98 protein-coding genes and 2 pseudogenes (1 of these 100 running past the window's edge) are annotated in these 115,343 nt (G+C 66.6%); 49 read left to right on the forward strand and 51 right to left on the reverse strand.

Annotation, left to right across the window (positions count from 1 at the left end):
* Positions 1-579: 579 nt before the first annotated feature.
* The gene (locus tag ACIBHX_RS45450; protein WP_397074357.1) at positions 580-2,241 is read left to right on the forward strand and encodes a DUF262 domain-containing protein; all 1,662 of its coding nucleotides are present in this window, start codon (positions 580-582) and stop codon (positions 2,239-2,241) included.
* A gap of 351 nt (positions 2,242-2,592) precedes the next feature.
* Here the strand turns inward: ACIBHX_RS45450 and ACIBHX_RS45455 are convergent, their stop codons facing one another.
* Together ACIBHX_RS45455 and ACIBHX_RS45460 are read right to left on the reverse strand one after the other, a co-directional pair.
* The gene (locus ACIBHX_RS45455; RefSeq protein WP_397074359.1) at positions 2,593-3,078 is read right to left on the reverse strand and encodes a hypothetical protein; all 486 of its coding nucleotides are present in this window, start codon (positions 3,076-3,078) and stop codon (positions 2,593-2,595) included.
* 82 nt (positions 3,079-3,160) lie between these two features.
* On the reverse strand, positions 3,161-3,631 hold the full coding sequence (locus ACIBHX_RS45460) for a hypothetical protein (RefSeq protein WP_397074361.1): 471 nt from the start codon (positions 3,629-3,631) through the stop codon (positions 3,161-3,163).
* 262 nt (positions 3,632-3,893) lie between these two features.
* On the opposite strand from ACIBHX_RS45460, the gene ACIBHX_RS45465 reads away from it, so the two are divergent.
* A complete protein-coding gene (locus tag ACIBHX_RS45465; RefSeq protein ID WP_397074363.1) occupies positions 3,894-5,012 on the forward strand; it encodes a DUF4238 domain-containing protein in 1,119 nt (372 codons plus the stop codon).
* Positions 5,013-5,534: 522 nt separating this feature from the next.
* On the opposite strand, the pseudogene ACIBHX_RS45470 reads toward ACIBHX_RS45465, so the two are convergent.
* Positions 5,535-6,353: pseudogene (locus ACIBHX_RS45470) on the reverse strand (ADP-ribosylglycohydrolase family protein); the annotation flags it as partial.
* Between the two features lie 197 nt (positions 6,354-6,550).
* Between ACIBHX_RS45470 and ACIBHX_RS45475 the strand changes: the two are divergent.
* Positions 6,551-6,871, forward strand: a complete 321-nt coding sequence (locus ACIBHX_RS45475) for a hypothetical protein (protein WP_397074525.1) — start codon at positions 6,551-6,553, stop codon at positions 6,869-6,871.
* Here the strand turns inward: ACIBHX_RS45475 and ACIBHX_RS45480 are convergent.
* The gene (locus ACIBHX_RS45480) at positions 6,768-7,241 is read right to left on the reverse strand and encodes a GIY-YIG nuclease family protein (RefSeq protein ID WP_397074365.1); all 474 of its coding nucleotides are present in this window, start codon (positions 7,239-7,241) and stop codon (positions 6,768-6,770) included. The genes ACIBHX_RS45475 and ACIBHX_RS45480 overlap by 104 nt on opposite strands.
* A 27-nt stretch (positions 7,242-7,268) precedes the next feature.
* On the opposite strand from ACIBHX_RS45480, the pseudogene ACIBHX_RS45485 reads away from it, so the two are divergent.
* The 11 genes and pseudogenes from ACIBHX_RS45485 to dpdD all read left to right on the forward strand — a co-directional run.
* A pseudogene (locus ACIBHX_RS45485) lies at positions 7,269-7,435 on the forward strand (NUDIX domain-containing protein); the annotation flags it as partial.
* A gap of 231 nt (positions 7,436-7,666) precedes the next feature.
* A complete protein-coding gene (locus tag ACIBHX_RS45490; protein ID WP_397074367.1) occupies positions 7,667-8,863 on the forward strand; it encodes an IS701 family transposase in 1,197 nt (398 codons plus the stop codon).
* Between the two features lie 182 nt (positions 8,864-9,045).
* Positions 9,046-10,263, forward strand: a complete 1,218-nt coding sequence (locus tag ACIBHX_RS45495; RefSeq protein WP_397074521.1) for an IS701 family transposase — start codon at positions 9,046-9,048, stop codon at positions 10,261-10,263.
* A 379-nt stretch (positions 10,264-10,642) separates the two neighbouring features.
* The gene (dpdE, locus tag ACIBHX_RS45500) at positions 10,643-13,780 is read left to right on the forward strand and encodes a protein DpdE (RefSeq protein WP_397074368.1); all 3,138 of its coding nucleotides are present in this window, start codon (positions 10,643-10,645) and stop codon (positions 13,778-13,780) included.
* A complete protein-coding gene (dpdF, locus tag ACIBHX_RS45505) occupies positions 13,777-16,218 on the forward strand; it encodes a protein DpdF (protein WP_397074370.1) in 2,442 nt (813 codons plus the stop codon). Before dpdE ends, dpdF begins: the two co-directional genes overlap by 4 nt.
* Entirely contained in the window at positions 16,219-17,196 is a 978-nt protein-coding gene (locus ACIBHX_RS45510; protein ID WP_397074372.1) for a hypothetical protein, read from the forward strand.
* Positions 17,197-17,261: 65 nt separating this feature from the next.
* A complete protein-coding gene (locus ACIBHX_RS45515) occupies positions 17,262-20,132 on the forward strand; it encodes a hypothetical protein (RefSeq protein ID WP_397074374.1) in 2,871 nt (956 codons plus the stop codon).
* Positions 20,132-20,887 carry a hypothetical protein gene (locus ACIBHX_RS45520; RefSeq protein WP_397074375.1) on the forward strand — a complete coding sequence of 252 codons (756 nt, stop codon included), beginning with the start codon at positions 20,132-20,134 and terminating at the stop codon, positions 20,885-20,887. Before ACIBHX_RS45515 ends, ACIBHX_RS45520 begins: the two co-directional genes overlap by 1 nt.
* Positions 20,884-25,293, forward strand: a complete 4,410-nt coding sequence (gene dpdJ / locus ACIBHX_RS45525; protein ID WP_397074377.1) for a protein DpdJ — start codon at positions 20,884-20,886, stop codon at positions 25,291-25,293. Before ACIBHX_RS45520 ends, dpdJ begins: the two co-directional genes overlap by 4 nt.
* The gene (gene dpdK / locus ACIBHX_RS45530) at positions 25,290-25,826 is read left to right on the forward strand and encodes a phospholipase D-like domain-containing protein DpdK (RefSeq protein WP_397074379.1); all 537 of its coding nucleotides are present in this window, start codon (positions 25,290-25,292) and stop codon (positions 25,824-25,826) included. Before dpdJ ends, dpdK begins: the two co-directional genes overlap by 4 nt.
* Positions 25,823-28,054: a protein DpdD gene (gene dpdD, locus ACIBHX_RS45535; protein WP_397074381.1), complete on the forward strand. Its 2,232-nt coding sequence runs from the start codon at positions 25,823-25,825 to the stop codon at positions 28,052-28,054. The genes dpdK and dpdD overlap by 4 nt, the downstream gene beginning before the upstream one ends.
* A 620-nt stretch (positions 28,055-28,674) precedes the next feature.
* Here dpdD and dbpB (ACIBHX_RS45540) read toward each other — a convergent pair.
* The 7 genes from dbpB (ACIBHX_RS45540) to queC all read right to left on the reverse strand — a co-directional run bounded on the left by dbpB (ACIBHX_RS45540) (position 28,675) and on the right by queC (position 35,616).
* On the reverse strand, positions 28,675-29,784 hold the full coding sequence (gene dbpB, locus ACIBHX_RS45540; protein ID WP_397074382.1) for a DGQHR domain-containing protein DpdB: 1,110 nt from the start codon (positions 29,782-29,784) through the stop codon (positions 28,675-28,677).
* Positions 29,784-31,019, reverse strand: coding sequence for a tRNA-guanine transglycosylase DpdA (gene dpdA, locus ACIBHX_RS45545; protein ID WP_397074384.1), 1,236 nt, complete (start codon positions 31,017-31,019; stop codon positions 29,784-29,786). The genes dbpB (ACIBHX_RS45540) and dpdA overlap by 1 nt, the downstream gene beginning before the upstream one ends.
* Positions 31,016-32,164: a DGQHR domain-containing protein DpdB gene (dbpB, locus tag ACIBHX_RS45550; protein ID WP_397074385.1), complete on the reverse strand. Its 1,149-nt coding sequence runs from the start codon at positions 32,162-32,164 to the stop codon at positions 31,016-31,018. The genes dpdA and dbpB (ACIBHX_RS45550) overlap by 4 nt, the downstream gene beginning before the upstream one ends.
* Before the next feature lie 966 nt (positions 32,165-33,130).
* Entirely contained in the window at positions 33,131-33,925 is a 795-nt protein-coding gene (folE2, locus tag ACIBHX_RS45555; protein WP_397074387.1) for a GTP cyclohydrolase FolE2, read from the reverse strand.
* Positions 33,925-34,281 carry a 6-carboxytetrahydropterin synthase QueD gene (queD, locus tag ACIBHX_RS45560; RefSeq protein WP_397074523.1) on the reverse strand — a complete coding sequence of 119 codons (357 nt, stop codon included), beginning with the start codon at positions 34,279-34,281 and terminating at the stop codon, positions 33,925-33,927. Before queD ends, folE2 begins: the two co-directional genes overlap by 1 nt.
* Positions 34,281-34,919 (reverse strand): 7-carboxy-7-deazaguanine synthase, encoded by a 639-nt coding sequence (gene queE, locus ACIBHX_RS45565; RefSeq protein ID WP_397074388.1) that lies wholly within the window; start codon positions 34,917-34,919, stop codon positions 34,281-34,283. Before queE ends, queD begins: the two co-directional genes overlap by 1 nt.
* A gap of 7 nt (positions 34,920-34,926) precedes the next feature.
* Entirely contained in the window at positions 34,927-35,616 is a 690-nt protein-coding gene (queC, locus tag ACIBHX_RS45570) for a 7-cyano-7-deazaguanine synthase QueC (protein WP_397074389.1), read from the reverse strand.
* 516 nt (positions 35,617-36,132) lie between these two features.
* On the opposite strand from queC, the gene ACIBHX_RS45575 reads away from it, so the two are divergent.
* Complete coding sequence (locus ACIBHX_RS45575; RefSeq protein WP_397074391.1) at positions 36,133-36,648, forward strand: VUT family protein; 516 nt, start codon at positions 36,133-36,135, stop codon at positions 36,646-36,648.
* A 502-nt stretch (positions 36,649-37,150) separates the two neighbouring features.
* On the opposite strand, the gene ACIBHX_RS45580 is transcribed toward ACIBHX_RS45575, so the two are convergent.
* On the reverse strand, positions 37,151-38,098 hold the full coding sequence (locus ACIBHX_RS45580; protein ID WP_397074392.1) for a hypothetical protein: 948 nt from the start codon (positions 38,096-38,098) through the stop codon (positions 37,151-37,153).
* A gap of 116 nt (positions 38,099-38,214) precedes the next feature.
* Between ACIBHX_RS45580 and ACIBHX_RS45585 the strand changes: the two genes are divergently transcribed.
* A complete protein-coding gene (locus tag ACIBHX_RS45585; protein WP_397074393.1) occupies positions 38,215-38,916 on the forward strand; it encodes a hemerythrin domain-containing protein in 702 nt (233 codons plus the stop codon).
* Here ACIBHX_RS45585 and ACIBHX_RS45590 read toward each other — a convergent pair.
* From ACIBHX_RS45590 to ACIBHX_RS45600, 3 genes are all read right to left on the reverse strand, one after another.
* Positions 38,901-42,146: a BTAD domain-containing putative transcriptional regulator gene (locus ACIBHX_RS45590; protein ID WP_397074395.1), complete on the reverse strand. Its 3,246-nt coding sequence runs from the start codon at positions 42,144-42,146 to the stop codon at positions 38,901-38,903. The two genes, ACIBHX_RS45585 and ACIBHX_RS45590, sit on opposite strands and share 16 nt — an antisense overlap.
* Positions 42,147-42,632: 486 nt before the next feature.
* Complete coding sequence (locus tag ACIBHX_RS45595; RefSeq protein ID WP_397074397.1) at positions 42,633-42,776, reverse strand: hypothetical protein; 144 nt, start codon at positions 42,774-42,776, stop codon at positions 42,633-42,635.
* 27 nt (positions 42,777-42,803) lie between these two features.
* The gene (locus ACIBHX_RS45600) at positions 42,804-43,703 is read right to left on the reverse strand and encodes a LysR substrate-binding domain-containing protein (RefSeq protein ID WP_397074398.1); all 900 of its coding nucleotides are present in this window, start codon (positions 43,701-43,703) and stop codon (positions 42,804-42,806) included.
* Positions 43,704-43,789: 86 nt separating this feature from the next.
* On the opposite strand from ACIBHX_RS45600, the gene ACIBHX_RS45605 reads away from it, so the two are divergent.
* Both ACIBHX_RS45605 and ACIBHX_RS45610 read left to right on the forward strand, forming a co-directional pair.
* Positions 43,790-44,941, forward strand: a complete 1,152-nt coding sequence (locus tag ACIBHX_RS45605) for a serine hydrolase domain-containing protein (protein WP_397074400.1) — start codon at positions 43,790-43,792, stop codon at positions 44,939-44,941.
* 2 nt (positions 44,942-44,943) lie between these two features.
* On the forward strand, positions 44,944-46,344 hold the full coding sequence (locus tag ACIBHX_RS45610; protein ID WP_397074402.1) for a purine-cytosine permease family protein: 1,401 nt from the start codon (positions 44,944-44,946) through the stop codon (positions 46,342-46,344).
* Between the two features lie 38 nt (positions 46,345-46,382).
* On the opposite strand, the gene ACIBHX_RS45615 is transcribed toward ACIBHX_RS45610, so the two are convergent.
* The 3 genes from ACIBHX_RS45615 to ACIBHX_RS45625 all read right to left on the reverse strand — a co-directional run bounded on the left by ACIBHX_RS45615 (position 46,383) and on the right by ACIBHX_RS45625 (position 49,131).
* A complete protein-coding gene (locus ACIBHX_RS45615; RefSeq protein ID WP_397074404.1) occupies positions 46,383-46,853 on the reverse strand; it encodes a hypothetical protein in 471 nt (156 codons plus the stop codon).
* Between the two features lie 154 nt (positions 46,854-47,007).
* Complete coding sequence (gene ilvA, locus ACIBHX_RS45620) at positions 47,008-48,258, reverse strand: threonine ammonia-lyase IlvA (protein ID WP_397074405.1); 1,251 nt, start codon at positions 48,256-48,258, stop codon at positions 47,008-47,010.
* A 252-nt stretch (positions 48,259-48,510) separates the two neighbouring features.
* Positions 48,511-49,131 carry a TetR/AcrR family transcriptional regulator gene (locus ACIBHX_RS45625; protein WP_397074407.1) on the reverse strand — a complete coding sequence of 207 codons (621 nt, stop codon included), beginning with the start codon at positions 49,129-49,131 and terminating at the stop codon, positions 48,511-48,513.
* A 61-nt stretch (positions 49,132-49,192) separates the two neighbouring features.
* On the opposite strand from ACIBHX_RS45625, the gene ACIBHX_RS45630 reads away from it, so the two are divergent.
* Entirely contained in the window at positions 49,193-49,852 is a 660-nt protein-coding gene (locus ACIBHX_RS45630) for an esterase/lipase family protein (RefSeq protein WP_397074408.1), read from the forward strand.
* 140 nt (positions 49,853-49,992) lie between these two features.
* Here ACIBHX_RS45630 and ACIBHX_RS45635 read toward each other — a convergent pair whose 3' ends face one another.
* From ACIBHX_RS45635 to ACIBHX_RS45650, 4 genes are read right to left on the reverse strand one after another with little or no spacing between them, the layout of a single operon-like run.
* The gene (locus tag ACIBHX_RS45635) at positions 49,993-50,370 is read right to left on the reverse strand and encodes a YrdB family protein (protein WP_397074410.1); all 378 of its coding nucleotides are present in this window, start codon (positions 50,368-50,370) and stop codon (positions 49,993-49,995) included.
* Positions 50,367-50,861 (reverse strand): SRPBCC family protein, encoded by a 495-nt coding sequence (locus ACIBHX_RS45640; RefSeq protein WP_397074411.1) that lies wholly within the window; start codon positions 50,859-50,861, stop codon positions 50,367-50,369. The genes ACIBHX_RS45635 and ACIBHX_RS45640 overlap by 4 nt, the downstream gene beginning before the upstream one ends.
* Before the next feature lie 29 nt (positions 50,862-50,890).
* Positions 50,891-52,165 carry an MFS transporter gene (locus ACIBHX_RS45645; protein ID WP_397074413.1) on the reverse strand — a complete coding sequence of 425 codons (1,275 nt, stop codon included), beginning with the start codon at positions 52,163-52,165 and terminating at the stop codon, positions 50,891-50,893.
* On the reverse strand, positions 52,165-53,391 hold the full coding sequence (locus tag ACIBHX_RS45650) for an aminotransferase class V-fold PLP-dependent enzyme (RefSeq protein WP_397074414.1): 1,227 nt from the start codon (positions 53,389-53,391) through the stop codon (positions 52,165-52,167). Before ACIBHX_RS45650 ends, ACIBHX_RS45645 begins: the two co-directional genes overlap by 1 nt.
* Here ACIBHX_RS45650 and ACIBHX_RS45655 point away from each other — a divergent pair.
* The 6 genes from ACIBHX_RS45655 (at position 53,390) to ACIBHX_RS45680 (ending at position 59,596) form a co-directional block, all read left to right on the forward strand.
* A complete protein-coding gene (locus ACIBHX_RS45655; RefSeq protein ID WP_397074415.1) occupies positions 53,390-54,808 on the forward strand; it encodes a PLP-dependent aminotransferase family protein in 1,419 nt (472 codons plus the stop codon). The genes ACIBHX_RS45650 and ACIBHX_RS45655 overlap by 2 nt on opposite strands.
* Before the next feature lie 108 nt (positions 54,809-54,916).
* Positions 54,917-56,026, forward strand: a complete 1,110-nt coding sequence (locus tag ACIBHX_RS45660) for a hypothetical protein (RefSeq protein WP_397074417.1) — start codon at positions 54,917-54,919, stop codon at positions 56,024-56,026.
* Between the two features lie 677 nt (positions 56,027-56,703).
* The gene (locus tag ACIBHX_RS45665; protein ID WP_397074419.1) at positions 56,704-57,804 is read left to right on the forward strand and encodes a serine hydrolase domain-containing protein; all 1,101 of its coding nucleotides are present in this window, start codon (positions 56,704-56,706) and stop codon (positions 57,802-57,804) included.
* A gap of 108 nt (positions 57,805-57,912) precedes the next feature.
* The gene (locus tag ACIBHX_RS45670) at positions 57,913-58,560 is read left to right on the forward strand and encodes a DUF998 domain-containing protein (protein ID WP_397074421.1); all 648 of its coding nucleotides are present in this window, start codon (positions 57,913-57,915) and stop codon (positions 58,558-58,560) included.
* Positions 58,561-58,635: 75 nt separating this feature from the next.
* Positions 58,636-58,845, forward strand: coding sequence for a hypothetical protein (locus tag ACIBHX_RS45675; protein ID WP_397074423.1), 210 nt, complete (start codon positions 58,636-58,638; stop codon positions 58,843-58,845).
* A gap of 214 nt (positions 58,846-59,059) precedes the next feature.
* A complete protein-coding gene (locus ACIBHX_RS45680; RefSeq protein WP_397074425.1) occupies positions 59,060-59,596 on the forward strand; it encodes a dihydrofolate reductase family protein in 537 nt (178 codons plus the stop codon).
* Between the two features lie 255 nt (positions 59,597-59,851).
* On the opposite strand, the gene ACIBHX_RS45685 is transcribed toward ACIBHX_RS45680, so the two are convergent.
* Together ACIBHX_RS45685 and ACIBHX_RS45690 are read right to left on the reverse strand one after the other, a co-directional pair.
* A complete protein-coding gene (locus ACIBHX_RS45685) occupies positions 59,852-60,577 on the reverse strand; it encodes an ATP-binding cassette domain-containing protein (protein ID WP_397074427.1) in 726 nt (241 codons plus the stop codon).
* A 75-nt stretch (positions 60,578-60,652) separates the two neighbouring features.
* Complete coding sequence (locus ACIBHX_RS45690; RefSeq protein WP_397074428.1) at positions 60,653-61,744, reverse strand: serine hydrolase domain-containing protein; 1,092 nt, start codon at positions 61,742-61,744, stop codon at positions 60,653-60,655.
* Between the two features lie 91 nt (positions 61,745-61,835).
* On the opposite strand from ACIBHX_RS45690, the gene ACIBHX_RS45695 reads away from it, so the two are divergent.
* Both ACIBHX_RS45695 and ACIBHX_RS45700 read left to right on the forward strand, forming a co-directional pair.
* Positions 61,836-61,982 (forward strand): hypothetical protein, encoded by a 147-nt coding sequence (locus ACIBHX_RS45695; RefSeq protein WP_397074429.1) that lies wholly within the window; start codon positions 61,836-61,838, stop codon positions 61,980-61,982.
* Between the two features lie 93 nt (positions 61,983-62,075).
* A complete protein-coding gene (locus ACIBHX_RS45700) occupies positions 62,076-62,450 on the forward strand; it encodes a nuclear transport factor 2 family protein (protein ID WP_397074430.1) in 375 nt (124 codons plus the stop codon).
* Between the two features lie 83 nt (positions 62,451-62,533).
* Here the strand turns inward: ACIBHX_RS45700 and ACIBHX_RS45705 are convergent, their stop codons facing one another.
* The 4 genes from ACIBHX_RS45705 to ACIBHX_RS45720 are packed head-to-tail and all read right to left on the reverse strand — an operon-like array spanning position 62,534 to position 66,972.
* Positions 62,534-63,082 carry a CGNR zinc finger domain-containing protein gene (locus tag ACIBHX_RS45705; RefSeq protein ID WP_397074431.1) on the reverse strand — a complete coding sequence of 183 codons (549 nt, stop codon included), beginning with the start codon at positions 63,080-63,082 and terminating at the stop codon, positions 62,534-62,536.
* Positions 63,083-63,131: 49 nt separating this feature from the next.
* A complete protein-coding gene (locus tag ACIBHX_RS45710) occupies positions 63,132-63,767 on the reverse strand; it encodes a cytochrome b/b6 domain-containing protein (protein WP_397074433.1) in 636 nt (211 codons plus the stop codon).
* A complete protein-coding gene (locus ACIBHX_RS45715) occupies positions 63,733-64,437 on the reverse strand; it encodes a molybdopterin-dependent oxidoreductase (protein WP_397074435.1) in 705 nt (234 codons plus the stop codon). The genes ACIBHX_RS45710 and ACIBHX_RS45715 overlap by 35 nt, the downstream gene beginning before the upstream one ends.
* 18 nt (positions 64,438-64,455) lie before the next feature.
* A complete protein-coding gene (locus ACIBHX_RS45720) occupies positions 64,456-66,972 on the reverse strand; it encodes a BTAD domain-containing putative transcriptional regulator (RefSeq protein WP_397074436.1) in 2,517 nt (838 codons plus the stop codon).
* A gap of 186 nt (positions 66,973-67,158) precedes the next feature.
* Here ACIBHX_RS45720 and ACIBHX_RS45725 point away from each other — a divergent pair, with 186 nt between their 5' ends.
* Positions 67,159-67,935: a BTAD domain-containing putative transcriptional regulator gene (locus ACIBHX_RS45725; RefSeq protein WP_397074438.1), complete on the forward strand. Its 777-nt coding sequence runs from the start codon at positions 67,159-67,161 to the stop codon at positions 67,933-67,935.
* A 6-nt stretch (positions 67,936-67,941) separates the two neighbouring features.
* Here ACIBHX_RS45725 and ACIBHX_RS45730 read toward each other — a convergent pair whose 3' ends face one another.
* On the reverse strand, positions 67,942-70,707 hold the full coding sequence (locus ACIBHX_RS45730) for an ATP-binding protein (RefSeq protein ID WP_397074439.1): 2,766 nt from the start codon (positions 70,705-70,707) through the stop codon (positions 67,942-67,944).
* Between the two features lie 134 nt (positions 70,708-70,841).
* Here ACIBHX_RS45730 and ACIBHX_RS45735 point away from each other — a divergent pair, with 134 nt between their 5' ends.
* Positions 70,842-71,447: a TetR/AcrR family transcriptional regulator gene (locus ACIBHX_RS45735; protein WP_397074441.1), complete on the forward strand. Its 606-nt coding sequence runs from the start codon at positions 70,842-70,844 to the stop codon at positions 71,445-71,447.
* Positions 71,448-71,784: 337 nt separating this feature from the next.
* On the opposite strand, the gene ACIBHX_RS45740 is transcribed toward ACIBHX_RS45735, so the two are convergent.
* Positions 71,785-72,213, reverse strand: a complete 429-nt coding sequence (locus ACIBHX_RS45740) for an Ohr family peroxiredoxin (RefSeq protein WP_397074443.1) — start codon at positions 72,211-72,213, stop codon at positions 71,785-71,787.
* A 188-nt stretch (positions 72,214-72,401) separates the two neighbouring features.
* Between ACIBHX_RS45740 and ACIBHX_RS45745 the strand changes: the two genes are divergently transcribed.
* Complete coding sequence (locus ACIBHX_RS45745; RefSeq protein ID WP_397074445.1) at positions 72,402-73,502, forward strand: aldo/keto reductase; 1,101 nt, start codon at positions 72,402-72,404, stop codon at positions 73,500-73,502.
* 123 nt (positions 73,503-73,625) lie between these two features.
* Here ACIBHX_RS45745 and ACIBHX_RS45750 read toward each other — a convergent pair whose 3' ends face one another.
* On the reverse strand, positions 73,626-74,174 hold the full coding sequence (locus ACIBHX_RS45750) for a TetR/AcrR family transcriptional regulator (protein ID WP_397074446.1): 549 nt from the start codon (positions 74,172-74,174) through the stop codon (positions 73,626-73,628).
* A 125-nt stretch (positions 74,175-74,299) separates the two neighbouring features.
* Here ACIBHX_RS45750 and ACIBHX_RS45755 point away from each other — a divergent pair, with 125 nt between their 5' ends.
* Positions 74,300-77,029 (forward strand): LuxR C-terminal-related transcriptional regulator, encoded by a 2,730-nt coding sequence (locus ACIBHX_RS45755; RefSeq protein WP_397074448.1) that lies wholly within the window; start codon positions 74,300-74,302, stop codon positions 77,027-77,029.
* A 7-nt stretch (positions 77,030-77,036) separates the two neighbouring features.
* Here the strand turns inward: ACIBHX_RS45755 and ACIBHX_RS45760 are convergent, their stop codons facing one another.
* Entirely contained in the window at positions 77,037-77,792 is a 756-nt protein-coding gene (locus ACIBHX_RS45760) for an alpha/beta hydrolase (RefSeq protein WP_397074449.1), read from the reverse strand.
* Between the two features lie 285 nt (positions 77,793-78,077).
* Here ACIBHX_RS45760 and ACIBHX_RS45765 point away from each other — a divergent pair, with 285 nt between their 5' ends.
* A complete protein-coding gene (locus ACIBHX_RS45765) occupies positions 78,078-79,136 on the forward strand; it encodes an alpha/beta fold hydrolase (protein WP_397074451.1) in 1,059 nt (352 codons plus the stop codon).
* Between the two features lie 74 nt (positions 79,137-79,210).
* On the opposite strand, the gene ACIBHX_RS45770 is transcribed toward ACIBHX_RS45765, so the two are convergent.
* Positions 79,211-79,759 (reverse strand): hypothetical protein, encoded by a 549-nt coding sequence (locus tag ACIBHX_RS45770; RefSeq protein WP_397074452.1) that lies wholly within the window; start codon positions 79,757-79,759, stop codon positions 79,211-79,213.
* 20 nt (positions 79,760-79,779) lie between these two features.
* Complete coding sequence (locus tag ACIBHX_RS45775) at positions 79,780-81,408, reverse strand: tannase/feruloyl esterase family alpha/beta hydrolase (RefSeq protein WP_397074454.1); 1,629 nt, start codon at positions 81,406-81,408, stop codon at positions 79,780-79,782.
* A gap of 348 nt (positions 81,409-81,756) precedes the next feature.
* Here ACIBHX_RS45775 and ACIBHX_RS45780 point away from each other — a divergent pair, with 348 nt between their 5' ends.
* The 6 genes from ACIBHX_RS45780 (at position 81,757) to ACIBHX_RS45805 (ending at position 87,227) form a co-directional block, all read left to right on the forward strand.
* A complete protein-coding gene (locus tag ACIBHX_RS45780; protein WP_397074455.1) occupies positions 81,757-82,584 on the forward strand; it encodes an alpha/beta fold hydrolase in 828 nt (275 codons plus the stop codon).
* A gap of 21 nt (positions 82,585-82,605) precedes the next feature.
* On the forward strand, positions 82,606-83,058 hold the full coding sequence (locus tag ACIBHX_RS45785; protein ID WP_397074457.1) for a VOC family protein: 453 nt from the start codon (positions 82,606-82,608) through the stop codon (positions 83,056-83,058).
* A gap of 25 nt (positions 83,059-83,083) precedes the next feature.
* Positions 83,084-84,541: a dihydrolipoyl dehydrogenase family protein gene (locus tag ACIBHX_RS45790; protein ID WP_397074459.1), complete on the forward strand. Its 1,458-nt coding sequence runs from the start codon at positions 83,084-83,086 to the stop codon at positions 84,539-84,541.
* A gap of 49 nt (positions 84,542-84,590) precedes the next feature.
* A complete protein-coding gene (locus tag ACIBHX_RS45795) occupies positions 84,591-85,433 on the forward strand; it encodes an oxidoreductase (protein WP_397074460.1) in 843 nt (280 codons plus the stop codon).
* A gap of 72 nt (positions 85,434-85,505) precedes the next feature.
* A complete protein-coding gene (locus ACIBHX_RS45800; RefSeq protein WP_397074461.1) occupies positions 85,506-86,009 on the forward strand; it encodes a hypothetical protein in 504 nt (167 codons plus the stop codon).
* 330 nt (positions 86,010-86,339) lie between these two features.
* On the forward strand, positions 86,340-87,227 hold the full coding sequence (locus tag ACIBHX_RS45805) for a M23 family metallopeptidase (RefSeq protein WP_397074463.1): 888 nt from the start codon (positions 86,340-86,342) through the stop codon (positions 87,225-87,227).
* Positions 87,228-87,344: 117 nt separating this feature from the next.
* Here ACIBHX_RS45805 and ACIBHX_RS45810 read toward each other — a convergent pair whose 3' ends face one another.
* The gene (locus ACIBHX_RS45810; RefSeq protein WP_397074464.1) at positions 87,345-88,409 is read right to left on the reverse strand and encodes a serine hydrolase domain-containing protein; all 1,065 of its coding nucleotides are present in this window, start codon (positions 88,407-88,409) and stop codon (positions 87,345-87,347) included.
* 383 nt (positions 88,410-88,792) lie between these two features.
* On the opposite strand from ACIBHX_RS45810, the gene ACIBHX_RS45815 reads away from it, so the two are divergent.
* Entirely contained in the window at positions 88,793-90,250 is a 1,458-nt protein-coding gene (locus ACIBHX_RS45815) for an MDR family MFS transporter (RefSeq protein ID WP_397074466.1), read from the forward strand.
* A 47-nt stretch (positions 90,251-90,297) separates the two neighbouring features.
* Here the strand turns inward: ACIBHX_RS45815 and speB are convergent, their stop codons facing one another.
* From speB to ACIBHX_RS45840, 5 genes are all read right to left on the reverse strand, one after another.
* A complete protein-coding gene (gene speB, locus ACIBHX_RS45820) occupies positions 90,298-91,332 on the reverse strand; it encodes an agmatinase (protein ID WP_397074468.1) in 1,035 nt (344 codons plus the stop codon).
* A 10-nt stretch (positions 91,333-91,342) separates the two neighbouring features.
* Positions 91,343-92,275: a LysR family transcriptional regulator gene (locus ACIBHX_RS45825; protein WP_397074469.1), complete on the reverse strand. Its 933-nt coding sequence runs from the start codon at positions 92,273-92,275 to the stop codon at positions 91,343-91,345.
* Between the two features lie 9 nt (positions 92,276-92,284).
* Complete coding sequence (locus ACIBHX_RS45830) at positions 92,285-93,865, reverse strand: amidohydrolase family protein (RefSeq protein ID WP_397074471.1); 1,581 nt, start codon at positions 93,863-93,865, stop codon at positions 92,285-92,287.
* Between the two features lie 109 nt (positions 93,866-93,974).
* On the reverse strand, positions 93,975-95,396 hold the full coding sequence (locus ACIBHX_RS45835; protein WP_397074473.1) for a WGR domain-containing protein: 1,422 nt from the start codon (positions 95,394-95,396) through the stop codon (positions 93,975-93,977).
* Positions 95,397-95,587: 191 nt separating this feature from the next.
* Entirely contained in the window at positions 95,588-96,214 is a 627-nt protein-coding gene (locus ACIBHX_RS45840) for a LysR substrate-binding domain-containing protein (RefSeq protein WP_397074474.1), read from the reverse strand.
* A 55-nt stretch (positions 96,215-96,269) separates the two neighbouring features.
* Here ACIBHX_RS45840 and ACIBHX_RS45845 point away from each other — a divergent pair, with 55 nt between their 5' ends.
* Entirely contained in the window at positions 96,270-96,488 is a 219-nt protein-coding gene (locus tag ACIBHX_RS45845; RefSeq protein WP_397074476.1) for a hypothetical protein, read from the forward strand.
* On the opposite strand, the gene ACIBHX_RS45850 is transcribed toward ACIBHX_RS45845, so the two are convergent.
* Genes ACIBHX_RS45850 through ACIBHX_RS45875 form a run of 6 tightly spaced genes read right to left on the reverse strand, consistent with a single transcriptional unit; the run spans position 96,474 to position 104,141 of the window.
* Positions 96,474-97,745 carry a glycoside hydrolase family 20 zincin-like fold domain-containing protein gene (locus tag ACIBHX_RS45850; RefSeq protein WP_397074478.1) on the reverse strand — a complete coding sequence of 424 codons (1,272 nt, stop codon included), beginning with the start codon at positions 97,743-97,745 and terminating at the stop codon, positions 96,474-96,476. The genes ACIBHX_RS45845 and ACIBHX_RS45850 overlap by 15 nt on opposite strands.
* Before the next feature lie 9 nt (positions 97,746-97,754).
* Positions 97,755-100,322, reverse strand: a complete 2,568-nt coding sequence (locus ACIBHX_RS45855) for a family 20 glycosylhydrolase (protein WP_397074480.1) — start codon at positions 100,320-100,322, stop codon at positions 97,755-97,757.
* Positions 100,319-101,131 carry a carbohydrate ABC transporter permease gene (locus ACIBHX_RS45860; protein WP_397074482.1) on the reverse strand — a complete coding sequence of 271 codons (813 nt, stop codon included), beginning with the start codon at positions 101,129-101,131 and terminating at the stop codon, positions 100,319-100,321. The genes ACIBHX_RS45855 and ACIBHX_RS45860 overlap by 4 nt, the downstream gene beginning before the upstream one ends.
* On the reverse strand, positions 101,128-101,964 hold the full coding sequence (locus ACIBHX_RS45865; RefSeq protein ID WP_397074483.1) for a carbohydrate ABC transporter permease: 837 nt from the start codon (positions 101,962-101,964) through the stop codon (positions 101,128-101,130). Before ACIBHX_RS45865 ends, ACIBHX_RS45860 begins: the two co-directional genes overlap by 4 nt.
* A gap of 22 nt (positions 101,965-101,986) precedes the next feature.
* On the reverse strand, positions 101,987-103,375 hold the full coding sequence (gene ngcE / locus ACIBHX_RS45870) for an N-acetylglucosamine/diacetylchitobiose ABC transporter substrate-binding protein (protein ID WP_397074485.1): 1,389 nt from the start codon (positions 103,373-103,375) through the stop codon (positions 101,987-101,989).
* Positions 103,376-103,388: 13 nt separating this feature from the next.
* A complete protein-coding gene (locus tag ACIBHX_RS45875) occupies positions 103,389-104,141 on the reverse strand; it encodes a sugar isomerase domain-containing protein (protein WP_397074487.1) in 753 nt (250 codons plus the stop codon).
* Between the two features lie 103 nt (positions 104,142-104,244).
* Here ACIBHX_RS45875 and ACIBHX_RS45880 point away from each other — a divergent pair, with 103 nt between their 5' ends.
* Positions 104,245-105,117, forward strand: a complete 873-nt coding sequence (locus ACIBHX_RS45880) for a MurR/RpiR family transcriptional regulator (RefSeq protein ID WP_397074489.1) — start codon at positions 104,245-104,247, stop codon at positions 105,115-105,117.
* 18 nt (positions 105,118-105,135) lie between these two features.
* Here the strand turns inward: ACIBHX_RS45880 and ACIBHX_RS45885 are convergent, their stop codons facing one another.
* Positions 105,136-105,825: a TetR/AcrR family transcriptional regulator gene (locus tag ACIBHX_RS45885; RefSeq protein ID WP_397074490.1), complete on the reverse strand. Its 690-nt coding sequence runs from the start codon at positions 105,823-105,825 to the stop codon at positions 105,136-105,138.
* Between the two features lie 119 nt (positions 105,826-105,944).
* Between ACIBHX_RS45885 and ACIBHX_RS45890 the strand changes: the two genes are divergently transcribed.
* Both ACIBHX_RS45890 and ACIBHX_RS45895 read left to right on the forward strand, forming a co-directional pair.
* A complete protein-coding gene (locus ACIBHX_RS45890) occupies positions 105,945-106,826 on the forward strand; it encodes an NmrA/HSCARG family protein (RefSeq protein ID WP_397074492.1) in 882 nt (293 codons plus the stop codon).
* Between the two features lie 203 nt (positions 106,827-107,029).
* Entirely contained in the window at positions 107,030-107,572 is a 543-nt protein-coding gene (locus ACIBHX_RS45895) for an RICIN domain-containing protein (RefSeq protein ID WP_397074493.1), read from the forward strand.
* Here ACIBHX_RS45895 and ACIBHX_RS45900 read toward each other — a convergent pair.
* A complete protein-coding gene (locus ACIBHX_RS45900) occupies positions 107,545-108,162 on the reverse strand; it encodes a DUF1707 domain-containing protein (RefSeq protein ID WP_397074495.1) in 618 nt (205 codons plus the stop codon). The two genes, ACIBHX_RS45895 and ACIBHX_RS45900, sit on opposite strands and share 28 nt — an antisense overlap.
* 14 nt (positions 108,163-108,176) lie before the next feature.
* Positions 108,177-109,052: an alpha/beta fold hydrolase gene (locus ACIBHX_RS45905; protein WP_397074497.1), complete on the reverse strand. Its 876-nt coding sequence runs from the start codon at positions 109,050-109,052 to the stop codon at positions 108,177-108,179.
* Between the two features lie 36 nt (positions 109,053-109,088).
* Here ACIBHX_RS45905 and ACIBHX_RS45910 point away from each other — a divergent pair, with 36 nt between their 5' ends.
* Entirely contained in the window at positions 109,089-109,658 is a 570-nt protein-coding gene (locus ACIBHX_RS45910) for a helix-turn-helix domain-containing protein (protein ID WP_397074498.1), read from the forward strand.
* On the opposite strand, the gene ACIBHX_RS45915 is transcribed toward ACIBHX_RS45910, so the two are convergent.
* Positions 109,637-110,182, reverse strand: a complete 546-nt coding sequence (locus ACIBHX_RS45915; RefSeq protein ID WP_397074499.1) for a dihydrofolate reductase family protein — start codon at positions 110,180-110,182, stop codon at positions 109,637-109,639. The two genes, ACIBHX_RS45910 and ACIBHX_RS45915, sit on opposite strands and share 22 nt — an antisense overlap.
* A 57-nt stretch (positions 110,183-110,239) precedes the next feature.
* Entirely contained in the window at positions 110,240-110,857 is a 618-nt protein-coding gene (locus tag ACIBHX_RS45920; protein WP_397074501.1) for a helix-turn-helix domain-containing protein, read from the reverse strand.
* 336 nt (positions 110,858-111,193) lie between these two features.
* Between ACIBHX_RS45920 and ACIBHX_RS45925 the strand changes: the two genes are divergently transcribed.
* The 5 genes in view from ACIBHX_RS45925 to ACIBHX_RS45945 are tightly spaced (at most 12 nt apart) and all read left to right on the forward strand, a layout consistent with a single transcriptional unit that may run on beyond the window.
* Positions 111,194-112,321 carry an aminotransferase class V-fold PLP-dependent enzyme gene (locus ACIBHX_RS45925; protein ID WP_397074503.1) on the forward strand — a complete coding sequence of 376 codons (1,128 nt, stop codon included), beginning with the start codon at positions 111,194-111,196 and terminating at the stop codon, positions 112,319-112,321.
* 12 nt (positions 112,322-112,333) lie between these two features.
* Positions 112,334-113,647, forward strand: a complete 1,314-nt coding sequence (locus tag ACIBHX_RS45930; RefSeq protein ID WP_397074505.1) for an ABC transporter substrate-binding protein — start codon at positions 112,334-112,336, stop codon at positions 113,645-113,647.
* The gene (locus ACIBHX_RS45935; RefSeq protein ID WP_397074507.1) at positions 113,644-114,501 is read left to right on the forward strand and encodes a carbohydrate ABC transporter permease; all 858 of its coding nucleotides are present in this window, start codon (positions 113,644-113,646) and stop codon (positions 114,499-114,501) included. Before ACIBHX_RS45930 ends, ACIBHX_RS45935 begins: the two co-directional genes overlap by 4 nt.
* Positions 114,498-115,319, forward strand: a complete 822-nt coding sequence (locus tag ACIBHX_RS45940) for a carbohydrate ABC transporter permease (protein ID WP_397074509.1) — start codon at positions 114,498-114,500, stop codon at positions 115,317-115,319. The genes ACIBHX_RS45935 and ACIBHX_RS45940 overlap by 4 nt, the downstream gene beginning before the upstream one ends.
* A 2-nt stretch (positions 115,320-115,321) precedes the next feature.
* A protein-coding gene (locus ACIBHX_RS45945) for a glycoside hydrolase family 36 protein (protein ID WP_397074510.1) crosses the window boundary here: on the forward strand, positions 115,322-115,343 show its 5' portion. Its footprint extends 1,679 nt past the window's final position; only the first 22 of its 1,701 coding nucleotides appear in the window; its start codon is at positions 115,322-115,324; its stop codon lies off the right edge, out of view.

Genomic DNA, 115,343 nt, shown 5'->3' on the forward strand with positions numbered 1-115,343 from the left:
GAAGCGCCGATAACGCCACGAGCAGGCACAGAAGACGATCAAGGTGTCAAGCATCAAGCGAGGCCAGAGTGTCAACCATCAAGCGAGACAGGACACCGGCCCCGACTCTGGTGAATGAGAACTTTCTCTACGTCTTCAAGCCGCCCGCCTGCGGCGGTCGGCGGCGTGTTCGGGCGCCAGCTGGCCGCGCTGCGGCTCTTCGGCCGGTCGCGGCCAGCGCGCCCACACGCCCGATCCCGCTTGGATGGGCTCTGCCAGTAGAAAGGCCACAACTGGCATCACGGGATCGAGGTGCTACTCAGAGAACCGCCGAGGCACTGGAAGCGGAGGAACAGTGACTCTCATGCGCGTGAACCAGCGGGTTGGAACGACGCCTTTCAGCTGCCGATGGGTCGGCCACGGTGTACGAGTCGAGCATCTAGTCCTCCGGGCTCCGCCAGCCGCTAGGGAATCTCTGTCGCCGACAAGCAGACCCATTTGATCAAGGATCTGTGTAACGACGGTAGATGCTCAGAGGATTAGGCTATAAGGGATCTCGATTGATGAATATCCCAGACACCGCCTACCAAAGGAGTCGAAGTGGCAGATCCGGCGCAATTCGGACATGATCGCCTTGCCCACCTGCTCTCCGACAGACTGCTTAATGTTCCAAAATTTCAGCGAGGATACGCCTGGGAGGAATCGAATATTCAAGAGTTTCTCGAAGACCTCCGTTCGGCCCGGAGCGAGTCTCAACCATATTTCATGGGAACGATTGTGCTTGCAGCCGATAACAATGATCCAGGGCGACAAATAGTAGTAGATGGACAGCAGCGACTCACAACAACCGCCATTCTCATCACTGCCATTAGGGATCTGCTGCAAGAGTTTGGGAAAGAGGATTCGGCGCGAGAGATTGACAAACTATATCTGAAAACCTTTGACCTCGAAGAGGAGGATATCGTTGTTCGACTTAAGCTCGGCCAAGACAATCTCAACACCTATGAAGAGCTTCTGCGAGGCCAGCCGGTAAGCAATCTAAAAGACCCGCTCTATGAGTGCTACCGGATTTGCATGAAATACCTAATAGAAATTGCTCCTACGACCAGAAATTATCGCGACCTAGTGTCGATAGTCACACAGCTAGAGAGGAACGTCCAGGTCCTACTAGCGGTAGCGTCGGGGCTTCCCGAGGCATATGTCATCTTCGAGACCCTCAATGACCGCGGTGCGGACCTCACCACTGCTGATCTATTGAAGAACTATCTCTTTAGCCAGTCGAAAGATTTTCATGACAATGTAATGCAGCAATGGACGCGTATCGCGGCCCCCTTTAAGGATAAGCCGGAGGATCTTGTAAAGTTTATCCGCTATGAGCACTCCTCGCGCGCCGGAAAGGTTACTACGCGCAAGCTCTATAAGGTCATTCAGGGGGATATTGGGCGCGGCCCCACTAGGGTGCGCGAGTACGTGAAGAGGCTCGAGCGCAACCTCGAATATTACTCCGCGCTCAGAGAGCCGGATAGTGAGCTCTGGGGGAGAATCAACGTGGACGTTCGAGACTCTCTTCTTGCCTTTCGTAGGTTTGGATTCGAATCCAGCACGCCGCTGCTTATCGCGGCTCTGGCAAATTGGGACCTTACAAAGGCGTCCAAGTTGATTAATCGCATAGCGGCATGGTCTGTGCGGGCTTGGTTCGCAGGGAGGCTTGGGGGAGGCACGGCAGAGGAAGTATTCTGCGAAGCTGCCAAAGGGATGAGTGAGGGCGCTGTGAATTCCCAAGCTGACGTCTTCGAGATCGTTCGCAAGATCGTTCCTGACGACAAAGAATTCAAGCGCGCGTTTATGGGATATGGGCCTATACAGCCGGGGCGCGCCAAATATCTGCTCTCACAGATCGAGCGCCAGCATGAATTGGCGCTAGGTCTGAACGCAGAAGCAGCAGTGGACTGGAGTGGAAAATCCGTCTCGGTTGAACACGTTATTGCGCAAAGCTCTGGCCGCGATCGGTTCTCTTCAGATAAGGAGTTTGAACGATTTCTTGCACAACGAGATACATTGTGCAACTATACGCTCCTGGAGCGTTCGCTAAATCGAAATCTCGGTGACGCTCCATTTGAGGAGAAGGTGACTGCGTTCAAACAGTCAAAATTCTCGATTACGCGTCATCTAGGCAGGGGCGAGACATGGGATGTCGATAGTAATGAGAAAAGAGCGAGCGAACTCGCTCAGCTTGCTATCCGTGCATGGCCTGCCTCGTGACGTAGCAGTTTGCGCATAATGCGCCCATATACATGCCTGTTCGCTGGACGCATCGCCGAGATATCACGGCGAGCCAGGCCGCTCAACCATCGATGCTCGCGGGGTTCGCACTGAAATGCTGGGTCAGCGCCGTGACGATCGCTCACTTCGCTGCCCGCCATAGGTGGTCGGGGCGATCGCCGCCAAGGTCCTCCTTCGTCGGGCCTTGCCACTGGCCACAGTGGCTGCGGTGACGGCAACGCTGACGGCAACGTCGGGCACCAAGCCCGCACGACGAGCACTCTCGACGGTGGCCCGGCACCTGGTCGATCTGACTGGGCACGATGATCGTGACTTCTGAAAAGCGGAAGGTCATGCTTTATTGGCTGGCCTCTTGGTGCAGGTCTTGCTCGCCGTGGATTCGGAACACTCCTGGCATGTCTCAGTGTCCGGCTGCGTCTGGCTCTGATCAGCCGTATCCGGTTGATCCTTCCCAATGCTTTCCCGAGGGGAAGAGCCCAGGACCTCGGCGATTCTCCGCATGGCGATCTCGTCATGACCTACGAGACAGGCCTCGTAGGTGCGATGGAGGACGGCCACGCTGTTGCCTGCCCACTCGGAGACCTGCTTGGGCGAGACGCCCGCGTTGAGCCAGGTGGAGAGGCAGGCGTGCCGCAGGTCGTACGGGCGCTTGGCCAGCGGTGAGGCGTACTCCTCCTTGGTCAGGGCCTGCTCGCGGGCCTTCCGCCAGACTCGGAGGATCGTGCTCTTGGCCAGCACAGCGCCGTGAGCGCCGTGGAACACGCGACCATCGGGGCCGGTGCCGTTCTCCTTGAGGTGCTTGCGCAGGATGGTCACCAGTTCGGGAGGGCAAGGGACGGATCGGGCTTCACCCTCGGCGCGGTGCTTGAGGCCGCGCGTGTCGCGCTGGTCGCCGGAATCAGTCCATTCCCCTGCCGACCTCAGGCGTCGCGCCGGTCAGGTAGAACTCTGCCCAAGTGCCGGCGGCATCGGGAAGCGTCAGGTCCTTCTCCCGTAGGTTGACGGCCTCTTCGGGACGCAGTCCGGTGAAGTAGAGCGTGGCGAAGAACGGCATGAGCAGGACGCCACTCGGCTTCTGCTTCTCAACCGCAGCGAGCAAAGCGCGCGCCTGCTCCGGGTTGACCACAGAGCGCCGGTCCACCTGAAAGGTCGTCTTGGTGACCTTCCACTTGAGTTCCGGGATCGGGTTCTTGTCGAGCACTTTGAGCTCCACCGCGTAGGCCAGCGCACCGGAGAGGATGACTCGATGCCGCCGGTTCGAGCTGGCGGCGACACGCTTCCCGTCCAGACGGCTGGTCGCCGCGTTGAGCATGCTGCGCGCAGTCGCAGAGGTGGCGAGGGCCGACATCCGCAGGGAGTGCCGCTCCACCCATTTCAGGATCTCCCGAGCTCTGCCAGGGCAGTTCTCGCGTGACCCCTGTCCTGAGCTGCCCCACGCCACAGACTTCCCGGCTTAAGACTCCGACGTCGGTGGAAAATCGTACCCGTTACCGTCGCTCCCTCCTGTATGACAGGCCTGATCTGCTTCCGGTGGACGGTATCCGTGACCACCGTGTTGGTGTGGCCAACCAGGCGTGAGATCTGCTCGATCGGGACGTCGTGGGCGGTGAGCAGCCAGCTATCCTTGTGTAATGGCACGGCAAGTACGAAGGCAACACGTTGTTTCAAACTTCTACCTGCGCGAGTTTGCAGATGAACGTAGCCAGGTCCGGCGCGTCGTTCTCCCCGGGGACAAGCAGCATGACGTAGGAACTCACAATGCGAGCGTTGTGAAGGATTTCTACACCATCACGCTTCCCGATGGCAGCCAGAGCGATTATTTCGAAAAGTTCTTCAGCGAAATAGAAGCTGATGCGGCCTCCGTCTTGCGGAAAATAGTCCATGAAGGGCTGTGGCCGGTTAAGGGCGACATGCGCGAAGCATTGGCCGTATGGGTCGCACTTCAGCACCTACGTAGCGAGGGTGTGCGCAATGGCCAAATGCAGATGCATGCGCAGTTCATCAAACTAGTTGTCGGAGTCTCCGGCAAGGAAGCATTGCGCGACCTCATCCAAGAGGCGGAAGGGCGCCCCGTTGGCGACTTTGAGCTCGACCAGGAGTGGGCAGACATAACCAAGCCCACTGGCCCAGACTTGATACCTGATGCCAACAATCACCTGCGTTCGCTCATGCAATTATGGGAGCCTACCGCCCGCCAGATGATTGCAAGGACGTGGACACTTTTCCGCTTCCAGCGCCGTTGTCTAATAACATCTGATCATCCTGTATCGCTGGCCGTAGGCCCCGACTATCCCGAATACATGGGCGTCGGCCTTGCTACGGCACAAGCATTCGTCGTTCCACTCAGCAGGAGAGTTGGTCTCATCATGCGTGAGATCGACCTAGACAACTCCCCCGAGTTTGCTCTTCCTGGCTTTACGAAGATGGCCAAAGCGTTCCTGCGCGAATCAATCAACAGCGCCCGTCGCTTCATCTATCACCACCCTAAAGATAACCCTCTGTCGGGACTAGCTCTTCCAGAACCACAGACTCAGGAAATTAACTCAGCAGGCGACGATTGGGTGATGGAGGATGGGCTCTTCGGTAACGCTACCGGGGACGCGGAGGGATCGGGAGGCTTGCATAGAACAAAATCTTCCAGCTCCTTTGAGTCGAACAAGGGATTCACGATCAAGGACATTGCCTGGCCAATCCCTCATCGTCGAAGCAATGTACGGCCTCATCCAGAAAACGATCAACAAGCGGGCTGACTGGCCAACTCAGGGATTACATGAGGCCCTACTCCGTGGATGAGCGCGCCCAGCAACCGCCCGACGCGCAGCCTGCCGAAGGCGGCTGCCTTGACCCTGTAGATAAGATTCTCGCCGATCTTGCGCCCTGCCTGATCTCCGCTCGGGCTAACGCAACTCAGTGACCGTGCCGCCTTGGTCCAAATCGCGCACGGGGTATTGCATTAAGACAACAACTGAGGCCAGTGGCTGCTGTGACAGCAACGCTGAGGGCAACGTCGGACACCAAGCCCACACGTGGCGCACTCTCGACGACAGCCCGGTACCTGATCGTCCTGACTGGGCGGGGTGATCGTGACTTCTGAAAAGCGGAAGGTCAGTAGCTTGCTGTGTGTTGGCCAAGCTCATACACCGCTTCGCGGACGCAACAGGGAGACGAACCGCAGGTCATGTGCTGGATCGCAACATCGGCGCAAGTCTCAGCCGCCGCTCTTCGAGGAGTGCTGGTGCAACGTGGTTGCTTAGTGACCTACCAGGGTTCTGTCATCGGGAGTCGTCGCCCAGGATGTCAACCTGTTCCACCAGGTCACGAGCGAGGTGGAGCAGGTCGGGCAAGCGCAGGGTTCGGCCACCACTTCCGGGTAGCGGGACGTGTAGAGGCTCTGTCCAGCCGGCCGGGATCGCAGCCAATCCGTAAACGGCCCCGGCCAGGCCACCGGTGACCGCGGCGACTGTGTCGGTGTCGCCGCCCAGGTCGATCGCGGCGCGGATCGCGTCCTCGTAGCTGTGGGTGGTGCGGAGGGCCCATACGGCTGAGCCAAGGCAGGGCCAGACGGCGCCGTTGGCCTCGGTGGCCTGGCCGGGATGCCAGTGGGGGTCCAGGACGGTGGCGTAGCGTTCACGGTGGTCGGGATGGACGGCGATGAGGGTCTGCGAGAGGTTGGCCAGGGGGTCGGTACCGTCCAGGGCGACGCGCACCAGGTCGTGAAAGATCGCGGTGCCTTCCCAGGCCGCAGGGTCACCGTGCGTAAGGGCGGCGATGCGGCGAGCGGCGTCCATCGTGGCCTTGCGCCCGTCGCGGGCGAAGTACACCGCCGAGCAAGTGGCCCGCATCAGTGAGCCGTTGCCGGCGGCGCGGCGGCTGCTGCGGTAGTGGGCGATGGCGGCCTGGTCCCAGGGCAGGCCGCGGGACAAGACGTCCTCGGTCTGCAGTCCGATGTCCTTCGGCTCATCGGCCGCCCACCTCTGGAAGCGAGCGAAGATATCCGGCAGGTCCAAGCCGCCGCGCTCCAGCAGCGATTCAGCCACATGAACGGCCATCTGTGTATCGTCGGTCGCCTCCCCGGCGTCCCAGCCGCTGCCCCAATCATCTCGCCACCGGCACCAGGTAACGGAAAGCGAGCGGAGAACGCGCCCGCCGGACCGAACTCGAACGGGGCACCTAGCGCGTCGCCCACCGCCGAGCCGACGACCGCGCCGACGGCACGCTCCACATGATTCACGCCGACAGGCTACTGAGCTATCTGCGGGGTGACGATGCTCGAAGAGACACTGACGGTGTGAGGTACTTCAGACGAGATTGGGACGAGGACCGAGGCGACGAGTATGCGAGTTGTGGAACGTCCACGTTCTACCTGGCGCTCGACGACGAGGGATACGCGCATGTACAGGTCGAGGTCTACGCCAACGGCGCGGTGATCGCGTACGACGTGCAAGCTCCGGAGCATGAGGATCGGTACGGTTTCCTGACCTACGCTCAGCTGGATCTCGATGAGTTCAGTCCGTACGAGATCGGCGAGCAGGAGTTCCACGAAGCGTTAAGCCATCTGCACCCGCTGAACCTACGGGCTGATCAGGCATGGCCGCCGCCTGGCCGATGAGGCGGCCTGTTCCGTCGCCGTTCCGTGAGAGCGCCAGAATCCATGAGCAGTGATATGAGACAACCCGTGTGCATAATCCCTGTTCGGCGGCATGATTGCGCTGCTCCCGCAGGTGACCGGGACCTGTGCCCGGAATCATCCAGATTTGCGAGAACGGGGAACGGCGGACGGGTCGGCCTGTCCAGCAGGCGATGGGGAGCTCACGGGCACGAACTCGCGCTGAGGCCCTGAGAGCAGAGAGGTGCTGATGGAAGGCGTGGCTTCTGTTCTGGTCCAGGTTGAGGGGGAGGTCCAGTTGGGCGATGAGTTCGGACTCGGCGGTCCAGGGTTCGGGGTCCACTTGCCAGCAGACTCGGGCGTTGTCGGCCATCCAGGCCGTGAGTGTCCTTTCGCCGGCCTGGCCGAGCCGATCGACTTCTACGACCCCCGGACGCGCCGACACCCAACAGCCTGGCGCCCTCGGTCAATGTCGTGGTCGCCAATCAAGTGGGCGACCTGCTGATGATCTGCCGCTCCGACAACGGCAACTGGGCCGTCCCCGGCGGCGCCATCGACCTGGGCGAGTTCGTGGGGCGATGAGCACCCGAACCTCGTGCGAGCTCACCCGGCGGGGCTCCACATCTTGCGACCTTCCGTAGAGGCGATGAGCCCCGGCATCAGCGCCACCACTCGGAGATCTCCCAGAGCGGGGCGGAGATCAGGACACCCCGAGGCCGTCCACCAGGAATCTTCGTGGCCATCAGCCGGGACTCAACTAGTACTACAGCCAGGGTTTGTGATCTATAGTGCGGGCGCATGCCTGATGAGTTAACGCCCGATGATCTCCAGGAGTGGGTCTCGGGGTTGGATGTGCTGTTCGAGCGGGTGGCAGGCAGGTTCAGGCGAGTGGAGCCACGCCGGCAGGCACGGGCGTACCTGCTGGGCTTGCTGGCTCCGATCGAGCGCAAGAACGGCTGGCAGTTGGCCGAGGCGGCCGGGGATGCGGCGCCGGACCGCATGCAGCGCTTGTTGAACAGCGCCCGCTGGGATCCCCGCCAGGTGCGCGCTGACCTGCGCGACTACGTGATGGACCACCTCGGCCACCGCGATGGCGTGCTGATCGTGGACGAGACCGGCTTTTTGAAGAAGGGCGACAAGTCGGCCGGGGTGCAACGCCAGTACTCCGGCACCGCGGGCCGGGTGGAGAACTGCCAGCTGGGCGTGTTCCTGGCCTACGCCTCCCCGCTGGGTCGGGCGTTGATCGACGCCGAGCTGTATCTGCCGAAGTCCTGGACCGACGATCGAGCCCGCTGTGCCCGCGCCGGCATCCCGGCCGAAGAGCCCTTTGCCACCAAGCCGGTCCTGGCACGCACGATGCTGGCCCGAGCGCTCCAGGCGGGGGTGCCGGTCTCCTGGGTGACCGCCGACGAGGCCTACGGCATGGAGCACAAGTTCCGGCGCTTCCTGGAAGAACACCATCTGAGCTATGTGGTGGCGGTGCCCAAGAACCAATGGATCGGCACGGGATGGGGCGGGCAGATCCGCGCCGACACCGCCACCGCCCAGGCCCCGGCCGAGGCATGGAAGCGCCGCTCCTGCGGCCAGGGCACCAAGGGGTCACGCCTTTACGACTGGGCCCTGGCCACGGTGCGCTTCGAGACCGAGCCCGGCTACCAGCGCTGGCTGCTGGTCCGGCGCAGCCTGGCCCCCAACGCCAAGGGCGAACTCGAACTGGCCTACTACCTGTGTCATGCCCCGGCCGGCACCACGCTGGACGACCTGGTCGCCATCGCCGGCGCCCGCTGGGCCATCGAGGAATGCTTCCAAAGCGCCAAGAACGAGACCGGCTTGGACCACTACCAGGTCCGCCGCTACGACGCCTGGCACCGCCACATCACCCTCGCGATGCTCGCCCACGCCTACCTGGCCGTCACCGCCGCGCACGCCCCAAAAGCCCAAGCGGCCTGGTCCGCCTCACGCCGGCAGAAATCCGCCGTCTCCTGGCACATCTGACCACCACGATGACCCGCCCACTCGCCTACGCGCTGGCCTGGTCCCACCACCGCCGCGTCCACCAGACTCGCGCCAGAGCAAGCCACTACTGGAGACGCTGGCTCAAACATCACAAAATCAGGCTGTAGTACTAGTACTACAGTCATGTTTTGTGATCTATAGTCGCTCGTGTGTCGAGTGTGGTGACGTCTGAGGATCTTCAGTCGTGGGCGGCTGGGTTGGATGAGCTGTTCGCGCGGGTCGCCTGCCGCTTTGGCCGGGTAGAGCCGCGTCGGCAGGCGCGGGCGTATCTGGTCGGGCTGCTGGCGCCGGTGGAGCGTAAGAACGGCTGGCAACTGGCCGAGGCCGCTGGTGACGCCCAGCCTCATCGGATGCAGCGGCTGCTGAACAACGTGCGGTGGGATCCCCGGGACGTCCGTGTTGACCTGCGTGATTACGTGGTCGAGCAGCTCGGCGATCCGGCCGGGGTACTGATCGTGGACGAGACCGGATTCGTCAAGAAGGGCACCCGGTCGGCCGGGGTGCAGCGGCAGTATTCGGGCACGGCGGGGCGTGTGGACAACTGCCAGCTCGGGGTGTTTCTCGCCTACGCGACGCCGCGCGGGCGCGCGTTGATGGATGCCGAGTTGTACCTGCCGAAGTCCTGGACCGGTGATCGGGCCAGGTGCGCTCAGGCTGGCATCCCTGACAACGTGTCGTTTGCCACCAAGCCGGCGCTGGCCACAGCGATGCTGGGCCGGGCGCTGGAAGGTGGAGTGCCGGCCTCGTGGGTGAGTGCGGACGAGGCGTACGGCCAGGATCACAAGTTCCGTGTTTACCTGGAGAAACGCAAGGTCGGGTACGTGGTCGCCGTGCCCAAGAGCCAGTCGGTCGGCACCGGCACCGGCATCGGCTACGGCAACACCGGCTCACGAGCTGACGCGGTGACCGCTGATGCGCCTGAGCAGGCGTGGAAACGGCTGTCGGCGGGTGATGGGGCCAAGGGGCCGAGGTTGTATGACTGGGCGATGGCGACCCTGCCGCCCCACGCCGAGGACCACCTTGGCGGGCCCGGCGGCTTCCAGCGGTGGCTGCTGGTCCGTCGCAGCCTCACCCCAGGCGACCAGGGCGAGCGTGAACTGGGCTTCTACCTGTGCTTCGGCCCTGCAGACACCGCACTGGATCAGCTCGTTCGCATCGCCGGCGCCCGCTGGGCCATCGAGGAATGCTTCCAGAGCGCCAAGAACGAAGTCGGCCTGGACCAGTACCAGGTCAGACGCTACGACGGCTGGCACCGGCACATCACCCTGGCCATGCTCGCTCACGCCTATCTCGCTGTCACCGCCGCTCACGCCCCAAAAGCGCGTGCGGCCTGGTCCCCCTCACCCCAGCCGAGATCCGCCGTCTCCTGGCACATCTGACCAGCGCCGTCACCCACCCCATCAGCCAGATCCTGCAACGCGCCCTGGCGTGGTCACACCACCGACGCGCCCACCAAGCCCGCGCCCGCAGCAGCCACTACTGGAAACGATGGCTACGCCACAACAAGATTCAACTGTAGATCACAAAACATGACTGTAGTACTAGTCGCCCATCAGGAGCCCGCCATGGCCGTCGGGATCCTGACTCGCCTGCGCCCCTGCCCACGCCGAGCCGCCGCGCTCGCGCAGACCATCCTGGTCCTTCAGTCCGCGGAGGATGTCCACTCATCAAGATGGGAAAAGCTCAATCCAGGTAACGTCGAAAAGTGCTACAAAGATATCTAGATGCTGCCGATGCCGACGTCGTTGGGGTTTATGGATGGGTCCATCACTTACCGGAAAGCCCCTTTCGACCGCAAATATCCGCTTTGTCAGAGATAGCGAGCTGGGCTGGGGTCGCTTTGACCTCGCCGCAGGAACGATTGCCTTCTTCGACTCGCCGATGGGATCTGAGGTGGTCCTGCCGTCGGCTGACCGAACCTACCAGGCAGTTCGGCTACCTCCGCAGCAGAGAGTGTGGTGGTTTGACGGTCAACGATGGATCGTGGGCCGGATCGACTCCCCGTCGAATGTGGAGGCCGACGCATACTTCATCCTCCTACCGAACCGTATCTCAAAGGCCGTATCCTCCGCTGAACTGCGAGTCCGCTGGTCCGTCCCGCTGGCGGACCCGCTCGGCCTGCTCAAAGCGGGCACAGTAGAGACCCGGTTCTTCCATACCCACCGGACTCGCTTTCTGCATACGGTATTGGAACAGCGCAGCGCTTCCCTCAACCTTGGCGGGATTCTCTCTTCCGCTGTCGAGATCCATGATCATCAGGTCGGTGCGGCCCGCCGGGTGCTTGCCGACCCGATACCTCGATACCTGCTGGCCGATGAGGTAGGCCTCGGCAAGACCATCGAGGCTGGCATGGTGCTCCGACAACTGCTGCTCGATACGGCTGGGACCGCGGCCATCATCGTCCCCGACCAGGTCGTTGGACAGTGGAAGCAGGAGCTCGCGACGAAGTTTCGGGTGAATTACCTTCCCGGGACAGTGGAGGTTATCGGGCACTCAGCGATCGGACGCCTCCGACCTGAGCAGCGAATGCTCACGATCGTCGATGAGGCACACCGGTTAACCGAGCGAGTAAACTATGGCGGGAATGGCGTCCGTGACCAGCAGTACGACGCGCTGCGCGCCATTGCCCACGCGTCGCAGGCACTTCTCCTACTGAGCGCAACACCAGTTCGCAGTAATGAGGATGCCTTTCTCGGGCTACTGCACCTGCTGGATCCGGTGAACTACCCGCTGACAGACCTAGCCGCATTTCGGCACCGCGTCGAAATGCGCGATGACCTTGCCCAGGCCATGTCGGCGATCAGCGCCGAGACTCCACTTCGCTATCTCGACGAGCCGCTAGCTCAAGTCGCCCAGTTACTACCGAACGACCCCGTCGCCAAGGAACTCATCTCCGATGTCCGCCGCTGCATCGCCGCCAGAGCGGAGGAGGAAGCTAGGAAGGAGATTAACAGCCTCCGAGGCTACATCTCCGAGACCTATAGGCTGCACCGACGGATGGTACGCAATCGCCGCTCCACCGCAGCCAAGAAGGGCTTTCCTACACGAGGTCGCAGGTTGGCATCCCCCTGGCTCATCCCGGATCCCGATCACCGGCGTCAGGATCTGTTCGCCGCATTTGACGACCTCCGTCTTGGTCTCGAGTTGGAGGAGCACCCCAATGCGGGATATATCCTACAAATCGTTCTAGGCCGCATCCTCGCCCCCATCGCCGCACTTGAAGATCTAGTTAGCGCGCTACAGTGTAGGCCAAATCACGATCTGTCGACCGATGAATTGGCCGCTGCTAATGACCTCGCCAAATCGGCCGCCGGTCAGGAGTTTGCCAGTGATCTCGAGCAAATCATGGCCACGCCCACTGAATCCGACCGGCTCTCCGCGACAGTCGAATGGGCCAGGCAACGGGTCGGGCGCAAGAAATGCGCCGTTGCTTGCACATTCCCGAACGCTGCCCGCCTAGTCGCTCAGTTACTGGTAGACGAGTTGGGCAACCACCGCGTCACCGCCTTGCTGGAAAGCCAGGCGGACGACCTTAGGAGTCGGCTGACGACTGAGTTTGAACGCAGCACGGAGCGAAGCATACTTGTAATCGACCGGTCGGCCGAAGAAGCGACTAATCTCCAGTTTATCGAGGAGGTGCTACACCTCAACGTGCCAACGTTTAGTACCCACCTCGAGCAGCGCCTCGGCCGCTTCGATAGATGGAGCGAACTGCAGAGCCCTGTCCGCTCCACAACCTTCCAGGAAGATTTCGCTGTCGGCCGCGACCATATTGATGCTTGGACAACGACCCTCAACAACGTATTCGGTGCTTTTACATCCTCGACATCGACCTTGCAGTACGTCTTGTCGGACCTTGAGATCGAATTCTTCCGCACCGCAGTTACCCAAACCCTCGCTGGCGCGCGAGAGATGATGATGGGACAAGCCGACGAGCTGGCGACCCAGCGGCGCCGGATATCTGGGCAAGATATCCTCGATAGCATCGAGGATCGGGCTCAGGACGAAGACCTGGCGCGACGACTCGCCGCCGTTGACGCAGGCCAACGCCGGATCGACCAGGCCGTTCACGGCTATCTCGTTGAGATGCTCCAATTCTCTGTCTTTCCCGAGGACGACCACGTGCGTTTCGGTGTTAGTAGATCGAGCCCCCCCTTGCTGACTGAGGATGCCGTGAGCGCCATTGGAACACAGGTGTTCGAGCAGAGGTACACCGCCGACCGCATCACCGCCGAAGCCGGACTAGGTTTCCTGCGCTGGGGCGAGCCATTGGTCAACGCCTTCGCCAAGGTGGCTGAAATCGATGACCGAGGGAAGGCCTTCGCGACCGAGGTCCATTGGCCTACCCCCCACCAAGATCGGGAGCCCTGGGTGGCCTTCTGCTTCGACGTCAAAATCGCGCCAGGACCGATCGACCTTTCCTGCGCCCTTGATTCCGATGGAGCGCTCCACCGCGCGGTGCAGGCACGCACTGACTTCTTCCTGCCGACCACCATGGAGCGGATCTGGTGGCTGGCGGGTCGAGGCGAATGCGAGCCTCCCCTGGTACGTGCCCTGGAGCAGGCGAAAGGAACGAACCTCGGTAGCCGTCCCGAGCGTTTTCGCGAACTAACCGCATCCTTCAATTGGCCTCGTGTTTGCGATGGTGTCTTTCACGGCGCCATGTCCGCCGTCCAAGTTCGGGACCGCGTGACCCAACGTCTCGACGAGGCGCGTCGGCGCGCTACCGCCGCACAAGAGTGGGAGAGTGTGATCTTGCAGGCTCGGTTACGCGTCGGCAGAGATTCCTCTCCCGATGAGACTGTCATGGCGGCCGTCGAGGATGCTCTAGCCCATCCCGTGTTTAGCCTCGATAGCTGCGGGGCGACCTTCATCACCTGGATGTACCGAGCATGACTATCTACACCCTGCAGGAGATAGTTGAAGCATGCCCGCGCCTGGCGCGGCGACTCAAGTCGTCCGGGAGTCCGCGACCTGCGGAGATTCTGCCGATGATCCGATCGGTACTCGTTGCCCGTGGATATCAGTCGGTTCTGGAGTCCCCAGAACTAGCCTCAATACAAGCGGTCGAATGGCGATCTCATGGTTTCGTAGGTGACAAAGGGCTGCACTGGCGGGCTCAGCCATGGCTTCCCACATGGCTTGATGACCTCGGGACTGCACCTGACGAGGAGGCCTCCCGAGTCTCCCTACGAAGACCCAACTGGCGACTGGCCGCGGACCGTTTCTACACCAACTCCACGAAACGGTCTGATTACCTGAGTCCTGGCCAAAAGGCCAGCATCCGCGCGACCAGCGCGGCCCGCGGAGGCGACGCCGTCATCTGCGTGCTTCCCACCGGGTCCGGGAAGACAGACGTCATCCTTACTCGAGCGATTAACAACCGACCTCGGCAAACATGCCTGGTTGTGCCTACCGTTGCCCTTGCGCTGGACCTTGAGCGGCGGATTCAGGAGCTTACGGGGGAACAAGTCCTCTTCGCCTATCACGGTGGTCTGACTTCGGGCGAGAAGGCGGACCTGGCGCAGCGGGTACGCGAGGGAACGCAGTGGCTGATCATCTCTTCTCCCGAAGCAGCGTGCACTGTACTCGCGCGGCCTCTTGAAGTCTCCGCACTTGAGGGCAGGCTGGACTTGCTCGCAATCGACGAGGCACACATCGTCGCAGAGTGGGGCGATGCTTTCCGACCTGCCTTCCAGACGTTCGCAGGACTGCGGCGGCGTTTGCTTGATCTCGCACCCGCCGACCGGACTCCCGTCACTGTGATGCTCACGGCAACCCTTGACGATTATGGCCTCGAGGCGCTGCGTCGACTCTTTCCTGGACAGCGCGAACTGCTCGTATCCGCGCAGGTGACCCGCCCAGAGCCGGCCTGGTGGATGAGCCACTGCGCCACAGAGGAGGAGAAGCGTGAGCGCTTCCTAGAGGCATGTCGGCACATGCCGCGACCGCTCATCGTCTACACCAGTTTGCATACCTCTGAGGCGTCCACCAATGTATCGACAGCCTTGTCCTGGCTGCGCGCTGCGGGGCTGCAGGCGATCGATGGTGTAGCCGGCACTGTATCGGCGCAGAGACGTCAAGATGCTACTCGTGGCCTGCGCCTTGATGGGGATTCCGCCGGGGACCTCGACATTATAGTGGCCACGTCGGCTTTTGGCCTTGGCATGGATGTCCCTGATGTGCGGGGCGTGATTCACCTGTGCGTACCAGAGTCAGTAGACCGCCTATACCAGGAGGTAGGTCGGAGCGGCCGGGACGGCAGAGCGTCCGTCTCAATGGTCTTGTGGACTGACTCAGACGCCAGGGTCGCACGAGAAATGGCCGAAGCCAGGCTCATCGGGGACGAGAAGGCATGGAAGCGGTGGCGGAGCATGAAGAGTCGCGCCGCCGTTGAAAGTGGCGTACTCATGGTGGATCTCACTACGCCTACCGAGGACGTGACCTATCCGTGGAGCGACGCCAATCGCTACTGGAACACGCAGACGCTCTCCGCGATGGATCGTGCCGGGATGCTCAGCGTGGAATGGCCGACTCCACCCGACGTCCCGGTTGACGCCACAGAGGAGGAATTGCAGGAGATCTTTGCGGAGCATCGGAATTCGATGTCTGTCCGCATCCGGCATGGCGACCTCGCTGACGAGGCCAGCTTCCGCCATCGCTTCCGTGATGCACAGTCACTGAGCCGCACTGCTGCTGCTGCGTCCCTGGAATCTGCAATGAAGATCCTGGATGGGCTTGACACCTGCGTCAACCGATACCTGGCCGATCACTATCGGCTGAGCGTGGAATCTGGCGTTCTCCCGACTGCACGACAGTGCGGAGGCTGTCCATACTGCCGAACGCGCCGGATTCCGCCCTCACTGCTAAGGCCTCCGCTGAAGCCATTGTTCAATGGCACTCTCACAGTCACTGCTGGGTCTAGACTGCGTCAGTTGGCGCCAGACGGACGGTTGTGCGTCTGGACCGATGGGGTTCAATTCGATGCCGAGCAAGAGCTCATCAATCGCCTCGTCAGCCACGGTGTCATAGCCCTCGTGGCCGCAGGCCCATGGTCACCGTGTCCACGCTCTGTCCGATCGATTTGGTGGGAGGAGGGGGTCACGGGTTGGCTCGCCGGTTCTAACAACCTGCTCGTTCCCACGCTTGTCCGGATCGACAAGGAGGGACCGCCGGCAAGTGAGTGGGCACTCCTGCTGGACCGACTCTCGCGGGGACCGATGACCGTTGTGCTGTGCACTCGCGACGAACCGACTCCCTTCGGCGGTCCGGCCTTCCTAAGGGAATCCTGGGGTCCCTCTTACCACATCGAGCATGTTTTGCGGAGGCTTTAGATGGCACTCCTCAACCCACCGGATGTTCTCCCTGAGGCGATGCGCTTTTTGGTGAGGACGCTGATCGCGCTCCCGAAAGCGGAGGCAGACCGAGAAGAACTTGTGAGCCTAGTGGCTCCTCGTGGCCTTAAAGAGGCCATGGACTCGATAGCCACGGGCACGGCCGATCCCTCCGAGGCTGACCTGGATGACCTACGTGCAGGTGGCTCTATCATCGCCGACGCCTCCCTCGACGCACTACGAATGCTTGGCATGGTCGAGTCGGCGGGCAACCGAATCAGGCTGGCCTCCGCGGGCGTAGAACGCTGGAAGGGCCCAGTCGACGTAACCTCGCGGAGCATATTCCAAGTCCTGCTCGACGCAGTGATCGAGATGGCTGGCTCGGATGCATCGAGCGGAGTGGGAGACTTCATTCAAGCGTTGGTTCTCCTACACGTTGCCGGAGAGCCGTTGCGTCCGTTTGACAGATTCGAGTCACCGGCAACCAAGGGCGTCGGGCGAAGCTTTGCGATCATGCAGGAGCAAGTTCTCGGCTCTGAGCGCAAAAATTGGCCGGTTCCGAACCGGGAACAGTGGTCATCCTTCCGCCGTTGGGCATCCTATTTAGGGCTCGCACGAACTACGGGCAGCAGTGGACTTATCCCGGACGCTAGTGAGGCATTGATCTACCGACTACCGACGCTCACGCCTGGCGACTACGATGTCCGTGACTTCATCGCTCGATGTGCGTCAGCAGTGCCGATCCTGGATGGCGGCGGCTTGCAATTTGGCCACGATCCGCAATACGAGGGAGACCACGCGATACTCACCGGCGGCCTAACAGTATCGCTACTCCAACTCGAGGCTGACGGCTTCTTGACGATGGAAAAGAGGAGCGACGCAGGCGGCCGCACTCTTCGACTGCAGCCCGATGGATCTGCCGATCGTATCGTCACCACGATGGTATGGGAAAGAACTCGAATTAGAGGTGACCTGTGACTGGGAATCGCGTCTGCTGGAGTCGAGCGGCGGTCGACTTCGCCACACAGGTAGATGTCGGCGGATTGGAGATCGACGACCCGCGCGCCGACGCCGTGTTTCATGCGATCCACCAACGGCTACCAGTTCGCCGGGAGCAAGGCGGCCGCTTAATCGAGGAAAGCGAGGACGATGTCCTTCGCGCCTTTACACGGCCGATCACTTCAAATGAACCGATTTTGCTCTTCATTAAGGGCGAGAAGGGCACGGGGAAAAGCCATCTCGTGAGGTGGCTCAAGACCCGTCTAGGAGCACGCCCGACGTGGCACGTCGTTTACATCGAGAAGCGCAACACTTCGCTTCAGCGAGTAACCGAAAAGATACTTGCAGGAATTGACACGCCTAAGGCGAGACAACTCCGCGAGGAACTCGCGCGGGCGTCGTCGGATATCGCGAGCGCCGAAGAAGCGGTTAGCGCCCTGTTGGCCAGGCTGGACCACCTAATTGAATTCGACCCAGCCAGTGAAGTCCGTGGCCTACCGGGCGTGTCCGCCGCCGAACTCACTGACCTACGTCGTAAGACGCATCGACTGCTTGGTGACTACACCTTTCGGAACGTCCTAAGCAGACACAACGGTCCCGTACACCGAATTGTCCGCCTTGCTCGTGGGGGGGCAAAGCCATCAGAGGATATCGATGAAGCCGACCTCCATCTGACGGAGGCCGATCTACGGGTTGACCCGTCTGTCTTCGACGACCTAGGGCCAGAGCTCCAACATCTCGTAGGCGCCCTAGTGTCGAACCAACATCTGCGCTCTGATGTTGCTGCCCTATGCGACTGGTACCTGCCACGCGCAAAGGCTGAGGTGTTCATGGGGCAAGGCACTGATTTGCTCAGCGTCTTCGAGAACGTGCGAGAGGAGATCGCTGCCCGCGGTCAGGAACTCTGCCTGCTAATCGAGGACCTAGTGCTCCTGCATGGCATCGACAAGCAACTGGCGCAGGCACTCACGATTCCTGCCTCTGCCCGGCTGTGTAAACTCCGCGCTGCAATTGCCGTGACGTCCGGGTACCTTAACTCCCTGGACACCTTCACCGACCGAGGAGTGCAGTTCACTCTCGACATCAGCCTCAAGACCATTGGCCAAACGGGCCTGCGCGACTTCGTCGGCCGCTATCTCAATGCAGGACGTATGCCCAATGCGACGCTCGGTGGAGTGGCGTTGGGCAGCCAAGACTCCGACATTGCGAACGCCTGCCTATCGTGCGAAGATCGACCCCGATGCCATGCAACCTTTGGCGCGTCAGAGGACGGCTATGGTTTCTACCCCTTCAACGGCGCTGCCGTCGACAGATTGGTCGAACTGGCCAGTCCCGGCGGTTTCCAACCCAGGGAGATCCTCCGTGAGGTCATCCGGGGCCCACTGGAGACAGCCGAAGACGAGTTGCCGTCAGGCGGACTATTCCCATCTAGCCACTTCGCTCGGTCCCTGGACGACGTGCGGCAAGCAGTTCCTCCAAGTATGCGGGCGGCTATTCGGCGGAGTAATCACGCGAGCCCTGATATCGAATTGAGCCTGCGCGCCTTCTATGCTCAGTCTCCACCAAATGTCGATCCGGCACTCGAAGCCATCGCGACATATTTCGGCTCCCAACTGAGCTCTGGAATAGCCGGCGACCAGGATGAGCCGGAGGAAGCGGGCGCTCCGCCGCGCAAACCGCAACGGCAAGCAGCAACCGAGATCGACCAGTGGGCCAACGGTGTCGGATTGCTTACTTCCCCTCTCGCAAACCGCATCCGGAGATGGATTTGCGAGGCAGTGATCACCCGTCTGCAGAACGGCCCGTACGGAGTCGTAATCACCAGGACCAAGGGCTCCAGGTCTGCATGGTTGATCGGGTCCCACACGCTGCGCTTGAGTGACGTAGATATCGAACGGGCGCAAGGCGGAGGAGCGGTTGAAAGCCCGATCCCGTTCCGGATAGACGCCAACGACGACAACGCTGTCCTCATCCAGGGAATCCTTGCGGCCGCCGATGGACACAGCCTGGATTCTGTGGACCAGGGACGGTGGTTCTTCGACCTCCAGACGAGAATCAGCGACTACGCGAGCAAACTCGCCCAACTCGCGACAACCGACGCTGCGGCCTTGCCCGCCGCCGTGCAGGCACTCGAAGTGCTGCGCTACGCGGCCACAGACCCAGGCCAGACGGTCTCCACCGCTCTGTCAGCGATGCTAATGCCGGTATCGCCGCGAGGGCAGAACCCGGCCGTAGCGAAGTTCCTTCAGGAAGTTCGGTCAGTTCGTGAGGACGCCCTCGCAATCGTCCGGGCTCACGCCACAGCAGCCAAGGGAGCTGGAAAGCCATCATTGCTCGACGTAGGCCCGGTTCTGCGGCATATCGAGTCGCACCTGAAAGCGCGGTCAGTTGAAAGCGAAACCGCCTGTGACGACGGTACTAGCCAACTGCTGAGACAACTTCAGACTCGGCAGTCACGAGCGGCAGAGCAAGTGTGGAACGACGTAGCTCGAAGCGTTCGTGACGTAGGGAGATTTCTTGACCCCACTGAGGATCTGGGTGCAACGTTCAAGGTCGTCGATCGTCTCGTCAGAGAATGCCAACCCCGGGGTCGGTTGCCGCGTGCCGACTCGCAAGAGTTGTACGAAGGGGCCCGAAACCGTGTCGGTACGGAAGCCATGGAGACTTACCGACGTCTCAGCAAGAAGATAGCTGACGGAATTGAACCCGGCGACCTCTGGGACGTCTTCGATGATCCCGTGCCACAACTGACCGCGTTGGGGCGCTTTGCGCATGTGACGAACGAACTTCTCTCGAACCTGGAGAAGAACCTGACGACCACGCGGACTACCGGGGCCGTAGACACAGACGCACTGATACGAGAACTCCGAGACCTAGCCACTCTCCTGGACCGGGCAAGTCAGGAAGTACAGTGATGCCCACACCAGAGTCTCTAGCCTCGCGGGCCGAGGGCCTACTCAACCGACTGGCACAAGTAGAAGCCCAGGAGGCTGATCAGCAGGCAAGGGTCGAGATCGAGAAAATCCAACTGCGCGCCAGCAGAGCGCGCGAGGATCTAGAAGGTGCGTTGCGTGTGATCCCAGTCCTCGCGGAGTCTGGGCTAACTCAGCCGGCAGTCCGCAAGGCGACATCAGCCGACCTTGGGAAGGCCCGGACAGCATTGCGGACGGCAGCGACCGCTATCGTTGGGGCACCTATCAACGATGTGGCCTCGCGAATTCGCTCACAGTCGGTTGGTAGCGCATTGGACACCGCTGACAAGTTCGCCCGCTTCCTCCTCGGGGACCTCAATCGATCCGTAGACATGAAGCGGTTGCAGATTCGACCGGACGGGATCGAGGATCCGATTTTCGTTTATCCTGGGGCCAGCGAGGCACTGGCAGCCAGGCTGCGATGGATCCAATCTCTATTGGGACGCAAAATCGAGAACCTCAGCCCAGACGACTTGGTACAGCGACTCCAGGACATCGTCAGCGGCGCCGCATCGTGGACGGCGGATCGACCGAAGCTGGAGCAGAGCCTAGAACGTCATCACCCGGAGGTCAGTGAGTTCCTGCGCCAGGCCGCGACCGATCAAGGCGCGCCCTGGCAACTCATCACACCTGCCGTCCGCGCTTGGTTGTCCGACCCAGAAAACACCGTAACCCTCAGGATCATGCTGCGATCATGACTACCCGTTCTGCTCTTCTTGCCGTGCTCGACGCCCTCGAGGAAGCCGACGCACGGAACATCGCCTGGGGACTCATCGACGAGTCATGGACACGAGACAGCCTCATCGAGTTCCTTCACGAACATTGCGACAGCCCTGATCCACAAGCCTGCGTCGACGAGCTACTGGCCGAGAACCTCTTGGTCCAGTTGCCTAGAGAATGGCCGGCCAGGTACCGGACTAGGATGTCCGAATCGGTGCGCCTTTTCGCCAGACTCCGTCAGTTGCTGCCTGGTAAGCCCTGGCAGTCCAGTAGCCGCCTGGTATCAGACTTCCGCTTCCTCCGCAGGCCCCGCGTCTTCCCCGAGAGAAACATTAAGCCCCCCGACGCCCTCAAGCAATTGCAGGGGCGTGAGATCCCTGTGCCCGTTCTCTCTCAAGTCGAGCGTGTCCTGGCTGGACGATCCCTATCTCGCTTCCAACTCAGCGCTACGGCTGAGATCTTCTCGGCGCTTCAGGCCAGGATAGATCGCGGGGTGGTGATCGGTGCGGGCACCGGAAGTGGCAAGACCCTTGCTTTCTACCTCCCTGCCCTGTCGCAACTGGCAGCGGATGCCACCGGCCCGCGCGTCATCGCGATCTATCCCCGGAACGAACTGCTGAAGGATCAACTGGCGACGGCGTTGCAGGAGGTACGTGCCCTCCGATCTTCTGGCAGTCGGCCCCTAACCATCGGTGCCTATTTCGGGCCCACGCCGTTCCGCAGCGACGGCGAACCAGACAGACGGGGCGGATGGCGGAAGAGAGGATCGTCTTGGATCTGCCCATTCCTGACCTGCCCAGGAACTAACGGCGACTCTAGCTGCGGCGGGGCGCTTGTTTGGGTACGCCCTTCAGGCCGCCGCACCAGTCAAGTGGACTGGGGGCATCTAGAGTGCCAGAGCTGCGGGGGACAGGTAACAGCGGACGAGTTTCGACTGACTCGCACTGCCATGCAGGACCGGGTACCCGACATCCTGTTTACGACCACAGAGATGCTGAACCAACAACTAAGCGATGGGTGGTCGAGGCATGTCTTCGGAGTAGGGCGGGGCCGTGCGCCTGATCTCGTCCTGCTCGACGAGATCCACACCTACTCGGGCACGAGCGGCGCCCAGGTTGCCTATCTGCTTCGGCGCTGGCGCAAACTGATGGGACGCCCAGTCACTTGGGTAGGCTTGAGTGCGACGCTGGCAAACGCAGCGACATTCTTCTCTGATCTGTGCGGCCTTTCACCTGAATCTGTGGCGGATATTCGTCCTGATCCAGACGACATGAAACGCAAGGGAAGCGAGTATCAACTCCTCCTCCGTGGGGATCCTGCCTCCCAAGCCGCTCTGCTCTCGACCTCCATCCAGAGCCTCATGCTGCTCCGGCGAATCCTGGACGAGAACGGAGCCGGCCCTGGCGGGACCTATGGGACGCGGGTTTTCGCATTCCTCGAGAACCTTGATCTGGTCAACCGACTTTACCGGCAGGTGCTCAGTGCGGAGGGCCGGGATCCCTTCGGGAATCCCGAGCCGGGAGGACATGTCCTCGCAGGGCTTCGCATCCCGGATGACGCTGCTCGCTACGCTGGGATCGGTGACGAGTCAGAATGGGATCGCGAAGGCCAGTACTGGTGGCTCCCAGAGAAGTTGGGCTTCGAGACGCGCTCTCTGCAAATATCCCGGACATCGTCACAGGATACTGGCGTCGACCACTCCACTGACATCGTCATTGCGACCTCATCGCTGGAAGTGGGATATGACGACCCACGAGTGGGAGCGATTCTTCAACACAAGGCACCGCGTGACATTGCACAGTTCCTGCAACGTCGCGGCCGGGCCGGAAGAGTGCAGCACCAACGTCCCTGGACCATAGTCGTGCTCTCGGACTATGGACGCGACCGACTGGCCTTTCAGTCCTATGAGACAATCATTGACCCAACGGTCCCGGCCAAGAGTCTGCCGCTGGGTAATCAATCTGTGCGCAAGATGCAAGCCGCAATGTGTCTCATTGACTGGATCGCCGTCCGACTTGGCGTTGATGGATCTCAACGCTGGTCCGTACGCAGGATCCTCTCAAGACCTAGCGAAAAATCTGTTCAGGTAGAGGCATGCCAACAACTCCTAGGCGACGTGCTCGACGGTGGCGCTGCTCAACAGGACCTGTTTGATTTCGTTCAGTCAAGCCTAGGCCTGAGCCGCGAGGAGACGCAGAGTGTCTGCTGGGAGCACCCTCGCTCGCTCATGCTCGAAGTCGTGGCAACCGCTTATCGCCGACTGCGCAGCGACTGGTCCACTGTACAATCGCGAGAGGTAGTCCCAGGCACTGACATCATCGCGCGACAGCCACTGCCAGAATTCATTCCGTCAACACTGTTCAGTGACCTCGCACTTCCGGAAGTGGAAATTTCCCCACCCGCTAATTACGACCCGGCGGCCGAAACGTCCATGCCGGCCGGAATGGCGCTCAGCGAAATCGCTCCAGGTAAGGTGACTCTTCGCTGGGCCGTACAGAAGGTACGGGGCCTGTGGATCGAGGCACCTGCATCCGGCGTACTCGATCTCGACGCCGGACTGGCTCCGGACGGCGAAGTGATCACCCACGTGCCGACGCCGGATGGCCCTGTTCCAGTCGTCCGACCCGTCACTATCCGCCCGACTGTACCGCCGCCCAATGTCCAGCCAAGCTCGAACGGTTGGCTCAGGTGGCGCTTCGCCATCGACGCGGATAATGAGGGGACTCCACTACCCCGTCCGAGAAGCGGCCCTCTCGGTCAGTTAATCCCGAAGGTCACAGCGTTCCTAAATGCTGATCGCGGTCCCCTACGGACATGGCGTTTCGCGCTGGAGAGTACGGCCGAAACCGTGATGCCGAGAACTCGGAAGCGCCAAGAGCTTACATTCACACGGCAGGGGAGCCGCGCTGCAGTCGGCTTCGGCAGCACCATCGACGCGCTCCTTGTCACCGTGGCTGTGCCGGACTCGATCGCTGCCTTTAGGCTAGAGACCGATCCCGGCAGGCTTCGCCAACTGCGAACAGACCGGTTCGCGGACCTCACCCGTCATGGTCTTGAACAAAGCGGCCTTGGGCCATTTACCGCCTCATGGGTCACAGAAGTGGTCCTATCCGTGGCGGCCGACGCCGCGCTTCGCGGAGACGGCATTGCTAGCCTGCTCGGCCTCGCACCCCAGCAGTGGCAGGCACTGGCAGGAACCGTAGTAGACGGCGTCCTTCTCGCCACGAAACATACCGAAGTCGACGAAACTCCCCTTCGGGAAACAGTTCTTGACGCGCTTCAAAACCCGGGCACAATCCAAGTTCTCGAAGAGACACTCCAGGTCCTCAGCCAGGATCCCGATCAGACATGGCTACCATGGATCCGGGCCCGGTTCATACACACCCTGGCCGCTGCCTGGCAGGCCGCAGTACAGCAAATCTGCCCGGACTTCAACGTAGACACCGATGGCTTGGTAGATGTCCTCGACGAGGGAGGGCCACACGCTCGCATCGTCATGTCTGATGCCGTTCCGGGCGGCGGTGGGCTGGTCGAGGCCCTGACTCGCCGCATAGCGGACGATCCGCGGAGGTTTGACTCCCTCGTCGCAGCAGCCGTAGAACCCTCCGACTCAGAGGAGGTTGACCCGTCATTGCGCCGAGTCCTGGAGTTGCTGTCGACCAGCGCTCGGGTCATCGACGCGGCGCAACACTTTCGGACCGGAGTAGCAGACAGGCTGGAGGCGTGGCGGACCCTCATCGCCTGCCTTACCGATGAGGGGGTCCCTCAAACGCATGCGAATCTCACCGCGCTGTCAACACGCATATTCCGGCCGGGATCAGGCGCTGAGAGCGACAATCTTCTCCGCCTGGCTCTGGACCGCTGGGACGACATCGACATGCGCGCTGGGTTCGCGATAGACCACCGCGCCATATGCGCGTTCCTCGCACAAGATGATCAGCTGCTCGATAGGCTTAGGCGCATAGCGACGCCCACAAACCAAGCAGCTCCAGAGACCAGAGCGCAGACGGTCCTCCTCAGCCTGCTATGGACGCGAGCATGTGCGCGGCGTCCAGAAACGCTGCGAGCAACCAATCGCTTCATGTCAAACCCGATCGCCACGGAAAGAACGCTGCTGAGAGATGTACTGCCCAGTCGTCCGATGGGTGTCGATATTGATGACGAAGAGTGGCGCGAAGCCTTGGCCTCCGCACTGCACGCCCACGGCGCCGCCCTACTTGTCAGCGATTCCGGAAGGACACCGGCACTAGCACGGGCGCTACGCGAACTGATGGTTGACCCGCTAGAAGTTGGCTGGCTACACGTATATCCCCAATTGGAAGGAATCCTTAGGGAAGGTGGTCGGTATGCAGTATCTGTGTCGCTTCGGGAGGCACCACAATGAGCACGCGACTCATCCACAGGTCGGCGGCCTCGCCAAGTCGAGACCTCACGGACTGCCTTGAAGGTTTGTTCCTCTCCGAGTTGCTAAACCCGGGCAAACGTCTGCTCGTCGTGTCGCCTTGGATGTCGGACTTCCCAGCGCTGAACAATCGAGGCGGCAAATTCACTTCGCTGAATGCATCCTGGACAGCAACGTTCGTGCCATTTTCCAGCATACTCAGGGCAATGCTGCAGTTCGGAACCTTCGTCCGGATCGCCTGCGGCCCCGGCGATCGTGAAACGGCACTCCTGTCACGCGTCGAACAAGCCGCATCACTAGATGGGACGACTGACCGTCTCTCGCTCACTCGACTGCCACGTGAGCATCGCGTTTTCAGTCACGAAAAAGCACTGATAGGTGATACTTGGGCAGTCTATGGATCAATGAACCTAACATACAGCGGAGTTACCATGAATGGGGAACTCATCACGGTCACGACAGATGAAGCACGAGTCGCTGCGGCCGCCACCGAGCTACTTGGCCTATTCAAGTGAACCCCGCCCTCCCCAATGCGACATGGGCCAAGTTTGTCGCAACATTCTTTTCGCCACCCAACGAAATCTCAGCCACCGGCAATGAGGCTGTCGAGAGAATCGTGGCCCAAGCTGAAGCCTCATGGCTAGCCAGTCCTGCATCTCCCATTGTTCTCCCGGTCCATGCATCCAGTTGGACATACTGGTATGTAATCTGTTCTGACCAGGATCAACGACTATGGGTCCGCGACCTGATCCAGGCTTACGTAGGATCGTGGACCGACTTTTCCGGACAGCCTGTCCCACGGGATTCCGATTTACCACTGGATCAGGCAGTCCGGACCCTGACCGGCCCGCAAGGTCTTTCATACCGCCTTCTGATTCCGAGGGATAGTAATGCAGAGGCCAGAGTCCGCCAAAGCCTAGCCCGAATGACTCGGTCACTTACCGTACGCCCCTATCGAAGGATCAGTCTGGCATTGCCACTGGGACGACTCATTGGCGACTTTTCAGACTCCTGCGCTTCGGGATCGGAAGCCAGGACTGAAGAAATTCTGAATCTCTTGGAGAAGGATCACCGGCTTTCTAGAGCAAACAAACTCTTCCTACGGCTACAGTATCTTGCGACCTTCGAGCAGTGGGATCTCCTGAAGCAGTTCGATGAGCTCCCGGACCTGATCCGGCTTGACCGGCCTATCTTGGCATCGGATGCACTGGCCCGCCTCGCTATGGCCCGCCTTCCCGATACGGCTGACATCGCAGAATTTGTGCAGGCGACGTCAGCATTCGGATGCCTGCTGGGATCGGCAACAATGATCAGGTCAGCGGCCGGGGCGCAATACTACGCGTACTGGGCGCTGTCATCCGGCGAGCCTGCAGAAGTCGTCGCAGCGCGCCTCCACGAATCGGGCTGGCTCGAGCAAGCCAACGGCAGGAGTGGCCTTGCGGCCCTACTGTCCTTGCCAGACACAGTCGACCGAGCACCCACCGGGGAACCGGACCTAGCAGAGTTGCAGTTAGCTCTCGACGGTGGGCGTCTCGACGCCGCAATCGACGTCCTTGCGCTGGTCCCGCCCTCCGCTACCTATCTTCCGGTTCTCCTCGAACTCGTTACGAAGACTCTCAGCAACCGCTCGATACAACTCCTCCAGCGCTGGCGGGAGCGACTCGGCGAGTCTGAGATCCAAGACATACTGTCCGGCCCGCTCACAACAAGCGGGCACCAAGTCGCTATCGCTGCCGAGCCGCTAGGGGTGGCGCTCAAGGCCGCGTTCGCTGACAGCATTGGCGCGGCTGAACGCGCCCGGACGACTGCGGAACTGCGAGCCCAGGCGGTCCCCCGCCTGATGCAGGCTGGAGTGCTCGGTGAAGTTGTCGATGTGGCTCGGCCGCTCAGCAGGTCAGTAGACTCTTCTCTTCTTCCAGACCTCATCGAACTGCTGCTCGACATGGAACGTGACCTCTTCTTGGCGACCAATGACGTGGTCGGAATCCAAGACCTGCGGTTGACCATTGTCGAGGCCTGGGCCTTGGGAGACGAGTCCGGCGATCGCCATCGAGCCAACCGGCTGCTCGATCTCGTCGGCCGAACTCTCACCACGGGTGTGTCCCCAGCGATCTTCGATGAACTGGTAGAGAGCCTCCGTGCCGGCTGGACACCGTTCCTGACCGACGCCAACTTGTCCCTCGGCCTCGAGGCGATCGAAATGCTTGTCGCAGCTCGGCCCGACACAGCGATGGCTCTCCAGACGTTTGCCACGCAGATTTTGAGCCGGATCGGCCCACACAACGCACGCCGGATCGACGCCATATTGCTTGAAACAGCCCGAATGCTCGCCTCAGACTTCGAGCTGGAACTGGCGATTCCGTCAAAGCCAATAGGCCAGACGCCAAATACCGCCGTTCAGGTCAGCCCACCCGACGGCAGTTTCGTGGCAATTTATTCTCTCGTGGAATCTGCCGCGAACAGGGCAGCAGCAATTGTGCGACATTGGTACCCTGACATCCACGTCGAAACCTTCGCCGATACTGTGGCAAGTGCAGCACTAAGAAACGCTGCAAAGCAAGCAGACATTTTGGTGATCGCAGATAGAGCGGCAACGCACTCCGCGACAGATGCACTCAAGAAGGCGCGCGGCCGCAAGCCAATTCATTACGCGCTCGGCAAGGGCTCGGCGTCTCTAGTAGAGGCGGTCCTCACAGGTTTCGACGCAATCTTTGGTGGAACTCCGAGCATCGAGGAGCCATAGTCAGGGCACCTAAACCATCGAACCGCTTCCCATATTCAAATCGATGCGGGCAGGATGGCTGACCCGCTCCTTGCCGGCCTGCCCGCATCGGTTGTCGACAGCCTGAGCGATTCCGGGATCTTTGTCGAAGGCCCTCTCTGTCCCAAGAAGCTCGAAGAGCGCCTCGCATGGTTGGACGCTGTGAACCGCTCCCATGCCAGTCGTGCTGGCCGTGGACACGTACAGTCCATCGGACTGCTGGACGGCCTAGGCCGCTGGCGGAAAGGCCCGGGATGGGTGCGCGTCCACAGTTCACCGGAGGGCCATGCAGGCGCTGAAGAGGGCCGACTGCATCGAAACACGCCGAACACGACGGCAGCAGGAAACTGGCCGCCCAAGGAGCCAACGCGGACGTCTTCGTTGTAGTAACGGCGTCAGCCATGCACGCAGCTACCGATTTCATCAACGACAAACGAGGTGGGCGACCGATGGTATTCGTCAATTCTCGCAGATCGTCAGCCATCTTGCGCGAACTCGCCGAAGGATAGGCAAGAAGCGCTAGTTAGGCGCTTGAGGAGCGTTGATTATCAACGCCTCCTCAAGCAGTAGCTAGATATCTTCCGGCTCAACCATCAAGCTGCTCAAAAGAGGGCTTCCTGGTTGATCAGGTACAACAAACCATCCGTGAGCAAGCGAACGTCGTTTGGTGTGTTCTGGAAACTGTTCCACTTCCGAGCCTCACCTGCACCGAACTTCCACGAACCACCCGTCCAAGCAGCGCCCGCCCCAATTCGTTTCAGCGCGTCGTTGACCGCACCAGGGATCTCCTGCGGAGGCATGTCCTCCGTTAGATGATCCATGATGAACCCCATGGCCTGAATCCCAACGCCATGGGTGAGCCGCGAGAGTCTCGGCGGTAGGGGCCACGCCTCGGGAAACGTCTCCCGCACCAAGCCCCAGTAGGTGTTGAGGTGGGCAAGCATCTGATCAACGTCGCCGGCACCGTCCCGAGGGTCACGATACTGATAGAGAGCACCCTGATACAGGCTGTGCTCAATCATTCGAAGGATACTGTTGTCCTTGATGTAGCCATCGGGGGATGTGGGCGTGGCGATTGCTCGGTAGAACGGCCCGTTGAACGTCCCATTGAGGCGCGTCATCAGAGCAGCAGGTAGCTGGCGGCGAGCGTAAGTCGGCGGAAGGTGAGTGTTCGTGTCCGGCAGGAGCTCGTGGATCAGCCCCTTGGGCAGGGGCTTGGTGTTGTTGACGAGGATGAACTGTGCTCGCTGCTCGGCATCGTTGTCTGCGATGAAGCCGACCGCTGCTACGGGAAACTCTCCGATGTCAGCATCCCGGATGGCCGCACTGCGCTGCTGACCGTCGACCACCCATGCCGGCTTCTCGTCATCGTCTAGCGTCTCGTCCAGGGGAACAACCAACTCCCCCGGCACCGAGTAGCCGACTTCGTGACGCTTAACCGCCGGTTCGAAGTGAACCCGGTTGTCGAAAGCGAGCACGACCGCGTTCGGCAGCATGGGGTTCTCGGACTCGAGATAGCGCTGGATGGCTCGGATATGGCTCGCGACCTCGGGCCGTTGGTATCCCTGGAGTTGGTCCTTCGCATCGCGACGTATGCGGGAGACGGCCGCGAACTCATGCAGCCTCTTGCCGTCGACGGCGAAGCAATATATACGGCGCGATCCCTGCCGGACCTCCAACGCGGGGAGACGAAGGATCTGGCGGTCGGCCATCAGTTCTCCTGTCCAAGGGGGTGCTTGATGTGGTGCATCTTAGTGGCGAACACCGACAAGTTATGGAACCCGCGCCTCTTGTTGCGTTCAGATCCGCGGAAGATTGCTATTTCGATACCATGCTCCGCACAGATTGTGCATTTGCACGACTTCCAAGCCTGATCTTCGAGCGTTACCCGATAAGCGGGAACCTTACTCTTCTTCGTTTCTGGCTCAACCACTTGCTCGTACTCTCCGAGGATCTCGATTACTCTGTCCACGGTTTCGGAGCCTTGATCGTACGCACGCAGACGCTTCATGCATTCCCGCTCGGCCGACTTGGCCTTCGCTTGCGATACCTCGCCTGCTAGCACCCGACGTTTGAGAGCAGGGTTACCATCGACCTGCGGAACACGAATAGCGATATATGCCGCGGCCTGCGTGTGGTAGTTATTGCGATCGTCCATGAACGCCTGCCGGAACGGCGAGGTACTGTCGAAACTGGTGACGCCGTGGAGTGCAAACTCTTCCATCGATGCCACCCGGGTGATCCCCAGGAGGTGCAACTCTGTGACGGCCAGACGCAGTTGATCGATTTCTTTCAGGCAAGCAAGAATGTCTGCCGTCTTCAGAGGAACCATGCCTCCGAGGGCGATACGCTTATAGCCCATGTCTTGAAGACGTCGAACGCTGTCGGCATAGCTTGCCGGACTCCATCCCTGAGCAGCACCGACGGGCTCGATCTTATTTCCCCTGCGTTCAACGGCCTCGTAGAAGTCGGCAGCATACTGGAGCGAGATCTCGCGACGTTTCTTCCACGCCGGATTCGCTTCATCTTCGGAGACTTTCGAGTCATATCCGAAGATCACATGGTCGACGCTGATCCCGGCGTTAAATCCGCAGCGTTCATAGAAGTCGAGGACCTCGTCGATGGTGTACGGAGGGATCTCCTCGTCGACATAGTTGAAGGCGCCACAGTCCCCCAGCGTCACGATGTTCGCAGGAAGTCTGAAATATCGTGAAACACCGAGCCGATAAAGCCGCTCTCGCTGCGGCATCGAGTATTTCCCCGCTCCTTTTACAGAGCCGTCTACAATTGCCTTGCTGACAAGAAGGCCATCGTAAGGCAAGGGTTGGAGGATCTCGTGCGCATACTTGTCATCGCGCTGCCGAACGCGATACGGCGAGTGCTCTTCGGTGACGAAGTTGAATGTCGGACTAACCTGATCTTGACTGTCCGGGAAATAGAACTTCATGCGAGCCCCCTGCGTGCGGTCTGATAGGCGCGGATAAGATAGTTGGAGAGTTCGTGAACGTGTTTGCTAACGTTCTCGATCTCGTTCCAGCGGTGCCCTATCTCTTCCCAGGTTCCTGAGGTCCATCTGCAGTGCGGGGCGATGAGTTCCAGATGCTTTCTGACCGTTTCAGGTGCGTCGCTTCGCGTTGGGTCGACGATGCCCAGAATGCGGTCCATGAGGCGGCCCATTGCCCGTATGCCGGCGCCGTGCATGAGACGGCTTTTTTCCGGGGGCTTACCCCAAGCATCCGGAAAGGTCTCTCGAACCGCTGTCCAGTAAGTGAAGAGCGCATGGATGATACCGTCGAAGTCGGTCTCTCCTCGGCCGATGTCGCGGTAGGGGTAGAGGGCGCCGGAAGGGGACGTAAGGCTCTCCTGAATCATGTCCACGACTCCGGTGTCGGTAACCACTGCACCGGATTGCTTGGTTCCGATAGTGGAGGCACGCTTGATGAGGCCACAAAACGGCGAGTTCTTATCCGAATTCAGGATGTCACACAATTGCGACGGGGCCTTCCTGATGGCGAGCCGCGGTGGAAGCGGACTGTCGACCTCGGGAAGCAGCTCCGTCACAAGCCCACGAGGGAGTGGTTTGGTGTTGTTGATCCGCACGAACTGATCCCGTTGCAGGTTCACGGTGTCCGCGATGAAGGCGATGATCGGCATCGGAAAGTCCTGGCGGCGTGCCTGGGAGAGCGCCAATGCCCGCTGCTGGCCGTCGACGATCCACGCGGGCTTGGGCTTTCCCTCCTCAGGGAAGGGAACCACGAGTCTCCCCGTATCCGAGGCGCCGTCGTCTGGATGCCTGTTGCCCCCACGAGTCGACCTGAAATGCACCCGTGAGGACAGTGCCATGATGATCGGATTCGGAAAGATAGGCAGGTCGCTATCCAAGTATTGGACGATCTCTTGGATGTGCTTCTTCACCTGGGGACGCTGGTAGCCAATGAGCTTCCCTGCCTCGTCCCGGCTCACTCTCGAGATGTCCGCGAACTCAAGCACCTGATCCGCACGGAGCATGAAAACGAATAGCGGATAGTCCCTCACTTGGATGATCCGGAGGGCGCGCACTTCGATCGTCTCTGGCCTCGGCGGTGTCGTCATTGCCATCCACCTGCCGATGCGCGCTGTTCTTCGAGAAATAGGTGCCTGAAGCGGGCTTGCTCACAGGATAGGCCTGAATTTCGCAGTTCGCGCAGTAGAGGCGTTGCCGATGTGGGCCCATATTTCAATCGCTTCCGGATGAAGGCGCGGACTTCTTCGTCTGTCATCCGGATTCCGGGTGGCCTTTGAGGGACCTGGGGGGCCGCTTCGAGGGCGTCGCTCATGAGCTTGGTCAGTAGCGGGCGCTGCACAGCGTCTCCACGCAGACGTGATTCCTTGAGTACGTGCATCGCTGCGCGGGCGTTCAGTGACAGGAGGCTCCCTCCGACGACGGACCTGAGGTCTGCGCTGACAGGGACCACCAGATCATCGATCTCTGCACAGCGTCCCGCTGGCCCGATGACGGAGAGGGTATCGCTGTTAGACAGCCTCGAGGCGGTTTCTCGAAGGTCGTCGGCACATGCGCGGAGATAGGGGTCCGAGAGAACGGCGATGATCGCTGCGTCCGGATAGCGGCTTGCCAATGCGGCGAAGGAGCGTGGTTGGCCACCCCGTGGCCCGACCCACCGCGAGAGCAGTTCCCACCATTGGCGAGTGCCCTCGGAGTCCGAGGCCACCGAGTCCTCGTGCCCAAAGGCGAACGTTGCCGCGTAGGGGGCGATGGGCGCATCTACAGGAATCAATCCATAACCTGCTGAGCACACCCACAGGGTTGCTTCCGGGCCAACTGCGGCAGCTAAGTCACGTGCGACAAGCCAGTGCTCGCCGGCGTACATGCCACCCGCGGCAACCACTGTCTTGGCTCCTGACAGGCGATTAATCCATTCGTCGCTACGCCCAGCCGATCCCTTGGCCTTCAAGCTTCGAACATGGAGGTGTTCGGGGACGGGGACCCGCTTACGGTTCGTGCACGTCACCACGACATGCACGGCTTGGCCGGTTTGGCGACCGCTGTCGACCATGGCGCTACACACCGTTCGGCGAGGTCCAAGAGACCGCCGCGTATGCCGCGTGATTGTGGATGCTCTCGTCATTGACTGCGCGCACGCGATAAGCGGCGATGCGGTCAGAAGCTGACAAGACCTCGCAGACGTTGCGAACCATGTCTTCAACGAAGACCGGGTTGTCGTAGCCGGCCATGGTGACATACCGCTCGTCTGGGCGCTTGAGCAGCGCATAGACCGGTGACGAAGCCGCGCCCTCGGCAGCGTCGATCAACTCGTCAAACCACAGGTCGCTCGCGCGATTGGACGGCTTGACCTCGACCGTGATGTGGCCGCGCTGATTGTGTGCACCACGATCGCTGATGGCTTTGCTGCAGGGGCACACGCTGGTTACCGGCACCTCGACACTCAACTGCAGGTGAGTAGCTTCCACGTTGCTGTAGGCAGTTACCGCACAGGTGTATTCGACGAAAGCGCGCGACCTTGTAACGGGTGCCTCACGCTCGAGGAAGTAGGGAAAGACCAAGTGAACACGCGCGCTGGAAGTCCCCATGTGCTCCCGCAGCTCATCCGCTAGACCCAGCGCCGTGGAGTAGGTCAACTGTTCGCGCGAACCATGCAGGACCTCAATGAAGCGGCTCAAATGAGCACCCTTCACCTCAGGGCCGAGGGCAACCGACATCGCTGCCGTGGCCACCGTCTCACGCTTTGCGCCCTGCCCATCGGCTACGAGAACGGGGTAGCGGATGCCCTCGATCCCGACTTCGTCCAGCGGTATGCCACGACTGTCGGGGGTTGCCTGCACGTCAGCGAGCATCAGTCCTCCCCTCGATAGATGCATCCGGAAGTGCATGTCTCTCGGACTTGTATCGCCGACAGTGGCAAGACACCGACCAATCGGTTCCAGATCCACTTGGCGAGAACCTCGCTAGTGGGGTTCTCGAGCCCTGCGACCTCGTTCAAGTAGTAGTGGTCGAGTCGGTCCAGCACAGGCTTGAAGCTCTGCTTGATCTCGCCGAAGTCCATCAACCAACCCGTGACCGGATCGACCTCACCGCGGATGTGCACCTGGACTCGGTAGCTGTGTCCGTGAAGCCGTGCGCACTTGTGCCCCTCAGGGACGTTCGGCAGTCTGTGGGCTGCTTCGAAGGTGAACTCACGAAAGATCTCGATCAACGGATTCCCAAGAATTTGTGGGTCTGGACACTCAACTGCCACTGCGGATGATCAAGGCAGTACTCGATTGCCGCTTTGGTGTTGGCGATGAGGTCTTCGCCATCCATGGGCTGCAGGAGAAACCGATCAAAGTCAAGGCCTTCAAAGAGTTCCGGCTCAGCTCCGATCTGGGGGTAGACGAGCTTCAGGTCGTGTCCTGACGTCAGAACCAACTCAGTGCCTGCCTTGGGACTCACACAGATCCAGTCGATGCCAGCGGGAGCCGCCCGTGTGCCGTTGGTTTCGATGGCTACCTCAAACCCCTCGACATGCAAGGCGTCGACAGCTTCCTCATCGAGTTGAAGGAGCGGCTCTCCACCTGTGCAGACCACATAGGGCCGACTACGCGGGTGAGACGTGCCCATCCATGTCTTGGCAACGGCCGCGGCCAGAGCGGCAGCCGTGGCGAAGCGTCCGCCGCCTGGGCCATCCGTACCGACGAAGTCCGTATCGCAGAACCGGCAGATCGCCCGGTGTCGATCTTTCTCCCTGCCAGTCCACAAATTGCAGCTTGTGAACCTACAAAACACCGAAGGCCGCCCTGCATGGCTGCCCTCGCCTTGCAGGGTGTAGAAGATCTCCTTGATGCGATACATGTGCGTGTTACGCCTTGGAGGTGAAGGACGGGTCGACGAGACCTAGCTGAGAGAATCCTCGGCTCCGAAGGAGGCAGGAGTCGCAAGTCTGGCAGGCGCAGCCGTCGATTGGGTCGTAGCAACTGTGGGTCAGCGCGTAGTCGACGCCTAGGCCAAGTCCACGCTGGATGGTCTCTGCTTTGGTGAGCTTGATCAGGGGCGTGTGGATCTTCAGCTTCTGCGTGCCCTCAACGCCGGCCTTGGTGGCGAGGTTGGCCATGTGTTCGTATGCCTCGATGTACTCCGGCCGGCAGTCGGGGTAGCCGGAGTAGTCGAGGGCGTTGACTCCGATGAAGACGTCGGACGAACCCAGGGTCTCAGCCCAAGCCAGAGCGAAGGAGAGGAAGACGGTATTGCGAGCCGGAACGTAAGTGATAGGAATTCCGGCGCCCAGGTCTTCGGCGCTCTCGTGGTGGGGCACCTCGAGAGCAGGATCGGTCAGCGCGGAGCCACCAAAGACGGCCAGGTTGATCTCCGCGATCACATGTTGGGCTGCACCGAGTTCAACCGCGATCTTCTTGGCTGCCTCGAGTTCCTCAGTGTGACGTTGTCCGTAGCGGAAGCTCAGCGCGTAGGTCTCGTAACCTTCCTCCCGCGCGATCGCCAGGACGGTCGTTGAGTCCAGGCCTCCGCTCAGAAGTACCACGGCCTTACGCATGTCTGTAGTCACTTGATCGCCCTCTGCTCGCATGGAGGCCAACGAAACTTACACCACATCAGTCCCAGAGGTAAGCGTAGTTTCCAGATGATGTCTCTGCCAACTCCCCACAACCTTCGCGGTTCACGCACACCGATGATCCAGCACACCTCCCGCAACTGCCCTGCCATCCACAACTGCCACGCTAGAGGGAAGCGCGCCGTCCAACCGGACTTCGACACGAATCGTTAGAACGAAAGTGCACCCTCGTCGCCATCAGTCGATGCAGCAGTTTCACGCCGTTCTTACGATGGGCAACTCGTGAGAGATCGTTAGCTCGCAGCAGGGCTACCGACCAGCAGATCGAGGCGCAAAGTCGTCCTCAGAGCAAGATCAAAGACTCTCAGAGAGCGTCACGCACGTCCTCCCATACCAGCGGGATCCACGCAGTTTGTCGGTGCTGTTGGCTGTACTGTCTCCAAGTCCACCCTGCTGGCCACCGCCCAGGCGGGTTGCCACTTGAACTGAGAGTAGAACGTGAAGGCTTCCCTCACCGCAGGCACTGCTGCGCTCGTGGCATACGTTGCCACCATCCCCGCGGCCAATCTGGCAGTGTCACACTTTGGCGCAGTCCCCGTAGGCTTCGGCTACCTCGCGCCGGCCGGCGTCTACATGGTGGGATTAGCCCTCGTACTCCGCGACCTCAGCCGAGAAGCGGCCGGTCGACTTGCGGTCCTGGGAGCGATAGCGGCTGGCATCGTCATCTCATACGTGCTGGCCGATCCCAACCTCGCTATGGCATCAGCTGCTGCCTTCGCCGTCGCCGAACTTGCGGACTTCGCTGTCTACGAGCCACTTCGCCAGCGCGGCCTGCTGATCGCCATGGTCGTCTCGAACGCGGTAGGCATCCTGTGCGACAGTCTCCTGTTCCTGAAGCTGGCCTTCAACTCCCTCGATTACCTCCCGGGGCAGATTCTCGGCAAGACCTGGATGACCGTTGCAGCAGTTGTCGTGCTGACACTTCTACGGCGCTGGAGAAGGGCCGCAGCTTGAGCCAGCCCCACCCTTCGAGGCCGTTGCGGGATGATCTTTCGCATCGTAGATGTGATGCGGGCACAGACGTAGGTCAGAGCACGTACTCCAACCGCCCGCCACACCTCTACGACGTGGCTGGCGCCGACTGCCCGCTGCATCGAGCACTCGGCCACAGCCGCCCCTGCGCCGGGTCAGCTTGCCATCGAGCAGCGATGTACAGGTCTCGGTAACCTCCCGAAGATCCAGACAGGTTCGTGACTACATCTCTTGATCACGCGTCCCCACCTAGATCAAGCCACTGCTTGTCCTGGTCAAGAAGGTAGGCGAACGGTTCGAGTCGCCCCTCGGACACAGACCCGTATTCCATATGGTCCTGGTTGCTCGTAGCAGCAACCAGGACTTTGTGTTGTGAGGGGTGATAGGTCAGCTCCAGCCCCAAGTGTGCGTAGATCTTCGCCTGGAGCTGCGGTGTCGTGATCGCAGGTCGGAGGCATCCCGTGCCGAACGGCTGGTGAGGGCATCAGCGGGCTGGGAGGCGGACCTGCGGCATCGGCTGGGCGCGGCGGGTGGCCTCGGCGCGGAGGCGGCGCTTCAGCTGTTTGCCGTGGCCGAGGAACGAACGGGTCCGCAGACGGCGGTCCTCGGGCAGGCTCCAGTCGGGCAGCGCGCGATCGATCGCGACGGTGAGCCGGTCGTCGCCATCGGCGGTGGCGGTGCCGAGCAGCACGACGTTCTCCTGCCACCGCATGCCCGGATCGTGCCGGTGGAAGGTCAGGCACACCGGTCCCGGCGCGGCGACCACGCCGGCCGGCAGGTGCAGCTCGTACCCCGTCGCGGTGCTGGAGAAGGCACGGGCGGGCACGGTCACGGGCCGGCCGTCCGTCACCGTCGAGACGATCGGCCGGCCCAGGTCGCGGGCCCGGCGGGCGTACGGGCGCCAGTCGGCGGGCGGAGCGGAGCGGCCGGGCAGGCGCGGGCCCGACGGGGCCGGGTCGGAGGCGGGGGCAGTGGTGCCGGGCGGGCAGGTCCAGATCAGCGGGTCACCGGTCAGGTCGCCGCCGGGCCACCAGGTGATCCGCTCGGGTGTCACCTCGACGTAGATCCGGGCGAAGTACCAGGTCAGGCGCTTGACCAGGAACCGCGGCAGCCCCGAGAAGGCGTCCGGGATCTTGGCCAGGGACTCGCGGACGTACCGGTCGGTGTTGGCCTGCAGGTCGGCGTCGCGGACGGTGGCGCGGCCCTGCACCAGCACCACCGGGTCGCCCTCGAACAGCAGGGCGACGCGCGGATCGCGGCGCGCCCGCTCGGCCTTGTCGGGATAGGTCAGGCCGGTGCTGACGTCGATCGTGCCGCCAGGACCGGTGTACGGGGTGACGGGCCAGGTGATGGGCCGCCCGTCGCGGGTGAGCGAGGTGTAGGCGCACACCACGGAGGTCCGGAACGTGGTGGAGGGGAGCGTGAGCGTCATGACCGAGCACGCTAACGACGCGGTCTTGGGCCGCTCTTGTGGCTGATCTTCCAGAACCGCCCAAGTGCGGGCGCGCATGATGGCGCCATCCCTCCAGGACCAGAAGGAGCACCGCCATGCGAACCGCCGCACACCCGGACGTTCCGCAGATCATGCTGCCCGGTCAGGCCGCAGCAGCGCCCGGGCCTCTCGACATGAGCAACATGTACCTGGCGCACTTCGGCTTCCGCCGCGACCTCGGGCACCTGATCACCGCGGTCGGCCGGGTCCGCCTCGACGACCGCCGGCGTGTCACCGCCCTGCGCGAGCACCACGCGTGGGTGCTGTTCGTGCTGCACCACCACCACACCGCCGAGGACGAGACGGTCTGGCCGCGCCTGCGGGAGCGGGCGCCGGAGTCGATCGGCACGATCGACGCGCTGGAGGCTGAGCACGAGTCCTGCGACCGCTGGATCCGCGAGAGCACCGAGGCGTTCCAGGCGTTCGACGCCGGCCCGTCCGAGCAGGGGCGTGAGCGGCTGATGGCCGCCCTGCGCGCGCTGGCCGACACCCTCGGCGCGCACCTGGCGCACGAGGAGACCGACGGGATCCCGCTGATGATGGCCCACATCCCGCCGGAGGAGGACGCGGAGATGCACAAGGCGATCACGAAGCAGTACGGCTTGCGCAAGCTGATCATGCTGCTCGGCTGGATCACCTCCGAGCTGCCTGCCGACGTCGAGGCCCATCTGCGCAGGACCTCGCCCAGGCCGCTGCTGCTGCTCAGCGCCCTGGCCAGGGGCCCTCACCGGCGGCGCATGGCCTACCTGTGGGGGTGAGCCAGCTCCCGCTCCACGCTCTCGGCGTGCTCGGCGTGCCGCCGCGCCGCCTCGGTGTCGCCCAGGGCCTCGGCAAGCTGCGCCAGTGAACGGCTGACCGGCCACAGGAGCAGGCTCAGCCCGGAGATCCCCATGCGGTCGGCGTACGGCGACGCCTCCTCGTACAGGTCGGCGCAGGCCCGCCGGTCGCCCAGCGCCGCCCAGATCTCGCAGCGGACGACGAGCCAGAACAGGTAGACGAACGTTCGCGGGATCGGCGATTGCCGCTCCCACGGCCCGAGCGCCTTCCGCGCCTCCTCCAGCCGGCCGCTGACCACCAGATAGTGGGCGTACCCGTCCAGGTTGAACTGGTCGAGCTGCTCGTGCGAGATCTCCTGCGGCGGCTGCGCCGTATCCGCCGTCCCGCGGCGCAGGCGCATGAGCGCGATCTGGTACGTGGCGCCGGCCGTGGTCGACTCCGCACCCCACATCGAGGTGGCTCGCTGCTCGGCGACGGTGGCCGCGAGCAGGGACTCGGCCGCCTCCAGGTCGCCGCCTTGGGTGATGACGCCGAGCCGTAGCCAGCCCAGCATGATGCGCAGGTACGGCATGTGCGTGCGGCCGATCAGCCGCTCCGCCTCGGCCAGCACGTCCAGAGCCTCCCGCACCCGGCACAGCTCCAGCAGCGTGCCACCCTGACAGACCAGCCCGATCGTACGCAGCTCGTCGTCGCCCGCCTCCAGCCCGGCGCGGGCCATCTCCTCGCCCGCCTCCAGCCGCTGGTACACCGAGTCCGGATCGAGCAGCGCGTAGTATCGGGCGAACAACACGCGGCCCAGCAGCGTCGCGTCGTTCTCCTGGCGGGCCAGCCGCGCCGCCTCGGCGCTCCACCGGTCCAGCTCCGCCGGGTCCCGCCCTGGCTGGTAGTACGCCTGGAGCGCCAGGCAGGCCAGCACCCGGGCCCGGGCCGGCGGCTCCAGGCCTTCGTCGGCGGCCAGCTCCATCAGGTCCGCCAGCAGATCGGCGTCGTAGTCGCCGTAGACCTTCCAGGGTTGCAGGATGCGTCCGCCGTACCCGGTCGCGGCCTCGATCCAGCGCCGACGGTCGCCCGCCTGCCTGGCCAGGCGGCGGATCCGCGTCAGCTCAGCCTCCTGCCCCAGCGAGTCGCCCGCCCCGAACCTGGCCTCGGCCAGCGCGAACAGCAGGTCCATCCGCTCGGACTCGCCCAGCCCGGGGTCGTCCTCGGCCACCCGCTCGGCCCGCTCCAGCAGCTCGACAGCCACGTCGTACGCGCGCAACCGCTTGGCCTCCTCGGCTGCCCCCCACGCCGCCCGCCAGGCACGCGCGATGTGGCCCGCGGGGATCGCCTGGAACCAGTGGTGCGCGGCGGCGGCCAGCCGGTCGGAGGCCGAGCCACCGGTACGCGACTCGATCGCGGTGGCCACGGCGGCGTGCAGCCGGGCCCGGCGCAGCACCGGCACCACCTCGATGAGCGCCTCCTGCACCAGCGCGTGCACGAACAGGAACCGGCCGGGCCGCCCCTCCGCGACCAGGTGCGCGGCCATGGCCGGCTCCAGCCGGTCCAGCGCCGTGTCCAGGTCGAGCCCGGCGGCCTCGGCCACGATCGTCACGTCGAACTCCCGCCCGGCCACCGCCGCCACCCGCAACAACGCGGCGGACGGCTCGGGCAGCCGGTTCACCCGGCCGAGCACGACGTCCCGCACGCCCAGCGGCAATGTGCCGCTGCCGGGCGATCCGCCTTCCAGGTAACGCATCAGCTCCGTGACGAAGAACGGATTGCCGTTCGTGCGGTCCCGGAGCGCCTTCACGTCTGTGCCCGCCGGGGCCAGTCCGGCCAGGTCGGAGGCCGAAAGGCCGGACAGCGGCAGTCGCACCGCCTGCCGGCGCGACAGCGCCTCGAACGCCTCGGCCAGCGCGCCCTGCGGCGGCGGCCAGTCGCGTGCCGTCCCCACCAGGGCCAGCCTGCCGTCGAGCACGTACTCGGCCAGGTAGCCGAGCAGCCGCAGCGAGGACCGGTCCGCCCAGTGCAGGTCGTCCAGCACCACCAGCATCGGCCGCCGGCCCGCGGTCAGCGCCCGCGCCGCCGCCTCGTAGGTGCGAAACCGCGCGCCCTCGGGGTCGGTCCCGGTCGCGGAGCCGACTCCGGGCAGGTTGGCGCGCACGTCGGCGGGCAGCGGAGGCAGCGTGTCGGCCAGCCCCTCCAGCACCGTCACCCACGGCCAGAATGCCGGGGCGCCCTCCGTCGCCGCGCACCGCCCCACCGCGACCGTGAAACCCCGGTCACGGGCCCGGCTCACCAGCTCCTCGGTCAGCCGCGTCTTGCCGATCCCCGGCTCCCCGGTGATCAGCGAGAACCCCGGCCGGCCCGCCGCCGCCGCTTCCAGCAGGCCGTCCAGCGCGGCCAATTCCTCCTGCCGGCCGGTGAGCCCTCGCTCGGCCACCCGCGGCTCGGACGGCGGTGGCGGCCGGTGGGGGGACAACGCGGGGGATTGGTCGAGGATGTCGCGTTCCAGTGCGCGCAGCTCCTTGCCCGGGTCGATGCCGAGCTCCTCGGCCAGGATCCGGCGGGCCGTGCGCAGCGTCTCCAGGGCCTCGCCCTGGCGGCCGCTGCGGTAGAGCGCCAGCGCCCGCAGCGCCCAAAGCCGTTCGCGCAGCGGGTGCTCGTACGTCAGGGCCTCCAGCTCGCCCAGCAACTCGCCGTGGCGGTCCTGCTGAATGACCGCGCTCACCCGTAGCTCTCGGGCCCGCTCTCGGGCTTCGGTGAGCCGCACCCTGACAGCGGTCACATACGCCTGATCGTCCAGGTCCGGGTACGGCTCGCCGCGCCACAGCGCCAGCGCCTCGCCCGCCAGCCGCTCCGCCTCGGCGGGCTCGGCCGCCTGCTCGGCCTGCTGGACCAGGCGCAGAAACCGCGTCGAGTCCACCTGCTCCGGATCGATCGCCAGCGTGTAACCCACCGGCCCAAACGTCAGCAGGCTGCTCCGCGCCCTGGCCTGGCGCCCGGGCTCCAGCAGGCGGCGCAGATTGGACACGTACGAGTGAAGCGACGCCATCGCCTCGGCCGGCGACTCATCGCCCCACAACCGGTCGATCAGCGCGCCCGGGGCCACCGGCCGACCCTCTGCCAGCGCCAGCGCACTCACCAGCGCCCGCAGCTTCGGCGAGCTGATCTGACACGACCGCCCGTCGTCGCCGACGACCTCCAGCGGGCCCAGCACACGGATGTCCACAGCCCTACCACCCTCATGAAGTCGCCTGATCTTACGACAAGGAGGAGCTGGTGTGGTTTATCACGAGACGGCCCGTGCACGCCGGTCCGGGGCGGAAGGATCCTTGACATGCACTTCTCCGGGGAGACGTGTGGTCGGCGCAATAGAGGTGCCGATTCTTGAGCGGGCCGCATCTCGACACCTCGGGCGGGCGTTGACCGGGGGCTGTCAAGCGCCCCGCAATCCACCACAACCCCGGATTTTTCGGTATTTCAGAGCCCCGGAGCCCTGCGGCCCTCTACCTGCTGATCTTGACGTCGACGCTCACTCCGGAGGCGGTGGCCGCCTCTATGTAGATCTTCGAAGATCAGCGCGTCGTCCCCACCAGCGAGGCCGACATCTTGGCACGCTCATCCCGCCATCGCCGGATCGCAACGGAGCCCCTCATTGGGGCAGGACACCGGCACCGGCGTGCGCGGCTCTGGCGGTTGGTGTCTGAATCCGGTCTTAGGGGTTCTGGAAGGCAACTTCGGGGTTGGTGGGGGACGGGGCGTCCAGCAGCGGCTGGTGTTCGCCGTGTAGGTGCTGGTCGAAGAAGGCGCCCACGTACGCCGTGGTGATCTCGCCCGACCGCTTTCCCGACAGCGGCACGGTGTCCGCGCTCCCGGCACCACAGCGCTAACTGACCGAGTGGGCTGCCTCCCGGACCTCGGTGTCGGCGAAAGTGGCCAGGCGGGCGACGAATTCCGCCAGCGCGGGCGCGGCGTAGTGGTCGGGGTCCCAGCAGGCATGGATGGTCAGCAGGACCTTCTGGGCACGGTGGTCGGTGACGAAGATCGGGCGGGCTCCGAACTGCTCGAGGTTCGTGACGACCGAGACGCCGCGTCCCGCCGCGGCAAGGGCTTGGCTCAGCGGTGGCCAGGCGATCTGCTCGTACCTGTCATAGCGCAGCTGTTCCCGGGCAACGGCTTCGTCCAGCACGCGGCGGGTCGGGTCGGTGGCCGGCGGGACGAGAAGCGGCTCATGCACCAATTCCTCCAGCGGCACAGTTCGTCGCCGAGCCCATGGGTGATCAGGTGCCACGTAGGCGCGCAGCGGCACGCTGGTCAGGCGCGTCCAGACCAGCCGACCAGTCGGGGGCGCTGTCGCGGCCACGCCCAAATCGTGCCCGGCCAGTACCGCTTCGTGAACGGCATCAGGGGCGACCGAGTCGACGGAAACGAACGGGTCGCTCGAGGAAAGCGTGGCCACGAACGGCGCCAGGACGTACTCGATCGTGGTCGGCGCCGCGGCGACCACCACACGGGTCAACAGCCCGCCTGCCATCTGTTGCGCGACCATGGTTGCCCGGTCGGCCCGGGTCACGATATCGGCGGCTACGTCGCGCATCTGGCGCCCAGCATGCGTCAACACAAGGCGCGGCCCGTTTCGGGTGAACAATTCCACGCCGAGATCGCGTTCCAGCCGATGGAGTTGCCGCGAGATCGCCGGCTGCGCCACGTGAAGGCGAGCGGCAGCCGCCGTCACCGTCCCGCACTCGGCCACAGCGAGGAAGTACCGCAGGTGACGCAGCTCCATGGCGACTCATTATGCCCGTCAGGCATGGATACTGCCGAACACTAGGTCTTGGACATGGGAATAGACCGGGAGTCACCATCGTCGGCATGAACCGCGACTGGGTGACGCCGCCCTACCACCGCCACGGCCTGCACCACGTGGAGCAACTGGTGCCCTGCGCTCTCCTGTCGCGCGGTGACGGCCCGACACGTGAGTTCGGCTTTGCCGACGAGCCGCTGGAGTGGAGCACCCTCGCCCTGCCGTGGGTCGACGGCGCGGAGATCAGCGGGGAGGAGTTCCTGGCGCGTACCCGCACGGACGCCCTGTTGGTGATGCGCGGCGAGCAGATCGTGTTTGAGCGCTACGTCGATGAATTCACGCCCGCGACGCGGCACATCGTCATGTCGATCTCCAAGTCCTTCTGCGGGATGCTCGCCGGATGCCTCGTCGAGGAGGGCCTCATCGACCTGGCCTCGCCAACGTCCCGGTACGTCCCCGAGCTGGCCGGGGGCTCGTTCGGCGGCGCCGCCGTACAGCAGCTGCTGGACATGACGGCGGCGCCGCACTATGACATGACCTACCTGAACCCGGACGCGGAGGTTCACGCGGGCGATCGCGCCGCAGGGTGGCGGCCCCGCCGGCCAGGTGATGTCGCGGGAACCCGCCCGTTCCTGGCAGGACTTCGTGGCGCCGGTACACACGGAGCGGGCTTCCAGTACTGCTCAGGCACCACCGACGTGCTCGCCTGGGTTCTCGAACGCGCTGCGGGCCTGGATTACCGAGAGCTGATGACGCGCTACATCTGGTCGCGCATCGGCGCCGAAGCCGACGCCTTCATCACCGTCGACGAGTTCGGCACCCCCTACGCGTGCGCGGGGATGGGGATGCGGCTACGGGACCTGGCCCGGTTCGGGCGCCTCGTGCTCGACCGCGGATATCGCGACGGCCAGGCCGTCATCCCGGCTTCCTGGATCGACCGCACTCGGAGCGGCGGCCAGTTCAACACCGACGAGGAACCCGACGCCGCCCGCCACGGCACCTACAAGAACCAGTGGTGGGTGCCGGTCGACGATCACGGCAGCTTCTACGGCGTCGGCATCTTCGGCCAGTATCTCTGGCTTGACCCGGTAACCGACGTGCTGGTCGCGAAGTTCTCCGCCGAGGACGCACCGGTTGCGGACGACTCGCGTGAAATCCAAGCCCTGTCCGCCATCGCCCGCGCCGCCGCGCACCAGGCCATCGTCCCCCTGGAGACCTGATCATGGAGCGAACGCAAACAATCGAGAGACACTCCATCGACTACATCCCCGCCGAGGAACGCCACGGCAAACCCTGGCACCTGTTCACGATCTGGTTTTCCAGCAACGTCCAGATCACCGGCTTCGTGACCGGCGTCCTCGCGGTGACCGTCGGGCTGAACCTGACCTGGGCGATCGCCAGCATCCTGATCGGCAACCTCGTCGGTGGCCTCTTCATGGCCTACCACTCCATCCAAGGCCCCCGCCTCGGCGTCCCGCAGATGATCCAGAGCCGAGCTCAGTTCGGGTTCCTTGGCGCCCTGCTACCCGTCGCGATGGTGCTCGCCATGTACCTCGGCTTCGCTGTCGAAGGCGGTGTGATCACCGGCCAGGCACTGGCTCACTGGGCGCATATCCCGCTGACCGTCTCGGTGGTCATCCAGGTCGCGATCCCCGCGGTCATCGCGATCGTCGGGTACAAGGTCATCCATCTGTCCACCCGGGTCGTCAGCATTCTGTCGGCGGTCGTGTTCGTGATCCTCACCTTCGCGCTCGGAGCCCATCTGCCCGCGCACGTGCCCAGCGGCCCCGCGCCGACATTCGGTAACATCCTTCTCGCGATCTCTATCTTCGTGTCCTGGCAGCTCACCTGGGCGCCGTATGTGTCGGACTACTCCCGCTACATGCCCGAGGACACGCCGTCCCGCACCACGTTCCTGTGGACGTACGCCGGTTCCGCCCTGGGCGCGTCATGGGTGATGATCCTCGGCGCCCTGGCCGCCACCATCAGCGCCCAACAGGTAGGCGACGACGCCATCGGCATGCTGAGCCACCTGGTTCCCGGCCTGGGTCCGGTCATCCTGCTCGCCATCCTCATCGGTGTCGTGCCCGCCGGCGCGTACGGCTACTACGGCATGTACCTCAGCGCGATGAGCGCGATCTCCGCCAAAGGCCATGGCGCCGCGAACGCCCGCGTCCGAACCGTCTTCATCCTCCTCACCTCAGTGCTGGTCACCGCCGGGATTCTGCTGGCCAACGGACACATTCTCACCACCGTCGAAAGCATCACGCTGTTCCTGCTGTACCTGCTGGTGCCGTGGACCGCGATCAACCTCACCGACTACTACCTCATCCGCCGCGGCAACTACGACATCGGCGAACTGTTCAAGATTCGCGGCACGTACGGTCTGGTCAACCGGCCGGCCATCGTCACCTACCTGATCGCCATCGCCCTGCAGATCCCGTTCATCAACACACCGCTGTACACCGGCCCGCTGGCCGAGCGCCTCGGCGGCGCCGACATCTCCTGGATCATCGGCCTCGTCGTGGCGACTGTCCTCTACTACGGCTACTCGAGGGCCAACAGCCGACGACAGGTCCAGGGCGCGTCCGCGTCCCAGCCAGCGGCGAAATCACCCTCGTAGCTGAAGGCGAGTCCGTGGCACGACGGCTACGCCGAGCGTCAGATCGGGCCGCCGGGGTGCCGGTCGGCGAGGTAGGCGCGTCCGGCCTCGGTGTCCCGAGAGGACAACAGGTAGCGAATCCAGGCCTGCTGCTCGTGCAGGATGGCGCCCAACTCCCACACGCAGTAGGTCCCCTTGGCTGTTTCTCCGAACGGGATGAGCTCGAACCCCGCCGCATCCTTGAGGTAGACCGTCTCCCACAACTCGTTGTCGTTCAGCCACGTGCATACGAGCAGGAGATAAGCGTCGCCGACGCGGTGCAGGATGACGAAGCCGAGATCGCCCGTGGGAGTGATCCCGCCGATCTCTGCCCGGAGGAACTCGCGTGCCTCCTTCCGCACTTCGTCGCCGATCTCGCGGCCCTCCCGGTGGAGGTCGTACCACTTGAAGCGGACGCCGGGTAGCTCGATGCCTTCGCCCGCCGAGAGCCGCTTGCGTACATGCGTGTAGTCAGGGGAAACACTCATCATGGCTCGACACTAGGCGCGCAGCGGGGCCCGGTGTCGAGAGCCACTTCCGATCATTAACGAGCGGCCACTCCGCCGCGTCCGCGTCCCAGCCAGTGGCGAAATCACCCTCGTAGCTGGACAGCGGCGAGTCGCGGTTCCCCGTGACACACGGGAATCAGAGAAGAAAGGTGAACAGTGGCGAGCCGGGTGGGATGCGCTCCACCGTCAGCGGGCTGGCCTTCATGCGGAACAGGAGACTGTCGAGGTCGCCGGCCCGCTCGAGTTCGATGCCGACGAGCGCCGGGCCGGTTTCGCGGTTGTTCTTCTTGACGTACTCGAAGACGATGATGTCCTCGCCCTCGCCCAGAACCTCGTCCAGGAAGTGGCGCAGGGCGCCGGGGCGTTGCGGGAAGGTCACCAGGAAGTAGTGGCGCAGCCCGATGTGCACGAGGGAGCGCTCCAGCACCTCGTTGTACCGGCTGACGTCGTTGTTGCCGCCTGATACGACGCACACCACCGGCCCTCCGGAGGAGTACGGCAGGAGCTCGCGGGCTGCCGCTCCCGCGAGAGCTCCGGCGGGCTCGGCGATGATGCCATCGGTCTGGTAGAGATCCAGCATCTCGGTGCAGACCGCACCCTCATCGACCGCGACGACCTCATCGACCAAGTCCTTGACCAGCGGGAACGTGGCGTCTCCCACCCTTCCGACGGCGGCGCCGTCCACGAAGGTGTCCAACTCGGGCAGGGCGATGGGCCCGCCGTGGTCAAGGGCGGCGCGCATGCTTGCCGCTCCGGCGGGTTCGGCGCCCACGATGCGGGTGCCGGGTGCGTGCTCGCGTAGCCAGACGGCGATTCCGCTGATCAGGCCGCCGCCACCGACCGGGACGACCACGGTGTGCGGCGCCTCCGTGGACTGCGCAAGGATCTCCAGACCCACTGTGCCCTGCCCGGCCATCGTCCGGATGTCGTCGAACGGATGCACGTAGATCGCACCGGTCTGCTCGCTGTCGGCGTGCGCGGCGGTGCTCGCCTCGTCATAGGTTCCGCCGCCGACCACGACCTCAACCCGGTCGCCGCCGAGCGCCGCGATGCGCTCACGCTTCTGCCGCGGCGTAGTGGACGGGACGTACACGCGACCGCTGATCCCCAGACGCGCGCAGGCGAACGCTACGCCCTGCCCGTGATTGCCCGCGCTCGCGCAGACCACACCACGCCGGCGCTCCTCCTCCGTGAGCGAAGCGATCAGGTTGAACGCGCCGCGCACCTTGTAGGAGCGACAGACCTGCGAGTCCTCGCGCTTGAGCAGCACCTGACCGCCGAGCAGGTCAGACAGCCGCTGGTTCGGCTCCAGCGCGGTACGACGCACCACCGGCCGCAACCGTTCGGCCGCCTGACTGATCATCGCGGCGGTAAGGCGGTCGGTCATACACACTCCTGGCACAGCGGTTGATCAGGGGATGGTAGCAAGGCGTAGTGGCGACGGCAGCCGAACAGACGACGGCGCCTGTCGCCAGGCGAGCACATCAATCACAACGAGCTCGACATGCCGTGCGATTCCCACCGCCCGCACATTTGGGCGTGACATGATCGAGAAGAGGACAGCCTCATCGGCCCTGCTCAGGGCCGCTGTGGCAGGTATTGACATGGGTCGTCTCACCGCACCGGCTGTCCTGACGGGTCATCGCTCGGGGCAGGCCAGGTCGCGTTCCAGCGTACGTGCGTAGGACTCGACGCCGGCGACGATGTCGACGGCGTCGGGGTCGAGCAACCACTGCGTCTGCAGTCCGTCGAGGGTCGCGATGATCTCGGTCGCCTTGGCCACCGGGTCGATGTCCTGGCGGGTGACACCGGCGGCCTGGGCGGAACGGATGTTCTCGGCGACGATCGCGCGCATCGCGCGGTAGCGCTCGACGAAGTGCTCGTGACCGGGTGAGTCCGGTTCCAGGCTCTCGGCCACCAGCACGGTGAACAGCTTGGCCAGCCCGGCCCGTTCCTTGTTGCGGCGTGCGAACTCCGGCATGGCTCTCAGCACCCCGGAGGGCTCCATGCCCAGCAGTTCCATCGCGAACGCCTCGCTGTCGCTGTCGCGCCGCTCGATCACCGCGAGCAGCAGGCCCGCCTTGCTGCCGAAGTGGTGCAGCAGGCCGGGCTGGGTGATGCCCGCCTCGGCCGCGACGTCGGCCAGCGACGTGCCACGGTAGCCGCCGCGGGCGAACATCCCTGCGGCGACGGTGATGATCTCCTCGCGCCGCTGGCGGGCGCGTTCCCGTCTGCTGGGGGCTTGCCCGGCTCGGTTCATGGTGCTAAACATAGCGCGTTCACTTACCGAGTACTAGGTAACTGAAATCAGAGGTGCGCCCATGCTCTCGAGACGACCGCTCCTGATCGCCGCCTTCACCTTGCTGACCGGGTCGTGCACCGTTCAGCCGGTCATGGCCGCGCAGCGCGAACCGGTGATCCTGGTCCACGGCTGGCACGGGACGCCCGCCGACTTCGACCAGATGAAGACGGCGCTGGAGCAGGCCGGATATCCGACGTACGCGATCGCCCTTCCCGGCGACGAGAACGTCGCCAACGCCCAGGCCATCGCCAACCTCGTGGAGCAGGCACGGCAGGAGCACGGCGGCGCCAAGGTCAGCCTGGTGGGGCACAGCATGGGAGGGCTGTCCGCGCGCTACTACCTGAAATTCCTCGGCGGCGCGGACAAGACGCTCAGCTACGTCTCGATGGGCACCGGACAGCTGGGCTACTGGCCCGCCTGCCTGCTGCAACCCACCCAGGGCGGCCAGATGTGCCCGACCAGCGCCTTCATCAAGAAGCTCAACAGCGGCGACCCGACCCCGGACCCGGTCCGGTACACGCTGCTCACGAGCTCGCTCGACGAGACCCGCAACGACGTCATCGCCGGCACCTGGTGCAGGGCCGAGTTCCCGAACGTGCAGCATGCCGACGAGCCGAAGACGCCGGTGTTCATCAACGCCGTCCTCAGCGCCCTCGACGGACACTGCCCGTCCAACTGATCGACGAGCGAGCCGGGCACTCGTGGCCGGGCGGAGAGGTCGTCCGTGAGCGGGCCGACCCTCCGTCCAAGGCCCTCGACGCCACGGCGGTCATCTGGGGCTTCTTCGCCGCTCACGCCAGGCGCTGACGCCTGCCCGGCTCAGCCGGCGGTGTACTCCACGGCGACGCTCGCCACAGAAAGGCAACCGAAGACCATGGCCAGGGTGGTGAGCCCGCCGTCGTAGAGGGCGAGCGCGGCCGTCCCGAGCGTCGCCAGCTTGACGACGATCTCCGCGGCGAGTGGCAGCGGCACCATCGGTCCTCCGGCGGCGAGGAACAGCGCCCACACCACGCCTGCCAGGACCGGCGCGCCCACAGCCAGCAGCGTCCGCTGGACGGGACCGTTGCCGGTCTTGATCCCCCAGTAGCACAACGCGGCCAGCATGCCCATTTCCAGGGCGAAGGCCAGCCCCGCGTTGGCGACGGTGAGCGGGGTCCAGTCCCGGTCGGCGACCGGACCCGGCCTGGCGATCCTCATGCCTCGGCCGCCCTCTTGAGCCCGGCGAGCCACTTCTCCAGCGTCGCCTGGAGCTTGGCGTTGTTGAAGAACAGGACCAGGAGGGGCCCGCCCATGGACTCCTCGGTCCTGACCTGCGTGGCGCCGTCGGCGGTCTCCTCCAGCAGGTGCCGGTGCACGGCGTGGGCGCCCGCCGACACGCCGGTCCAGGTGATCTCCCGCCGGGGTTGGATGACGGCGAAGCGTGACTTGATCCGCGCCATACCGTTCTTCCAGGTGAAGCCGGCGTCCACGGCGACGGTGGAGTCCAGCCTGATGTCACGGATGGCCGGGTCCAGGAGTCCCCATCCGGCAGGGTCGCTCAGCAGCTTCCACACCCGCTCGACGGGAGCCTCGATACGGATCTCGTGGACGGCGATGAGCGGTGCCCGCTCGTCCAGGCGCCCCTTCTTGGCGTACTCCTCGTGCAGGACCTCGAGCGAGGGGCCGCGGTAGAGCAGACGGTCGAACATGTGCTTCCTCAGTGTTTCAGGAGGGTTGATCACGAGATAGGCGTCGTCGGCAGGGTGCGCAGCCTGCTGACCGGGGAGACCACGAGTCCGATGACAACGGTGGCCGAACCGATCGCGGCCACGGTGAGCGCGCCCCTGGCGCCGAGCTGACCGGCGAGGAGACCGGCGGACAGGCCGCCAAGGGCGCCGCCGCCGAACAGCAGCGTCCTGAACACCGCCGTCATCCGCCCCATCATCGACTGCGGCGTGCTGGCCTGGCGCAGGCTGACGATGATGACTCCGGCCACGCCCAGGCCCAGGTACGTGGTGAAGAAGGAAAGGACGAACATGCCGATCATCACCGGCAGGGGCCCGGCGGCCGTGACGATCAGCGTCGGGCCCAGCAGGAGCGCTGACTGCGCGATCAGGTAGACGCGCCCGAGCGGGAAGCGTCTGATGACCCGTCCGGAGATCACCGCGCCGATCAGTCCGCCCACGGAGGCGGCGGCGAAGATGCCGCCGAGCGTCGTCGAGGGGAGATGGAGGTCGCGGGTGCCGTACAGCAGGAATATGGTCCACACGGTGATCATCGAGAAGTTGCAGCAGAACCCGATCAGTGCCAGAGCGCGGAGGATCCTGTCGCCCAGCACCCAGCGCAGCCCGTCGCGCAGCTCCGTCAACGCGTGCCGCTTGGCGGCGGGTTGCGGGCGTGGTTCGGGTGTGCGGATCAGCAGCAGCGAGACCACGGACACGACGTACGAGGCCGCGTCCACGACCAGGGCCACCGGTGCGCCCAACGCCGACACCAGCACACCGGCGATCCCGGGACCGGCCACGTCGGCCGCTGAGGAGCTGGCGCTCAGCTTGGCGCTGGCCTCGACGTAGCGGGTCGGGCTCTTCACCAGGGTGGGCACGTAGGACATCCAGCTCACGTCGAAGAACACCGACGCGATGCCGACGGCGCATCCGATGGCCAGCAGCACCGGCAGGTTCAGTGCGTGGCACCAGTACAGGACCGGTACGAGTGCCAGCAGGGACATCCTGACGAGGTTGGCGGCCAGCATGACGCGCCTGCGACGGACCCGGTCGGTCCACACTCCGATCAGCAGAGCGAGTCCGAGGAAGGGAACGAGCTGCAGGAACCGCAGGATCCCGACCTGCTCGTCCGTGGCGCCGAACGCGCTGATGGCGGTCAGGGGTAACGCGAGGTTGGTGACCTGGGTTCCGAGCAGCGACACGCTCTCGCCGAGCCAGAACCTGAGGAAGTCGCCGTTGCGCCACAGGCTCTCCGCCTGTGGCGCGGGTGGCGCGAGGGTCTCGGTCATCAGCGACCCGCGAGCTCGGCGACGGTGGCGGCGACCAGGTCGATTTCCTCATCGGTGTTGTAGTAGTGCGGCGACAGCCGCAGGCACCAGTCGACGTCCTTGTCGCCGAAGTCGAACTGCGCGAACTCGCGGAAGCTGAGCGCCGAGTTGATGCCCCGACCGTCCATCGCCGCCTTGAACGGCAGCGCCTCCCAGCCCGCGATCTCGAACGTGACCAGGGCTCCCAGCTCAGGTCCGCGGTCGAGCGTGCGCACCCCGGGGATGGCGTCGAGCAGGCCGCGCAACCGGGCCGCCAGTGCGGGAGTACGGCGGGCGATGGCGTCCACGCCGACCTCGCGGGCGTAGCGTGCGGCGGCGGCGCAGCCGAGCACGGAGGCGTAGGGGAACTCCCACTCCTCGAACCTGGCCGCCGACTCGGCGGGCTGGTACCGGCCGGGCTCGACCCAGCGGGAGCCGTGCATGTCGATGAACAGCGGTTCGTAACCGGCCTGCAGGACGCGGTCGGACACGTACAGGAAGCCTGTGCCGCGCGGGCCGCGCAGGAACTTGCGGCAGGTCGCGGTGAGCAGGTCGCACCCGATCTCTTCCACGTCGACGGAATACTGGCCGACCGACTGGCAGGCGTCGACCAGGTACAGCAGATCCAGCTCGCGGCAGTGCCTGCCGATCTCGGCGACCGGCTGGACCAGGCCGGAGTTGGTGGGGATGTGGGTGGCGCTGACCAGCCTGGGGCGGTGCGTTCGCATCAGCTCGGCCATCGCGGCCACGTCCACGCCGCCCTCCGGTGTGTCGGGGGCGTGCACGATCTGCACGCCGTACCGCTTGCGCAGGGACAGGAACGCGATCTGGTTGGAGATGAAGTCGTTGCGGGTGGTCAGGATGACGTCGCCGGCCTCGAACGGAATGGAGGACAGCGCGGTGGCATAGGCGTGGGTGGCGCTGCCGGCGAAGGCGATGTTGCCGGGCGCGCAGTTGATCAGGGCGGCGATCTCGGTGTAGAAGCCGCGCACCTGCTCGGCGCGGGCGGCCGAGGCCTCGTAGCCGCCCATGACCGCTTCCAGGTTGAGGTGGTCGAGCATCGCGGACAGCACCGGAGCCGCCAGCAGGCCGCAGCCCGCGTTGTTGAAGTGGACGACCTTCTCGCAGCCCGGGGTATCGGCGCGCAGTGCCGCGACGTCCAGTAGTGGTTCCGAGGTGTGGACAGAAGTGCTACTGTTATCTCTCATGTCAGACAGTAGCACTTCTGGCGAATTGGTCACCAGCCTGCGCGCGCTGCTGGCCGGGCTTGCGCCCGGCGACCGCCTGCCGAGCAGCCGGGAGCTGATCCAGCGCTATCGGGTCGGCCCGGGCACCGTGTCGCGGGCCATCGCCACGCTGGCCGCCGAGGGGGCCGTGGTCACGCGCCCCGGCAGCGGCACGTTCGTGGCCCCGCGTGTCGCCAGGTCGCAGGACGACGCCCCGGACACCTCCTGGCAGGCGGTGGCGCTGGCCGGGCGCGACTTCGATCCGGCCCATGCCGTCGAGGCGTCCCACCCCCTGCCTGAAGGGGGCATCACGATGGCCGGGGGCTACCTGCACGAGACGCTCCAGCCGACCCGGGCGCTGGGCGCGGCCCTGGCTCGGGCGGCGCGCCGGCCGGACGCGTGGCACCGCGCCCCGACGGCGGGCCTGGCGCCGCTGCGCGCGATCTTCGCCAGGCAGGCGGGGAGCACGGTGAGTCCCGAGGACGTGCTGGTCACCGGGGGTGGCCAGGGGGCTCTGTCAATGCTGTTCAGGGCCATCGCCGCACCGGGCAGCCCGATCCTGATGGAGTCGCCCACCTATGCCGGCGCGCTGGCCGCCGCACGGGCGGCCGGTCTGCGGCCCGTGCCCGTCCCGATGGACGAGGACGGCATCCGTCCCGAGCTGCTGGCGGACGCGTTCGCCATGACCGGTGCCCGCCTGCTCTACTGCCAGCCGACGTTCCACAACCCGACCGGCACGGTGCTCGCGCCTGTCCGGCGCGGCCAGATCATCGATGTGGCGCGGGCCGCGGGGGCCTTCCTCATCGAGGACGACTTCGCCCGGCACCTCGGCCACGGCCGGCCGGTGCCGCCCGCGCTGGTCACCGACGACCGCCACGGCACGGTGGTTCACTTGACCTCGCTGACCAAGCCCGCGTCGCCGAGCCTGCGCATCGGCGCGGTGATCGCCCGTGGCCCGGTGATGCGGCGGCTGATGGGGATGCGCTACGTCGACGACTTCTTCATCGCCCGGCCCCTGCAGGAGGCGGCCGTCGAGCTGGTCAGCACACCGGCCTGGGAACGGCACCTGCAGGCCCTGTCCACGGCGCTGCGGGAACGCTGCGCGGTGCTGGCTGAGGCCCTCGCCCGCGAGGTTCCCGGCTGGACGCTCACCCGGGTCCCGGCCGGAGGACTGCACCTGTGGGTCCAGCTTCCGCCCGGGTGCCACGACTCCGCCATGGCCGACGCGGCACGGGCCCACGGCGTGGCCGTCAACTCCGGCAGCCGCTACTTTCCCGCAGAACCCACGGACGCCTATCTCCGGTTGGGCTTCGCCGCCGCCGCGAGCACGGCCGAGCTGGCCGAAGGCGCCCGCTGTCTCGGCACCGCCGCCCGCGCCGTCGGCTGCGGCACCGGGTGACCCCGGTGGCGTCAGGACCGCTTCATGGGCGCCCGAACGCAAACCCAGGAAACCGAAGAAGCCCGGTAAGAGCGTGGGCTCGCGCAAGAAACGGCGACACTGATGGACATGATCGAGCAGGCCGCGACGCTCAAGGGGCAACTGGTTGATTTCGCCTTATCGCCGCGATTCTCCCGGGAGCTGAACAGGGTCTTCGAGCTGAGCCATCCAGATGGCTTCGTCGAGGACGAGGCCACCGCGAGCAGGGTCATCGATCACTTCGCCCTGGAGCACCGACTGGCCTCCGGGGAGACGGTGATCGACCGCTTTCTGCTCGCCCGTCCGGACCTGAGCCCGCAGGAGCGCGCCATGGTCCTTGGCTGGAGAGATGTGGTCGAGGGGATCTTCGAGGTCCGCGGGAAGGACAAGGACGCGGTCATCCTGTTCAACCTCGTCGACGAGCTCACTTACCGCGCCCGGTCCAACATGGGCAGGCGTGCCTTCCGCCCGATCAGGAAGGGCATGTTCCTCATCTGCCGCCTGGTCCCGCTCGGCGCGGACTGGATGGTCAGTGCGCACATCAGCGTCTTCCCCGCCACAGCCCGTGGCCAGATGCTCACCGAGGCCGCAGAGTTCGGTCTGCGCAACGCCGCAGCCGTATTCCGCAACCCGGACAAACTCGCCACGGCTCGCCGTCTGCTGGCCGAGCAGCGAGCGGTCTTCATCGAACTCTTCGGCGCGGAGTACATCGTCGTCCCGGGTGAAGAACTGCCCGCGCGCCTCGCCACGTTCTGCCAGGCCATCGTGGACCGAGCAGGCCCAGGCGCCGAAACCACCGCCCCGCCCGTTCTCGCGTTTTCGGACGAGATGCTGGAGTCCGAGACCGTGGCGATCCACTTCGATCCGCAAACGGGCATCAGCCTCTACCTGGACTTCGGCCTTCTCCAGGAACTGTTCGCGGACCCGCGCCTGATCAACAGGCGCCGCTACCGCGAGACCCTGCGTTCCTACCTGTACGAGGACGACATCTCACCCGCAGCCATCAGGCTCCTGGCTGATCCGGAACCCGACAAGGCCGGCGTGGTCTTCCAGAAGCTCCTCAAGAAGAAGGGATTCTCCTGGCCGGAGCACGGGGACGCGCTACTACGCCAACACAAGGCCCGTTACTTCGAAAGCCCGCAGCTGCCGACCACCATTCCGGTCAGCGACACGATGGCCGAACATTTGCGGAGCTCCTGATCATGTACGGCAGTTGTCCGTCCGGAGCGCGATGCGCGGCCGGAAGCCAAGGGACTGACACGTGGCGAACAGGGTCTGATCGCTGGGGTCGTAGTCTCCCGTGGAGATGATCCAACCTTCGTTCGCGAGCAGGCCGATGTCCACGGGTCCTGGAGAATCATGGTCTGCGGGCAGCGCAGACGGAAGGGGTCGTCGAACAGGGTCTCCACCTGCAGGTCCGCCCCGTAGCGCGGCGTCGCGCCAGCGACGTCGTAGATCAGCGCGCAGTGCAGCGACCTGGCCCGGACCTGCGTGAGCAGGTCAAGCGGCTCTGCCTCCATCAGTTCGATCCGCCCCCCGCTGCCCGCGGTCGCCCGCCGCAGCGGGCGCGGAAGCAGTTTCGTCGCGGCCGTGGTGAAGGCACCGACCCGCACGCCAGCGAGCCGTTCACCGCGATGGCCCGCAGCACTTGGAACTGGCGAAGGTCAACCATCCATACATGCCATGGAGCCCGGCACTGGGCACCCGGCCGCGCATGCCGCGTCCTCGATCCAGCAGCAGACCCCGGTCGGCACCGCTCACTGAAGCCGATCGCGTGCTGGCGTCAGCGGCCGTATCAGGACGGTGACGGTCCGATATCAGAGCAGTTAGCGATGCTCTGAAGCACCAGCAGGACCGCATTTCGAAGGAGCACCACCATGACCACCACCGACCAGGCTCGCCCGGAGCTGCAGAAGGCCATCCAGGAGTTCGTCGATTCCGGTCTGGCCGCCGGGGTGCAACTGCGCGTGAACGACGAGCAGGGTGAGTGGGTCGGCAGCGCCGGGGTGCGCGAGCTGGGCCAGACCGCCAAGCCGCCGACGAACGGGCTGTTCCGGATCGGCAGCACCAGCAAGACCTTCACCGCGACCCTGGTGCTGCAGCTGGTCGCCGAGGGCACGGTCGGGCTGGACTCCCCGGTGGACGACCACCTGCCCGAGTTCGGGCTGGACCGGCGGATCACCGTGCGGATGCTGCTGCAGCACACCAGCGGGGTGTTCAACTTCACCGGCGAGTACTACCCCGATGGAACGTTCGCGCCGGGGATCCCCGGACTGGGCAAGGAGTGGGTGGTGGACAACCAGTTCCACACCTACCAGCCGGAGGAGCTGGTACGGCTGGCGCTGTCCAAGCCGGCGCGGTTCGAGCCGGGGACCGGCTGGAGCTACTCCAACACCAACTACGTGCTGGCCAGACTCCTGGTCGAGAAGGTCACCGGCCGCGCGTATGCGGAGGAGATGCAGGACCGGATCCTGCGCCCGCTCGGCCTGTCGGGCACGGTGGTGCCGGACGCCTCACCGGAGATCCCTGAGCCGCACGCTCACGGCTACTACCGCTACCAGGACGCCGACCAGTGGAAGACGGTCGACACCACCCGCTTCAACCCCTCCTGGATCTCCGCCGCCGGTGACATGATCTCGACCACCGAGGATCTCCACACGTTCTTCTCCGCGCTGAACTCCGGCAGGCTCCTGCCGGCCCCGCTGCTGGCCGAGATGCGCAAGCCCGACCCCACGATCGGCTACGGCCTGGGGGTGTTCGTGGAGAGCACCGAGGGTGGCGGCACCCTCCTCCATCACAATGGCAACTTCTGGGGCTGGGCGGCGCTGATGTACAGCACGCCCGACGGCAGCAAGACCCTGACCGCCTCGGTGACCACCGGGGAAGCCGAGCTCGACCTGGTCGCCATGTCCGAGACGTTCGAGAAGGTGAAGCAGCAGCTCGTCAAGGCGGTGTTCCGCGACGAGCAGACCGGCTGACCAGGTCGATCCCACTTGAGCACGCTGCCTCCCGGGCCTCCCCTTCGTGCGTTCCCTGTCACATCGCTTGGACGACGCATAGGCAAAACCACGAAGGGAACCGGGAACATGACCACCACCCTCACCCGCAGCAACGCTTCAACCAGCACGCTGCTCATCGCCGCCGCAGCCGCCATGCCTGTCTGGACGGTGGTCGCCCTGACGCAGGCGTTCACCCGCGAGGGCTTCGACCTGGTCCGTCATCCCTTCAGCCAGCTCGCCACCGGCTCGCTCGGGTGGATTCAGATCACCAACTTCCTGGTCGTCGGCTCGTTGCTCATCGCCGGTTCCTTCGGGTTCCGCAAGGCCCTGTACGGCAAGCCAGGCGGCACCTGGGTGCCGCGCCTGACGAGGGTCGCCGGCATCGGAATGATCGGAGCGGGCGTCTTCGTCATGGATCCCGGCGACGGCTTCCCTGTGGGCACGCCGGCCGGGCCGCCTGCGGCGATGAGCTGGCACAGCATCATGCACATGGTGGCCGGGTCGGTGACGTTCATCGCTTTCGCCGCGGCCTGCTTCGTCCTCGCCCGGTACTTCACCCGCACCGGCGCCCAGGGCATGGCCGTCGTCTCCCGCCTGGCCGGTGTGGCTGTGATCGTGGGTGACGGCTGGGCGATCAGCGGAGAGCACGCCGGCTCGGTGACGCTCGCCACGGGAGTCATGATCGCGATGGGCTGGATCTCCCTGGTCGCCGCCCGGTTCCGCAAGTCCGTCTGATTCACACACCACTTCAGCCCGCCGGAGCCCGGGCTCCTGACCAAGGCGGCCCGAGGCGGAGTTCTGCTGAGAGTCATGTCGCAGGTGCACCATCTCGACGTGGCCGGCCCCGCTCTGGTCTTCTCCACCGCTAACGACCTGGGCTACGCGCACACCCTCGCCTCCGTCGCCGAGGCCGGCCCGGTCCTCAGCGCGCAGGACCTGGCGCTGCGGGCGCAGACCACATGGCCGCGCCTGGCACCCGACGAGCTGATCATCGCGCCGGGCCGGGGCGGCAGGCTATAGCGAACGCACCGTGACCCGGCTGTTTCGCTATGCGACCGGGCTCACCCCCTGGCTATCAGACTGCCCTGCGTTTGGAACGTGCCGAGCACCTCCTACGGCAGGGCGCCATCACCGAAGTCGCCGCGCGCGAGGCCGGCTTCGGGGACACCCGGACGCTGCGCAGGCTCCGCGCCCGCGTGGCGTCGCCAGAGAAATCCGATGAAGGAGAAACCATATGAGCCGCAAGATTGTGGCTGGGCTGTACATCTCGCTCGACGGCGTCGTGGAGGCGCCCACCGAGTGGCACTTCCCCTACCTCAGCGACGAGATGGGCGCCGCGCTCGGCGAGATGTCGGCCGAGGCCGACACCCTGCTGCTGGGCCGAACGACGTACGAGGAGTTCGCCGCGGTCTGGCCGCACCAGAGCGGTGAGATCGCCGACCAGCTCAACGGCATCCGCAAACTCGTCGCCTCCACCACCCTCAAGGAGGCCACCTGGCAGAACTCGACCGTCATCGAAGGCGACGTCATCACCGCCCTCAAGGAGCTCAAGGAGCAGCCAGGCAAGAACATCAATATCACCGGCAGCATCACCCTGACCCACACCCTGCTGCGGGCCGGGCTCATCGACGAGCTGCGACTGCTGGTGCACCCCATCGCGGTGGGCACCGGCCGCCGTCTCTTCCCGGACGGCACCGGCCAGATCCCGCTCAAGCTCACCCGGTCGGTCACCTTCGGCACAGGCGTGCTCGACCTGACTTACCAGCCGTAACCCGAATGCTCCTGGCCTGCGGCATCGCCGCGGGCCCGTGGTTTCTGGGCGTCGCACTGGTCCAGAGGCTCACCCGCGAGCGCCGGCACCTCGCCGCCCTGGGTGAGCGCGGGTGGGCGATCGCCTGCCGGGTCGTGCCGGTCGGCGTGCTGGCCGGGTTCGCCGCCTCCTCGGTCACCGTGATGGCGTTCACCGCCGGAGCGGGGCTCGGGCTGGTGTGGCTGGCCATGGTGTCAGCCCGGGTGCGCGCCTCGGTCAACGCATTTCCCGATCGGGGTGGAGCGGGTCCACGCCGGTTACGCGCCGGACCCGCGAGGCGGGCCGATGCGCTGGCTCTTGGTCAGCGACGCGGCCCATGCCTCGGCGGGCCTTCGGCTGGCCTACCGGATCACGATCCAGGCAGAGCCGCCGGTTTCCTCGACGTTCGAGTGATCCGCTGCAGCGACCGGGTGCCGCGTGCCCAGCGTCCGTACGAGATCGTGGGCAAGCAGCGCGTCGCTCACCAGCAGGCCTCCCGGTCTCCAGCAGCCGTCCCTCGGACAGCTCCAGCCAGCGTTCCACCTTGATCTCCGCGAGGAAGCGCTCGTCGTGGCTGACCACGAGCAGGCAGCCCTTCCAGTCGCCGAGCACGTCGTAAAGCCTGCGGCGCGCGCCGAGGTCGAGATTGTTCGTCGGCTCGTCGAGCAGCAGGACGTCGGGCCGCTTGAGGAGCTGCGCGGCCAGGCCGAGCGAGGCGACCTGGCCACCGCTCAGCGTGGCCAGCGTGCGGTCGAACGCGAGGTCGCCGAGCCCGAGCCGGTCGAGCTGGGCACGGGTGCGCTCCTCGATGTCCCAGTCGTTGCCGATCGTGGTGAAGTGCTCCTCGCTCGCGTCCCCCGATTCGATGGCGTCCAGCGCGGCGATCACGGGGGCGATGCCGAGGATCTCGGCCACGGTCAGGTCCCCGGTAAGGGGCAGGCTCTGCGGCAGGGCCGAGCCCACCTAGACCTCACTGGCCCAGAGGCAGACCGGCCGTGCCCGCACCGCCTGGCCCCAGCTGGGCCCGACCGGAGAGTCTCAGCTGGTGGCGGCCTTCGCGACCAGCTCGCTGATCTGATCGACCGCGGCGGAAGGACCAGGGAAGAACCGGTTCTTGGTCAGCGCGAAGGAAATGCCGGTCGCGGTGTCGGCATACGCCGCGCTGCCTCCCATGCCGGGCATGCCGAAAACGCTCAGCGTCTCCTGCGGGTTGGCTCCGGGCCGGCCGAGGTTGTAGCCCAGCGCACGCGGCAGCGGGAAGCCGACCATTTGGTCGACATCGGCCGTGGCCAGCGCTGTGGCCTCACGCAGCCGCTCGTCCGAGACCAGCCGGACACCATCCACCTCACCAAGCAGCGCGGCGTACATCCTGGCCACCGCGCGGGCGGACATCGTGCCGCCCGAGGGAATGTCCGAAGTAAGCACCACGGGGTTGTTGCCGTATTTGGCGCTGGGGGTCACGGCGGGCGGCGTGGCCTTGACCATCGGCATGTCGGCGGGCATCGCTGCCATCATCGCGGCGGTACCGGGCGCCTCCTCGAGTCGGGCGAGCCGGCCGAGCTCGGACTCCGGGACGCCGAAGAACAGCTCGTCGGCGATGCCCAGCGGAGCCGCCAGCTCCTGCCTGAGTACTTGCGAGATCGGCTTGTCGGTGGCCCGGCGGACGATTTCGCCCATCACGAAGCCCCAGGTCATCGCGTGGTAGCCGGTCTTGGTCCCGGGCTCCCACCAGGGCTCGGAGCTGGCGATCAGGGCACACATCCTGTCCCAATCAGCCAGGTCCTGCACCGTGAGGTCGGACGGCACTGCCGGGACGCCGATGGAGTGGGTCAGCGCGTGGCGGATGGTTGCCTTGTTCTTGCCGTGGGCGCCGAACTCGGGCCAGAGCTCCACGATCGGCGTGTCATAGTCAAGGGCGCCGCGGTCTGCGAGGACGTGCACCACCGTCGCAGTCACACCCTTGCCGGTGGAGGCGCTGTAGAACGGGATGTCCGAGGTGACCGGACGGCCACTGTCCGGATCGGCGACGCCCGCCACCGCGTCCACCACCAGCTCACCGTGCTGGTACACCGCGACCTGGACGCCCAGCTCGGCGCCCGACTCCACCAGCTGGTCAATGGCCTTTTGCACAAGCTTCTGCATGATGTTCATGCCCTCTCGATCTATGGCTGCGGCGCTTGTGGGCACCGTTCACCCGAGAGTCGGAACAAACGGTGAGATCTTGACATCTCCACAGCGCTACTCGGCGACGCCCGCCACCAGGCTGGCCAAGCTCGGGATGATCTGGGACGAGAACCCAAACGAATCGGCTTCGCCGGCAGCCCCGAAGGCGCCCTGCCAGCTCTACCTCACCGCCCCCGACATCTGAGCAGGCACCACCTGCGACATCGGCTCCGGAAGTCAACCCCCGGAGGACTTCCTGAGCCGACCGCTAAGGATCTTCGTGTGGCAGGGTGTGGGCATGGATAACGCTTCGTTCGCCGTGCGATATCACCATGCTGTGGCCGAAGGGGCGCTGGGCGCTGAGCTTGCGCGGTTCTTCGAGGAGGACGTGATCCATGAGGAGTTCCCGAATCTGATCGTTCCTGCGGGGGTTCGCAGAGATCTGGCTGAGATGCTTCAAGCGGCCGAACGTGGCGCGGCGCTACTTGCCTATCAGGAATTCGAGGTGACCAACGTCCTCGCCGCCGGCGATCAAGTCGCTCTTGAGCTGCTGTGGACTGGACGGACGAAGGACGGCCGAGTGCTGCGGGCCAACATCGCGACCTTCCTGGAATTCCGCAACGGGCGGATCTGCGCACAGCGCAACTACGACTGCTATCAGCCCTTGGGGTGAGCCGGATTCGCGGGCACCGGTGAACGGCTTCCCCGGTCAGGGCGCATAGCCCGGTGAGGAATCGTGGTGAGCAGTCGCCGGGATCAGCGGGTGGCGGCCGTCTTCTTGCGCGCCCGGTAGGCCGCCGCCTTGATCTTGTTGCCGCAGGACTCCATGCCGCACCATTCCCGGCGCCCGCCTCGCGACCTGTCGATGAAGATCTTGGTGCACTCGGGGTTGGCGCACTCCTTCATCAGCGGTACGTCCGGCCCGCTGAGCAGCTCGATGGCGTGCCGGGCCACGGTGGACAGCGCCTGCACGGGGGTCGCCTCGACCCACCGCCCCTTGGCCGTGAGCTGGGGTGCCACCGGAGGCTTGCGCGCGATCTCGTTCACCAGGGTGAGCGCTTTGTCGTCGTATCCGTCACCGGCGAGCCGGGCGGTGACCAGCGCGTAGATGGCCTCGCGTACCGCCACCGCCTGAGCCAGATCCGCTTCCTGGCAGGGGGAGACGGCGTCGACGATGCCAGATTCCAGGTACCAGGCGTCGAGCCGACCGGGGACGTCGAGCGTCTCGACGCGCTCCGTGCGGCGTGCGCGGAGCGTGCACGCGAGGTCGAGCGCGGGGTTGCCGCACAGGAACACATGCTTCACGTCACCAGTTTGACAGGTGACTCCAAGTCGGGCAATCGGATGAGCCGGCTCATCGTTGATCTAGCTCTTCGACCCATTGGGGATGGTTCTTGGTGGCCCAGTCCCGCGTCACCGAGCCCGTACGCATCCCTCGCCGGGCCGGGGTGTCCCCGTACGCCAGCCGGATGTGTCCGAGCACGACGACGGCGATGGCCAAGGCCGTCACGTCGTGCACGAAGATCGCGCTCGTGCGGGAGATCGCCGGCACGACTCCGGTGAACCACATCAGCAGGCCGGTGAACGTCATGATCGGCACGGCTCCGGCGATCCAGCCGGCGTAGATCTTCTGCCCGGCGTTGAACTTGCCGGCCGGGCGCGGTCCCGGCGTGCGTCTGCGTACCGCACGCAGCCACTGCCGGTCGTACGACGCCAGCCGGTTGAGCCTGCGCAGGTCGGCCCGGAAGCCTCGCGAGGCGAGACCAAGGAGAAACGGCACGGGCAGAAGGAGCCCTGACCACTCGTGGACGACGACCACCAGGTGGCGGCGGCCGACCAACTGCGCCAGCGGCGGGAAGTACAGGCAGGCCGCCGCCCCCACGCACAGCAGCATGAGCCCGGCGGTCACCCGGTGGACCAGGCGCTCGACCCGGCTGAAGCGCGGCAGCAGGCGCTCAGGCCGCCTGGTCGAGCCAGCCGTCGACGTCATAGCCGTACTCCTCCCAGTAACCCGGGACGACCTTGTCGGTGACGGAGATGCCGGACAACCATTTGGCGGACTTGTAGAAGTACATCGGCGCGACATAGAGCCGTACGGGGCCGCCGCGCTCGTGGGTGAGCGGCTTGTCCAGCATGTCCAGGGCCACCAACACGTCGGCGCGGCGGGCCTGCTCGATCGTGAGGCTCTCGCTGTAGACGCCGTCGAAGCAGGTGAAGCGGACCGCCTTGCCCTCGGGGCGCACCCCTGCCAGGTCGAGAAGGTGCGAGAGCAGCACTCCCGTGAAGGGCGTTTGCGGCACGCGCCAGCCGTCGGTGCACTGGACGTCGCCGATGACCCGGGTTTGGGGCAGCGCGCGCAGTTCGTCCAGCGTGTACGCCCTTGGGCGCTCGACGAGGCCGCCGATCTCCAGCTGGTAGTCGGCCGCGGTCTTCTTCGGCACCGAGGCCGCCACGCTGAAGTAGCGGAAGCCGCCCGGGTTGGGCAGCAGCCCGGCGAGACCGGTGGGGTCGTTCTGGGAGGCGGCACCGAGGAAGCGTTCCCAGCCGCTCTGCACGACAGGCGCGGCGGCGAGGGCGGCCACGCCTGCGCCGAGCATGGAGAGCATCACCCGGCGCGCGATGGGCGGGCCGTTCTCCTCTGAAGGTCGTCGATCAGTCACGTCACTCCTGAGTTCTCGTTAGTCGTCCACGCCGGACGCGTCCTGGTGGAGGAACAGGTTCAGGTCCCGTTCCGCCCACAGCTCCTCGTCCAGGTGGTGGTCTCGCCATTCCGACGGCGGGTCGGCCAGCCAGTCGTGGCCGAAGATCGCGTACGGGTGATCCGCCAACTCGTACTGGCCCAGGTACTCCATCAACAGCCGCCACGACTGCCCGTTCGCGACGACCAGGTACGAGGCCGCCAACCCCGGTTCGTGCAGCCAACCACGCATCATCCGCGTCTGGAACACGTCCGTGATAGGAGATGGCATGGCCTCGGAGGCAGGGCAGATCAGATGCCGCGCGATCGCGACGTGCGCCCCGGGGGGCAGCGCCATGCGCCGGCTCACGTCGTGCCAGATCTCTTCCACGACGGGATCTTCCGGCTCCGGCGTCCGAAGGGTCAGCCAGCTCATGAAGGCACGCAAGCGGTTGGTCTTGCGGCACCGGAGCAGGGAGAAAGCCTCTGGCTGACGGCCCAGCCAGAACCGGACGGACCCGGCCGTGACCTCGCCGTGGGTCTCGCGCGCCATGGTGACGAGTTCGTCGTGGTCAGCAGGGGTCGCCCTGGAGGACCGCATGTCCTCCTCACCCACCCGCGAGACGTACTGGCGCACGCGCCGGCGCAGATGGCCGATCGTCCGCATGACCGCCACGGACGCGTGGGGGTCCCGGGCGTCGCGCAGGAGCCTGCCCATGACGTAATGGCGAATCCGCCGGTGCATCCGCTCATACCCGACGGGGTCCCGCCACCGCAGGTCGTGGTCGAGGGCCTGGCGCAGCACACCGTTGATCTCCAGGCCAGGGTCGGCGGTCTCGACATACGGTTGCGCTCGGAGCCAGTCGAACAGCTCCGCCGCCTGGCCGCCCGGCACCGCCGCCCTGAGGAGGTCCTCGGTGGTGTGGCGGGCGTGCGCGCACACGTGCAGCGCCGACCGGTGCGCATCCGTCGGCACGCTGCCGGCCAGGAGCGCGAGCACGTTGTCGACCACGTACCGCACGGCGTCGCGGCGCGATAGCTGTCCCGTGACCGACATGCTCCTGCCGACCTCCGCGGCAAGCGACAGGGCGAAGGGGTTGCCGGCGGCGAAGTCCACGATGGACCTCCGGAGGCCGGGGTCGACGCCCCGGGCTTCTACCAGCGCGGCGGATTCCGTGGCTGTGAGGGCTTCGAGGTGCCGGATCACGATCGTCCCAGCCCAGGCCGGATCGGTGAGCCAGGCGGCGCTCGGCCCGGTCCGGCCCGCCATCACGATGACCGCGTCGCCGGGCAGCTGCCGGAGGTACGGTTCGACGTCTCCCAGCTCCTCGAAGGAATCGATGAGCAGAACCGCGCCGGAGACGCCGGAGAGCGCGAATCGTTCGAGGTGTTCGCGCGCTTGCGTGGTCGCCGAGCCGTCGAGGTGCCATACCCGCCGGCCCGCGGCAGCGGCGTCGTCCGCGAGCTTGCGCAGCAGCGTCGACTTGCCGATGCCGGCGGGTCCGCGGACGAAGAGCAGCCCCGCTCTCTTGTTCAGCAGCTCCTGGAAGGCGGCACGCTCCGTGCCCCTCCCGACGAAGTGGCGATCGACAGGCGAGGCCGGCGGCTTTTCTGGGAGGTGTACGGCGGGCCGCTCGGCCCACGGGGCGGGGGCGAACTCGTCGTCGTGGTCCGCGTCGGCCCGCAGGATCTGATCGTGGATCTCCCGCAGCCGGGGTCCCGGGCTTTCGCCCAGTTCCTTGCCCAGCAGGTCATAGACCATTCTGTAGACCTCGAGCGCCTCTGCCCGCCTGCCGCTGCGGTACAGGCCCAGGAGGTAGATCTCATACAGCGGCTCTTCGAGCCGGTTCTGCTCGATGAGCAGCGGGACCTCGGCCACCACCTCGCCGTGCTCCCCCAGCTCGAGGCGGAGCTGCAGCAATTCCTGGGTGGCGATCAGCTTCAGCCGTTCCAGCCGGAGCCGCTCACATTCGGCGGCCTCGCCAGGGACCCCGGCCAGCGCCGTGCCCGTCCAGAGGTCGAGCGCCTGCTCCAGGAGCTTCGCGGCCGCCGCGATCTGCCCGCCCGCGCGCTCTTCCCTGGCGTTTTCGACCATCGTGGCGAACTCGGCGGCGTCCAACGCGAACAGCGACGGGTCCAGCATGTAGCCCCCGGACTGGGAGCTGATCGCCGAACCCAGTCCGTGCTCGGACAGCAGTCGGCGGATACGGGAGATGTAGGTGCGGACGACGGCTTCGCCGGTGGCCGGCGCCTGCCCGCCCCACAGGCCGTCGACCAGCTCACCCATCCGCACGAAGCTGCCGCTGTTGGCCAGCAACACCATCAGGACGGCCTGTTGCTGCGGCGTGCCGAGACCCAGCCGCGTGCTACCGCAATCGAGACCAGGCGGTCCGAGAACGGTGAACCTGCACGGAATCACGAGCGGCACGCTTTCCTTCGCGAGACTGCACGGCCGCACGGGACCGCGGTAGTACACCGCAGAAGGTAATTTCGCCCGGATCGCCTTCGCGACCGTCACGTGACGCTGTGCGCGTACGTCATTCGCGGCCGGTGTCCCGGGACGGGAGACTTGCAGACCGCTGACAAGCTGGACAATGCGGCAAGAGGCCCGACTCGGCGTCAGTATGGTCGGTCAGAGACTCCCGGGCACGGCTGCAGGGCGTCAGTGACGGTCGCGCTACGCGAGAGGGTTGGGGGAACCTCGATGGCCGGGGTGAGCTTCGGGCTACTGGGTCCGATCAGGGTCTGGAGCGGCGGGGAAGATCGGGAGATCGGGTCTCCGCAACAGCGGGGGGTGCTCGCCCTGCTGCTCCTGAGCGAGGGGCGTCAGGTTTCGCTCGACGAGATGGTGACCGCGTTGTGGGGCTGCGAGGCGCCGCGCAGTGCCGTCGTGAGCACGCGCACTTACGTCTCCCGCCTGCGCCGGGTCCTGGCCGACGGCGGTTCAGCCGGGCTGGGCACCGAAGCGGAGATCAGATCGGCGGGCCGGGGCTACCAGCTGGTCGTGGACCCTGCCGCGGTGGACGTGACGGTGTTCAGGCAGACCACCGCCGCCGCCCGTGAGGCCCGCGAACAAGGGGAGATCGCGGAGGCCTCCCGGCTGCTGCGCGGCGCGCTGGCGCTGTGGCGCGGACCGGCGCTCGACGGGCTGAGCGGAGCCTTCTTCGAGGGCCGCCGCGCCTGGCTCGAACAGCTGCGCGCGTCAGCCGTCGAGGAGCGCTGGGCGATCGACATCGAGCGGGGCGACTGTGGCGAGGCGATCGCCGAACTGACGCTCGCGACGGCGGCGGAGCCTTATCGCGAGCGGTTGTGGGAGTTGCTGATGTGGGCACTCGACCGCGACGGCCGCCGCGAGGAGGCTCTGTCGGCCTACCGTCTGATCGCCCGGCTGCTGGACGACGACCTGGGCCTGCCGCCCGGTCCGGGCCTGCGCAGGATGCACGCCCGGATCAGGACGACGGCCGACACCTCACTCGTCTGAGCCGCTTTATCGGGAAGATCTTTCCTCGAGGTGCTTGAGCATCCGCGCGAGATCGGCCCGGGAGCTCACCCCCAGCTTGGGGAAGATCCGGTGCAGGTGGGTGCCGACAGTGCGGTGCGACAGGTACAGCCGTTGCCCGATCTCCCGGTTCGTCAGCCCCTCGGAGGCCAGTTGCGCGATGTTCAGCTCGTGCGGCGTGAGCCTTTCCCGCGCGTCCGGGTCCCGGTTCGGGCTCGACTCCCCCGCACTGCGCAGCTCCCCTCGTGCGCGTTCGCCCCATGCGGCCATACCGAGCGCGTCGAAGGTCTCCCTGGCCGTGCGCAGGTGCGCCCGGGATTCCGCGGCCCGCCGCTGCCGCCGCAACCACTCGCCGAACGCCAGATGCAGGCGTCCGCGTTCGGCGGGCCACCCGGTCAGGTCCGCCCGCAGCGCGGCCGTGAACAGCTTTTCCGCCTCCTCGTTCGGGGCGAGCACGGCGCGGGCGTAGCGCAGCCCGATGTGCAGCGCCGGCGACGGCGTCGATGCGGCCAGCGGCTCCAGACCGCGCAGGATGTCCCGCATGGTGTCGGTCCGCCCAGCACGAACGGCGGCCTCGGCGAGCTCCGCGAGGCAGTACGCGCGCAGGGCCACCTGGTAGGCAGGGTCCGAGGGATCGAGAATCCTGCTCAGCGCGGCGAACGCGTCGTCGAAGCGCGCCTCGCTCAAGGCCGTGAGCCCACGCGCGAGCTGTACGGTGGCCAGCACGGGCCGGGCGCCGGCGGGAAGCGCGACCCGTTCGGCCTCGTCGGCCAGCGTTCTGGCCTGCCCGTGGTCGCCCCGCAACGCGGCGATCTCGGCCAGGACGGCCGTGGCCAGGCCGTACATGAACGGCTGGCCGGTCTCCTGGGCGAGCTTGGCGGCCTCTGCCGCGACCGGGACGGCCGCGGTCAGGTCACCGAGCCGGGCCCGGCTCCACGCCTGAACAGCCAGCGCCCGGGCAAGCACCCCGAGCCGGCCCTCAGTACGCAGGCCGGGCGCGGCCGCCGCGGAGAAGCGGGCAGCCAGGTCGAACGCCCCGACCTGCAGGGCCGCGCTGCCCAGGTAGCGATCGATCTCGGGGGCGGCACCGGATACGCCGGCCAGTTCGCGCAGCCGTTCGAGCACGATGCCGCCCCGCTCGAACGGCGCGACGTACGCGGCGACCGCGACCATGCGCGGGTCGTCGGCAGGAACGGGCAGCCGGTCGGCCACGCCCAGCAGCGTACGGCGCGCGGCCGGACCCGGTTCTGACCAGAAGCAGCGCATGGCGGCGCCCCACAGAATCCGTACGGCCGGCTCCACCTCCCCGTCGGCGGCCACCGACGCGGCCAGCTCAGCCAGCTCTGACACGCGGGAGACGTCCTCGCGCACCCCGTCCTCGAAGCCGCTGAGCAACCAGGCGGCAGTGGCCCACCGGCGCGGCGAGAGTTCGAGGGACTGCGCGTCGCGCACCAGACGCTCGGCCGTGGCGCGGCTGCCGGAATCGACCGCGAGCTCGGCCGCTCTCAGCAACCTGAGCGCCTTCCGGTCCTGCCCCTCGCTCAGCCGGGCCGCCTGCTCAAGCGCCGCGATCGCGGCGGCGACCCCGCCCCGGTGCCGGGCCCGGTCGGCCGCGCTGTCCAGCTCGGCCGCCACGCCCTCGTCGGCTCCTGCCGTCGCGGCGGCCCGGTGCCAGACCCGCCGGTCCGGCTGTTCGTGCAGCGTCTCGGCGAGTGCCAGGTGGGCCTGCCGGCGTACGGCGAGCGTCGAATCCGCCGCGATGGCCGACCGCATCAGGGGATGACGGAACGTCACCGTGCCGATGGCGAGCTCGATCAACCGGGCCTCGGCGGCCGGTCCGAGGACGTCCGGCTCGGCCGTCGACCCCAGGATCAGGCCCGTGGCCGCGAGCGTTTCGGAGACCGAATCGCTCTGGCTGAGCGCCGCGACCAGCAGGGCGGTGCGCGTCGGAGCCGGCAGGGCGGCTACCCGGGCGGTGAACGCCCGCGCAAGCCGCTCACTCAGCGGCAGCTCCGGCCCCAGCCCGCCCAGGCGATCACTCAGCGACGGCACCGGGCCTGGGTCGCCGTGGTATCCCAGGGCCGCCGGCAGCTCGGTCAGCGCCAGAGGGTTACCGGCCGCCTCCTCCAGCAGCCGCACCCGGACCGCTGGGGGCAGGCCGGGGGCGATGGAGTCCAGGAGTGCGGTGGCGACCTCGTCGGAGAGCCGGTCAACGAGCATCGGGGACAGCCCGGCGTCCTGCACGTGCGAGCGCTCGCCTTCCCTGAGCGTCGCGACCATGACGATGGGCTCGGACTCGATCCGGCGCGCCACGAAGGCGAGGACGTCGGCGCTGGCGCGATCGAGCCAGTGCACGTCCTCGGCGACGACCAGCAACGGCCTGACGGCGGCCGCTTCGGACAGCAGGGTCAGCGTGGCCAGGCCTATCAGGTAGGCGCTGGGTTCGGCCGCTTCGGCGAGGCCCAACGCGCTGCGCAGGGCGTCACGCTGCGGGGTCGGCAGCGCGCCCACGCCTGACCGGACCGGGTACAGCAGTTGGTGCAACCCGGCGTAGGGGAGGTTCTGCTCGGCCTCCACGCCGGTCGTCGTCAGCACGCGCAGGCCCGCGGCCGCCGCCGCGGAGGCGGCCTCCGCCACAAGCGCGGACTTCCCGATGCCCGCCTCTCCCCGGATGAGAACGCCGCTGCCGTCTCCGGGGTTGTCGATGAGGTCGGACAGGGCCTTCAGCTCGGCTTCCCGTCCGAACAGCGGCATGGCGCGGCACTCCTATCTGGGTGTCCTCGGCTATCTCCCCCAGCTGTTCGCGAGCCTACCGAAAGTGCCCGGATACGACGTTTCACCAGCACGCCAGCTAGTATGGACTGGCAAGTCCAGTCTGGAAGGCGGTCATGCGCACTCTGACCCGCAAGGGGGCCGCTACGCGGCAGCGCATTCTCGAGGGCGCGGCTGCGCACATCCGCGAGTACGGCGTGGCCGACATGACGCTCGACGACGTGCTGGCCAGGACGGCGACGAGCAAGAGCCAGCTCTTCCATTACTTCCCGGACGGCCGGGAGGAGCTGCTGCTGGCCGTGGCCCGCTTGGAGGCCGACCGGGTGCTGGAGGACCAGCGGCCCCAGCTCGGCGACCTCACCTCCTGGCCCGCCTGGCAATCGTGGCGCGACAAGGTCGTCGACCGTTACCGGCGGCAGGGGCGCCTGTGCCCGCTCAACTCCGTCATGTCACAACTGGGCAGCCGCACGCCCGGCGCACAGGCTGTGGTCACCGAGCTGATGCACCGCTGGCAGGCCGAGATCGCCACCGGCGTGCGGCACATGCAGGACGCCGGCGAGATCGACCCGGCCCTGGACCCCGACCGCGCGGCGGCCGCCCTGCTCGCAGGCATCCAGGGCGGCGTACTGATCCAGATGTCCACCGGCGAGACCGACCATCTGGAAGCCGCGCTGGACATGGGCATCGCCCACCTGCGTGCCAGCAAGCTCGCGTCGCCTTGACAGGGGGCTCAGCCTCCGGGGCGGCGTACGCGGCCTGTCGCCCCACCCGCCGTTAACTCTGTTCGCTCAGAACATGCCGGGGGCGGCAGACGCCCGCCGTACGGCCTACTCGCTCGGAACACGCGGGGGGCGGCAGACGCCCGCCGTACGGCCTGTTCGCTCAGAACACGCCGGGAGAGGCAGACGCGCGCCGTACGGCCTGTTCGCGCTCACCACACCTGGGCGAGGCAGGCGAGGGCGACGGCCAGCACGAGCACGACCACTGACAACGCCTTCATGGGATTCGACATGGGCATCAGGATGCTTCCTTCCGTGGTGAAGCCAGCTGGGCAGCGTGTCAGGCGACGGCGGTCGCCCGGATGGTGACCGGGACGTTGCCGCGAGTGGCCTTGGAGTAGGGGCAGATCTGGTGAGCGGCCACACCGAGCTCCTCGGCGGTCTGCTGGTCCACACCGCCCAGTTCGAGGTCGAGCACGGCGGCGAGGCCGAACTCGCCGTCGTCGCCGTGGTTCAGGGTCGCCTCGACCGTGATGCTCGTGCTCGTGAGCCGCACCTGGCGCTGCGCCGCCGCCCTTCTCACCGCACCGAGGAAGCAGGCGCCCCAGCCCGCGGCAAGCAGCTGCTCGGGGTTCGTTGCGTCCCCGGCCCCGCCGAACTCCTTGGGGATGGCGAGGGTGGTGTCGAGAAGACCGTCGTCGGCCGCGACGCGGCCCCCGTTGCGACCTTCTCCGGTCACGGTGACGACCGCGGTGTAGCTGGCAGCCATGGCAGTTCCTTCCCGACGGTTCTGAACGGGCACCTGTCATCGTCACCCGTCTAACTGGTGACGATGCTCGCAGCATCATCCGTCACCCGTCAAGGCGGTGACGAATGGCTGGGTTTGGACTTGACAGTCCATTTTTGGATTCGCAAGCTGACGGGTGTTCGACCCAACCTGAACGGAGTGACACCCTCATGTCGCTGGATCACTACTACCTGCTCGGACGTTCCGGACTGCGCGTCAGCCGGCTGGCACTGGGCACGATGAATTTCGGCACGGGCGGTTTCCACGCCGCGTACGGCAAGGCCGAGCAGGAGGCCCGCCCGATCTTCCGCCGCTATCTCGAAGCGGGCGGGAATCTCATCGACACCGCGGATTTCTACACCGCCGGCGAGAGCGAGACCATCCTCGGCAACCTCATCGCGGAAGCCAAGGTGCGCGACAGGGTGGTGCTCACCACCAAGTTCACCAACAGCGTCGCCCCCGGAGATCCGAACGCGGGTGGCAACGGCCGCAAGCACATGATCAGAGCGGTCGAGGCGTCACTGCGCCGCCTGCGCACCGACTACCTCGACCTGTTCCTGCTGCACACCTGGGACCGGATCACCCCCGTCGAGGAGGTCATGCGGACCTTCGACGACCTCACCAGGGCGGGGAAGATCCGCTACGCGGGCCTGTCCGACGTGCCCAGCTGGTACGCGGCGCGGGCCCAGACCCTTGCCGAGGCGCACTCCCTCGTACCGGTGGTCAGCCTGCAACTGCCCTACTCCCTCATCGACCGGACGGTCGAGGTGGAGCACGTCACCATGGGGCAGAGCCTGGGACTCGGTATCACCGCGTGGAGCCCGCTCGGCGGCGGCTTCCTCACCGGGAAGTATCGGAGTGCCGACCAGGGCTTGGCCGGAGACGGCCGGCTCGCCGGCGCGGACTCCTCCTGGACGGAGCGGGACTGGCGGCTGCTGGCGGCGGTCGAGAGCGTCGCCGACAAGCTCGGCGTGACGATGGCCCAGGTCGCGCTCAACTGGGTCGCCACCCAGCCCGGCGTCGCCTCGGCGATCGTCGGGGCGAGCAGCGTGGACCAGCTCGACGCGAACATGATGGCTCTCGACTTCGAGCTGCCGGCCGAGCTGCGCGCCGAGCTCGACGAGGCGAGTTCCGTGCCGCCCGTGTCGGTCTACCGGATGTTCACGCCGGACTATCAGAGCTGGCTGGTCAGTCCGGGCGTCAAGGTCGGGGACAAGCCGGCCGGGTACGCCTCCGCCGTACGGAACTGGACACCCGAACGCAGCAGTTGACGGACCCGTCCATATATGCAGCCCAGCCGTGGCGTGTATACGCACGTCAACCCTTCGTATGCAGGCGGTGCCTAGGGTCACACCGGAGGCCGCGCCGTACGTAAGGAGACCCATGACCACCTGTCACGCCTGGGGGGTGCCGATGCCTCGCAGCAGTGTGTCGACCACGACGTCGGCGGCCTGTGCGGCGCTCAGCCCGGAGAGGTTCTCGGCGGCATGTTCCATCAGTGGCGGCAGGACCGTGGCCACCCAGCCGGGCGGCAGGTCGGAGCGCAGCAGTCCCTCGTCGGTGGCGCGCCGCAGGAAGGCGTCGACCTCGTCGATCAGGCGGCGGCGGCGCTCGCGGAGCGTCGCCTCGCGGAGCATGCGGCTCGTTTCCACTGGCCATGTGCGGTTGACGGAGATGATGCCCTCGACGTAACGATGCAGCGCGACCGCGACCGGGGCCTCGCGTAGCCTGGCGGCCTCGATGGCCTCCTCGACCGCGTCGTAGCGTGCCCCGTAGACGGCGGCCATGAGGTCTTCGCGGGAGGCGAAGCGGCGGTAGACCGTGCGGCGGTCCACTCCTGCCTCGGTGGCGATGGCGGCCATGGTCGCCGAGGGGTCGTCGGCGAGCATGCGGGCGCCGGTGCTCAGGACGCGTTCAAGGTTGCGTGTCGCGTCTGCTCTCATGCGCCCAAGATACCCCGTCACGTTGCACATGACAGACTTATTGTCACATAGAAGGGAAGACTACGCTCGTAACCGCTACATACATGAGGCAGTTATAGTGCCGTACCTGAAGGAGTGGGGGAAGCATGGAGTCGCTGGTGGGCCGGGATGGTGTCCAAGGGCAGCTGTCCGCGTTCATGACGGCCACCGGGGGGCAAGCCCTCATCCTCAGGGGCGAGACCGGGGTCGGCAAGAGCACCCTGCTCGACCACGTGGCCGGCCTCGCGGCCCCGGAGACCCACCGGGTGATCCGCGCCGCCGGAGTCGAGGCGGAGGCGGAGCTGCCCTTCGCCGGCCTGCACCAGTTGCTGTACTCGCTGCTGCCCCACGCGGCCGGGCTCGACGAAGGCCACCGTGCCGTCTTCGATGTCGTCTTCGGGCTGCGGGAGGGCACGGCGCCGTCGGTCATGTCCCTCGGCATCGCGGTCCTCGACCTGCTGTCCTTGGTGACGGCGGAGACACCGCTGCTGCTGTTGCTCGACGACGGTCAATGGATGGACGCCTCCAGCGCCGAGGTGTGCGGGTTCGTGGGGCGCCGGCTCACCGGCAGCTCCGTGAAGATGCTCATCGCGGTACGGTCCGACGTCGGCTCGCGGTTCGACACGGCCGCGCTACCCGAGCTCCTCGTGGCGGCTCTGTCAGAGGAGGCCGCCGGGCACCTGCTCGACATGCGCCATCCCCAGCTCGACACGCAGACCCGGCGCATCGTCCTGGAGCACGCCAGTGGCAACCCCCTGGCACTGTTGGAGCTGCCCGCCTATCTGAACGGCGGCCACACCGGCCGCACGCCCGAGGAACTCCTCGGATTCGGCAACATCCCGCTGTCGCGGCGTCTGCAGCACGTCTACGGCATCCGCATCGAACGCCTGGCCGGTCCCGTACGCGAGGAACTGCTGCGCGGCGCCCTCGACGGCGTCGGGGCGGGACGGGGCGGCAACCGCGCCCCCGGCGCCCGCTACCGCATGCGGGAGGCCGACGAAGCGGTCGCGGCTGGCCTCCTGGACACCGACCCCGCCACCGGCGACCTCGTCTTCCGGCACCCGCTGATCCGCACCACCGTCGTGCAGCTGGCGACCCCCAACCAGCGCCGCGCGGCACACGCCGAGCTCGCGCGGGTGCACCGCGACGACGTCGAGCGGCGCGCACGCCACCTGGCGGCCTCGATCGTGGATCCCGACGAGGAGGTGGCAGCCGCGCTGGAGGCCGCGGCCGACTCGGCGACCCGGCGCGGCGGCGCGGTCGCGGCCGTGGCCTGGCTGACCCGCGCGGCGGAGCTGAGCGAGACCCCCGCCGACCGCTCCAGGCGGCTCGGTGACGCCGCCTTCATCGCCGGACATGCCGCGCTCCTGGATCAGGCGCAGAAGCTCGCCCGCTCGGACCTGCCGCCGGGCGCGAGCGACTCCCCCGCCACGGTCGTCACCTCGGCGTACGTGGCCCTGTACGAAGACGGCGACGTACGCTCCGCGCACCGCCACGTCGCGGCGGCGATCGAGAGCCTGCCGGAAGACGGCGCGACACTCTCCCGGCTGGTGAACGTGCTGCTGGCTATCAGCCAGTACGCCGGCGACGCCGCGCTGTGGGACCGCACCAAGCAGCTCATGGGCTCTCTGGGGCACCGGGTCGACACCCGCTCGGCGATCTACCGCGACGCGTGGAGCGACGTCGTCCGTCACGGCGCGGGTGTGCACGAGCGCGTCGAGCGCGCGTTCGCCGGCGTCTCGGAGCTGGAACCGTGGGACGTCTCGCGCCTGGCCGTCGCCGCCTACCACGTCGACACGCTGAGCCAGTACCGGCCCTACCTCCAGCGCGCCGTCGACCGTGAGGTGGAGACCGGCGCCGTGGCCACCGGCATGACCATGCTGCACCTGATCATGCTCGACCAGCTGGCCGCCGGCAAATGGGACGACGCCGAACGGACGGGACAACGCGCGCTGGAGCTGACCACGTCACACGGATACGTGCTGTTCACCCACCACACCCGCGCCTACCTGGGGCTCCTGGCCGCCATGCGCGGCCAGGTCGAACGGGCCCGGGAGCTGCAGGCCGCCCTGGACGCCTGGGCCCGCCCGCGCGGAGTGGGATTCCTGACCCAGATCGCCGACGCCATCGGCACGGCGGCGGCCCTGAGCGAGGGTGACTACGAAGCCGCCTACCTGTACGCCATCGGCATCACGCCGCCGGGATCGTTCGAGCGCTGCGCCCATCAGGCCTCACGCACGCTGCTGGACCTGGTCGAGGCCGCCGTGCACACCGGGCGCCTGGAGCAGGCCCGCCTGCACGCCCAGGCCGCCTACGACGCCGGCCTGCCCGGCATCTCCCCCCGGCTGGCCCTCATCACCTTCGGCGCCCTGGCGATGACGACCGCCGACGAGAAGGAGGCCGAGGACATGTACGCCCGGGCCGAGGCCCACCCGGCCGGAGCCGGCTTCCCGTTCGAGCTGGCGCGCATCCGCCTGGCCCACGGCGTCCGGCTCAGGCACACCCAGGGCCCCAAGGCCGCACGGCCCGTCCTGGTCCGCGCCGCCGAGTCCTTCGAGCGGCTCGGCGCCACAGGCTGGGCCGAACGCGCCCAGGCCGAGCTGCGCGCCTCAGGGGCTCCCGCCCGGGCCTCGCTGTCGTACCTGACCGCGCTGACCTGGCAGGAGCGCCGCATCGCCGAGCTGGCCGCGAGCGGGCTGACGAACAAGGAGATCGGCGAACGCACGCACCTGTCCCCGCGCACCGTCAGCTCCCATCTCTACCGCGTCTTTCCGAAACTGGGCATCACCTCGCGTGCCGCGCTGCGCGACGCTCTGGGCAAGGCCGGCGACGCGTGAGCCCTCTTCACCACTTCGACGGGTCGGCGAGCCAGGCCAGCACATAGTCGGCGACCGCCTGCCAGCCGCTGTCGACGACCAGCGAGTGAGCCCGGTCCGGGAACTGCTTGAGGGTGCTCGTGGCCGTCGAGTCGCCGTACAACTTGTACACGGCCCGGGTGACGTGGTCGGGCACCAGCCGGTCCTCCTGCCCCGAGATCAGCAGCAGCGGGCCGCGGCCGGTGTTGCCGTGGTCCACGACCGCCCGCGGGTGCCGTACGGCGCCGCCGCGTCCCAGCTCGGCCAGCAGCCGGCGCGGCCCGGGAACGACGTGGCGCGCGAACAGCTCGGCCGACTCCTGCTCGGTGACCGCGTTGGCGAACAGCCGCCGAAACCCCCCGGCGTCCATCGACATCGGCCACGGCTCCCCGGACGCCGGGGACGTCACGTGATCGACCGGAGCGGGGGCGATGGCGACCGCGGCACGGCCCGCGTTCGCGCCGAGGAGGTGCTGCGCGATGAGCCCGCCCACCGAGTGGCCGACGATCACGGGAGGGGTGTCGAAGGAACGGACGATGCGCGCGTAGTGCTCCGTGAGCGCGTCGAGCCCCAGCTCATGAAGCGTCTCGGGATGCCGGCGGGCCTCGCCCACCGTGGCGGGCTCTCCCGGCCAGCCCGGTGCGCAGACGGCGAAACCGAAACTGGAGAAGCGCTCGTTCCATGACTCCCACGACGACGCGTGGAGCCACGCGCCATGGATGAAGACGACGGGAGTGGGGTTCACGGATCCTCCGGAAAAGCGCAGGGCCAGGTCGTATGGGCCGTGACCCAAGGATCATCCAGATGTGCCTGGGGCGGGAACAGTCGAATGACTCAACGTTCCTGCCTGCCTCGCGTCACTGCTCCGGCGCGGTCTACCGGGACGCCGCACTCCGGGGGAGGGTTTCGCGTGGCCGGCACGGCTGCCGTTCGCCGTTTCTCACCGTCATGTGACTGATGTGCCTGACTCTCCCTGCCCGAAACAGTGAGAGATGTCGCATTCCCGCCGACACGACACGGAGAACTTCACATGATCAACAGGCGCACCTTCGGCAAGACCCTCGGTTTGGTCACCGGCGCGACCGTCGCCTCGCTGGCGGGCCTGCAGGCGTTCCCGGCCGCCTCCGCCACCAAGCGCGGAGCGGCCCCGACGCTGCCGGCGGTCACGCCCGGCACGCACACGTCCTTCGCCTCGCTGAAGCAGGTCAAGGCCGGGCTGCTGGACATCGGTTACGCCGAGGCGGGCCCGGCCCACGGGCCCGTGGTCATCTGCCTGCACGGCTGGCCGTACGACATCCACAGCTTCGTCGACGTCGCCCCGCTGCTGGCGGCGCAGGGCTACCGGGTGATCGTCCCCTACCTGCGCGGTCACGGCACCACGCGATTCCTGTCCTCGAAGACGGTCCGCAACGCGCAGCAGTCGGCGATCGCGCTCGACATCATCGCCCTGATGGACGCCCTCAAGATCGACAAGGCCGTTCTCGCCGGTTTCGACTGGGGGTCGAGGACCGCCGACATCATCGCGGCCCTGTGGCCGAAGCGGTGCAAGGCCCTGGTGTCGGTGAGCGGCTACCTCATCACGAACCTCGAGGCCAACCTCAACCCGTTGCCGCCGAAGGCCGAGTACGCCTGGTGGTACCAGTACTACTTCGCCACCGAGCGGGGCCGGCTGGCCATGGAGAACAAGGACAAGCGGCACGACCTGAACCGGCTCGTCTGGGACACCGTCTCCCCGACGTGGGACTTCGACGACGCCACCTTCGAGCGCACGGCCGCGGCCTTCGAGAACCCCGACTACGCCGCCATCGTGATTCACAACTACCGGTGGCGGCTGAGCCTGGCCGACGGGGAGCGCCGTTACGACGATCTGGAGAAGCGGCTCGCCGTACGGCCGGCCATCAACGTGCCGACCATCACCCTGGACGCCGAGCGTGACCCCTTCACGGCTCCGCCGGGCGACGGCTCGACGTACCGCGGCATGTTCACCGGCGCCTACGAACACCGCACCCTGCAGGGCATCGGCCACAACCTGCCGCAGGAAGCGCCCACGGCCTTCGCCCAGGCCGTCGTCGACGTGGACCGCTTCTGACGCCCATCACCCGCGATACCGAGACAGCCTGCCGGATGCGATCCGGCAGGCTGTCTGTGTTTTCGCCGGTCCCGTCAGACGGGCTGCGTCCGGGGCCGGCGGGCACGCCAGGCCAGCAGCCCGGCCTGGATGATGAAGAACACGCCGCCGCCGGTGGCATAGACCGACAGCACGTCGAGCGAGGCGTCGTCCCCGAAGGCCTGGATGTTGTAGAAGATGCCCACGAGGAACGACAGACCGCCCGCGATCAGTATCGGCCACTGCTTGCCCAACTCCGGGCCGCGCCGCCGCAGCCCGACCAGCACCTGCGCCGCGCCGGAGACGACGGCCCAGGCACCGAACACGTGCAGCACCGCCGCCACCCCGCCCGCCCCCGCCAGGCCGACGCCGACGGCGGCCAGGGTGCTGAGCCCCCCGTTGAACATCGTCAGGCGACGCTCCGATCCGTCCGGGAGCGCACGCAGGTCGATCAGCGAGGACACCGCGTCGATCAGCGGATAGACGACCAGCAGGGTGATCGTGAGGGCGTCGATGGGATCGTGCGCCACGGCGAACGCGGCGGCCCACGCCACGGCCAGGACTCCACGGCCCAGGTACAGCTTCAGCAGGGGTGACGGTTTCATGATGGGGGCCTTTCCAGAAGTCAGTGCCGGACGGTGGCGCAGTAGTAGCTGCCGGCGTCGGCCGGGTCGCCGTGGCCGGTGTAGCGGGAGACGGACGGGTACAGGCACAACTCGCGCGTCGCCGTCTTGCCGGAGGAGTCCGTGATGGCGGCGCTCAGCGTCTGCGGGGCCTTGCCCTGTTCGACCCAGGCCGTCAGGGCGCCGAGGGCGTCGGTGGGCTTGGGGCCGGTGCTCGTGGGGCCGGCGCAGTGGGCGACGCCCGGCGCCAGGAACAGCCGGTAGAAGTCGTCGACGCGGCGCGCGCCGCCCATGACCGCCTGCACCCGCTCGCGGTAGTTCACGGTGCCCTGGGCGGGGATCAGCTCGTCGGCCTGGCCGTGCCAGGACAGAAGCTTGCCGCCGGAGCTGCGGAACGCCGACAGGTCGGGGTCGTCGGTGCCGATGATCGAGTCGTACTCGGCCTGGGACTGTGCGAACAGCTTGGCGAAGTCGGCGTAGGTGATCGTCGACAGGTCGTCGGCGGGCTGCCGCTTCAGGAACGTCGAGACCCAGATGGTCGGTACGGGGAACGGCGCTCCCACGCGCTTGCCGTCCGTGTCGATGCGGGTGCCGGCGAGGTCGAAGCCGGCTCCGATCGGGATGCCGGACCACAGCTTCTTGCCGGACGGGGTGCGGGGGCCGTCCCAGATCTTGCGTACGACGGCGGCGTCGGCCGCGGTGATGGTCTCCTGTTTGCCGTCGCACTCGACCGTCTTGCCGATGAGCCGGCGCGGATCGAAGGTGCACGTGGCGGGGTCTCCGATGAGCCCGTCGGGTGCGCCGTCGAGCGGGTCGCAGGCCTTGACGGCGGCCTCGTTGAAGGCATTGAACTCACAAGGGGAGGGGAAGGTGTTCTCCTCGTTCATCACCACCTGCGGCCACAGGGTCGCGACCTCGAACTCGTCCCAGTTGATCGCCGGAGCGGTGGCCAGGATGCCGTCGAAGTCGCCAGGGTGGCGCTGGGCCTCCATGTAGCCCTGGCGGCCGCCGGTCGAGCAGCCGTTCCAGTAGGAGTAGGAGACCGGCTTGCCGTAGACCTCGTTGACGACCTGCTTGCCGACGACCGTCATCTCGTGCTGGGACCGGTCGGCGAAGTTCTTCAGCAGCGCCGTGTCGACCTCGCCGTCACTGTTCAGGGCCCACTTGGTGTCGATGTAGGTGCTGACACCGGCGTCGGTGGTCGCGGCGGCGTAGCCGCCCTTGATCGCACCGGCCAGGCCCGCGCCGTAGTCGCCGGCGGCGAAGGCGCTGCCACCCAGCGCCTGGAAACGGCCGGTCCAGCCCGTCTCGGGCAGCCAGACCCGCACCTTGGCGTGGTCGCCGACGCCCGGGTGGGTGAGCGTGACCGTGACATCGCAGTAGGCCGGCACGTCCGGGATCTCGACCGTGTCGGTCAGCGGCGGCACCGGAGGGATGGTCACGGTGCCCGCGTCCCGGCGCACCGCCGTCACGGACTCCACCGCGGTGCCTGCCGGGGCGTTCACGGAGATGGACGAGCACGTGAACGGGACGGCGGCGGAGCTCGCGGTGCCGGCCGAAGCCGCAGCAGGCAGGCACACCGCCGCCGCCAGCGGCACTCCGGCCGCGAAGATGATCAGAAGACGTTTCACGACGTTCCTATCGCTGAATGTTGGGGTGCGTCTCACTGTCGTTCGCAGCCGGCATCGGCACATCAGTCAGTTGACGGTCAGCGCTCCAGGCGCAGGTCAGCGGGCCGCACACGGGGACATGTACGCAGCTCTCGGCTCACGGCAGAGCAGTGCCGTCACAGGCTGAAGAGTCGAATGGCTTAACGCGCTGAGGCGCGCATCCCGTACACGGTCTCGGTTGGCACCGTCGGCACTGAACGACGGCTCGGCCGGCTCGCCGTACTGACCGTCAAGTGACGGATGTGACCACGGTCCTTCCCGGACGACAGTGATGGCACCTCATCTGAAGCCTCCTGAAAGGGAAATACCGTGGTCAGCATCAAGGGTGTACGCAGCCGGCGGCTCATGTCAGGCGCCCTGTCGGCGGTCGCGATCGGTCTCCTCGCCACCGCCGCTGCCACACCCGCCTTCGCGGCGGACAAACCCACCAAGCCGACCATCGTGCTGGAGCACGGCGCCTTCGCCGACGCCTCAAGCTGGAACGCGGTGATCGAAGAGCTGCGCGCGGACGGCTATCCCGTCGTCGCCGCGGCCAACCCGCTGCGCGGACCGGCCAACGACGCGGCCGCACTCCGCAGCGTCCTGGACCACGTCGCAGGACCCAAGATCCTCGTGGGGCACTCCTACGGCGGCTCGGTCATCAGCATCGCCGGCGCGAACGACCCCCAGGTCAAGGCCCTCGTGTACGTCGCCGCCTTCCTGCCCGCCCCCGGTGAGACCGCCCTGGAACTGACGAACAAGTTCCCCGGATCCACCCTCCCCGGCACCCTCGACCCCACCCCCTTCACCCTCCCCGACGGCACCAGCGGAACCGACCTGTACATCAAGCCTGGCAAGTTCCACCACCAGTTCGCCGCCGACGTACCGGCCGGCCCCGCGGCCCTCATGGCCGCCACCCAGCGGCCCATCGCCCAGTCCGCCCTGGAGGAGAAGGCCGAGGTCGCCGCCTGGAAGGACAAGCCCACCTGGGACATCATCACAACCCAGGACCTCAACATCCCCGCCGAAGTCCAGCGCTACATGGCCAAGCGCGCCCACGCGCACATCACCGAGGTACGCGCCTCGCACTCCGTCGCCGTCTCCCAGCCCAAGACCGTGGCCGGCGTCATCGAGAAGGCCGCACGCGCCACCCGATAGCGCCGGACCGAAAGAAAGGTCATGACCATGGACATGAAGCTCGAAGTCGTCGTCCTGCCCGTATCCGACGCCGACCGCGCCAAGGACTTCTACACCCGGCAGCTGGGATTCCGCCTCGACGCGGACTTCCCCATCAACGACGGTTACCGGATCATTCAGGTCACTCCCCCCGGCTCCGCCTGCTCGATCATCTTCGGCGACGGCCTCACCGACGCGGAACCCGGCACGGTTCAGGGACTGCATCTGATCGTGTCCGACATCGAGCAGGCCCACAAGGAACTGGCCGGCCGCGGCGTCGACGTCACCGGCCCGTTCCACGACGCCACGGGCGCCTTCCACCAGGCAGGCGAGACCGGCCGCGTCATGGGCCCGCACCCGCAGCGCGCCAGCTACGGCTCCTTCGCCTCGTTCGCCGACCCCGACGGCAACCGCTGGTTCCTGCAGGAGATCACCGTACGGCTGCCCGGCCGCTGACCAACGGCATCCCCGAGGAGTACTAATGACCACCGAAGACACCCGCAGCTATGACGTGGTCGTGATCGGGGCCGGTCCGGTCGGCGAGAACGTCGCCGACCGGACCACCGCCGCCGGCCTGAGCACCGTCATCGTGGAAAGCGAACTCGTCGGCGGCGAATGCTCATACTGGGCGTGCGAACCGAGCAAGGCCCTGCTGCGGCCCGCACTCCTGCGTGCGGACGCCGGCCGGGTACCCGGCCTGGATCCGGCCGCCGCCGGACCGCTGGACACCGCCGCCGTACTGGCGCATCGCGACCGCATGGCCGCCCACTGGAACGACGACGGCCAGGTCGAATGGCTCAAGACGGCCGGCATCGAGCTCCAACGCGGCCACGGCCGCCTCGACGGGCCACGACGCGTGGCCGTGACCACCCCTGACGGCGGCACCGTCCACCTGCGGGCCCGGCACGCCGTGGCCGTGTGCACCGGCAGCGGCGCCGCCCTCCCCGACCTGCCCGGGCTCGCCGCCCTGCGCCCCTGGACCAGCCGCGAAGCCACCAGCGCCCCACAGCCGCCCGGACGACTCGTCATCGTCGGCGCGGGCGTCGTGGCCACCGAGATGGCGACCGCTTGGCAGGCCCTCGGCACCGAGGTCACCCTCCTCGCCCGCGGCACCCGCCTGTTGCCCCAGCTGGAACCCTTCGCCGGCGAACTCGTCGCCGACCGCCTCCGCGAAGCGGGCGTCGACCTGCGGTTCGGCGTGACCGTCGGCACCGCTGCCCGTACGGGCGGCGAGGTCCGCGTCACCCTTTCCGACGGCGGCCGGCTCACCGCGGACGAGATCCTCTTCGCCACCGGCCGCGCACCCCGCACCGGCGACATCGGCCTCGAGACCGTCGGCCTGACTCCCGGCGACTGGCTCACCACGGACGACACCCTCACCGTCACCGCCGCCCCCGGTGACTGGCTGTACGCCGCGGGCGACGTCAACCGGCGGGCTCTGCTCACCCACCAGGGCAAGTATCAGGCCCGCATCGCCGGCGCCGTCATCGCCGCCCGAGCCTGCGGCACCCCGATCGACACCGGACGCTGGAGCCCTCACGCCAGCACCGCCGACACCGCAGCCGTACCACAGGTCGTCTTCACCGACCCCGAGATCGCCAGCGTCGGCCTCACCACCATGGAAGCCCGGCGCACCAGCCGCCACGTCGACGTCGTCGACTACGACCTCGGCCACGTCGCCGGCGCCCTCCAGCACGACCCGGACTACCGCGGCAGAGCCCGCGCCCTCATCGACCCCGATCTCCGCACGATCGTCGGCGCCACCTTCGCCGGACCAGGTGTCGCGGAGCTCCTCCACTCCGCCACGGTGGCGATCGCCGGCGAAATCCCCATCGAACGTCTCTGGCACGCCGTACCGCCCTTCCCCACCATCAGCGAGGTGTGGCTGCGGCTGCTCGAGACGTACCGGGACCAGCAGTCACATAGTTGCGGACATTAACCACATAAGTGCTACATTGATGAGGCAGTTACAAGGAAGGGAAGCACCCATGGCCAAGACATGGCTCATCACCGGAGCATCACGCGGCTTCGGACGCCACCTCACCGAAGCCGTCCTCGAAGCAGGCGACCATGTCATCGCCACCGCACGCAGCCCCAAGCAACTCGACGACCTGGTGGCCCGGCACGGCGACCGCATACGAGCGGTCACACTGGACGTCACCGACGCCGCCGCGGCCTCCCGAGCGGTCAAGGAGGCCACCGACGCCTTCGGCAGCCTCGACGTGGTCGTCAACAACGCCGGCTACGGCAACAGCGCACCGATCGAAGAGATGGCCGAAGACGACTTCCGCGCCCAGATCGAAACCAATCTCTTCGGCGTCGTGAACGTCACACGGGCCGCACTGCCCGTCCTGCGCACCCAGCGATCAGGGGTCTTCGTACAGTTCTCCTCCATCGGAGGACGCGTCGGCGGCACCCCCGGGATGGGCGCCTACCAGAGCGCGAAGTTCGCCGTCGAAGGCTTCTCCGAAGTCCTCGCCAACGAAGTCGCACCCTTCGGCATCAAGGTCATCATCGTCGAGCCGGGCGCGTTCCGCACCGACTGGCAAGGCTCCTCCATGGAGATCCACCCCGTCGGCCCCGACTACGAGCAGACCGTGGGCGCCATCCACCGCTACCGACGCGACACCGACGGCACCCAGTCCGGCGACCCCGCCCGCGCCGCCAAGATCATCATCGACGTCGTCCGCGACGACGACCCGCCCAGACGGCTCCTCCTCGGCAGCGAAGCCGTCGCCTCCGCCCAGAAAGCCGCAGAGATCCGCGCCGCCGAAACCGAGAAATGGGCCGACGTAAGCCGCTCAGCCGACTACCCCACCGACGAACGATAGCCCCCGATGACCCCAGAACCTGACTCACTGCACGGATAGTGGGTGGGTGGAGGCCTGGATTAGCCTGGCGGGATGATGTTGAGCGCCCCGGGGCGGGGGCGTCTGCTCTTCTGGGTGGTGCTGGCCGGCGGGCTGAGTTCGTGCGCCGTTCTGGGCTCCGGTGATGATGGGCGCGGGCCGTACATCAGCGATGCTCGGGCATGTTCAGGTAGCAACCTGGAGCTGGGGAAGGCGGCCAAGCACTTCCGGCTCGCGATGCCGGTACCGGCCGAAGGCCTGCGTTTCGCCTCCGACCTGCATCCGGTGTCCGGGGAGTACGCCCTGACCGTGGAATTCACCACGACGGCCGCGGGGCTGAAGTCCTTCCTGAGTGCGAGTCACCTGCCGCAGCCCGAAAGGGATGAAGGCGCCGAGCCCATCGACAGGCATGCGAGCTGTGGCCTGACCGATGAGGGTTTCGACAGGCCTCAGTACGCGAGCGACGACGGGGAGTCGTCCGGTTACGTCCGTAGGGTCGTGGTGGATGCGGGAAGTTCCGCCAAGGTGCGGGTGATTGTCGAAGCCATGGACAGGTGACTCGGGGAACGCATCGCGATCGAGCGATGGCATGGACAGCCCTGTCCACCACACGCAGGCGGGCGGGTTGCTCGTCATATCGGGAGGCAGACCGGTATCAGGGCGTGGCTCTCGTGGGGTGGGGTCGGGCGGGGGCTTGTGGGTCTCGGTGGGTCGGCTGGAGAAGGCCGCAAAATTTCATCGTGGAGAGATTGATGAAGGGAACTTTCAGGTTTATGTTCATGCTCGACCGACCTTTCGGACAGGCGGTCAGATGTCGAATCGCCTCATCGACAACAGGAACTGGGCGCCACCGTATCCCCCCATACGAACCTGCTCAGAGAGGTGAGCATGCCCACAACCCGGCCGACGACCCTCAAGTCCGCGATCACTGTCCTGTTACTCGTGCTGACGGCGGTACTGATCCCCCGGGCCGCCTCAGCGCAGAACACCAGCCTCCTCGCCGTTTCCCACAAGAGTCCCTTCAACTGTGGAAAGACCTTCTACGCCAACAACTGGTACCCAGGCCACAACCCGTCAGGTTCCATCGACTGGCAGGACTACGGTGGCGACGACATCGACGGTGAGACCGTACGCGCCACCGCCGCGGGTACCGCGTACTTCTACGACGCCGGAAGCACCAGCTACGGCCAGTGGATCGAAGTCCGGCACAGCGACGGCACCCGGACCCGCTACGCCCACCTCGCGACCATGGTCCGGTCGGCCGGCAGCTCCCTGAGCGTCGGCCAGGGCACCGCCATCGGCACCGTCGGCGCCACCGGTGGCGCCACCGCCCCTCACCTCCACTACGAACAGCGGACCTCCACCGGTGCGATGGACACCAGCCCCACCGTGGACGGCGTCACCGTCTCCCTGGGCGAGAAGAAGGCCGTCACCAGCACCAACGCCTGCAGCGGCAACCCCTACACCCCCGAAGGCGTCTGCGGCAGCGGCTACTCCGTCATCGACTCCGCAGCCCTCAGCGGTGGCACCACGTACCTGCTGTACAACTCGGGCAACGGCTACAACTGCGTCGTGACCATGAAGTCCACCAACCTCGGCACCGCCACCGCGGTGTCCGCCTTCCTGGAACCGCAGGGCGAAAGCCGTACCACTGACTCCGGCAACTACGGCTACTACGCAGGGCCTGTACCGCTCAACGCCGCCAACCAGTGCGTCCGGTGGGGCGGCTCGGTCGGCAGCAGCTCCTACACCAGCCCCTTCGAACACTGCGGCTGACCTCGCCACCCAAAGGCCACTTCCCCACTCGGAAGTGGCCTTTGACCACGCCAACTCCCCGTGTCCACGACTCGTGAACACGAGAGGAGAGGTGCGATGAGACGACTTGGCCGTCCGTCAGCCTGTGGTCCCGCAGAACGCTTTGGTGGCGATGGCCATCACTTCCTCGGTGGACGGGTTGCGGGTCGAGGGGTTGATCGACATGGTCATCGACTTGCCCGAGTCGGAGCGGAACGCGAAGGTCAGGTACCCGATCAGCTCACCGCTGTGCCCCCAAACCTTGCCGCACGGCAGCGGGTACGCCTGCAGACCGAGCCCGTAGCCGAATCCGACCCCGGTCTCGACGGTCGTGCGCATGGCCCGCAGCGATGCCGCGCTGGTCAGCTTGCCGTTCAGCAGGGAGGACATAAATCGCTCCAGGTCCGCCGTGGTCGAGATCATCTCCCCCGCCGCCCAGTCCAGCGACGGGTTCATCCGGGTCGCGTCCACGAGGTGCGGCATCGGCTCGTACCCCTTGGCGTGCGGCGACGGCACCTCCGCCCGATCGCCCGGCACCAGCGTGTGGCGCAGTCCCAGCGGGCGCAGGATGCGGCGTTCGACCTCCTCGCCGTAGGCCCTGCCCGTCAGCTTCTTCACCAGCAGCCCGAGCACCACGTAGTTGGTGTTGGAGTAGTGCCACTTGCCGTCATCGGGCAGCTTCTTGGCGAAGGCCACCTTGAGCAGCTCACGCGGCTGGTAGGAGCGGAACCGCGCCTCGCCACGCCACCGGTTGGTGGAGTATCCCGGCTCGCTCATGTAGTCGTACAGGTGGCTGGTGTGGTTGAGGAGCTGGCGGACCGTGATGTGCTCCCCGCCAGGCACCAGGCCCGGCAAGTACTGGTCGATGGGGTCGTCGAGCTGTACCTTGCCCTCGTCCACGAGCTGGAGCACCACGGTCGCGACGAACGTCTTGGTGACGCTGCCGATCCGGAAGTACCCGCTGGGTGAGGGCCGCCCGCCGCGCTCGATGTCGCGCACTCCCACCGCGTCGGACTCGGTGTGCTTTCCGTCGGAGACCCGTACGAGCGCCGCCGTCGCCCCCTTGCCCTCCACGATCTTCTCCAGCTCGGGGCGTACCCCGGCTCCCTGGCCACCTGCCGCGACGGATACCGCTACCAGCACGTTCATCAGCGTTTGCATCATGGGCTCAACGCTAGGAACGGCCACGCTGCGGCGGAATGCGGTGATCCATCCACCCATCCTGCGGAAAACCACAGGAAGTGCTTTCGGGCTCTGGCCGGTACGGCGGTGCGGCACCCTGAGCTGTCGCCGGCCAGCGGTCGAGATGGGGCGGGATCGGGGCCTCCCAGCCGTAAACGATCAACGTCGTGATGTGGAGATCGACATCCGCCGGCGGTGAAAACCGGGTGACATTTGGCATCGGGTGCCGGAATGCTGGGCGTGGCCGATGAGTTTTGTCGGTGGCATCGGTCAGTCTTTGCATGACCACCACTGCTTCTGAGACTCAAGGCTGGGATGCCAGCCGTGACCCCCATGCCATGCCCGACAACCCCGATCGAGGTGCCGTGTCCCGCCCACAGCTCGACTCACCCGCCAAGTCCGCGGCCGCTGCTTCAGGTCGCACCCCGGCCGTGATCCGGCTGCTGGTGCTCGCCACATTCGTGGTCATTCTCAATGAGACGATCATGATCAACGCGATCCCTCGGCTGATGGACGCGCTGCGCATCACCGAGCAGACCGCGCAGTGGCTCTCGACCGCCTTCATGTTGACCATGGCCGCGGTCATCCCCATCACCGGGTGGTTCCTGCAGCGGGTGTCCACCCGCAGCGCGTACACCACCGCGATGGGTCTGTTCCTGCTCGGCACGGCGTTGGCCGCCGTCGCGCCCTCGTTCGCGGTGTTGCTGGGCGCCCGGATCGTCCAGGCGTCCGGGACGGCTGTGATGATGCCCCTGTTGATGACCACGCTGATGCAGGTTGTGCCCGAGAAAGACCGGGGCCGGGTGATGGGCAACGTCACGCTGGCCATCTCGGTCGCGCCCGCGATGGGGCCGGCGATCTCAGGACTGATCCTCCAGCTCGGGTCCTGGCGACTGCTGTTCGCCGTGGTGTTCCCCATCGCCGCCCTGATCACCTGGGGCGGCCTGCGCAGGCTCAAGAGCGTCGGCGAGCCCCAGGTCAGCACCATCGACTGGTTCAGCGTCGTCACCGCCGCGGCCGGCTTCGGCGGCCTGGTCTACGGCCTCAGCCGGTTCGAGGGCGGTGACGTCCGCCTTGCCGCCTCGATCGTGGTGGCCGGCCTGATCGCCATCGCCGTCTTCGTCTTCCGCCAGCTGTCGCTGCAGAAGCGCGGCACGCCGCTGATGGACCTGCGTACCCTGCGCCACCGCACCTACACGGTCGCGCTGATCCTGATGTCGGTGTCCTTCATGGCGATGCTCGGCTCGATGATCCTGCTGCCGCTGTACATCCAGAACATCCGCGGACTCAGCGCCCTGCAGACCGGACTCCTCATGATGCCGGGCGGCCTGGCGATGGGACTGCTCGGCCCGACCGTCGGCCGACTGTTCGACAAGTTCGGCGGCAGGGTCCTGGTCATCCCCGGCGCGATCGGGATCATGCTCGCGCTCGCCGGCTTCACCCAGGTCTCGATGACCATGCCGTACTGGCAGGTCCTCGGTCTGCACGTGCTGCTGATGCTGAGCCTGGCCGCGACCTTCACCCCGGTGTTCACTCTCGGGCTCGGAGCGCTCACCCCGGAGCTCTACTCCCACGGCAGCTCGATTCTGGGCACGCTGCAGCAGGTCGCCGCGGCTTTCGGCACCGCGCTCGTGATCACCGTGATGAGCGCGCGAGCCGATGCACTGAAGGCCGAGGGAGTCACCGCGGCGCTGGCCAACCTCGGCGGCATGCGGCTCGCCTTCATCATCGGCGCGGTGCTGTCCGTGGCTGTGGTCATCACCGCCCTGCTCCTACCGGCCAAGGCCGACAACGGCGGCGAGCTCGTAGGAGCCGGTCACTGACAAGTGAACTTGCCGGGCGGGCTGTGCCTGCCCGGCAAGCCGGCAGATCAAGTGTCGGTGGGCAGGGGCGCTGAGCCGTAGCGGTGGAGCAGTGGCTCGCTGCGATTCCATGGCTTCAGCTGCCCGCGCTTCTCTGCCTGTTGCCGGGCGAAGCCCGACAGGGCCTCCAGTACGACCCTGCTACCGAGCATCGCCGTCACGTCGGCGTGATCGTGGCTGGGGGCGACCTCGACCACCTCCACGCCGACGATCGGCAGTTCGTAGGACAGCCGTCGCACGGCGTCCAACAGCTCGCGCGAGGTCAGACCGCCCGGCTCCGGAGTGCCCGTGCCGGGCGCCATGCCGGGGTCGACCACATCGATGTCGATCGACAGATAGACGCCGTCGCAGTCGTCAAGGGCGACGGCCGAGGCCTCTGCCAGGCACGCATCTAGGCCGCGCTCCACCACCTCGGTCATCTCGTACGCGCGCATCCGCTGGTCGGCCATCCACCGGAGCGTCTCGGGGCCCGGCCAGTAGCCGCGCAGCCCGATCTGCAGGAACCGGTCGCCGCGGGCCGCGCCCGATTCGATCAGCCGGCGCATCGGCTGGCCGTGCCCGACGAGCGAGCCGAAGGAACTGTCGCCGGTGTCGGCATGCGCATCGAAATGCATGATCGAGACCCGCCCCCAGCCGACCGCGCGCGCCACGCCGGTGACGTTCGGCAGGGCGATCGAATGGTCCCCGCCCAGCACGAGAGGGATCTTGCCGGCCGCCGCGATGGTGTGAACGGCCTGCTCCAGCGCGGCATGGGCGGCCTGCCCGTCGCCGCTGAACATCATGACGTCGCCGGCGTCCTTCACCTGGAGATCCAGCAAGCCGTCCACACCCAGGGCAAGAGACGGCCGGCTGCCGTCGTGGTCCAGGTAGCACGCCTGGCGGATGGCTCCGGGACCGAAGCGGGCGCCAGCCCGGTAGGAGGTGCCTCCGTCGTACGGCGCGCCCAGGATGACGACCTGCGCATCGCTCCAGGTGGACGGCTCGTCCAGGTCGCAGGCGGGCACACCGAGGAAGGTGAGGTCAGGGCCATACATCGCGGTCATGGCCGCATCCTCACAGCCCGGCCTCGTGACCGGGAATGCCCCGGTTTTCGGCACCGGCTCCATACTGTCTATGGAGCTCGACTCGCAGCCTGTCCACCACCGGGGGCTGCGGACCGGCGGGCGTGACGAACTGGATGCCGCGAGCGCCGACGTCCTGGAGCACGTCACGGACGACGACCTCGTAGCCCTGCTCGAGGGCGAGGTCGGGCACGAGCGCCACGGCTCCGCCCGCGCCGACGAATCCGTGGATCACGCTGTAGTTGTCGGCCCGTAGCACGATGCGGGGGCGGAAACCGAGGGACTGGCAGGTCGCGAACAGGGTCTGGTCGCTGGGGTCGTAGGAGCCGCTGGAGATGATCCAGCCCTCGCCGGCCAGCAGGCCGATGTCGACGGGCTCCGATGTCCCCGCCAGCGCGTGGTCCGCGGGCATCAGCAGGCGGAAGGGATCGTCGAACAAGGTCTCCACCCGCAGGTCAGCGCCATAGCGAGCGCCGGCGACGTCGTAGATCAGTGCACAGTGCAGCGATCTGGCGCGAACCTGCGTGAGTAGTTCCAGCGGCTCGGCTTCCGTCAGCTCGATCCGCGCCCCGCTGCCCGCGGTGGCGCGCCGCAGCGGGCCGGGCAGCAACCTCGTCGCCGCCGTGGTGAAAGCGCCGATCCGCAGCGTGGACACGCCATGGGCCAGGCGCGCCTCGACATCCGATTCCACGGCCTCGATCCGCTCCAGCACGACGGTCGCGTGCTCCAGCACCATCGCGCCGATGTCCGTCAGCACGGCGCCGGTGGGGCCTCGTTCGACCAGCCGGGCTCCGAGATGCGCCTCGAGCGCGTCCAGGTGATAGCTGATGGTCGGCTGCCCGTAGTGGAGCTGGCGGGCGGCTCCCGCCAGCGACCCGTTCACCGCGATCGCCCTCAGCACGTGGAACTGGCGGAAATCTATCATCCATACATGCTATGGAGCGCTGAGTCCCCTGCGTAGCGCGCGGCCGGGCAGAGCCTGCGTCGGTGCTCCATCCCGGAACGCGACGGAGCCGTTGATCACGACATGGCGGGTGCCCGTGGCGTACTGGTGAGGCCGCTCGTACGTGGCGTGATCCGCCACGGTCTCCGGATCGAAGACGACCAGGTCGGCGTAGGCGCCGGGTGCGATCCGCCCGCGCCCGGCCAACCGGAGGTTGTCGGCTGGAAGCGAGGTCATCCGGCGGATCGCCTCCTCCAGCGGCAGCAGCTTCTCCTCCCGGACGTACCGGGAAAGAATGCGCGCGAAGCTTCCGTACGAGCGAGGGTGGACCGGGGTGTCGACGTAGGGCGCTTCCGCGGCCACGGACTCCGAGTCGGATCCGACGGACACCCAGGGGCGCTGCAGCGCCATCCGCACGTTGTCCTGGTGGCCGATGAAGTAAGCGGCCATGAATTCCTCGTCCCCCTCGACCAGGTCCAGGACCAGGTCGAGCGGATCGTCGATCCCGGCTCGGGAAGCCGCCTGCGCGAGGGACAGGCCGGCGGTAGCCGTACCGGAGAGCAGGAGCACTCCCTCGGGGCCGCCGGCCGCCAGGAACAGGTTCTCCCACTCAGGCGACGGCTGGCGGATGGCGGACTTGATCTCGTCACGAGTCGCGCGGTCGCGCAGGTGCTTGAGCAGTACGGCACGGCCGCCCGCGTGGAAGGGCGGCGGAATGATGGCGCCCAGGGACGTGCTGCCGGCGACATAGGGGTAGATGTTGGCACTCGCCCGCACACCGGCCTGGCGACCGGCCTCGATGCGCTCGATGGCGTGTGGCATCTTGTGCCAGTTCTCGCGGCCGACGGCCTTGAGGTGGTAGATCTCCACGCGCACCTGGGCTTCGCGGCCGATGCGGAGCACCTCGTCGATGCCCTCCAGCAGCCGTTCGCCCTCGCTGCGCATGTGCGAGATGTAGAGCGCATCGTGCTTGGCCAGGACGCGGGAGAAGGCGATGAGCTCCTCGGTCGAGGAATAGCTCTCCGGCGGGTAGATGAGGGCCGAGCCCAAGCCGAGCGCGCCGTCGTGGAGCTCCTCGTCGAGCAGCGCGCAGGCCTCCTCCAGCTCTGCCCGAGTGAGCAACCGGTTCTCGAAGCCGGCGCCGAGCAGCCGCAGGTTGGACGCGCCCACGAAGCTCGCCACGTTCTGCGCCACACCGTTCGTCGCCAGATGGGAGAGGAACTCGCTCAGCCTCGGCCAAGCCGTCTCCCCTGCCGGGAGGGACTCCACCATCCGGCCCGCAACCGGTCCCATCGATAGCCCCTCGCCGAAGACCTCCGTGGTGACGCCCTGATAGAGGTCCGACAGCCCGCGCGGGTCCTGCTGGAGGGCTGTGTAGGCGTGGCTGAGGACGTTGATGAAGCCCGGGGCGACAGCACAACCGGTCGCATCGAGCACGAGGGCCGAGTCCGACTCGGGGATGGACCCGATGCCGATGACACGGTCGCCGTCCACCGCGACGTCAGCCCTGCGACCGGGAGCACCGGTCCCGTCGAAGACGGTCCCACCCCGGATGATCAGCGTCGTGGGCATGCGGTACTCCTGCCTACTCCGGACGTCATGCCCCCCATGATGGTTTCTTCCGCATACGGCATGCTTCGTCCACCCGAACACAATCCGGCCGATGCGTTGGTGACTTGGATCATAGGAGGCGCCTGATTTCGCCGTAGGCTCGGTAGAAGCCGCCGCGGCCGGCCGAGCGGATGCCGTCGACCACGTAGCGGGCGCCCGGTTCCCTGACGGACTTGGGGAACTGGACGTTCCAGGACTCGTAGCCGGGGGTTACGACGCGGACCCGCAGGCGGTCGCCCTCCTTGATGCATTCCACCACTACGCCGTCGCCCTCGCCGTGGGTCTCCAGCACGGTTTCCAGTACGGTGGACGGCTCGACCACCGCCAGCGACGCCGCCGCCTTGACGTCCAGGGGCTGCGGGACGCTGCCGGCGCGGGCCGCGGCGATGGCGGCCTCGCTGGCGTCGATGCAGGCCAGGGAGCCGTCAGTGGTGACGATGTAGAGCCGGTCGTCCAAGAACTGCATGGAGAACGCCGAACCGCAGCCGGTGGCGAGCTTCCACAGCCGCTCGCCGGAGGCGTCGAAACAGTAGACCGAGGAGTGGCTGTCGCCGGCGAAAACGTGGCGGCCGCCCGGCGAGGTGGCGCAGGAATAGACGGGACCGTCGCACTGGTAGACCGCCTCGACCCGGCCGTCGCTCTTGGCCAGGCGGTGGACGGTACGGCGGGCCGTACCCGCGTAGACGGAGTGCTCCTCCTGCCAGCCGAACAGCACGCCTGCGGCCAGCTTGTTCTCCCAGACGAGCGTCCCGTCAGAGGTGTCGTAGCGGGCGACTCCGTTCGAATGGCCGTGGTAGACGGCGTCTTCGTCGCACCTGACCATCCAGGCGGACTCCCCGGTACCGGTCCGCGCCCACTGGAACTCGTCCTCGTAGTCGATCGTGGTGATCCGCCCCGCCCGGTCGGAGACGCCGAGCACGCCGTCGTGGATGTCCAGCCAGTAGATGTCCACGTCAGCGGCGATCTCGTACGCGGACCTCGGCACCTTGCCGCTCAGGTCGTACACGCGGCCGTCGTCGCACCCGGCGTAGATCCAGAAGTCGTCGGCCACGATGCACTTGACGCCGTCGGGCAGCCGGAAGCGGCCGGTCACCGTGCCGGAGTGGGTGACGGTGTAGACGTCGCCGCGCTGATTGCCGACCCAGCAGCGTTCACCGTCCACGAAGATGCCGAACGCGGCCGCGCCGCTGTCGAAGCGCCACAGGACCGGCGCCTGCTGGGCGGTCGAGCGAGTACTGGCGATGGCCCTGCGGGTGACCGCTCGGCGCTCGCGCACTCCGCGGACGGCGGGCTCGTAGCCCTTGCGGGTCTTCTCGCCGAGCTTCTTGGCCGCCGCGGCCTGGGCCTTCGCTTCGCTGGGGAAGGCTGTGACCTTCGTCTGACCTGGCTCGCCGATGCGTCCGTAGGTGATCGTGACCTGAGTCCCCGCCACGGTCACCTCATAGAACTTGTGCGATCCGCCGCCGTCCTCGGACAGCTCGAGGTAGGTCATATCCGCTTCTCCGTATTTGCCGGGCTTGATCAACTGCACGGGAGACTAGATCACCGCGGCGACAGAATCAGCGCCTCACTCCGAGCGATGTCGTCGCGGTCAACCCGACAGGCAAGAAGATCAGCATCGAGATCGACGCGATCTGCACTCCTGCCGGATATCCGGCATCCGTCTCGCAGGCACGCCGTCGATCAAGGCACGAGCGATCCGGTCAGCTCGAGGAACGCCCGGGAGAGCGCCGAGAGGCGATCGCGGCGCCAGATCAGCGTCATGAGGCGGTGTGGTGCGGGTTGCCGCAGGGGAATCATCGTCAGAGACGGCCATGGCCCAGCTGCGGCCGAGCGGGGAAGCAAGGCCACGCCGAAGCCGCGCCCGACGAGCTCGGCGAGCACGACCAGGTCATCGGTCTCGACCGAGATCTCCGGCGTGTAGCCCGCTTCGGCACAGGCGGCATCGAGTGCGGCACGCAGTCCGGTGCCGCGGGTGAGGGTGACGATCTTCTCTCCACGTAGATCCGACACGGCCGTTTCGGCCACCTGGGCGAGAGGGTGACCGGATGGGACCGCGATCACGAGTGGCTCCGCGGCGATCTCAGAGCTGGCCAGCGTGGCCGGGAGACGCTGCCCAGCCGGCCCGGCAGGAAGGCGGGGGTCCACGGCGCCGATGACGGCCGCGTCGAGCTCGCCCGCCACCACCTGCGCCGTCAGGTGCTCCGGATCGCCGGTGCGCAGCGTCACCCGAATCTCGGGAGCTGCCTTCCTCCACCGCGGCCAGCACGTACTGAAGCTGACGCAACTCCATAAGTTGAACTTATCCAAGCCCAGATGGAATCTGTCTTGGACTTATGGATGGCGAGGTGGCCAGAATTCAGACATGTCCCGTCATCGCCAGGCGCTGATGGCCTGGATCGCGGTCCTGCCCACGCTCACCGTCCTGCAGTTGGCCCTCGGCGGCCTCCTCGAGGCGGTCCCGCTGTACCTGAGGCCTCCGATCATCGCCACTCTCATGGTGCCGATCATGATCTACGTACTGATGCCGCTGCTGCAGCGGATCGACTCGCGGCTGACCAAGAAACCGTCACCAGACCGCTGATGCGAAGGCTCTCAGGGGTTCTGCGAGGTTCTCGGCCAGTTCTTCGTTGGTCTCCACCCGGTCGCCGGCGCGCCCGCCTTCGGGCATCCAGACCTGGAGCCGTGCCCCGAGCAGGTTGCCCTCGGTCACGGTCTCGCCGCCCTGGAAGCGATCGACCCGGAACTCCCCGGCGATCCGCGAGGCGTCCAGGTGCCGCCAGCCCATGTCGTAGTAGGTCAGCTCCTCGTGGCAGTTGACCACCGGGTTGGTCGCGGCGAGTTGGCACGGTGTCAGCGCCTCCGGCGCGGCGGGCTGGTACCAGTGCTCGACCACGATCTCCGGGTCGAGGGTCACGGTTCCCGCCTCCAGGTGGTCGTTCCATACGCGCAGCGTCTTGCCGTGCCGTTCGACCAGGGCCTGCAGCCAGTTGAGCAGCCAGGTGAAGGCGTCCCGCCCGGTCGCCGTAGGGTCGCCGGTTCGTTCCCTGGCGAACGCCGCGAGCTGGGGGTAGGCCCCCCAGTCCCGATCGTGCGCCGGGTAGGCGAGGTACTCGTCGGCCCCGGCGTGCCAGTACGGCCCGGAGAACGTCCCGATCCGCCGCTCCACCTCTTCCTGAAGTACGGCCAGCGCTCCTGGCCTGGTGAAGTCGAAGGCGCCCTTGAGCAGCGGATGCGAGGTGCCGGGAGCGAGGGAGTACGACGGGTGCTTGGCCAGGAGGTCGTCGCAGTGCGAGGGCATGCCCAGGCTGGGCGTGAGGTTGACGTGGTGCCGCTGACACAGCGCGTCCAGCCAGGCGGCTTCGGCGTCACCCAGCCCTACCCCGCTGAGCAGCACGGTCAGCTCGTTGTACTTGAGCAGGGCGAGCTCCCGCACCAGCCACGTCCACCACTCCCGCGAGTAGGACCGGGGCACGGTGTCGATCAGGATGCCGCGCTCGGCGTAGCGGGGCCAGTCCTGGACCACCCCCGCCGGTATCTCGTCGCCTTGCCGGAGGAGTTGGAGCAGGGTACGCGTGCCGTACATCACCTCGACGGGGGTGGCCGCGGTGACCGTCGCCGTCTCCCCCAGCTCCAGCACGTGGCCGCGGTCCACCTGACCGAGCCGGAGCACGATGTCCCCGGAGGTGGCCGTGCCGCCGGAGACGATCCGGAGCTCCTCGGCGAGAAGGTCGCCCAGGGACGCGAGTGCGGGGTCGGCCACGACCCGCGTCCCTGGGCCGAACCGGAAGCTCCCGCGCGTGGGCTCCCACACGCGGGGCTCCGGGATGACGTTGAGCAATGCGATCTCCTACGAGGCGAGCACGATCCAGCGGCGCCAGGCCGTGGAGTCCGCCGGGGTGGTCTGCCAGCCTCGGACGAGGTAGGCATCGGTGGTCGCGGCCAGGTAGGTGAGGCGGCCGTCGGCCGCGAGCGTCACCGCGGCGTTCCCGCTCAGCTGCGGCGCGAAGAGCTGCTTCTCCGCCGCCCACGCGCCGCCTGCGACGTTCTGCCAGCGATGCCAGAGCGAGCCGCCGGGCCGGGTCGCGAAGGCGGCCAGCCTGTTGGCCGAGTCCTTGACGACGACCGGATCACCCGTCGTACCGCTCATCAGGATGTAGGTGAGCGGATCCCACGCGCCCCCGGCGGTCGCCTGCCACCGGTGCACGAGGTCGCCGTTCGACCGGCGGACGAACAGCGTCAGCTTCTGGCTGACGTCGAGCGCGACCACGGGATCTCCGGCGGCCCCGGTGACCAGGACGGCCTCGCCGGGATACCAGCCGCCGCCGGGCGTGCCCTGCCAGCGATGGACGAGGTCGCCGTTGCTCTTGCGGACGAACAGCGTGAGCTTGCCGTTGACGTCGAGCGAGACGGCGGGCTGGCCGACGGTGTCGGTGACCAGGTCGGCGACCACCGGGTCCCATGAGCCTCCGGCCGACGTCTGCCAGCCGTGGCGCAGTGCCCCGGCGGTCGTCCGGGCGAAGTAGGTCAGCTTGCCGTTGACATCCTTGATCGCCACGGGGTCGCCCGCGATGCCGGTCGTGAGCCGTACGGCTGCCGCGCTCGGAGACCCTGTCCACAGCTCGCCGTTGGTCAACCGGGCGAACCACACGTCTCCGTCCAGCGCGGGGGTTCCGGCCACACCGCTGATCACCGGCGACACGTGCCAGCCGGACGCGTCGCGGTAGCCGTACAGCAGCTGCCCGCTCGTGGAGCGGACGGCGAATCGCGGACCGGCGGAGACGACCGGGTCGCCCGCGATCCCGGTGGCGATCGTGGTGTGCGACCAGTTGTCGTACTTGGCCGGTTGGCCGAATTCCAGGTTGCCGGCCGACGTCCTGACCAGGTAGCCGGACCCACCGGGCAGCCAGGCCGGTCGGCCGGCGACGATCCCGGCGGTCTGCTGGTATCCAGGCGCGTGCCCGAGCGCGTTGCCCAGCGCGGCGAAGGCGGAGTAGGCGCCCGGCTTCGGCGACTCCCAGGTGACCTGGGCGAGCGCGCGCAGCGGGTCGGTGACCTTGTCGAGGATGAACTCGTTGCTCTCGATGACCTTGTCGGGTCCTCTGTCGCCGAGCCAGACCGCGGCCATGGCGCCGAGGACCCGCGAGGAGTCGGAAACGGTGAGGCCCTCGTTGAACAGGGTCGGCCGGAAGTTGTCGTAGACGTTCTGCGCGTTGATCGTCCGGTCGGCCATGTCGTGGTAGAGGAAGCTCTCGCTGACGTTGAAGATCTTGTTTCCGGCGTCGACGATCTGCTGCGGGGTCAGGCTGGTCGGACGCTGGGCGTTGATCCAGTCCTCGACGACGATGTCGGGGTTGAGCTTGACGACGCCGCCGCCCTCCAGGTGGTCGTTCCATACGCGCAACGTCTTGTGGTGCGGTTTGAGCAGGTCGTCCACCCAGTTCAGGAACCAGACGAAGGCGTCCCGGGCGGTGGCGGCGGGCTTGCCCGTCTGCTGCTGGACGAACTCGGCGAGCTGCGGATAGTTCTGCCATCCGGCGTCTTTCCAGGCGGGGTAGACGAGGAACTCGTCGCCGCTGGTGTGCCAGTACCGTCCGGGAAAGCGGTCGACATACCGCTCGATGTACGACTTCACCACGTCGAGCGCGCCGGGCTTGGAGAAGTCGAGCGAGACCCCGGCCACGGGCTGGGGCAGCAACCGCAGGTCCGGATGCTCCACGACGATCGGATCGGAGTGCGAGGGGATCGCCACGGTCGGGATGAACTCGATGTGGTACTTCACGGTATAGGCGATCAGATCGTCGATCTCGGCGTCCGACAGCCCCTCGCCACCCAGCAGCCCCGTCTGGAGCTGGTTCAGCTTCAGATAGGACAGCTCGCGGATCAGGTCATGCCACCACGTCGCGGAGTACTTGCGCGGCACGGCGTCGATGCGGATGCCTCGCTCGGGATAGCTCGGCCAATCCCGCGCCACGCCCCCGGTGATCGTGGGCGACTGCCGCAGCAGTTGCAGGACGGATCTGGTGCCGAGGAACGCGCCGGCCTCGGTCCGGGCGGTGATGGCGACGAAACCGCCGACCTCCATGGTGTAGCCCTGGTCGCCGAGCTGGGTGTCGGTCGAGCCCAGCGCCAGGTAGAGGTCTCCGGGCGCGGCCTGCGACCTGCTCGCTGACTGTACGGCGGGCCGCCGTCCCATCAGGGCGGCGAGGTCGTCCGCGAACGTCGCCGCCTCGTCGTCGAGTACGGCTGACGCGGGGTCGACCAGGATGCGGGTGGAGGTGCCGAAGGTGAACGGGCTGGGTCCGGCCGCCCACTCGCGCAGCGCGGGAATGGTCTGCGGCATCGTGGCGGCTTGAGCGGGTGTGGTGGTGACCAGGAGTGAGGCGAGTAAGGCGAGTAGCGCGAGCACACGGGTCATTTGAGACTCCCTGCGGTCAGACCGGCGGTTACGGTGCGCTGGAAAAGCAGGTAGACGGCGAGGACCGGGATCATCGCGATGGTGAGCCCGGCGAACAGGGCGCTCCAGTCGTTCTGGTAGCCCTGGGTGACGGTCAGCATGGCCAGGCCCTGGGACAGGACGTAGTCCTTCTCGTCGGGCATGAGCACCAGCGGCAGGAGGTATTGGTTCCAGAGGCCGAGGAAGTTGAAGATGGCCACGCCGACCAGGCCGGGCTTGGCCATCGGCAGCATGACCCGGAGGAACACCATCAGGTCGGAGCAGCCGTCGATCCGGGCGGCCTCGGCGTACTCGCCGGGCAATTCGGCGAAGAACGGCGTGAGGAAGAAGACCGTGAACGGTAACGCGTAGGCGGTGTAGATCAGGATCAGCCCGTGCCGGGTGCCGACCAGGCCCAGATTGTCGGCCACGAAGAACAGCGGAACCAGGGCGAGGAAGACCGGGAAGGTCATCCCCGCGGCGAACAGGTAGTAGACCAGGCGGTTGCCGGGGAACCGGTACCGCGCCAGGACGTAGGCGGCCATCGCGCCCAGCGCCATGGTGAGGGCCAGCGCGCCGCCCACGACGACGGCGCTGTTCAGGAAGTACCTGCCGATGTTGGCCTGGGACCAGGCGCGGGCGAAGTTCTCCCAGTGCAGCCCCAGGGGCAGGCCGAACGGGCTGTCGATGATCTCCCGGTCGGTCTTGAGCGCGCTCAGCACGGCCCACAGCAGGGGGAGCGTGACCAGCAGCGCCCACAGCGCGAGCACCACGTGCAGGATCCGCCTCACCGCCGGCTCCCCGCGACCCGCTGGGCGACGACGGCCAGCGTCAGTGTCAGGAACAGCAGCACGACGCCCATCGCGGTGGCGTAGCCGAAGTCGCCGTCGGTGAAGGCCCGGCGATACAGCGTCAGCCCGACGACCTCGGTGGCGTTGTCGGGCCCGCCGGGACCGTTCGTCATGATCTGCACGATTGCGAAGCCGTCCAGGGCCGCGATCGCGAGGTAGACGAACCCGACCCGGACGGTGTCGCTCAGCAGCGGCAGCGTGATGCGGAAGAACGTGGTGAACCCGGAGGAGCCGTCAAGCGCGGCGGCCTCGTAGATGTCGCGTGGGATGGCCTGCATGGCGGCGCTGAACAGCACGACGTAGAAGCCGACCGAGCTCCACACCATGACCGCCATCACCGCGGGCAGCGCCGTACGTGGATCGCCGAGCCACGCGTGGTCGGTGCCGAGCAGCCGGTTGAGCAACCCCGAGCGCGGGGTGTAGACGAACTGCCAGAGCACGGCGATGATCGCGATCGACAGCACCTGCGGAAAGAAGTAGACGACCTTGTAGAACCGGGCGCCGCGGATCCGCCCGAGGTTGAGCAGCGAGGCGAAGGACAGCCCCAGGCCGAGCGTGACCACGGGCAGCACGACGAGCATGACGAGGTTGTGTTTCAGGCCGGTCCAGAACAGGTCGTCGTGCAGCAGCCTGCCGAAGTTCGCCAGGCCGACGAACTGGCGGCGGGCCGAGAACCCCTGCCAGTCCGTCAGCGCGACGTAGAACGCCTGGGCGTACGGCGACAGCACGAACACGCCGTAGAGGGCCAGGGGAGGCAGGAGGAATCCCGCCACCAGGAGCGGGTTCCTCGGCCTGCTATCGGCGGAACTTCTGGACATTGGAGTCCTTGGCCACCTTGTCGGCGGACCTCTGGGTCCGGGTGATGAACTCCTCGGGCTTGATCCGCCCGGCGAGCAACTCGCCCATAGCGGTGGACGCGTCGTTGTACAGGTCGCCGTACCACCCGGCGAACCGGAACCCGGTGATGTCGGCGCCCGCCGCCGCGACCGCCTCCCGGGCGGAGGCGAGCGCCGGGCTGTTGGTGACGTTCTCGCCCGCGCCGGCGACCGTCGTCAGTGACCCGGTCAGTTCGGAGAACTTGCCCGCGGCGGCCTTGGACAGCATGATCCGCAGCAACTCCATGCCCCCGGCGGGGTTCTTGCCGCGCAGCGGGACGATGAACGACTCCGACGAGGCCGCCTGGAGTGCGGTGAAGGGGAGCCTGTCGCTCGCGGTGACGCTGGGCGTCGGGCCCACCATCATGGAGAATCCGGCCGGGGTGGTGGACTTCATCTCGTTCTCCAGCCACGATCCGGACGGGATCAGCGCGGCCTTGCCGTCCAGCCAGGCCTGCTGGGCCTCGGTGTGGGAGAGCCCTTCCGATCCCTTGAGGATGTTGCCGCGCGCGGCCAGCTCTCCAATCGCCGCGACCGAGGCTTTGACGGCGTCGGACTGCCAGGCGTTCGGCTCCAGGTCGTCGATCGCGATGACCGCTTCGTGGCCGCCAGCCTTCTCGATCATCGCCATCAGCGGGTCGATGAAGTACGAGGGGTACTTGCCCTGGTAGGTGAAGGGCGCGATGCCCGCCTTCTTGATCTCCTCGGCGAGGGCGAGCAGGTCCTCCCAGGTCTTCGGGTACTGCCAGCCTTTGCTCGCGAACAGCGCCTTGTTGTACCAGAAGCCGTAGACCGTGTAGGCGTAGTTGAGCGCGAGCACCTTCCCGTCGAAGGTTCCCGCGTCCGCGACGCCTGGCAGGAGGGTGTCCTTGACCGTCTTGCCGGGGACGTCCAGCGACGGCGCGGCGAGCAGCGGAGCCAGGTCGGTGAGCTGACCCTCCTTGACCAGCGCGGTGATGTTGAGCGCGCTGGGGCCGGTGTTGTCCACGACGTCCGGCGGGTTGCCCGCGACGAATCGCGACTGCAGGGTCTCCCTGAGCTTCTGGATTCCCTGGTGACTGATCTTGGCCTGGGGGAATCGCTGCTGGTAGAGCCCTTCCGCGTTGGTCGCGTAGGCGTCGCCGTACCCGCCCTTGAAGATGACCACGTCCAGGGCGGCGGCGGTGGTGACCCCGAGCGGGTTGCCGGCGGTCTTGGCGCCGCCCGCGGCCGACGGCGTGGACCGGGGTTGGGAAGGGGCGGCGCAGGCGGTGGCGGCCAGGCTCAGCGCGCCGGCGATGAGGAAACGGCGACGGTCGATCGTGTGCATGGGGGTGGCTCCTTCAGGCCATTCGGACGAGGCGGCCCGCGTAGCGGGCTTCCAGCTCGCGGTTGTGGGCGTCGCCGCCCGGCACGTTGGCCGAGAGGTAGACGGGCGGGGGCGCGCCCTCGGCGAGCAGCTCGCGGAGGACCTCGGCGACGATCATCTGGCCGAGCAACGCCGCGGTGATGGAGGAGAGTCCGCACGCCGCGCCGCCGGTGGGCAGCGGAAGTACGGCATCGCCGTACGGAGCGCCGTTGTCCAGCACGACATCGGCGAAGTCCGCGAGGCGTCGGCCGCTGGGGTGCCGCGACTCGACCGCATGGGTGTGGTCCAACGAGGTGACCACGATGAGTTGGTGTCCGTGCTGCTTCACCAGGCGCGCCAGCTCCACGACGCACCCGTTGACCCCCGAGTTGGAAGCGATCATGAAGACGTCGCCCGGCCGGACCGGGGCCAGATCGTAGATGCGGCGTGCGGTGCCTGGATCGCGTTCCAGGGACGGATCGGTGAGCACCTGTGGGCTGTCGCCGCCGATCAGCACCAGGTCGCGCAGGGACAGCCGGTTGGTGGGCACCAGGCCGCCCGCCCGCCCGGCGATCTCCATCGCGAACGCCTCCGAGTGCCCCGTGCCGAAGGCGTGGATGACACCTTCCGCGCGCAACGCCCCGACGATGATCTCCGCCGCCTTCAGGACCGAGGGCCGCTGGCTCTCCGCGACCCGGTCGACCGCCTCCTGCACCGTCAGCACGAACGCCTCACTACTCAGCTGCATACGACGAAATTTCCACCAAAGCCGGATTTATCGTCAAGAGTTCGGGCGAAATTTTCTCTCACAAAATTGACAGTCAGCCCGTTGTGATGGAAATATCGCCCCTATGAGCGTGCTGGGAAGGTTGTCCACGATGTCCGGCGAGCTGCCCGAGAGCCTGCGCCGCATCGCCGACGACATCCTCGCCAACCCCGAAGAGGCGGCGGTCGCCACCATCAGCCAGCTCGCCGAGCGGACCGGTACGTCCCCTGCCACCGTCAACCGGTTCTGCCGGGTGCTGGGGTTCTCCGGCTACTCGGAGCTGCGCGTCGCCATCGCCACCGACAACGGCCGCACCGAGACCGCGCTCTGGAACCAGGCGATCGGCTCCCAGGTTCAGCGGGACGACCAGCTCGATACGATGGCGAAGATCATCGCCGCGGGAGACATGCGGGCGATCCAGGAAACGCTGGACCAGCTGGACCTCGCGACGATGCAACAGGCGGTCACGACGCTGGTCGACTCCGGACGGATCCACCTGTTCGGAGCCGGGGGGAGCTTCCTCGCGGCCGACGAACTACGCCACCGGCTCCACGTCATCGGCAGGTCCGTGTGGTCGTGGTCGGACGTGCACCACGGCCTGTCGGCGGCGGCCATGATGACGCCGGGCGACGCGCTGGTGACCTTCTCCCACAGCGGCAAGACCCGCGAGGCCATCCAGGTGCAGGCCGAGGCCACCGGTTCCGGGGCCACCACGATCGCGGTGACCAACGCCCCCCGCTCGCCCCTCGCCGAGGCCGCCGACCTGGTCCTGGTGACCAGCGTGCACGAGGGGTCGGCGTTCCGCTCCGAAGCGCTGGCCGCCCGGCACTCCCAGCTCTTCCTCATCGACCTGGTCTTCGTCGCGGTCGCCAACCAGACCTACGATCGCTCCCTGGCCGCCTTCGACAGCGCCGCCCGCGCCGTGTCCGGCCAGCTCACTCCTCCGCACCCGCGCTAGAGGCGCCTTGCCGAATGCTCAGGGCTGGGGAAGGCCTGACGCGGTGCGGTCGGCGTCGATCAGGGCGGTGAGCAGGGTGACGGTGGCGGTGGAGATTTCCCGGAGTGTGGTGTCGGGGATCGCGGGCTCCCTTTCGAATGCCCGCTGGACGGTCCGCGCGAGAAGGTCCGCGTGCTGTTCTCCGGCTCGCAGGAAACCCTCGAACGTGGCCTGGTAGGCGTAACCGATCTGGTCGACGGGCAGGTCGTCGCGGAGCAGTCCGTGCTTGGCGAGCAGGTCGAGGTAGTCGCGCGCCATGGTGGCGTGCCGCTCATCGCGGGCGGTGTCAGGGGAACTGGTCAGTTTGCCCACCAGGTGAGCATCGTCCAGGAGGAGCCCGCGTAGCAGCGGGCGGTTCGTGATGGCCAGGAAGTAGGCGCGCGCGAAGTTGTGCAGCAGGCACACCTGGGGGTCCTGCCGCAGCGCCTGCCGTAGCTCATCCATCGCGTAGAGCACCTCGCGCGCGAAGACCGCGCCGAACAGCTGCTCGCGGGTCTTCCAATGCAGGTAGACGGTGCCCTTGCCGATGCCGACCCCGTCGGCCACATCGTCCATGGTCACCCGCCGGTAGCCGTGGCGCAGCAGCAGGTCGGCCGCCATGTCGAGGATCCGCGTGGCCCGTTCGGCTCGCTGCTGCGGGTCTCGGAGTCGTTCGACGTTGGTGCTCACGCACGAACCGTATGACCAGATGCGAGATTTGGTCAACTCCAATTTGCAGTTGACGAATTTTCAAAAATCGTCATATCGTCACCTCGAGACAGCGGCAACACCTGCGACAGGAGTGAGTCATGAACGACAAGACCGTGCTCGTCACCGGCGCCACCGGGAACCAGGGCGGCGCCACCGCCCGCCACCTGCTCGCCGACGGCTGGCGGGTTCGCGCCCTCGTCCGCGACGACACCACGCCGGCGGCCGTCGAGCTCGCCGCCGCCGGTGCCGAGCTCGTCCGCGGCGACCTCGACGACCTCGCCTCCATCTCGGCGGCGGCACAAGGCACGTATGGCATCTACAGCGTCCAGTCCGCCAACGACAACGAGATCGCCCAGGGCAAGAACGTCGCGGACGCCGCCAAGGCCGCGGACGTGCAGCACCTGGTGTACTCCTCAGTCGGCGGCGTCGACAGCCAGAACCGGTTCTACGTGGAGCACGGCTGGGGCCCCATCGACAAGTGGCAGATCGAGGAGCACATCCGCGACCTGGGCGTGCCCGCGACGATCCTGCGCCCCGCCGGATTCATGGAGGACTTCACCAGCCCGGCCAGGTTCTTCCAGAACGGCTCGCTCAACGTGCCCTGGCACGACGACCTGATCATGCAGCTCATCGCCATCGACGACACCGGGGCGTTCGCCGCGCTGGCCTTCGCCGAGCCGGAGGTCTACCTGGGCAAGGCCATGGAGATCACCGGCGACAGGTTGACCGCCCCGCAGATCGCCGACGCGCTGAGCACGGCGGCCGGTCGCCAGGTGCCGCACACCCAGATTCCGCTCGAGGTCCTCTGGGAGCACAACCCCGAGGTGGCGAAGGTCTTCACCTGGGCGAACGAGACCTACTACGACAGCGACCTCGAGCCCCTGCGCAAGGCCCACACCGGCCTGCTGGACTTCCACGCCTGGCTGGACCGCTCGGGCAAGGCGCGCCTCCTGGCACAGCTGGACTCCCTGCCCGCGTAACCGGGGTATGGCTGTGATCGTCCACCCGTTCGTCCGGTAGACCCAACTGCGATGGCTGTTCGGTCTTTGCGTGTACGGCAAGCAGCCGGGTGAGCGCGAGGGGTGTCACGCGGGTGCCACGCCGGCGTCACGGCAGCGGGACGGTGCACTCGCCAGGATGGTCTTGACCAGCACAAACGGGCCTTCATCTCGCGGAGGTGCTCATGCACAAGCGACTGTTCTTCGCCACGACGGCAACGGCGTCCTCGTTCCTGCTGTGTATGGCGTTCGTCGCGATCCCGGCCGGTTCGAGTTCGGCTGCCCCGCAGAAGGTGATGCTCGTCAACAGGCAGACAGGCAAGTGCGCCACCGTCGCGGGCGGCGTCCGCACCGACAACAACGTCCCGCTCGTGCAGTTCGTCTGCGACACCCACCCGTCACGTCGCTGGTACCTGATCAACGGCGGCTACAACGGGCAGACGTGGATCAGGAACGTGGGCACGGGCAAGTGCATGACCATCGCGGGCGGCACCCTCCCGGACAACAACCTCGAGCTGGTCCAGTTCACCTGCGACAACGACCCCTCCCGCGCGTGGGCGGGCATCAACAAGGACGGGACGACCGATTCGTGGCAGCTGCTGAACCTCCAGTCCCGCAAGTGCGCCACGGTCGCGGGCGGCGTGACCACGGACAACAACCACCCACTCGTCCAGTTCAGCTGCGACAGCGACCCCTCCCGCTACTGGTACGTAGTCCCAGTCCCCTGACCTCCCCACCTCCCGCGTATCCCGCGCGTTTCTGCTTTGGGTTGGTCGGGGCGGCGCTTGATGTGGACGGTGCCGCAGAATGTGAGGCCGGTGATCGTGATTCTGGGGGCGCCGGGGGTTCCGGGGCCTTCGTCGTGGTGGTCGAAGCCGCCGAGGATTCCGGTGCCGCCGATGTGGACCTCGGCGTCTTCGGGTACCACGACGGTGATGTCGCCGATGATCGCGGTGGCGTGGATGGTGGTCTCGCCGTCGATGAACTGGGCCTGGCGGAGGTCGATCTCGCCGTTGCCTATCACCGCCAACCCTCGGAAGGTGCGCCCGACCAGCCATCGGCCTGTGCGTTTGAACCCGGCGAGGATCCCGACGTCTCTTGTCGCGGTGGGGGCCGTGCCCGCCTGCGGCGTGGAGGCCCTCAGGTCGTGTGTGATCGGGGCGAGTTCGGCGTCGGTCTCGGCGGTATGGGCCGCGGCCAGCCGTTCCTCCAGCTCGGGCATCGTCAACCGGCCCTCCGCGAACGCCGTTTGCAACGCGACCGCGACGCGCTCGCGGTCGGCGTCGGACGCTCGGACAGCCGGACGGTTCTCAGGCATGTGGCGACCTCTGATCAGGAGTTGCGGTCGAGGAGCCGGCGGATGGTGTCGGCGACCAGGTGGGGCTGCTCGGCCTGGATGAAGTGCGCCGAGTCGACGTCCTCGTAGCGGCCGTCGGGCAGGTTCTCGACGTAGCGGCGCTGGTGCTCGCGGCCTTCGGCCAGCCGACGCCCGCGCGGCGTGCTCGCCGGCGGGCGGGTGGCGGCCAGCAGCACGGTCGGGCACTTCGGGGGACGGGGCGGCTGGTCACGGTATTGACGGATAGCGGCGAGCACGGCCCTGTTCTCGTTGCTCGTCTGCGCGACGCCGGCGGGGGTGAAGTCCTCGCGGAGCATGGTCTCGTAGGTGTCCTTGGAGAAAAGGCCCCGAATGTTGCGGCTGGCCAGCCGGGCCAGCGGGCGGACTCGGGTGAGCAGCTGCGCCACGGCCAGGTTCTGGTCGATCTGCTTGGCGGTGCGGTCCCAGGTGTCGTACATCGGGGCGGTCACCGGTGTGGGGTCGATCAGCACCAGTCCCTGGAGCCGGTGTTCCAGGGATTCGGCCGCGCGCCGTACGATCAGCCCGCCCATGCTGTGCGCGACGAGCACGAGCTTCCCCGGGACGACGGCCTCGACCATCGCGACGAGATCGGCGGCCATGTCGTCGATGCTGCACTGCCGGGTGGCGCTGCCGGTGAGCGCGCGCCCGGCGCGGTCATAGGCCACCACTCGTGCCCGGTCGGCCAGCAGCGGCACCACCGGATCCCAGCACGTCCGGCCGCAGCTCATGCCCGCCTCTAAGACCACCCAGTCCGGCCCCTGGCCGGACTCCTCGACGTAGACGCTCCGGCCGGTCACCGGCACCGTCCGCCCCGGCACTTCCCGCATGCCGCCACCTTCCAACGTTTTCATTTGTGATAATGGTAACGCATATGAAATCGTTGGAACATGGACCCTGTCGAGCAGCTCTTGCATCCGGTACGGCTGCGCATCGTGCATGCTCTGGCCGCGGGACCTGCGTTGACCACCTCGCAGTTGTGCGCCCGGATGCCCGAGGTGTCGAAGGTGACGGTGTACCGCCAGGTCGCGCTGCTGGCGGAGGGCGGCTTCCTGGAGGTGGACGGCGAGCAGCGGGTGCGCGGCGCCGTCGAGCGGCGCTACCGGCTGCGTCAGGACCGGCCCACGATCGACGCCGGCGCTGCCGCCACGATGTCGCTCGAAGACCACCGCCGGGGGTTCGCCGCGGCCATGGCCGTACTGATCGCCGAGTTCAACGCCTACCTGGACCGTGACGGCGCCGACCCGACGGCCGACTCGGTGTCCTACCGGCAGGGCACGCTGTGGCTCAGCCAGGAGGAGCTCTCCGAGATGTTCGCCGACCTGTTCTCGGTGCTAAAGGATCGGGTCGCCAACGCGCCCGCGCCAGGACGCGCGCCGTACCTGCTCAGTCCGATCCTGTTCCCTGCCGGGCAGCCCCCCGAGGACCAACCACCGGGTCAGCCGGCGTCCGGGACGTAGGTCAGGTTGAGCACGCCGGTCTGGAAGGTTTCGGACTTGACCAGCTTCAGCGGCTGGGTCGGCGTGTCCTCGAACAACCGCCGGCCATGGCCGACGGCGATCGGGTGGACGAGCAGTCGCAGCTCGTCGAGCAGCCCGTTGGCCAGCAGCCACCGCACGGTCGTGGCGCAGCCGGACATCTGGATGTCGCCGTCGATCTCCTTCTTGAGTTCGCCCAGCTTGGCCGCGACGTCACCGGAGATGATGGTGGTGTTGTCCCAGTCCGCCTTCTCCAGGCTGTTGGACACGACGTACTTGCGGACGTTGGTGAGAGCCTGGGCGGCGTCCTGGTCGGTGTCCGCCGTCGGCCAGTACGCGGCCCACTCCTCATACAGCTTGCGGCCCAGCAACATGGCCGCCGCGCTCTGCATGCCCGCCTCGACAGCGGCGCCCATCTCGTCGTTCCAGTACGGAAAGTGCCACTGGTCCGGCGCCTCGGTCACGCCGTCAAGGGAGATGAAGAAGTTCGAGATGATCTTGCCCATGTGCTCTGCATCCTTCGATCGTCAGGGTTTCGCACCAAGGTAGGCAGGAACGACCACTCAGGTCTTGTACAGAAGCGACAGCGGCTCCGCCGGATCCGGGTCGACCAGCTGCGTCGCGGTACGCCCGATGTAACGGGTCAGCGACCGCGCCAGGTGCGGCTGGTCGAAGTATCCGAGCCGATGGATCACGTCGTGGACGGGCACGCCTTCCCGGATCAGCACGGCAGCCTGCCGTACACGATCGATCTGCCGTACGGCACCGCGGGTGAGACCCGTCGCCGCCACGAACCGCCGCTGGATGGTGCGTTCGGTCACGTCCGGCGACTCGCCGCCAAGCACCGCGGCGACGACCGGGTCACGGGCCAGAACGCCTTCACGCACCATCCGCTGTACGAAGACCTCGGCGTTGTCGTAGCCGGGAAGATGCCAGGTGGAGCCCTTCAGCCAGAACGATCCGCGCGTCACATCGGGAATCTCCGCGGTACGGCCGACGAGCCGGTCGACGGGAAGATGCGGCATCGTAGTGCCCAGCGAGAAGCTGATCCCGAAGAAGGTGGCATCCTCGGGGACGGGCGCCGGACACGCCGCCAGCTCAGGCCCTTGAACGGCCGCGCTGACCTGACCGCGGTGCTCCCAGAAGACCAGGTCCCAGTGCGCCGCCGCGATCGACGTCATCCGGCCGACGTCATCGCTCCTGCTCCGCCACACCCGCTGGATGTACGGCGAATCGGACGATCGACTCTCAACCTCCAAGCCCACATCAGCGACCATAACGGGCCGGTTCAGTCGGCAGTCAAGGCGACCACGACGGCCCAGCCGATGTAACCGAGGTCGACCAGCAGCCGTGCGCACCCACGCCCTAGCGGTTCGCCGTTATCGAATCTTTGCTTTAGGGCCTCTTGCGGGGCGGGAGAGTCAACCTCATTATGAACGTTCAAACAAGCAAGTCGCCTGTTTCGCCCGGTCAGGCAAGCTCACAAGGAGGTCACCTGCGTGTTCTCCTCATTGAATATGAACGTTCAACTCCCTCCGGCTTACCTGGAGCAGTTCCGGGAGCCTACCGGCTACCTGGACTTCGCCCGGGTCGGGCCGGTGTCACGGAACGTCGAATGCGCCATCGCCACCTCCGTCGCCCAGTGCGCCGCAGGCCGATACGGCGAGGGGATGGCCGAGGCGACCGCCGCCGTCGCCACCCTTCTCCAGGCCGGCGCGGACGAGGTGGCCTTCGTCAGCTCCACCAGTCACGGGCTGTTCGCCGCGGCCGCCGCGCTGGAGGGCGAGGGCACCGTGCTCGTGCCGCGGGGCGAGTTCCCCGCCAACATCCATCCCTGGCTGCGCTTCCAGGACCGCGGCGGCCTGCGGGTCAGGTGGATCGACGAGGCGAAGGTCACGCCTGACGTGGTCGCGGCCATGCTCGAACCCGACGTGCGGGCGCTGGCCGTCAGCGCGGTCGACGCGCTGACGGGGCATCGGCGGGCGCTGGGCGAGCTGAAAGAGGTTCTCGGGCCGGATCGGCTGCTGATCGTGGACGCCATCCAGGCCCTGGGCTCGGTGCCGATCGACGTGGCCGCGGCGGACCTACTGGCCTGCGGCGGGCAGAAGTGGTTGCGCGCCGGGTGGGGGGCGGCCGTGCTGCTCGTGCGCGACCGGGTCGTCCACCGCCTCGGCGACGGCCTGGGCGGCTGGCCCGCCCGGCCCTTCCCGCCGTACACCGCAGAAGGCGCGCAACCCATGACGGACGGCCCAGTCGCACCCGGCACGGGTGCGGATGCGCACCTCATGACCAACCCCGACTACCCGGCGGTGGCGGCGTTCGGGGCCGCTGTCGATCTGCTGACGGCGGCCGGGGTCGATGAGGTCGGGCGTGCGGTGACGGAAAAGACGCAGGCCCTCCTCGAGACCGCCCGTTCCGCGGGCGCTCGGATCTTGCTGGACGAGCTGGATCCAGCCGAGCGCGGCGGGATCTTCTCCTTCGAACTTCCCGGTGTGGATCCGGCGCGGACGTATGCCGCGCTGGCCCACGCCGGGCTGATCACAACCCGGCGGGGCGAGTGGATTCGCATCTCACCGCACGCCACCACCCCCCATGAAAACGTCACGCGCCTGGCTTCGGCGTTGCGTGACGCGCACACCCCCTGAAGGGACGATCTCATGATCAGTCGACGTGGATTCCTCGCTCTGGCCTCGGCCCTGTCGCTCACGGTGGCCGGATGCGGCGGCAAGGCGGCGGAGCAGGACCCGAACGCACCGGTGAAGATCACGGTGTGGAGCTGGAAGCCCGCCTCGGACGGCCTGGCCGCGGTGGCCAAGGACTTCGAGAAGGCCAACCCCCGCATCAAGGTGGACGTCCAGGCCGTCGGTGAGCCGGCGATCTGGGACAAGATCACCATCGGTATGGCGGCGGGAGGCAAGGGCCTGGGCGACGTGCTCCACATCGGGGTCGACTACCTGCCCGGCTACGTGGACAAGTTCCCCGGCGGTCTGGCCGACCTGCGTAAGTTCGGCGCCGACAAGTACAAGGACGCCTTCGCCAAGGGGCTGTGGCCGACCGTCACCGGCAAGGACGGCGGGGTGTACGCGATGCCGTGGGAGGTCAACCCGGCGGGGGTCTTCTACCGCTCCGACCTGCTCGAGAAGGCCGGGGTCGACCCGGCGAAGATCCAGACCTGGGACGACCTGATCGAGGCCGGTAAGACGGTCAAGGCGAAGACCGGCGCCTACCTTGTCGCCGTGAACAAGCCCGCCGCGGGCGGCCCCGACATGGACTTCTTCCAGCTACTGCTGCAGCAGCAAGGCGCCTTCTACTTCAACAAGGAGGGCGAGGTCACCCTGGGCAGCCAGCAGGCCATCCAGGCCATGACCCTGCTGAAGAAGATGAACGACGCGGGGATCATGGCTGACAAGTCCGGCGAGGGCACCTTCAAGCAGCTCGTCAGCAGCAACAAGCTGGCCGTGCTGCCGTGGCCGGCCTGGGCGGTGAACTACATCCCCGAGATGCGCCCCGAGCAGAAGGGGCTGTGGCGGGCGATGCAGCCGCCGGCCATGGCGCCGGGCGGGAAGCGGGCCGCGATCGTCAACTCCACCTACCTGTCGGTGGCGGGCAGCAGCCCGCACCCGGCCGAGGCGTTCAAGTTCGTGGAGTACGCCCTCACCCGGCCTGAGGTGATCAACAAGGTGTTCAAGGAGGGTGGCGTGTTCCCCGCCCTCACCGCCGCCTACACCGACCCCGTCTTCTCCTCCCCCATGGACTACTACGGCGGGCAGCCTGCGCTGAAGACGTTCACCGACTCGCTCAGCGAGGGCGCCGACGCCACCTACTACTCCAGCGACTACGCCCGCGCACTGAAGATCGCCAGCGACGCGCAGACCCAGGTGCTGATGAAGGGCGCCGACCCGGCCACGACCCTGACCCAGGCGGCCAAGCTCCTCGCGCAGCAGACCAACAGGAAGCTCGCCGCCGGATGATCACCAGGAAGAACATCCCCTACCTGCTGATCGCGCCCGCGCTGCTCGGGTTCGCCGTCTTCAAGGCCTATCCGATCCTGGCGGCTGCTTACATCAGCCTCACCAGTGGCGCGGGCGCGGCGCGGGGATTCGTCGGGTTGGACAACTACTCCCGGCTGGCGGCCGACCCGCTGTTCTGGACCTCGCTCGGCAACACCGCGCTCATCCTGGTCGTCCAGGTTCCGATCATGCTGTTCCTCGCGCTGCTGCTGGCGCTGGGGCTCAACTCCCCGTTCGTACGACTGCGCGCGGTGTGGCGGCTGGGTGTGTTCATGCCGTCGCTGACCGGGCTGGTCGCCTATGGCGTGCTGTTCTCGGTCATCCTCAGCAAGCAGTCCGGGCTGCTCAACTGGGTGCTCGGGTTCTTCGGGGTCGAGCAGATCGACTGGCTGGGCAGCCCGTTCTGGGCGCGCATCGCCATCGTGATCGCGCTCACCTGGCACTACACCGGCTACACGGCGGTCATCTACCTGGCCGGGCTGCAGAGCGTCCCGAAGGAGCTCTACGAGGCGGCCATGGTGGACGGGGCCGGGGCGACCCGCAGGTTCTGGTCGATCACGATCCCGCAGTTGCGGCCGATCCTGCTGCTGACCGTGGTGCTGTCGACGATCGGCACGCTGCAGCTGTTCGACGAGCCGTTCGTGCTGACGGGCGGCGGGCCGGACAACACCACGCTGACCATCTCGCTCTACCTCTACCAGAACGGCTTCCGCTACTTCGACTTCGGTTACGCCGCGGCGATCGCCTACGCGCTGACACTCATGGTGGCCGGGCTCGGGCTGCTGCAGATCAAGCTCACCAGGGGGCGCAGGTGACCCGGTTGATCAGGGGCTGGCCGCTGACGTTCGTGCTGGCCGCGGTGTTCGGGCTGTGCGTCGGCCCGTTCTACTGGATGGCGATGGCGGCCACCCACGCCAACTCCGACATCTTCTCCTACCCGCCGAAGTTCTACCCCGGCAACCAGTTGGCGGAGAACACCAGGAAGCTGGAGGAGTCCATCGGGCTGCTGCACGTCCTGGGCAACACCCTGTTCGTGGCGGTGGTGACCACGCTCGGCGCGCTGGCGATCTCGCTGCTGGCCGGGTACGGCTTCGCCAAGTTCAGCTTCCGCGGCAGGAACACGCTGTTCGTGCTGCTGCTGTCGACGCTGGTCATCCCGGGCGGCGTCACGATCATCCCGGTCTTCGAGATGATGAACGACATCGGGCTGATCGACAGCTATCCGGCGCTGATCCTGCCCGGTCTGACGGTGCCGTTCGGCATCTTCCTCATGCGGCAGTCGCTGCTGGCCGTACCCGACGAACTGCTGGACGCGGCGCGCGTGGACGGGGCGGGCGAGCTGCGGGTGCTCGCGCGGGTCGTGGTGCCGGTCATGCGGCCGGTGCTGGCGGCGCTGGCGGTCTTCCTGTTCCTCGGCTCGTGGAACGACTTCCTGTGGCCGCTGATCGCACTGCGCACGCCGGAGATGCACACGCTGCCCGTCGCGCTCGCCTCGTTGCAGGCCACGACCAGGACCGACTTCGGCCAGGTCATGGTGGGCACGGCGATCTCGTCACTGCCGATGATGATCCTTTTCCTCGTCCTCCAGAAACAGTTCATCTCCGGCCTGCTGGCCGGGGCCACGAAGGGATAGACATGCAGATCTGGCAGCCGCACG

Source organism: Nonomuraea sp. NPDC050536, assembly GCF_044457685.1.
Taxonomy (GTDB): domain Bacteria; phylum Actinomycetota; class Actinomycetes; order Streptosporangiales; family Streptosporangiaceae; genus Nonomuraea.

Excerpts from the sequence above, each read along its gene's own strand:
- ACIBHX_RS45465 (WP_397074363.1), top strand. The coding sequence starts at position 3,894 with ATGGCACGGCAAGTACGAAGGCAACACGTTGTTTCAAACTTCTACCTG.
- ACIBHX_RS45480 (WP_397074365.1), bottom strand. The coding sequence starts at position 7,241 with ATGGCCGACAACGCCCGAGTCTGCTGGCAAGTGGACCCCGAACCCTGG.
- ACIBHX_RS45490 (WP_397074367.1), top strand. The coding sequence starts at position 7,667 with ATGCCTGATGAGTTAACGCCCGATGATCTCCAGGAGTGGGTCTCGGGG.
- dpdE (WP_397074368.1), top strand. The coding sequence starts at position 10,643 with ATGGGTCCATCACTTACCGGAAAGCCCCTTTCGACCGCAAATATCCGC.
- dpdF (WP_397074370.1), top strand. The coding sequence starts at position 13,777 with ATGACTATCTACACCCTGCAGGAGATAGTTGAAGCATGCCCGCGCCTG.
- ACIBHX_RS45510 (WP_397074372.1), top strand. The coding sequence starts at position 16,219 with ATGGCACTCCTCAACCCACCGGATGTTCTCCCTGAGGCGATGCGCTTT.
- ACIBHX_RS45520 (WP_397074375.1), top strand. The coding sequence starts at position 20,132 with ATGCCCACACCAGAGTCTCTAGCCTCGCGGGCCGAGGGCCTACTCAAC.
- dpdJ (WP_397074377.1), top strand. The coding sequence starts at position 20,884 with ATGACTACCCGTTCTGCTCTTCTTGCCGTGCTCGACGCCCTCGAGGAA.
- dpdK (WP_397074379.1), top strand. The coding sequence starts at position 25,290 with ATGAGCACGCGACTCATCCACAGGTCGGCGGCCTCGCCAAGTCGAGAC.
- dbpB (WP_397074382.1), bottom strand. The coding sequence starts at position 29,784 with ATGGCCGACCGCCAGATCCTTCGTCTCCCCGCGTTGGAGGTCCGGCAG.
- dpdA (WP_397074384.1), bottom strand. The coding sequence starts at position 31,019 with ATGAAGTTCTATTTCCCGGACAGTCAAGATCAGGTTAGTCCGACATTC.
- dbpB (WP_397074385.1), bottom strand. The coding sequence starts at position 32,164 with ATGACGACACCGCCGAGGCCAGAGACGATCGAAGTGCGCGCCCTCCGG.
- folE2 (WP_397074387.1), bottom strand. The coding sequence starts at position 33,925 with ATGCTCGCTGACGTGCAGGCAACCCCCGACAGTCGTGGCATACCGCTG.
- queE (WP_397074388.1), bottom strand. The coding sequence starts at position 34,919 with ATGTATCGCATCAAGGAGATCTTCTACACCCTGCAAGGCGAGGGCAGC.
- queC (WP_397074389.1), bottom strand. The coding sequence starts at position 35,616 with ATGCGTAAGGCCGTGGTACTTCTGAGCGGAGGCCTGGACTCAACGACC.
- ACIBHX_RS45580 (WP_397074392.1), bottom strand. The coding sequence starts at position 38,098 with ATGACGCTCACGCTCCCCTCCACCACGTTCCGGACCTCCGTGGTGTGC.
- ACIBHX_RS45585 (WP_397074393.1), top strand. The coding sequence starts at position 38,215 with ATGCGAACCGCCGCACACCCGGACGTTCCGCAGATCATGCTGCCCGGT.
- ACIBHX_RS45600 (WP_397074398.1), bottom strand. The coding sequence starts at position 43,703 with ATGGAGCTGCGTCACCTGCGGTACTTCCTCGCTGTGGCCGAGTGCGGG.
- ACIBHX_RS45605 (WP_397074400.1), top strand. The coding sequence starts at position 43,790 with ATGAACCGCGACTGGGTGACGCCGCCCTACCACCGCCACGGCCTGCAC.
- ACIBHX_RS45610 (WP_397074402.1), top strand. The coding sequence starts at position 44,944 with ATGGAGCGAACGCAAACAATCGAGAGACACTCCATCGACTACATCCCC.
- ACIBHX_RS45615 (WP_397074404.1), bottom strand. The coding sequence starts at position 46,853 with ATGATGAGTGTTTCCCCTGACTACACGCATGTACGCAAGCGGCTCTCG.
- ilvA (WP_397074405.1), bottom strand. The coding sequence starts at position 48,258 with ATGACCGACCGCCTTACCGCCGCGATGATCAGTCAGGCGGCCGAACGG.
- ACIBHX_RS45625 (WP_397074407.1), bottom strand. The coding sequence starts at position 49,131 with ATGAACCGAGCCGGGCAAGCCCCCAGCAGACGGGAACGCGCCCGCCAG.
- ACIBHX_RS45630 (WP_397074408.1), top strand. The coding sequence starts at position 49,193 with ATGCTCTCGAGACGACCGCTCCTGATCGCCGCCTTCACCTTGCTGACC.
- ACIBHX_RS45635 (WP_397074410.1), bottom strand. The coding sequence starts at position 50,370 with ATGAGGATCGCCAGGCCGGGTCCGGTCGCCGACCGGGACTGGACCCCG.
- ACIBHX_RS45640 (WP_397074411.1), bottom strand. The coding sequence starts at position 50,861 with ATGTTCGACCGTCTGCTCTACCGCGGCCCCTCGCTCGAGGTCCTGCAC.
- ACIBHX_RS45645 (WP_397074413.1), bottom strand. The coding sequence starts at position 52,165 with ATGACCGAGACCCTCGCGCCACCCGCGCCACAGGCGGAGAGCCTGTGG.
- ACIBHX_RS45655 (WP_397074415.1), top strand. The coding sequence starts at position 53,390 with ATGTCAGACAGTAGCACTTCTGGCGAATTGGTCACCAGCCTGCGCGCG.
- ACIBHX_RS45650 (WP_397074414.1), bottom strand. The coding sequence starts at position 53,391 with ATGAGAGATAACAGTAGCACTTCTGTCCACACCTCGGAACCACTACTG.
- ACIBHX_RS45660 (WP_397074417.1), top strand. The coding sequence starts at position 54,917 with ATGATCGAGCAGGCCGCGACGCTCAAGGGGCAACTGGTTGATTTCGCC.
- ACIBHX_RS45665 (WP_397074419.1), top strand. The coding sequence starts at position 56,704 with ATGACCACCACCGACCAGGCTCGCCCGGAGCTGCAGAAGGCCATCCAG.
- ACIBHX_RS45670 (WP_397074421.1), top strand. The coding sequence starts at position 57,913 with ATGACCACCACCCTCACCCGCAGCAACGCTTCAACCAGCACGCTGCTC.
- ACIBHX_RS45675 (WP_397074423.1), top strand. The coding sequence starts at position 58,636 with ATGTCGCAGGTGCACCATCTCGACGTGGCCGGCCCCGCTCTGGTCTTC.
- ACIBHX_RS45680 (WP_397074425.1), top strand. The coding sequence starts at position 59,060 with ATGAGCCGCAAGATTGTGGCTGGGCTGTACATCTCGCTCGACGGCGTC.
- ACIBHX_RS45700 (WP_397074430.1), top strand. The coding sequence starts at position 62,076 with ATGGATAACGCTTCGTTCGCCGTGCGATATCACCATGCTGTGGCCGAA.
- ACIBHX_RS45710 (WP_397074433.1), bottom strand. The coding sequence starts at position 63,767 with ATGACGTCGACGGCTGGCTCGACCAGGCGGCCTGAGCGCCTGCTGCCG.
- ACIBHX_RS45725 (WP_397074438.1), top strand. The coding sequence starts at position 67,159 with ATGGCCGGGGTGAGCTTCGGGCTACTGGGTCCGATCAGGGTCTGGAGC.
- ACIBHX_RS45730 (WP_397074439.1), bottom strand. The coding sequence starts at position 70,707 with ATGCCGCTGTTCGGACGGGAAGCCGAGCTGAAGGCCCTGTCCGACCTC.
- ACIBHX_RS45735 (WP_397074441.1), top strand. The coding sequence starts at position 70,842 with ATGCGCACTCTGACCCGCAAGGGGGCCGCTACGCGGCAGCGCATTCTC.
- ACIBHX_RS45740 (WP_397074443.1), bottom strand. The coding sequence starts at position 72,213 with ATGGCTGCCAGCTACACCGCGGTCGTCACCGTGACCGGAGAAGGTCGC.
- ACIBHX_RS45745 (WP_397074445.1), top strand. The coding sequence starts at position 72,402 with ATGTCGCTGGATCACTACTACCTGCTCGGACGTTCCGGACTGCGCGTC.
- ACIBHX_RS45750 (WP_397074446.1), bottom strand. The coding sequence starts at position 74,174 with ATGAGAGCAGACGCGACACGCAACCTTGAACGCGTCCTGAGCACCGGC.
- ACIBHX_RS45755 (WP_397074448.1), top strand. The coding sequence starts at position 74,300 with ATGGAGTCGCTGGTGGGCCGGGATGGTGTCCAAGGGCAGCTGTCCGCG.
- ACIBHX_RS45765 (WP_397074451.1), top strand. The coding sequence starts at position 78,078 with ATGATCAACAGGCGCACCTTCGGCAAGACCCTCGGTTTGGTCACCGGC.
- ACIBHX_RS45770 (WP_397074452.1), bottom strand. The coding sequence starts at position 79,759 with ATGAAACCGTCACCCCTGCTGAAGCTGTACCTGGGCCGTGGAGTCCTG.
- ACIBHX_RS45785 (WP_397074457.1), top strand. The coding sequence starts at position 82,606 with ATGACCATGGACATGAAGCTCGAAGTCGTCGTCCTGCCCGTATCCGAC.
- ACIBHX_RS45790 (WP_397074459.1), top strand. The coding sequence starts at position 83,084 with ATGACCACCGAAGACACCCGCAGCTATGACGTGGTCGTGATCGGGGCC.
- ACIBHX_RS45795 (WP_397074460.1), top strand. The coding sequence starts at position 84,591 with ATGGCCAAGACATGGCTCATCACCGGAGCATCACGCGGCTTCGGACGC.
- ACIBHX_RS45800 (WP_397074461.1), top strand. The coding sequence starts at position 85,506 with ATGATGTTGAGCGCCCCGGGGCGGGGGCGTCTGCTCTTCTGGGTGGTG.
- ACIBHX_RS45805 (WP_397074463.1), top strand. The coding sequence starts at position 86,340 with ATGCCCACAACCCGGCCGACGACCCTCAAGTCCGCGATCACTGTCCTG.
- ACIBHX_RS45810 (WP_397074464.1), bottom strand. The coding sequence starts at position 88,409 with ATGATGCAAACGCTGATGAACGTGCTGGTAGCGGTATCCGTCGCGGCA.
- speB (WP_397074468.1), bottom strand. The coding sequence starts at position 91,332 with ATGACCGCGATGTATGGCCCTGACCTCACCTTCCTCGGTGTGCCCGCC.
- ACIBHX_RS45825 (WP_397074469.1), bottom strand. The coding sequence starts at position 92,275 with ATGATAGATTTCCGCCAGTTCCACGTGCTGAGGGCGATCGCGGTGAAC.
- ACIBHX_RS45830 (WP_397074471.1), bottom strand. The coding sequence starts at position 93,865 with ATGCCCACGACGCTGATCATCCGGGGTGGGACCGTCTTCGACGGGACC.
- ACIBHX_RS45835 (WP_397074473.1), bottom strand. The coding sequence starts at position 95,396 with ATGACCTACCTCGAGCTGTCCGAGGACGGCGGCGGATCGCACAAGTTC.
- ACIBHX_RS45845 (WP_397074476.1), top strand. The coding sequence starts at position 96,270 with ATGTCCCGTCATCGCCAGGCGCTGATGGCCTGGATCGCGGTCCTGCCC.
- ACIBHX_RS45855 (WP_397074480.1), bottom strand. The coding sequence starts at position 100,322 with ATGACCCGTGTGCTCGCGCTACTCGCCTTACTCGCCTCACTCCTGGTC.
- ngcE (WP_397074485.1), bottom strand. The coding sequence starts at position 103,375 with ATGCACACGATCGACCGTCGCCGTTTCCTCATCGCCGGCGCGCTGAGC.
- ACIBHX_RS45875 (WP_397074487.1), bottom strand. The coding sequence starts at position 104,141 with ATGCAGCTGAGTAGTGAGGCGTTCGTGCTGACGGTGCAGGAGGCGGTC.
- ACIBHX_RS45880 (WP_397074489.1), top strand. The coding sequence starts at position 104,245 with ATGAGCGTGCTGGGAAGGTTGTCCACGATGTCCGGCGAGCTGCCCGAG.
- ACIBHX_RS45890 (WP_397074492.1), top strand. The coding sequence starts at position 105,945 with ATGAACGACAAGACCGTGCTCGTCACCGGCGCCACCGGGAACCAGGGC.
- ACIBHX_RS45895 (WP_397074493.1), top strand. The coding sequence starts at position 107,030 with ATGCACAAGCGACTGTTCTTCGCCACGACGGCAACGGCGTCCTCGTTC.
- ACIBHX_RS45900 (WP_397074495.1), bottom strand. The coding sequence starts at position 108,162 with ATGCCTGAGAACCGTCCGGCTGTCCGAGCGTCCGACGCCGACCGCGAG.
- ACIBHX_RS45905 (WP_397074497.1), bottom strand. The coding sequence starts at position 109,052 with ATGAAAACGTTGGAAGGTGGCGGCATGCGGGAAGTGCCGGGGCGGACG.
- ACIBHX_RS45910 (WP_397074498.1), top strand. The coding sequence starts at position 109,089 with ATGGACCCTGTCGAGCAGCTCTTGCATCCGGTACGGCTGCGCATCGTG.
- ACIBHX_RS45915 (WP_397074499.1), bottom strand. The coding sequence starts at position 110,182 with ATGGGCAAGATCATCTCGAACTTCTTCATCTCCCTTGACGGCGTGACC.
- ACIBHX_RS45920 (WP_397074501.1), bottom strand. The coding sequence starts at position 110,857 with ATGACGTCGATCGCGGCGGCGCACTGGGACCTGGTCTTCTGGGAGCAC.
- ACIBHX_RS45925 (WP_397074503.1), top strand. The coding sequence starts at position 111,194 with ATGAACGTTCAACTCCCTCCGGCTTACCTGGAGCAGTTCCGGGAGCCT.
- ACIBHX_RS45930 (WP_397074505.1), top strand. The coding sequence starts at position 112,334 with ATGATCAGTCGACGTGGATTCCTCGCTCTGGCCTCGGCCCTGTCGCTC.
- ACIBHX_RS45935 (WP_397074507.1), top strand. The coding sequence starts at position 113,644 with ATGATCACCAGGAAGAACATCCCCTACCTGCTGATCGCGCCCGCGCTG.